We start from the raw sequence: 85,448 nt of genomic DNA, 5'->3' as shown, positions 1-85,448 counted from the left end.
GGATCAAACTCTCCAATAAAGTTAGTTTGTCTAGCATCTAAAAATAAAAATTGACGTTTCACGTTGTTTGTTTCGTTTAGTTTTCAAAGTTCAACATCGCGTTTCAGCGACTTTTATAATATATCATAGTATATTATTTTCGTCAACAAGTTTTTCAAGATAACTTGTATCTCTCATTTGCTGACTCTGCCTATTATATATAGTTTCTTATTGCTATGCAAGTATTATTATAAAAAAATAAAGAGAAGGGAGAATCCCCTCTCTTATTCTTCAGAAGAAACCTCTTCACTAGTTTCTTCTTCATCCTTTTGCGCTTTTGCTACTGTTGCTACCTCTTGCTCATCCTCTAATCGAATTAGACGAACACCTTGTGTATTACGTCCCATTTGAGAGATTTGATCAACCGGCATACGAATAATTACACCCGCGGCTGTAATTAACATAATGTCTTCTTCACCTGTTACAGATTTAACTGCTACTAATTTACCGTTCTTATCTGTAATGTTACAAGTTTTCAGACCTTTACCACCACGACTTTGTAGTCGATATTCTTCAACTGGAGTACGCTTACCGTACCCGTTTTTCGTTACAATTAAGACATTCGTATCTTCTTCAACAATTTCCATACCTACTACTTGGTCCTCTTCGCCTAGTGTAATAGCTTTTACACCAGCTGCATTACGGCCCATAGAACGCACATCTTGTTCATTGAAGCGAATTAACATACCATTGCTTGTCCCTACGATAATATCTTTATCGCCAGATGTTAAACGTACAGAAATCACTTCATCTTCTTCACGAAGCGAAATTGCAATTAAACCGTTCGTACGTATATTTGCAAATGATGAAAGTGGCGTTCTCTTAGAAATACCTTGTTTCGTTGTAAAGAATAGGAACTGGTCATCACCAAACTCACGAATTGGAATAATGGCATTGATCCACTCACCCTTATCTACCCCTAATAAGTTGATAATCGGTAGCCCTTTCGCAGTACGACTATACTCTGGAATTTCATATCCTTTCGTACGGTATACTTTACCCTTGTTTGTAAAGAATAAAATATGATCATGAGTGGACGTTGTTAATAAATGTTCAACAAAGTCATCATCATTCGTACCCATTCCTTGTACACCACGTCCCCCGCGGTTCTGTGTTTTGTACGTAGAAGCTGGCAACCTCTTAATATAACCGTTATGAGTTAACGTAATCGCAATGTTTTGCTCAGGAATTAAATCTTCATCTTCAATAAATTCCATACCGCCAATTGTAATTTCTGTTCGTCTCTTATCATTGAAACGTTCTTTTACTTCTGTTAATTCTTCACGAATAATCTCAAGAACTTTCTCTTCATCTGCTAAAATCGCTTTTAATTCAGCAATTAACTTCATTAAGTCTTGATATTCTTGCTCGATTTTTTCACGTTCTAATCCAGTTAAGCGTTGCAGACGCATGTCTAAAATCGCTTGCGCTTGTTTCTCACTTAAACCGAAACGTTCCATTAAGCCCTGCTTTGCAATATCTGCCGTTTTTGAACTACGAATTAACGTAATAACTTCATCAAGATGATCTAAAGCAATTCGTAATCCTTCTAAAATATGAGCACGTGCCTCTGCTTTTTCTAATTCATAAGCAGTACGTCTACGGATTACTACCTTCTGGTGCTCCAAATAATGATATAAGTTTTGTTTTAAATTTAGTACTTGAGGCTCTCCATTTACAAGAGATAACATATTAATACCAAAACTTGTTTGAAGCGCTGTATGTTTATATAAATTATTTAATAGTACATTAGCATTAGCATCACGACGTACTTCCATAACGATACGCATACCATTACGATCTGATTCATCACGTAAATCTGTAATACCTTCAATTTTCTTATCGCGAACTAATTCTGCGATTTTTTCAATTAATCGTGCCTTATTAACTTGATAAGGTAGTTCCGTTACGATAATAGATTGTTTACCGTTTGACTTCTCTTCAATTTCAACCTTAGCACGAAGCATAATAGAACCGCGACCTGTTTCGTAAGCTCTTCGAATTCCACTTCGCCCTAAAATTAAACCTGCCGTCGGAAAGTCTGGTCCAGGAATATATTCCATCAATTCCGCGATAGTAATATCGGGGTTATGACTTAATGCCAGCACACCATCAATTACTTCGCCAAGCTGATGCGGCGGGATATTTGTTGCCATACCAACAGCAATACCTGTCGTACCGTTTACTAATAAATTAGGGAAACGCGCTGGTAATACAATCGGCTCTCTTTCCGAACCATCGTAGTTATCTTGATAATCAATTGTATTTTTTGAAATATCACGTATTAATTCCATAGAAATCTTAGACATTCTTGCCTCTGTATAACGCATTGCCGCTGCTGAATCTCCATCTACAGAACCGAAGTTACCATGCCCATCAACAAGCATATAACGTTGACTGAAATCTTGCGCCATACGTACCATCGTTTCATAAACAGCTGAATCACCGTGGGGGTGATACTTACCAATTACTTCACCAACAATACGTGCTGATTTCTTATACGCTTTATCAGCTGTAATTCCTAAATCATTCATCGCATATAAAACCCTACGATGCACAGGTTTTAATCCATCACGAACATCTGGTAATGCACGAGATACGATAACACTCATTGCGTAATCTAAAAATGAGGTACGCATTTCATGACTAATATTAATTTCTCGAATTCGTGCTTGTTGTTGATTGTCTGACATCAACGAGCACCTCCTCTTACATTTCCGTTACACATACATTGATTTATATGTAGAAGACAGGAATACTTAGATTCCTGTCATTACTCATTTAAATATCAAGGTTTTTCACGTATTTTGCATTCTCTTGGATAAAGTTACGACGTGGTTCCACTTTATCACCCATTAAAATTTCAAACGTTTCGTCTGCTTCTATTGCATCTTGAAGAGAAACTTGAAGTAACGAACGTACTTCTGGATCCATTGTCGTCTCCCATAGCTGAGTTGGATTCATTTCTCCAAGACCTTTATAACGTTGAATTCCTGGTTTCGGCTGGGCTGGTAGCTCAGCTAATATCTTTTCAAGTTCTTTATCGTTATAAGCATATTGAATTTTTTTACCTTGTTGTACTTTAAACAAAGGTGGCTGCGCAATATATATATAGCCACACTCAATGATTTGACGCATATAACGATAGAAGAACGTTAATAATAGGGTACGAATATGCGCACCATCAACATCGGCATCGGTCATAATAATAACTTTATGATAGCGTGCTTTTTCAATATCGAAGTCTCCACCGATATTTGTACCGATCGCCGTAATAATTGTACGAACTTCATCATTTGATAAAATTTTATCTAAGCGTGCTTTTTCAACATTAATAATTTTACCCTTCAGCGGTAAAATCGCTTGGAAATGACGATCGCGTCCTTGTTTTGCAGATCCACCCGCAGAGTCACCCTCTACGATATAAATTTCACTAATTGCTGGATCTTTAGAAGAACAGTCTGCCAATTTCCCTGGTAAACTTGAAACTTCTAAAGCACTCTTTCGGCGAGTTAGCTCACGAGCCTTTTTAGCTGCTACACGCGCACGCGCTGCCATCGTTCCTTTATCTACAACTTTACGTGCAACATTGGGATTTTCCAGTAAGAACTTTTCAAAAGCCTCTGAGAATACTGACTCCGTAATCGTTCTCGCTTCACTATTTCCAAGTTTCGTCTTCGTTTGCCCTTCGAATTGTGGATTTGGATGTTTAATTGACACGATTGCTGTTAAACCTTCACGAACATCTTCACCAGTTAAATTACTATCCGCATCTTTTAAAATGTTATTTTTACGGCCATAATCGTTAATCACACGTGTTAGGGCAGTTTTAAATCCTACCTCATGTGTACCACCTTCATACGTATGAATATTATTTGTAAATGAGTAAATATGATTTGTATATCCTTCGTTATATTGAAGCGCAACTTCAACTTGAATACCATCTTTTGAACCCTCTACATATACAGGCTCTTCATGAATTGGTTGTTTTGAACGATTTAAATGTTCAACATATGATTTAATTCCACCTTCATAGTGGAACTCTTTCTTTTGTTTATGTTCACGTTTATCTTCAATTGTTAATTTAATATTACGATTTAAAAACGCCAACTCACGCATACGAGTCGCTAGCGTATCAAATTCATATTCTGTCGTCTCTTTAAAAATTTCTGGATCCGGTTTAAAGCGAGTTATTGTTCCAGTTTTATCTGTATCACCGATGACTTTTAAATCTGCAACCGGAATACCTCTTTCGTATTTTTGGTAATGAATTTTACCGTCACGATGTACAAACACTTCTAGTTCTGTTGACAAGGCATTTACAACAGATGCACCAACACCATGCAAACCACCAGAAACCTTATAACCGCCACCGCCAAATTTACCACCAGCGTGGAGGACAGTCATAATAACCTCAACTGCAGGACGTCCCATTTTTTCTTGTATACCAACTGGGATACCACGGCCATTATCCGTTACAAGAATACTATTATCTTCTTCAATACTAACGTTAATTTCATCGCAATATCCTGCTAATGCTTCATCGATACTATTATCAACAATTTCCCATACAAGGTGGTGAAGTCCTTTCCCACTCGTAGATCCAATATACATACCTGGACGTTTCCGAACTGCCTCTAGTCCTTCAAGTACCTGTATCTGACTTTCATCATATGCATTTTCTTGCATTTGTTTTTGTTCCATTGACACAAAGATCACCTACTTTTCCATTTAAACAGGGGTTTATGCCCTATCTATTTCACAATCTACCGTGCCGTTCGTTACATGAATTGTTTTCGCGTCTTTCAATGTTTCGTGTTCAATTCCGTCGACACTCGTCGTTGTAACAAATGTTTGCACCCTTCCTTGAATTGTATTTAACAGATGTGATTGACGATAATCGTCTAATTCTGATAAAACATCATCCAGCAAAAGGATTGGATATTCTTTAACCTCTGAATAAATCAATTCAATTTCAGCTAATTTTAGGGATAGTGCAGTCGTTCGTTGTTGTCCTTGCGAACCAAAGACTTGAACATTTTTACTATTAACGAAGAATTGTAAATCATCACGATGAGGACCAATTAAAGTCGTACCACGGAAAATTTCACGTTGTTTCACAGATTGAAAACTTTCATAGTATACTTCTTTTATTTTCGACAAATCCATTGATTCTGATACATCTACACTCGGTTTATAAATAATTTCTAATTCTTCTAATCCACGGCTTATACCACGATGAATTGGGGCTGCCCATTCTTGCAGTAAATGTAAAAAATCAAAACGCTTTTGCAATATTTTTGCACCGTGTTCAATCAGTTGCAGTGTAAATACATCCAACATCGTTTCCTCATTTTTACTATTCCCTTGCATTTTTTTTAGCAAGTGGTTTCGTTGCGTGAGCACTTTTTGATATTGACTTAATTCATACAAATAAACAGGAGCTATTTGTCCTAATTCCATATCTAAAAAGCGTCTTCTTACTTGAGGGCTTCCTTTTACAAGATTTAAATCTTCTGGGGCAAACATGACAACATTCATTTCGCCAATATATTGACTCAACTTTTGTTGTTCAAGTTGATTTAATTTTGCCTTTTTACCTTTTTTCGAAATATTTAATTCTAAAGACAAAGAACTATTTCTCTTTTGTAATTTCCCTTTAATTTGACCGAAATCTTCATCCCAACGGATAAGCTCGCGGTCATTGGAGGTTCTATGAGATTTCGCCATCGCTAACACATAAATAGCTTCCATCAAATTTGTTTTCCCTTGCGCATTTTCGCCGATAATTACATTCACTTTATCTTCAAAGGAAAGCTCTAATTTTTCATAATTGCGATAGTTTTTTAATTGTATTTCTGAAATAAACAAAGGGCTCCCCCTTTATGCCTGAACTTGGAAAGTTCCGCTACCCGGAATTTCAATAATATCGTTCGCATATAACTTGCGACCTCTTCTGTTTTCAAGTTCTTGATTCACGTACACTTCATATTCTTGTAAAAACCATTTTACAGCGCCACCTGTATCGATTACATCAGCTAACTTTAAAAATTGTCCTAGTGTAATATACTCTGTTGAAATTTTAATACGTTTCATAAAATCGCTCACTTTCTCAAAGTGTTCATTCTTTCATTGTACTAAATAAACTAGCATTAGGAAAGTAATACCCCAAAATCAAATAAGGGCTACTAGCATCTTTAAACTAGCAACCCTTATTTTCTATCTAGTAAGTACGAACTGGTAAAATTAATTGAGTAATTGAATCATCATTTACTGTACGAATTAAGAATGGTCTCATTGCCCCAGTAAAGCTAATCTTAATCTCTGTACTATCTAAAGCTTTTAATGCATCCATCATATATTTTGCACTAAAAGATATTTTTAATTCTTCTCCATCTACGTTTTCACATTGAACTTCTTCCACTACTTTTCCGATTTCCGGAGAATTAGAAGAGATTTCCAACATTTTTTGTTCTAACGTTGATAATTTTACAACATTATTGCGGCCGTCCCTTGCTAATAGTGAAGCACGATCAATGGCCTGTAGAAATTCTTTTGTATTCACAAAAATATCCGTCTTACTCTCTGCTGGAATTAGACGTGTTGTATCAGGATAATTTCCTTCTAACAATCTTGAGAAGAATAATAAATGTTTTGTACGGAATAATACTTGATACTCCGTAATAACGATATCTACCATTTCTTCCGACTCATCTAGAATTTTACTTAATTCATTTAGGCTCTTACCTGGAATTACAACATTTGCTTGAAACGCATCTGCAATATTATATCCTTCGATTTTTGCTTTTCGAAGTGCTAGTCTGTGACTATCTGTTGCAATACAAATTAATTCGCTGTTATATACCTTCCAGTTTACACCTGTCAAGATCGGTCTTGTTTCCGAAGTAGAAACTGCAAATACAGTTTGTCTAATCATATGTTTAAGTAAGTCTGTTGGAATCTTAAAAACATGATGCTCTTCAATCTGTGGTAATAATGGATATTCAGCAGAATCTAAACCATTCAAGTTAAACTCTGATTTTCCAGATTTTATTTTTGTCATAAAATGATTTTCCACAGAAATTTCGACAGTGTCTTTCGGTAGTTTTTTTACGATCTCACTAAAATATTTTGCTTGTAAAACAATACTTCCTGATTGTCCTATTTCTACAATCTCTTTTCCGTCCTCTTCGACTGGAATAAACGATTCAATAGAGATGTTTGCATCGCTTCCTGTTAATGTAACCCCTTCTTCAGTAGCGACAACTTTAATTCCTGTAAGAATTGGAATTGTTGTACGAGAAGAAACAGCCTTCATTACATCCTGTACACTTCTTACAAGATAGTCTTTTTGTATTGTAAAACGCATAAAGAAAAACCTCCGGTAAGTATAAGATTTTATTTAATTAATAAAGATAAAAAATAGTAGTAATAGTAATAGGGCTTGTGGATATGTGGATAACCCCGTTGAAAGATGTAAAAACAGTCTATCTACATGTGGATAGACTGTGCGTAAAACAAGGAGAGTTATTCACACTATTCAGCTACTACTTTAAAATATCATGAATTTCTTCGACTTGCTTTTGCAATTGCGTATCCGTTTTTAGTAGCTTAGAAATTTTTTCATGGGCATGGATAACGGTTGTATGGTCACGTCCACCAAATTCTTCACCTATTTTAGGTAAAGAGGAATCTGTAAGTTCGCGTGATAAATACATTGCAATTTGACGAGGAAACGCAACTGATTTTGTACGCTTTTTCGCTTTAAAATCTTCTAATTTTACTTGGTAAACGCCCCCGACAGCTTTTTGGATATCATAAATAGAAATAATTTTTGGTTTAGAATTTGGAATAATATCTTTAAGTGCTTCAGCTGCTAAATCAGCATTAATATCTTTGTTAATTAAAGACGAATAAGCTACAACTCGGATGAGCGCACCTTCTAATTCACGAATGTTTGAATCGATTTGATTTGCGATATACAGCATAACCTCGTTTGGTATATCAAGTCCTTCAGCTTTTGCTTTTTTACGTAAAATCGCAATTCGCGTCTCTAAATCTGGTGGCGTAATGTCCGTAATGAGTCCCCATTCAAAGCGAGAACGAAGACGATCTTCTAAAGTTGGAATTTCTTTTGGTGGCCGATCACTTGAAATTACAATTTGTTTGCTTTCTTCGTGTAATGCATTAAATGTATGGAAAAACTCTTCTTGAGTTTGTTCTTTTCCAGCAAGAAATTGAATATCATCTATCAATAAAACATCTACATTGCGATATTTATTACGAAAATCGACTGCTTTATTATCACGAATAGAGTTAATGAATTCATTTGTAAATTTTTCGGATGATAAATATACAACTTTTGCGTTTGGATTGTGTTCAATTACATAATGACCGATCGCATGCATTAAATGCGTCTTTCCAAGCCCAACGCCCCCGTAAATAAAGAGAGGATTATATGCTTTAGCTGGAGCCTCAGCTACAGCTAATGAAGCAGCATGGGCAAAACGGTTACCAGAGCCAATAACAAATGTATCAAATGTATATTTTGGATTTAACATGCTCTGTGGTAAATGAGTAGAATCATCTTGTGCTCGATTTTTTTTAATAGGAGGAAGATCGATATCCTCTTCAGCTTGACTTTGGGGAATAATAAAGCGAATAGCCAATTTTGCCCCTGTTAAATCATAAAGTGTTTCCGAAATGAGTTCTGAGTAATGAGATTCTAGCCAATCACGAGCAAATTCATTTGGAGCTGTAATCGTTAATACGTCTTTCTTTAAGTTATGTGCTGTTGTTGACTTCAACCACGTTTCATAACTAGGTTTACTGACCTTTTTTTCAAGTTCTTTTAAGGCACTATTCCATAAATCAGAGATGTTTTCCAAAGGTGTCCCTCCTTTACTAAGATGGTAAAAGAATAAGGTTGCGCAACAAATGTACAACCCGATAAATAGTAAATGTATATTTATACGAAACGTCTTTTAAAACCTAAAAACGTCGTTTGTATATGAGATAGGGTTTTCGACAAAAAAAGCAAATGTGGACAACTATTTACCCACATGTGATTAAAACTGTCCACATGTTATACACAAATTGTGGATAAAATAAACATGTGGGAAACTTATTCAAAGTGAAAACACAACTATAATATCAAAAAAAAGTAGCTATAGCAATGAAATTAATAAAGTTATCCACAAAATCAATACCTTGTGGAATAAACTTGTCCACAATACGATATACTGTGTAAAAGTAAGAAAAAAGTTTGTGGATATAAAAAACAGAAAAAAACATTTATCCACAAGGAAATATAAGAACTGTGAAAAAGAATGTGAACAGGTTCAAAATGAATATTTGATGAAAATTTCGAGAACCATTGACATTTTCCTAGTTGATTAACTATAATTTATAAGACTGTCTTTAACAGATATTCCTCAGGGAGGTGTCATATAATGAAAAGAACTTACCAACCAAATAAACGTAAGCGCAGCAAAGTACATGGTTTCCGCAGCCGTATGAGCACAGCGAACGGACGTAAAGTGCTAGCAGCTCGTCGTCGTAAAGGAAGAAAAGTATTATCTGCGTAGACCACTGATCGTTCAGTGGTCTTTTTTTCTAATAATAGTGAATTTCCGCTGATGAAATACAGGAGTGTCAATTGATATGAAGAAAAAAAATCGTATAAAGAAGAATGATGAATTCCAGGAGGTTTTTCAAAAAGGAAAATCAAATGCGAACCGTCAGTTTGTTGTATACCAACTAAATAAAGAAGAACAGCCAAATTTTCGCATCGGCCTTTCTGTTAGCAAGAAGATAGGAAACGCAGTAGTTCGTAATCGAATTAAGCGTATGATCCGTCAGTCCATTACAGAATTGAAAGATGAGATAGATTCTGGAAAAGATTTTGTTATAATAGCAAGGAAGCCTTGTGCAGAGATGACATATGAAGAAGTAAAGAAAAGCTTAATTCATGTCTTTAAACGCTCTGGTATGAAAAGAATAAAAAAGTAGCGTAAGGAAATGAATTACACTATATACATACCGAAACAAGGAGGAGCAGGCTTTGAAAAAGAAAATAGGTTTACTGGCCATGGTTATTACATTAATGGCAATTGCTACCGGCTGTAGTGAAACGGGTCAGCCAATTACATCGAAGAGCACTGGGATTTGGAATGAATATTTCGTATACCCGCTTTCTCAGTTAATCACGTATTTTGCGACATGGCTTGGTGATAATTACGGTTTAGCGATCGTTATTACGACCCTTATTATTCGTTTTGCATTATTACCATTAATGATTAAGCAAACGAAGAGTACGAAAGCTATGCAGGCGTTACAACCAGAAATGGTAAAGTTAAAAGAGAAATATAGCTCGAAAGACCAAGCAACACAGCAAAAATTACAACAAGAAATGATGCAGTTATATCAAAAAAATGGTGTAAATCCATTAGCCGGTTGTTTACCAATATTTGTTCAGATGCCTATTTTATTCGCATTTTATCATGCGATTATGAGAACATCAGAAATTAGTAAACATACATTTTTATGGTTCGATTTAGGACAGGCAGACCCTTACTATATCTTACCGGTTGTTGCAGCGATTACGACATTTATTCAGCAAAAGCTTGCAATGGCAGGAACTGCTGGTCAAAATCCACAAATGGCAATGATGATTTGGCTTATGCCGATTATGATTTTAATCTTTGCAATTAACTTCCCAGCGGCATTATCACTTTACTGGGTTGTTGGTAATATCTTTGGTATCGCTCAAATGTACTTTATCAAAGGGCCAGAAATTAAGGCTAGTAAGGCTGGAGGATCAGGTAAGTGAGTGTAATTACTGCTAAAGGACAAACAGTCGAGCTGGCAGTAGAAGATGCTTTAAGGCAATTAAACACTTCAAAAGATCAAGTTGATATAAATATTATCGATGAGGGTAAAAGGGGATTCCTAGGCTTATTTGGGAATCGTCCTGCAGTAGTAGAAGTTGTATTGAAGAAAGAGCCCATTCAAGAATGTGAAGAGTATTTAAAAAATGTTATTCGCAACATGGGTGTGGAAGTCGAGATTAGTAAAATTGTAAAGGGACGCGAAGTTGAATTTACAATTTCTGGTGATAATGTAGGTGTTTTAATTGGAAAAAGAGGTAATACGTTGAATTCTTTACAGTATTTGACAAAACTTGTCGCGAATCGCCATACGAAACAGTATATTGGTATCACACTAGATGCTGAAAATTATCGTAGTAAAAGAAAAAGTACGTTAGAATCGCTTTCTTATCGATTAGCAAAACAAGTGTCTAAAACGAAAAAAAGAGTTGTTTTAGAGCCGATGCCATCTTTTGAACGAAAAATCATCCATCAAGCATTATCTAATCATCAAGATATCAATACAACTTCTGAAGGAAATGAACCACATCGGCATGTTGTAATATCTTCCAAATGACCGGTTACTCAAATGAGTGCCGGTTTTTTTGAGGGGAAAACAGATGTGGATAACTAAAAACACTAAACTTATCCACTGTGAATAAGTTTAGTGTTTTTTACATGAGGACATAATAAAATGAGTTATTATTCTTTTGTAGATAGGTTCGTTATGGTATTCTAATAATTTAGTGAAGAAAATAATCGTGTTGAAATAGAGATAAATAAGCAAGTGAGGTGAAAGGACATGGAATTTGATACAATTGCTGCGATTTCCACAGCGCTTGGAGAGGGCGCAATTGCCATTGTTCGAGTAAGTGGGGATGATGCGGTTGAAAAAGTTAATCGTATTTTTAAAGGGAAGGACTTAACAGAGGTTCCTTCTCACACAATTCATTATGGCCATATTGTTGATTTAGATACAAATCAAGTTATTGAAGAAGTTATGGTGTCTATTATGCGTGCGCCAAGAACTTTTACACGCGAAAATATAGTAGAAATTAACTGCCACGGTGGACTTGTTTCGGTAAATAAAGTATTGCAGCTTATTTTAGCGCAAGGAGTACGATTAGCAGAGCCTGGTGAATTTACAAAACGTGCTTTTTTAAATGGTCGTATTGATTTATCACAAGCAGAAGCTGTCATGGACTTAATCCGTGCAAAAACAGATCGTGCAATGAACGTAGCGATTAATCAAATGGAGGGGCGATTATCTAAATTAATTGGCCGCCTGCGTCAGGATATATTAGAAACGCTAGCTCATGTTGAGGTAAACATAGATTACCCAGAATATGATGATGTGGAAGAGATGACACATAATATTTTAATTGAGAAAGCGACACATGTTCGTGCTGAAATTGCAAAAATATTAGAAACATCGAAGCAAGGGAAGATTTTACGTGAAGGTATTGCTACTGCAATCATCGGTAGACCTAACGTTGGGAAGTCATCGCTATTAAATAGTCTCGTTCAAGAGAAAAAGGCAATTGTAACTGATATTGCAGGAACAACTCGTGATGTTATTGAAGAGTACGTTAATGTGCGTGGTGTACCACTTAAACTTATAGACACAGCCGGGATTCGTGAAACGGAAGATGTTGTTGAACGAATTGGTGTAGAGCGTTCGAAAGAAATGATGAGCCAAGCTGATTTAGTGTTAGTTGTCGTTAATTATAGCGAAGCTTTAACGAATGAGGATGAAGAGCTATTCCGTGCCGTACAAGGAAAAGATTTCATTGTTATTGTAAATAAGACAGATTTACCGCAAGTAATTGATATGGAACGTGTTACAGAATTGGCAGCGGGAAATCGTGTTATTACGACGTCGTTAATTGAGGAACAAGGAATAGATGAGCTTGAAAAGGCGATAGCGGACTTATTCTTTGAAGGAGCAATTGATTCTGCTGATGTGACATATGTTTCTAACGCGAGACATATTGGATTATTAACACAAGCAGGAAAAACAATTGGAGATGCAATTGAGGCGATAGAAAATGGTGTTCCAATTGATATGGTGCAAATTGATTTAACAAGAACGTGGGAAATACTTGGTGAAATTACTGGTGATACCGTCCATGAAAGCTTAATTGACCAGTTGTTCTCTCAATTTTGTTTAGGAAAATAATATAGTGATGCTTTAGAAAGATAGAGATTATTAGGAGGAATAAACAATGGGATACAATGCCGGTTCATACGATGTTATAGTAATCGGTGCAGGTCATGCAGGATGCGAAGCTGGTCTTGCGGCAGCACGAATGGGCTCCAAAACATTAATGTTAACAATTAATTTAGATATGGTAGCGTTTATGCCATGTAACCCTTCTGTTGGTGGACCAGCAAAAGGGATTGTTGTTCGTGAAATTGATGCATTAGGCGGAGAAATGGGACGCAATATTGATAAAACGTATATTCAAATGCGTATGTTAAATACAGGTAAAGGACCAGCTGTACGCGCACTTCGAGCACAAGCAGATAAGTTCTCTTACCAACATGAATTAAAGAAAACAATTGAAGAAACACCAAATTTAACGTTGTTCCAAGGAATGGTAGAGCGTTTAATTGTTGAAGATGGCGAATGTAAAGGGGTAATTACGCAAGCTGGTGCTGAATATACAGCGAAAACAGTCGTAATTACGACTGGAACGTTTTTACGCGGTGAGATTATTATGGGAGATTTAAAATATTCGAGCGGTCCGAATAATCAACAACCATCTATTACTTTATCAGAACATTTAGAGGAACTTGGATTTGATCTTGTTAGATTTAAAACAGGTACACCTCCGCGTGTAAATAGTAATACAATCGATTACAGCAAAACAGAAATTCAGCCAGGTGATGATAAACCACGAGCTTTCTCTTTTGAAACGACAAAATTTATTATGGATCAAATTCCATGTTGGTTGACGTATACAAGTACGGAAACACATCGTTTAATAGATGAAAACCTGCATCGCTCAGCTATGTATTCTGGTATGATTAAGGGAACAGGACCTAGATATTGTCCTTCAATTGAAGACAAAGTAGTAAGGTTTAATGATAAACCACGTCATCAAATTTTCTTAGAGCCAGAAGGACGTAATACACAAGAAGTGTATGTACAAGGTTTATCAACAAGCTTACCAGAAGATGTGCAGCGTGATATGCTTAGAACAATCCCTGGTCTAGAAAACGTTGAAATGATGCGTACAGGTTATGCGATTGAATATGATGCGATTGTGCCAACACAACTATGGCCAACACTTGAAACGAAAAAAATTAAAAATTTATATACAGCAGGACAGATTAACGGAACTTCTGGTTACGAAGAGGCGGCAGGACAAGGGCTTATGGCTGGGATTAATGCAGCATGTCGTTCTTTAGGTGAAAAAGAAGTTATTTTAGGTCGCGAGGATGCTTATATTGGTGTCTTAATTGATGATCTTGTAACGAAAGGTACAAATGAACCATATCGTTTATTAACGTCTCGTGCAGAATATCGTCTATTATTACGCCATGATAATGCTGATCTTCGTTTAACTGAAGTTGGTCGTGAAATTGGATTAATTAAAGAAGAGCGCTATGAGCGATTTACAAATAAAAAATTACAAATTGAACAGGAAAAGGAACGTTTAAGCAGCATCATTATTAAGCCACGTCCTGAAGTTCAAGAATTAATTCGTAGCATTGGTGGAAGTGAATTGAAAGATGGAATACGTGCAAGTGACTTATTACGTCGTCCAGAGATGACATATGAGCATATTCATCTTTTAGTACCAAGTGAAGTAGAACTAAGTGATGAAGTGACAGAACAAGTTGAAATCCAGATTAAGTACGAAGGATATATTGAAAAATCTTTACAGCAAGTAGAGCGTATGAAGAAAATGGAAAATAAAAAAATACCTGTGGATATTGATTATGATGCAATTTCTAGCCTTGCTTCAGAAGCTAGACAGAAATTGAAAGATGTTCGTCCACTTTCAATGGGGCAAGCTTCACGTATTTCTGGTGTAAATCCAGCGGATATTTCCATTTTACTTGTGTATATTGAACAAGGAAAAATTGCGCGCGTATCGAACCAATAAATAGTAAGGAGATATTGTTAGATGAACATAGAACAATTTCAATCTATGCTAGAAGAGAAGGGGATCACTCTCTCTTCTAGACAGTTAGAGCAGTTCGAAATCTACTTCGAAACATTAGTAGAGTGGAATGAAAAAATGAATTTAACGGCTATTACGGAGAAAGAAGAAGTATATTTAAAACACTTTTTTGATTCGATTACAGCTGCTTTTTATTATGATTTTTCAAAACCATTCTCAATTTGTGATGTTGGTGCAGGAGCTGGATTCCCAAGTATTCCTTTAAAAATCTGTTTCCCGCATTTAAAAGTGACAATTGTAGACTCATTGCAAAAACGCATTAATTTCTTAAATCATTTAGCACAAAAGTTGGAATTAAGTGACGTTGCGTTTTGTCATGATCGTGCTGAAACATTTGGGAAAAAAGAAGGTGTACGTGAATCGTACGATATTGTAATGGCACGTGCAGTTGCGCGTCTTTCGGTATTAAGCGAGCTATGTTTACCACTTGTAAAAGTTGGAGGAACATTCATTGCTATGAAAGGTGCCGCGGCAAACGAAGAAATTGAAAATGGCAAGTATGCTTTAGAGGTGCTAGGCGGGGATCTAAAAGAAATGTCTACGTTCCAATTACCGTTTGAAGAAAGTGAACGTAATATTTTATTAATCGAGAAAAAGCGCAAGACACCAAAGAAATATCCACGCAAACCGGGAACACCCAATAAATTACCTATTGAAAAATAAATCTTATTAGACGTAAGATTAAATTATATAAATGAAAACGTAAATGTTTCATAGGAAACATTTTATGTAGAATAGTCAATAGGCCTAAAAGGTGGTGGAATATGTATGAAAAATACGTTTTCTCGTTTATTTGGCTTTGGAGATAAAGAGAGCGAATTCGAATTACAAGACGAAAGCCATGAAGAAATAGATAAAAAGGTATATGAAGAAATACAAGAAATTCCGATCGTAAATATTACTCCTAATCGTTATCAACCACGAACGGTTTTTGACGATGCACGTATCGACGAGTTGGCATTAACGATTCGTACACACGGGCTCATTCAGCCGATTGTTGTGAGGCAGTATGAGGATGATAAGTACGAGATTATTGCTGGAGAAAGACGTTTTCGCGCAGCAACGAAGTTAGGCTGGGAAAAGGTCCCTGCGATCATAAAGAACTTAAATGATACAGAGACGGCTTCTGTAGCGTTAATTGAAAATTTGCAACGTGAGGAATTAACAGCAATCGAGGAAGCTGTGGCATATCAAAAGCTGATTGAGTTACATAATTTAACGCAAGAAGCATTGGCACAACGACTTGGAAAAGGACAATCTACAATCGCAAATAAGTTGCGATTGTTAAAGTTGCCTGAAGAAATAAAAAGTGCATTGTTAGAAAAAAGTATTACAGAACGTCATGCTCGTGCTCTCATTCCTTTAAAAAATGAGGAATTACAACTGAAAGTTTTACAAGAAATTGTGGAAAAACAACTCAATGTAAAACAAACAGAGGAACGAATCGCGAAATTACTAGAAGAAGTAAAACCGAAGCGCAAGGCGAAGCAAAAAGCAGTAAGCCGAGACGCGAGAATTGCTATGAATACAATTAGGCAATCATTACAAATGGTGGCTGACAGTGGTTTAAATGTTAATTCTGAGGAAGAAGAATTTGATGAGTACTATCAAATTACGATTAAAGTTCCGAAGAAAAAATAATAATGATGTGTTAGAGACCTTATCCTACTGGAGAGGTCTCTTTTGCTATATTTTCTTGTTAATGAAGAAGGAGTTTAGAAATAAATTTTGAAGTTTAATAAGGACGGAAAAGAAAAACTTTTATTTCATGTTACAATAAACATAATTGTTACTAGAATAAGATAGAAAGGTTGAAAGTAGGTGACATCATGGGAAAAATCATTGCTATTGCTAATCAAAAAGGCGGTGTTGGAAAAACAACAACATCTGTTAATTTAGGGGCTGGATTGGCGCAAGTAGGTAAGAAAGTCCTTCTCGTAGATATTGATGCTCAAGGAAATGCAACGACTGGTGTGGGAATTGAAAAGTCAGAATTAGACCAATGTATTTACAATGTTCTTGTGGAAGATGCAGATGTTCAGGGAGTTATACGGAAAACCGCAACTGAAAACTTAGATGTTCTACCCGCTACAATTCAATTGGCTGGTGCTGAAATTGAATTGGTACCGACTATTTCCCGGGAAGTACGTTTGCAAAGGGCATTACAGCCAGTTCGTGATGAATATGATTACATTATTATCGACTGTCCCCCGTCTTTAGGGTTATTAACGATTAATGCATTAACAGCAGCAGATTCTGTTATTATTCCTGTTCAGTGTGAATATTACGCACTCGAAGGATTAAGTCAGCTATTAAATACAGTTCGACTTGTACAAAAACATTTAAATAAAGATCTAGCAATTCAAGGTGTATTGTTAACAATGCTAGATGCCCGTACAAATTTAGGGATTCAAGTTATAGATGAAGTGAAGAAATACTTTAGGGATAAAGTATACCGTTCCATTATTCCACGTAATGTTCGCTTAAGTGAGGCACCAAGTCATGGAAAACCGATTATGCAGTATGACGCTAAATCAAGAGGGGCAGAAGTATATATAGATTTAGCAGAGGAAGTGATTGCAGGTGGCTAAAGGTTTAGGAAGAGGGATTAATGTGTTTTTTCCTGATTTAGATGTGAAAGAAGAAGAAACGATTCAGGAGATTATCGTAACTGAATTAAGGCCGAATCCATACCAACCGCGTAAGCACTTTAATAAAGCTGCGATTGAGGAATTAGCGGCTTCTATTAAAGAACACGGCATATTACAACCGTTAATTGCTAGAAAGAGTATTAAAGGATATGAAATTGTTGCAGGTGAAAGAAGATATCGTGCTGCCAAAGAGGCTGGACTTGAAAAAGTACCTGCCGTTGTAAGGCAATTAAACGAGCAGCAAATGATGGAATTTGCTTTGTTAGAAAATTTACAACGAGAAGATTTAAATCCGATGGAAGAGGCAATGGCATACCAGATGTTAATGAATGAGCTAAATGTAACGCAAGAACAATTAGCGAAACGTCTTGGTAAAAGTAGACCTTACATTGCAAACTATACTCGGTTATTAAGCCTCCCTTCTTTCGTACAAGATATGATTGCAAATGGTCAACTTTCAATGGCTCATGGGAGAACTTTACTTACAATCAAAGATGAAGAACAATTGAAGTCCTTATTGAAACGCATTGAAAAAGAAGGATTAAATGTTCGTCAATTAGAGAAAATCGTCCAAGAGATTAATCAACACGTTTCACGTGAAACAAAACAAGTGAAAAAAGAGCGAAATATATTTTTCTTAGAACGTGAAACGTTCTTAAGAGAAAAGTTTGGCACAGATGTGAAAATTAAAGAGACGAAAAAAGAAAAAGGTAAAATCGAAATTGAATTTTTTAATAAAGAAGATTTAAATCGTATTTTAGAATTATTATCACATAAAAATTAAAAAGCAAACCATCTTATTATTTATAGATGGTTTGCTTTTTTTAATGCAGATAATTTTTGATCCGTCTCTTTTATACTTTGTGCGATTACATCGGCCATTTTCATCACTAAACTTAATCTCGTATTTTGAAGAACAAAAAACTCCATAAAACCATTTAAATTGACGATGCCGTGTATATGCAAATCACCAACTGCAGGTAATTTCTTATTCATCGCAGCACCAGGTTTACTAGGTCCTTTTCCAGTAGTAATTGAACCGATATTTTGAGACTTTCCTAAACATGCATCAACGGCAATTATAAAGGAAGTAGGATTTTCTTTCTGTATATTTTGAATTTTCTCTTCTAGATTCAGTGCATGCACTGGTTCATCTAGTGTGCCGAACACTTGGAAGTTTTTGATTTCTACTTGTTCTAGCTTAGTGCCAACTAATGGGCCGAGTGCATCACCGGTGGAACGATCTGTTCCGATACAAACGAGAATAAGTGGTATATTAGTTTGAATAGGAATATGGGAAAGCAAGAAGTTACTGATTGTCTCGGAGGCTTCTAAGTCTTGGTGCATAACATTTTGAGTTTCTTTTTCGAAAAAAGGTAAGCGAAAACTTCCAATATTCATGAAGCACCCATCCTTTTAATAAATTTTCAAAATATGTTATATGGCGAATAAAATGGAAAACTATAAGTGCGTACTTTTTGCAAAATGTAAATGAAAACGGAAATAATAGTACTAGTATATATATATTCGTTCCATTTTATACCTGGATAGAAGTTAACAAATGCAATTAAAGTTATAAATTTTTTCAGCAATCAGAGAGACTTCTGATACAATAAGAAGAATAACTAAAAAGAAATTTTGGCTGGAGAGGTAGAGATACATGGATTTATTAACGAAGTGGTTTAATTCTACGAAACAGTATTTATTGGATGCTGATCGTTGGGCTCATATTGGAGTTGCGACATTAAAAATATGTATTATTTTAACAATTGGTGCAGTTGTTGTGCGAGTTGCAAGAGCGGTTGTACGAAATGCGTTTCGCATGGGGAGCCGTTCTCCAATCCAAATTTCAGAACGTCGTACAGTTACGGTAGCGAAATTACTTGAAAATATTGTAGCATACGTTGTTATGTTCATTATGCTAATTGCGATTTTAGGTGTGTTTGATATTAATGCATCAGGTTTATTAGCGGGTGCCGGGGTAATTGGTTTAGCAGTCGGATTTGGTGCTCAAAGTTTAGTGAAAGACGTTATTACAGGTTTATTTATTTTGCTAGAAGATCAGTTTTCAGTTGGCGATTATGTTAAAATCGGTCAATTTGAAGGAGTCGTTTTAGAAATTGGACTTCGTACAACGAAAGTAAAGAGTTGGACAGGTGAAATTCATACTTTACCAAACGGAAGTATTGTTCAAGTTACTAACTACTCAGTTAGTAATAGTGTAGCATTTGTTGATGTATCTATTTCATATGAGGCTGACATTGCGAAAGCAGAGCAAGTTATTGAGGATTTATTAGTAGAGTTACCTGCACAATACGAAAAAATGGTAACGACGCCTCAATTATTAGGTGTGCAAACATTAGCTGCATCAGAAGTTATATTACGCGTTATTGCTGAAGTAGAACCGATGCAACATGCAGTTATTGCAAGAGCACTTCGTAAAGAGATTAAAAATCGTCTAGATTTACATGGAATTGAAATTCCATATCCACGTATGGTTTTATATAATCGTGAAGAACTGGTTAGTGGAAAAGCACTTTAGTATCGAGAGGGGTTTGGAGAGTGGAGCAAAAGGAATATAACTTGTACGACGTTGTGGAAATGAAGAAAGCCCACCCATGTGGTGAGAATCGTTGGAAAATTATTCGTATGGGAATGGATATCCGCATTAAGTGCGAGGGATGTGACCATTCAGTAATGATTCCTCGAAGAGAGTTTGATCGTAAGGTGAAAAAAATACTTGTGAAGCACGAAGAATAGAGAAAAAGTAACAGTTGCAGTAGGTGGCTGTTGCTTTTTTCGTTTGGAGGAAACTTGTCATTTTTTTCGTTACTATCTATAATGATGAAAGATTGAGACATAGGAGTGAAAAATATGGGATTAACGGCTGGGATTGTTGGATTACCTAACGTAGGGAAGTCCACTTTATTTAATGCAATTACACAAGCAGGAGCAGAATCTGCGAACTATCCATTCTGTACAATTGATCCAAACGTAGGAATTGTAGAAGTACCAGATGAGCGTTTAAATAAATTAACGGAATTAGTAGAACCGAAAAAGACTGTTCCGACTGTATTTGAGTTTACTGATATTGCAGGTATCGTAAAAGGTGCAAGTAAGGGCGAAGGGTTAGGAAATAAATTCTTATCTCACATTCGCCAAGTAGATGCAATTTGCCAAGTTGTTCGTTGTTTTGAAGACGAAAATATTACGCACGTTTCAGGAAAAGTAGATCCAATTGATGATATTGAAACAATCAACTTAGAGCTAATCTTAGCAGACTTAGAGTCTGTTGATAAACGTATCGAGCGTGTTGCGAAATTAGCAAGACAAAAAGATAAAGAAGCAGTATATGAGCATGAAATTTTAGTGCGTTTAAAAGAAGCTTTCGAAGAGGGGAAACCAGCTCGTACTGTTGAATTTACAGAAGAGCAAATGAAGATTGTTAAAGGCCTTCATTTACTTACAACGAAAGAAATGCTATACGTAGCAAACGTAAGTGAAGATGATATTATGGATCCTTCTGAAAATAAATACGTACAAATGGTAAAAGAATTTGCAGCAAATGAAAATTCACAAGTAATTGTTGTATGTGCAAAAATTGAATCAGAAATCGCTGAGTTAGATGAGGAAGAGAAAAAAGTATTCCTGGAAGAACTAGGCATTGAAGAATCTGGTTTAGATCAGTTAATCCGTGCTGCATATGACTTATTAGGACTTGCTACTTACTTCACAGCTGGTGTGCAAGAAGTGCGTGCATGGACGTTTAAACAAGGTATGAAAGCACCACAATGTGCGGGCGTAATTCATACAGATTTTGAGCGTGGATTTATTCGCGCAGAAACAGTTTCTTATGATGATTTAATGACAAACGGTTCTATGACAGCTGCAAAAGAAGCTGGAAAAGTACGTTTAGAAGGAAAAGAGTATATCGTAAAAGACGGAGATGTTATGCACTTCCGTTTTAACGTTTAATTTAATATTTCCTAGGAAAAATAAAGATATGAACTTGGCAAATATATTATGTGTTTGCCAAGTTTTTTACGTATTGGTGAGTTGATTCATATAACTTACTATGATATAATCTAAACTCGTGAGTAATTACTATAAATTAATTGCTCCTTGCCCATTATGGGCCGTTTAGACCAAAAGGAGGTGAAAGTGTAATGAGAAAGTACGAAATTATGTACATCATTCGTCCTGGCGTTGAAGAAGAAGCTCAAAAAGCTTTAGTTGAACGTTTTGCAGGTGTTTTAACAAACAATGGTGCAGAAATCATTAACACGAAAGAGTGGGGTAAGCGTCGTTTAGCTTACGAAATCAACGACTTACGTGAAGGTTTCTACATGATCTTAAACGTGAACTCTAACGCAGAAGCGATTAACGAATTCGACCGTTTAGCTAAGATCAACGAAGATATCCTTCGTCATATCGTTGTTAAAGAAGAAGAAAAATAATTGATATATAAGGGAGAGTGGTTCGATTGATGAATCGTGTTATCCTCGTTGGTCGTTTAACTAAGGACCCTGACTTACGTTACACGCCCAATGGTGTTGCAGTAGCTACTTTTACGTTAGCTGTGAATCGCGCATTTGCGAATCAACAAGGTGAGCGTGAAGCTGACTTTATTAATTGTGTAATATGGCGTAAACAAGCAGAAAACGTGGCAAATTATTTGAAAAAAGGTAGCTTAGCAGGCGTAGACGGACGTCTTCAAACTCGTAATTACGATGGACAAGATGGTAAACGTGTATATGTAACAGAAGTTCTTGCGGAGAGCGTACAATTTTTAGAGCCGCGTAATGGCGGTGGGGAGCAACGTGGTTCATTCAATCAGCAACCATCAGGAGCTGGTTTCGGTAACCAAAGCTCTAACCCATTTGGTCAATCTAGTAATTCAGGCAACTCAGGTAACACTGGAAACTCTGGATTTACGAAGAATGACGATCCATTTTCGAATGTTGGTCAACCGATTGACATTTCGGACGACGATTTACCATTTTAATGGTATGAATCGGCTATTTTTAACAAAGAATGGAGGGAATAGACATGGCAGGACGCAAAGGTGGACGTGCGAAACGTCGTAAGGTGTGTTTCTTCACATCTAACGGCATCACTCGCATTGACTATAAAGATGTTGATTTATTAAAACGTTTCGTTTCTGAACGTGGTAAAATTTTACCTCGTCGTGTAACAGGAACAAGCGCAAAATACCAACGCAAACTTACAGTTGCAATTAAACGTGCTCGTCAAATGGCACTTTTACCATATGTTGGTGAATAATAGCGTATGAAATGCACAGTAGAGTCGGACTCTACTGTGCATTTTGCTATGCTTTTCTTTTTTGAAAGAGAGGTTAAATCATGAAACAAACAAAATTTATTACTGAAGGCGCAGCGTTATTAGCTATATACGCGATATTATTGCTTGTGTCTTTATACGTTCCGGTTTTAGGTACAGTTGTAACTTTCGCATTACCATTACCGTTTATATTGTTTACGATAAAATATAGGTTATCCAATGCTTTTATAATTTTTACAGCTGCGCTTTTTATTACCGTTATTGTGAGCCAGCCCTTGAATCTAGTGAAGACAATAATGTTTGGATTGATAGGGATTGTTTTAGGATCCATGTATAAAAAAAGAAAAAAGCCAATAGAGATCTTGATGACAGGAACCCTTGCATATTTAATTGGTTTTGTGCTCATTTATGTTGCAAGTATAAAGTTTTTTAACATAGATTTAATGAAGCAAATACAAAATATGTTTAATGAAGGTATGGCGCAAAGTGAAAAGATGGTAAGCGCTGCAGGTATGCCAATTAGTAAAGAACAAAAAGAGTTATTTGGACAATTCAATGAGATATTACAAACACTATTCCCGAGTTTACTTGTAATGGTTTCTGTTTGTTTTTCTTGGATTACAGTGCTCGTATCGGTTAGTGTCTTGAGGAAGTTAAAGTATGACGTTATATCTTGGCCTAAATTTAAAGATATACAATTGCCAAAGAGCATTGTCTGGTATTACGTTATATTTATTTTGTTAGCAACTTTTATAAAGGTAGAACCAGCATCATATTTATATATGGTATTTTCCAACCTATATGTCATATTTGCACTATTGCTCGTACTGCAAGGTCTGACATTTATCACCTTTTTAGCGCATAGAAAAGGATTTACTAAAGGTGTTCCTATTATTAGTTTTATTGTATGCATGTTTATTCCGATGATGTTTCCTCTTGTAACAATCTTAGGTATAATTGACTTAGGGATTTCATTGCGTTCTAAAATAGGGGGATAAAATAATATTCCTTATACTATTTTAATCTGTAAAACTAACTGGAAGGTGAGTTAGTTTTACTTTATAGGAGTTGTATACATGCCTGAATTTTATAAGAAACAGTGGTTTTTATATCCTGTTTATGTATTGGCATTTTTTGTATTTGTGCTAATTTCACTCCTCTGTTACTTTCATTTAATTATGGGAATATCAGCCTTTTTTATCTTTTGTATTGTACTTTTTGTCGTTATACGATTCGAACTTACTTTCCAAAGAAATTTTGAAAAACATACGACAGATATGATTACAAGGGTAAAGAAAGTGAGTAATGAAGCATTTAACCAAATGCCAATTGGTATTTTGTTATACAATAAGGATTATGGGATTGATTGGGCAAATCCTTATTTATCATCATGTTTGGGACAGCATGCATTAGCCGGTTGGCACCTTTACGATGTATCAGAAACATTACTCCTTTTTATTAAGGGGAAGACTTCTGACGATATAGTTTCTTTAAATAATCGAAAGTTCCGTGTTTTTGTAAGGAAAGAAGAAAAGCTAATTTATTTCTTTGATGTAACGGAACAAACAGAAATTGAAAAGATGTATGAAGATCAACGCACTGTTTTAGCTGTTATTTATTTAGATAACTATGATGAAGTTACACAAGGATTAGATGATCAATTACGTACGAATATAACAAGTCTTGTGACGTCACGTCTAAATGAATGGGCTGTTAAGTATGGCGCTTATTTAAAACGTGCATCTTCAGAGAGGTTCTTCGTTGTACTAAATGAAAGTATTTTAGCACAAATGGAGAAAGGCAAGTTTAACATTTTAGATCAAGTGCGTGAAGAAACATCTAAAAGGAATATACCACTTACGTTAAGTGTGGGTGTCGGATCAGGTGATATGCCTTTATCAGAGCTTGGAGCAATGGCTCAATCTGGTTTAGACCTTGCGCTTGGACGTGGTGGGGATCAAGTAGCTATTAAACAAGCGACAGGTAAAGTTAAATTTTACGGCGGTAAAACAAATCCAGTTGAAAAGCGTACTCGTGTACGTGCTAGAGTTATTTCGCATGCATTGAAGGATTTAGTATTAGAAAGTAGTAATGTCATTATAATGGGACATAGGGCCCCTGATATGGATGCAATTGGTGCTGCGATTGGTATTTTAAAGGTAGCTCAATTAAATGAGCGCAAAGGATATATTGTGTTAGATGAAAATGATTCCGATAAGGGAATTAAACGTCTGATGGATAAAGTGAAACAAAATGAAGAACTATGGTCTCATTTTATTACCCCGGATCAAGCGATGGAATTTGCAAATGATGAGTCCTTACTTGTTGTTGTGGATACACATAAGCCTTCTATGGTGATGGAGGAAAAACTGGTTCGTAAAATTGAAAATGTAGTGGTGATTGACCATCATCGTCGTGGAGAAGATTTTATTGAAGATCCATTACTTGTTTACATGGAACCATATGCTTCTTCGACGGCAGAACTTGTTACAGAATTACTTGAGTATCAACCGAAAAATTTAAAGATGACAATGTTAGAAGCGACGGCATTGTTAGCTGGTATTATTGTTGATACGAAAAGTTTTACGTTCCGGACGGGTGCTCGTACGTTTGATGCAGCTTCTTATTTACGCTCGCATGGTGCAGATACTGTACTTGTACAAGAATTGTTAAAAGAAGATATGAATCAGTATTTACGAGTTGCAAAAGCTATTAAAAATGCGTACATTTATAAAAATGGAATTGCTATTGCAAAAGTTGATAGTGATGACTATTACGATCAAGTGCTTATTGCACAATCAGCGGACACGCTATTAACGATGACGGGTATTATTGCATCATTTGTTATAGCGAAACGTGGGGAGAATTTCATTGGAATTAGCGGCAGGTCTTTAGGTGAAGTGAATGTGCAGCTAATTATGGAGAATCTAGGAGGTGGCGGGCATTTGACGAATGCAGCCACACAAATGAAAAATGTTACAGTAGATGAAGCTGAGGAGAAGCTTCGATTTGTTATTGATGACTATTTACAGGGAGGCACACAATCATGAAAGTAATTTTTCTAAAAGACGTAAAAGGTAAAGGTAAAAAAGGAGAAATAAAAAACGTACCAGATGGTTATGCAAATAACTTTTTACTAAAACAAGGATTAGCTGCTGAAGCGACAAACAGCAGTATGAAAACTTTAGAAGCTCAAAAGCGTAAAGAAGAAAAAGATGCAGCAGCAGAGCTTGAGAATGCAAAAGAGCTGAAAGAAACTTTAGAGAAATTAACTGTGGAACTGAAGGCGAAATCTGGAGAAGGTGGCCGTTTATTTGGTTCTATCACAAGCAAACAAATCGTAGACGCAATGCAAAAATCACACAAAATCAAACTTGATAAACGTAAATTTGAAATGGATGATGCAATTCGTGCATTAGGTTATACAAATGTGACTGTAAAATTGCATCCGCAAGTAACAGCAAAAGTAAAAGTTCATGTTAGTGAACAATAAAAATAAATTAAACAAGGAGGATTGCGTATGAGTGATGTAATGGCTGATCGTACCCCTCCGCATAATATAGAAGCTGAGCAGGCAGTCTTAGGTGCCATATTGATTGATCAAGATGCGTTAACGTCAGCATCAGAACTATTGGTACCTGACTCATTTTATCGAACGAAACATCAAAAGATCTTTGAAGTGATGCTTGGCTTGTCTGATAAGGGAGAGCCAATTGACTTAGTAATGATGACGTCAGCGATGGCTGATCAAGGATTACTAGAAGAAGTTGGTGGGGTTTCTTACTTAGCAGAGTTAGCAGAGATTGTTCCAACTGCTGCTAACGTAGAGTATTATGCACGAATCATCGCTGAAAAGGCGCTTTTACGTCGTTTAATTCGAACGGCGACTCATATCGTGTCTGATGGATATGAGAGAGAAGATGATGTGGACGGCCTTTTAAATGAGGCTGAGAAAAAAATATTAGAAGTATCTCATCAAACGAACGCTAAAGCATTCCAGAATATTAAAGACGTTCTTGTGGATGCTTACGATAAAATCGAACTTTTGCATAATCAAAAAGGTGAAGTTACAGGAATACCAACTGGATTTACTGAATTAGATAAGATGACCGCAGGTTTCCAACGAAATGATTTAATCATAGTAGCGGCGCGTCCGTCAGTAGGGAAAACTGCATTTTCATTAAATATCGCACAAAACGTAGCGACGAAAACGGATGAAAATGTAGCGATCTTTAGTTTGGAGATGGGCTCTGATCAGCTTGTTATGCGTATGCTTTGTGCAGAAGGTAATATTGATGCGCAAAGACTTCGTACTGGGTCATTAACTTCTGATGATTGGGCGAAGTTAACAATGGCGATGGGAAGCCTTTCAAATGCCGGTATATATATTGATGATACACCAGGGATTAAGGTAAATGAGATTCGAGCAAAATGCCGTAGATTAAAGCAGGAACAAGGTCTTGGGATGGTTTTAATTGACTATTTACAGCTTATTCAGGGAAGTGGGAAGTCGGGCGAGAACCGTCAGCAGGAAGTATCTGAGATTTCGCGTACATTAAAAGGGATTGCGCGTGAATTACAAGTGCCTGTTATTGCCCTTTCACAGTTATCCCGTGGTGTTGAATCTCGTCAAGATAAACGCCCTATGATGTCTGATATTCGTGAATCGGGGAGTATTGAGCAGGATGCTGATATTGTAGCATTCTTGTATCGTGAAGATTACTATGACCGTGAAACGGAAAATAAAAATACGATTGAAATTATCATCGCAAAACAACGTAATGGTCCGGTAGGTTCAGTAGAGCTTGCGTTTGTTAAAGAATTTAATAAGTTCGTTAACTTAGAACGACGCTTTGAGGATGGGGCATAAAGGCAGTATAAAAAAGAAACACATTTCTTATAATAAGATGTGTTTCTTTTTTTATAGAGTAAAGATAAGGCTTTCATAAGGTGAAAATATAATTCTTACGAACGAAAATGATTTTTAATAAAAAAATGTTCGCTTTTTTGGTTGACTTCTTTTTCGGTTTTGGTACAATTATATTGTTTGAATAGATCGTTTGAAAATTGCGGAGGTGCTTTAATAATGTCTTCAGTAGTAGTTGTAGGAACACAATGGGGCGACGAAGGAAAAGGTAAAATCACTGATTTTCTTTCTGAGCATGCGGAAGTAGTTGCAAGATATCAAGGTGGAAATAACGCAGGACATACAATTGTTTTCGGCGGAGTTAAATATAAGTTACACTTAATTCCATCTGGTATTTTCTATAAAGAGAAAATTTGTGTAATCGGAAATGGCTTAGTAGTAGATCCAAAAGCATTACTTGAAGAGTTAAAATACTTACACGACCGTGGTGTAAGTACTGATAATTTACGTGTAAGTAACCGTGCACACGTTATTTTACCTTATCATTTAAAACAAGATGAGTTAGAAGAGGCTAGTAAAGGTGATAACAAAATCGGTACAACGAAAAAAGGTATCGGTCCTGCATATATGGATAAAGCTGCTCGTATTGGTATCCGTATGGCTGATCTTTTAGACCGTGAAGCATTTAAAGAGAAGCTTGAGCGCAATTTAGTAGAGAAAAATCGTTTATTTGAAAAAATGTACGATACAGAAGGTTTCAGCGTAGAAGAAATCTTTGAAGAGTACTTCGAATATGGACAACAAATCGCACAATATGTATGCGACACATCTGTTGTATTAAATGATGCACTAGATAACAATCACCGTGTATTATTTGAAGGTGCACAAGGTGTTATGCTTGATATTGACCACGGTACGTACCCATTTGTTACATCTTCTAACCCGATTGCTGGTGGTGTAACAGTTGGAACTGGAGTTGGTCCGGCGAAAGTTACTCGCGTTGTAGGTGTATGTAAAGCATATACAAGCCGTGTTGGTGATGGTCCATTCCCTACTGAACTTAATGATGAAATTGGTCATCAAATTCGTGAAGTTGGTCGTGAATACGGAACAACAACTGGTCGCCCACGCCGTGTAGGTTGGTTCGATAGCGTTGTTGTAAGACATGCGCGTCGTGTTAGTGGTTTAACGGATTTATCATTAAACTCTATTGATGTATTAACAGGTATTCCAACTCTTAAAATCTGTGTTGCTTACAAATATAACGGAGAAGTTATAGATGAAGTTCCAGCAAACTTAAACATTTTAGCGAAATGTGAGCCTGTATATGAAGAGCTTCCAGGTTGGGAAGAAGATATTACTGGTGTGAAATCATTAGATGAGCTTCCTGAAAATGCAAGAAAATACGTAGAGCGTGTTTCTGAATTAACAGGAATCCAATTATCTATGTTCTCAGTTGGACCAGATCGTAACCAAACGAATATCGTTCGTAACGTATACGAAGTTTAATTGATATTTTTAAGAAAAACTCATGTCCGCATGAGTTTTTTCTTATCTTTTATAAAAAAAACAAAAAAAGTATTGCAAAAGTAAAAGATGATATGTTATGATACATCTTGTCGTCACGAAAATATGACGTTGGTGAGTATGAGCCATTAGCTCAGTTGGTAGAGCATCTGACTTTTAATCAGAGGGTCGAAGGTTCGAATCCTTCATGGCTCACCATTTTATTTTTCGTGGCCCGTTGGTCAAGTGGTTAAGACACCGCCCTTTCACGGCGGTAACACGGGTTCGAATCCCGTACGGGTCATGTTTTTTTATGTTTATTTTTGGTCCCGTGGTGTAGTGGTTAACATGCCTGCCTGTCACGCAGGAGATCGCCGGTTCGACCCCGGTCGGGACCGCCACTTTTGTTTATACCACCATTAGTGGTTTTATATATAGTTTTGGCTCGGTAGCTCAGTCGGTAGAGCAGAGGACTGAAAATCCTCGTGTCGGCGGTTCGATTCCGTCCCGAGCCACTCTCAGGATATTAAGTGGGCCCACTTGATATCCTTTTTATTTTGTGTAGTTTTACAAATGTGGGTAGTTATTTTACAATAGGATGAGGAGCCTCTAGCAGTTGAAGCTAGAGGTTTTTCTGTAGATCGTATAGGATTCCGTGTAAAGGTGGATCATACATGAGTCTATGAGAATAGAGGAGAGAACACTTAAATAAAGGTTGCTGTCATATAGGGATATACTATAGAAACATCAATATATTTAAGAATCATTGACCATATTTTTATGAGGAGGAAATAGACGATGATGGGAAAGAAAATTTTAGTAGTTGATGATGAAAAGCCGATTGCAGACATTTTGAAGTTCAACCTAGAAAAAGAGGGTTTTGAAATTGTAATGGCACATGATGGTGATGAAGCAATTGAGAAAGCTAATGAAGAACAGCCAGATATGGTTTTATTAGATATTATGCTACCAGGAAAAGATGGTTTAGAGGTTTGTCGCGAAATACGTAAAAACTCAGAAATGCCGATTATTATGCTTACAGCGAAGGACTCTGAAATTGATAAGGTATTAGGGCTTGAGCTTGGAGCAGATGATTATGTAACGAAGCCATTTAGTACGAGGGAATTACTTGCTCGTGTGAAGGCGAATTTACGCCGCCATCAACAAGGTGGTGCAGCAGAAAAAGAAGAAAATACTGAAATGGTTATTGGACCAATTATTATTAATCCAAATGCTTATAGTGTAACAAAGCGTGAGGAAAATATTGAGCTTACACATCGTGAATTTGAATTGCTACATTATTTAGCAAAACATTTAGGACAAGTTATGACACGTGAACATTTATTGCAAACAGTTTGGGGTTATGATTATTTTGGAGATGTGCGTACAGTGGATGTAACAGTACGTCGTTTACGTGAAAAAATTGAAGATAATCCAAGTCATCCTACTTTAATTGTAACTAGACGTGGGGTAGGGTATTACTTGCGTGACCCAGAGCAGGAATAATATATGAAAAAGGTTGGTTTTTTTCAATCCATTCATTTAAAGTTTGTGCTCATATATATGCTATTAATATTAATAGCGATGCAAGTAATCGGTGTATATTTCGTAAGAGAATTAGAAAAAAGTCTTGTACAAGGCTTTAAGGATTCCCTGACACAACAAACGAATTTACTATCGTATAATTTAAAGCAAGAATTTACAAAAAGTCGTGAAAAAACAGATCCAGAATCATTAGATGACGCTATAAAAAATTCGATTCAAAAGTTTGCATCGGATCGTAAGAAAGATATTCAAGAAGTAAGTGTATTTGATTCTAATAGAAAATTAATGGCGATTTCAGACACGGCTAAGCAAAATAAGATAGGCAGAACATCGACAGATATAGCTGTTCAACGGGTAATTGTACAAAATAAACTAGAATCAAAAATTGAGAAAGATGGAGGAACTGGCCATCGAGTTCAAGTGATGATTACTCCTATTCAAAGCGATAAAGCTGGGGAGGTACTTGGTGTCATTCGTATTGTTGCATCTATGGAAGATGTATACAAACAAATGAAGGATATAAATCAAATTTTTGCTACCGGAACAGTGATTGCTTTGTTAGTAACGGCTGTACTTGGGATTTTACTAGCTCAAACAATTACAAGACCAATTTCAGATATGCGAAGGCAAGCAATTGAAATGGCAAAAGGAAATTATTCGAGAAAAGTAAAGGTCCATAGTCATGATGAAATTGGCCAATTAGCATTATCTTTCAATAATTTATCAAAAAAGCTACAACAAGCTCGTTCTTCAACAGAAAGCGAAAGACGTAAATTATCATCTGTTTTATCACATATGACAGATGGAGTAATTGCTACTGACCGAAAAGGGGATATTATTTTATTAAATGACCCTGCGGAAAAGATGCTAAATGTTTCGCGTGAAACGGCGCTGGATCAATCGGTTTTAGAAGTATTGGGGATACAGGAAGAATTTACGCTGGATCATTTATACGAAGAGCCTGATTCTGTTTTATTAGATTTTAGTACGAGAAATGAACCATACATTTTACGTGCTAGTTTTTCTGTTATTCAAAAAGAGACGGGGAAGGCAAATGGTTTAATTGCTGTATTATACGATGTAACGGAGCAGGAGCGTATAGAAGGGGAACGCCGCGAGTTTGTGGCGAACGTCTCTCATGAATTAAGAACACCATTAACAACGATGCGTAGTTACTTAGAAGCGCTGACAGATGGTGCATGGCAAGATCCAAATATTGCACCGCAATTTTTAACAGTTACACAAGAGGAAACAGAAAGAATGATAAGGCTTGTAAATGCGCTGTTGCAACTATCTAAGCTTGATAGTACAGAACATCGTTTGATGAAAGAGTGGGTCGACTTTACTGACTTCTTTAATAATGTTATTGATCGCTTTGAAATGTCTAAAGAGCAAAATGTAAGTTTCAAACGATCTTTCTCTAAAAAATCTAGATTTATTGATATGGATACGGACAAAATTACACAAGTGTTGTATAACATTATTTCTAACGCATTAAAGTATTCGCCAGAAGGTGGAACAGTAACATATCGCTTACGTGATCGAGGGGAGTTATTAGAGATTAGTGTAAGTGACCAAGGTATGGGTATTCCGAAAGAAAACGTAGATAAAATCTTCGAACGTTTTTATCGTGTGGATAAAGCCCGTTCAAGACAAATGGGTGGTACAGGTCTTGGATTAGCTATTGCAAAAGAAATGATTGAGGCACATGGTGGTTCTATTTGGGCGAAGAGTGAGGAAGGAAAAGGAACGACGATTTATTTCACACTGCCACTGGCACCAGATGAAGAGGACGATTGGGAATGAGTATGGAAAACTTTAAAACGATAGTTCTAATTAATTTAGTTGTTATTAGTCTATTTTTAACTTTTAATTTATGGACATATGTTCCCGATTCCACTTCTGTGCAAAATACAAAATTTGTTCAAGGTAATGAAGAGATAAATCCGATAAAGATTTCAGGAGTTGTTCGCCCATCCTCTGTTATTGTTCATAAAGAAAAAAATCATTACGTAAGTGAGAATACGAACAACGTGAACTCACTTTATAAAATTCTTGAAAATGGAGAATTACATGATTTTAGGGAAATAACAGGCACAGTTCCTAAAGGGGATTTTCTTTCTTATGTACACGGAGAAGAAAAGATTGAATTTGTTTTTCCTACAAATGTGCCACTTGAGACGATTAAAGACATGTTCAATATCAAAGATAAAAATTTAGAATCTAATAGAAGTTTTAATCGCATTGTAATCGATCCTTCTCGAAGCAAGGACCAAGAAATTAAAGTTAATTTTATTTCTTATGATAATCCTCGTAGAATATATCAAGCGATGTTGAGTGGTGCTTATGTAAAGGATGTTATAAACGACCAAAATCGATTTATTACATTAGCAAAACCATATTTTGAATATCAAGTAAATGATACGAAAAAACTGTTTTTACCAGATGGAATTACGGAATTAAATCAGATAGAGTATTTTGTGTCTGGGTTAGATGTGGATTCATTTAAAAATGTTTTATTTAGTGATCCGCGTTATTTAAGTCCTATTACCGAGAAATCAAAGGAAACATTTACAGATGGTATTCGATCTATGGAAATTGATAAGTTGAATTTAATGTTGAAATATAAAAATTCCGCAGTATATAGTGATAAAGTTACAGATAATGCGATGCTTTTGAAGAAAAGCTTCGACTTTGTAAGTGGGCACAGTGGTAACTTAAATTCTTATCGTCTTGATTATATTAATAAGGGGAAAACCTCATTCCGTTTATACGAGGGCGGTTTACCTGTATTTAATGCAGATGGAATGGCTGAATTAAAACAAGCATGGGGTTCAGGCGAAATCATGCAGTATGAGAGATCTCTTTTTGATTTCAATATTCCTTTACCTAGTACACCCACTTCTCTTGCATCAGGTCGTACAGTGATGACATCATTAGAGAATAATCCGGAAATTGACAAAAATTCAATTCAGGATGTTGGTATTGGTTATAAAATGTCATTGAAATCTTCCGTGAACGGAGGTCCTGTGAACGGAGGAGAGATCAGTATTTTACAGCCGATATGGTATGTAAAATGTGATGAAGAGGGTAAACAAAAAATATATGAGTGGAGTGAGGGAGGACTAAATGGATTGGGATCGAATTAAAACGATATTTATTGTGACCTTTTTTGTTTTAGACCTCTTTCTTATCTTTCAGTTCATTCAAAAGCAAGATAGTAATCAGTTGGAAATTGTGACAGAAACAAAAATTGATCAACAATTAAAAGAATCTAAAATTACTATGGGGAGTTTTCCTAAAGAGCCGAAAAAAGAGTCATTTATTATGGCGAAAAATAAAAACTTTAAAGAAGAAGATGTGCAATCTTTAAAAAATCAAACAGCGCATCTGCAAAATGAATATACGATAGAAGGTAAGTTGAAAGAGCCATTTTTAAATGCAAAATCATTATCTAAGGATAAATATAATGATTTCTTAAAAAACAGTGTCCTTGATGGGCAGAAATACGAATTTGGAGCAATGAAAGACTCTAAAATTTATTTCTTCCAAAAGTATAAGGATAAGCCGATTTTCCACAATAATCATGCAATGATTGTTGTGGATTTAAATGAAAAAAACGAGCTTGTTTCGTATACACAAACAATGTTAACGGATTTGAAGGAAATGGGCGAAAGTGAAAAAACGAAAGAACAAGAAATTATCACTGCTCAAACAGCTTTGGAAAATATATATTTAAAAAATAAAATTGCAGAAAATACGCACGTGAAAGAGGCGCAGATTGGATATGCGGCTCTAGCTGAATCATCTTCTAATATACAAGTGCTAGCTCCAACTTGGAACTTAAAGACAGAGCAGAAAAAGGACTTTTTTGTGAATGCAATTGAAGGACAAGTTATGGAATTAGGGGAAACTCAAGTGCCGGAAGAACATAATGGAGTGAGAAAGAATGAGTATGCATTTTAGTGTGCTTGCAAGTGGAAGTACAGGGAATATGCTATATGTAGGAACGGATGAAAAAAAATTACTCGTCGATGCAGGTTTAAGTGGTAAAGCAACAGAGGCTTTATTTAAACAAGCAGAACTGAATATAAATGATGTATCAGGTATTCTTGTCACACATGAGCATAGTGACCATATTAAAGGATTAGGTGTATTGGCGCGTAAATATGATTTACCGGTTTATGCGAACGAGAAAACATGGAATGCAATGGAACATTTAATAGGAAATATCCCAACTGAGCAAAAGTTCATTTTCTCAGTTGGGGATGTGAAAACATTCGGTGATATTGAGGTCGAGTCATTTGGAGTTTCCCATGATGCGGCAGAGCCGATGTTTTATGCTTTTCATAACAATAATAGAAAATTAGCCCTTATTACAGATACAGGATACGTGAGTGACCGTATGAAAGGTGTTATTAAGGGAGCTAATGCTTTCGTATTTGAAAGTAATCATGATGTGGAAATGCTTCGTATGGGACGTTATCCGTGGAGCATTAAAAGACGTATTTTAAGCGACGTTGGTCACGTTTGTAATGAGGATGCTGCGTTAGCGATGGCAGATGTAATTACAGATGAGACAAAACATATTTATTTAGCACATTTAAGCTTAGATAACAATATGAAAGAACTAGCGCGTATGTCAGTATCGCAAGTGTTAGAGGAAAAAGGATTTGGAGTGGGAGAATCCTTTGAAATTCATGATACAGATCCAAAAATGCCTACTAAAATTCAATACGTATAATTCTTCATTTTAGTAAACAATAAAGGTGAATATAGTTGTTTTCAGGAAGATAGGTGAACAAATATGTCCTTTATTGATGAAGAAAAGTATCGTATAAAACGTGCAGGTAAAAAGAAGCATAAAGGTATTGTCATTTCTAGCATAGCAGGAACAATTGTAGGGGCTTCATTATTTGCATTTGGGGCGCCTTTATTTTCGAATCATGCTGGTGCGCTTCCGCAAGCTGAAGCAAGTGGAAGTAACATGGCTGAAGCTCAAGGGATTAAACAGGTTAGCTTTGTAGACGCTGTTGATCGCGCTTCTGAAGCTGTTGTTGGTATTATTAATATTCAACGAGACAATTTTTCAGAGGCAGATTCAGAAGCCGGTACAGGATCGGGTGTCATTTATAAAAAGACAGATGGACAAGCTTACATTGTAACAAATAACCATGTCGTTGCTGGAGCAAATCGTATTGAAGTAAGTCTAAGTGACGGTAAGAAGGTCCCAGGGAAAGTATTAGGAACCGATGTAGTCACAGATTTAGCTGTACTAGAAATAGATGCGAAGCATGTGAAAAAAATAATTGAGATTGGCGATTCTAATAAAGTTCGTCGAGGAGAACCGGTCATTGCGATTGGAAATCCACTCGGACTGCAATTTTCTGGGACCGTTACACAAGGCATTATTTCAGCTAACGAGCGTATTGTTCCTGTAGACTTAGACCAAGATGGTCATTACGATTGGCAAGTAGAAGTATTACAAACAGATGCAGCGATTAACCCAGGTAATAGTGGTGGTGCACTTGTAAATGCGGCAGGACAATTAGTTGGTATTAACTCAATGAAAATTGCTGCAAAAGAAGTGGAAGGAATCGGATTAGCTATTCCGGTTACTAGAGCCGTTCCGATTATGAATGAACTTGAGAAGTACGGGAAAGTAAGAAGACCTTATGTTGGAATTGAACTTAGATCATTAAATGAGATTCCGAATTATTATTGGTCCAAAACATTACATTTACCAGGCAATGTAGCAGAGGGAGTTTGCATTTTAGATGTGAAAAGTCCTTCACCAGGCGCGGATGCTGGTTTGCGAGAACATGATGTTATTGTAGCGGTAGATGGAAAACCAGTAAACGATATTATTGGGTTCCGTACGGCCTTATATGATAAAAAAATTAATGATAAAATGACTCTTACGTTTTATCGTGGTACAAAAAGAGCAACAACAACGGTGAAATTAGGCATTCAAAAATATTAAAAACAGGAGGGCCTACCTCCTGTTTTCTATTGTAGAAAAGTGAGGTGAAGAATATGAATTTACCTTGTTGTTTAGAACATGTTGAATTAGCGTTAGATATTATTGTTGATGAATGTGAAGTTGCACCGGTTATCAACAATGTGGATAACTCAGAAAAAGAGAAAAAAACATGTGAATTTTGTCAAAATGAGGCGACATATGTTGTATCGAACACAGATTCTCACACAATATGTGGGTAACATTTGTGGATATGTGGATAAGTTATGTGGATAACATGTTTGTAAGGTGGGGGATAAATGTGAATATCTCGATTATTTCAATCGGAAAATTAAAGGAAAAGTATTTAAAACAAGGTATAGCAGAATATTTAAAACGATTATCTGCGTACGCAAAAGTAGAAGTAATTGAATTGCCAGATGAAAAAGCACCAGAAAATTTAAGTGAAGCAGAAATGTTAATTGTAAAAGAAAAAGAAGGTATACGTATACTGGATAAAATTTCTGATGATACGCACGTGATCGCATTAGCGATAGAAGGAAAACAAAAGTCATCAGAAGAATTTGCAGTAAGCCTAGATCGTCTTGCTACATATGGAAAGAGTAAAGTTGCCTTTGTAATTGGTGGATCACTTGGACTAAGTTCAGAAGTAATGAAGCGTTCCAATGAATCTCTTTCTTTTTCAAAAATGACATTACCACACCAATTAATGCGATTAGTATTGCTTGAGCAAGTGTATAGAGCGTTTCGTATTAATCGTGGTGAACCATATCATAAGTAAATTTCCATTTGTATATAAAAAGAGTAAAAAAGACCATTGGATAAAAATCACCGATGGTCTTTTAAACATTAATAGGTGGTATGCAGATTTCCTAAAATAAGTATGTTTCTATTTCTAAAAAAGTATGCTGTAATATGAAGAGGAAAAAATTATAAGTAGTCAGAGAAGTGAGGAATTAAAGGTGAAGAAGTTTAAGAAGTTTTACTTAGAGATTACAAGTGTATGTAATCTTGCGTGCAGCTTTTGTCCGCCGACGGAAAGGCAGAAGCAATTCATTTCTGTGGAGGATTTTGCTAAAAGATTAGACCAAATTAAACCTCACACAGACTACATTTATTTGCACGTGAAGGGTGAGCCGTTGCTCCATCCAAAAATAGATCAACTGCTAGATTTAAGCCATGAAAAAGGATTTAAAGTTAATATTACAACGAACGGAACGTTAATTAATAAGAGAAGGCATAGACTGTTAAATAAGCCTGCTCTAAGACAAATGAATTTTTCCCTGCACAGTTTTGATGGACATCCAGGTTCGCAAGATAAAGAGGGCTATGTAAGAAGTATACTTGCCTTCATTAGGGAAGCAACAAGTCAATCAGATTTAATTGTTTCGCTAAGGTTATGGAATTTAACTCAGGATAATAAGACAAATGCTGAAATCCAGAAAAATAGAGAGCTATTATCCATAATTGAAAATGAGTTTGATCTGCCTTATCAAATTGAAGAGAAGCTTACACCAGGAAAAGGTATAAAAATTGCGGAACGTGTCTTTATTAATCAAGATTATGAATTTCAATGGCCGGCATTGCATGAAGAAGAGGATGATGGAAAAGGATTCTGTCATGGTCTTCGAAATCAAGCGGGTATTTTAGCAAATGGAACGGTTATTCCTTGCTGTTTAGACGGTGAAGGGATTATTAATCTTGGGAATATTAATAATGATTCATTTTCTAACATTATAGAAGGTGAAAGAGCAACAAACATTGTCGATGGATTTTCGAAAAGAGTTGCAGTCGAAGAGTTATGTAGGAAATGTGGATACCGTAAAAGATTTGGAAAGTAAATATGAAATAAGCCCTCATAAAGAAGCGAGGGCTTATTTTTTTATCCCGCATTAACGGGCAGTAAGATCCCCACCTCAAAATTCAGCGGAAGCAAAGAAGTTAGGTAGGGAATCAACTGCCCGTAAAAGCCCGATTGGTTCAACTAATAATCAGTGGGGGATGGACCCCCCACTGATTAAAGTTTCACTTTATTCTTGATAAGAACGCTCTAATTCATCAATTAAGGAGCCAACGTAAGAAACAGCTTTACGGATTGCATCTGGTTTTGACATATCTACTCCGGCATGTTTCATTAATTCAAGTGGTTTCATTGTACCACCAGCGCGAAGTACATCTAACCAGCGATCAACGGCGGGCTGCCCTTCTTCTTTAATCATTTGGGCTACTGCGGTAGATGCAGTTAGACCTGCGGAATACGTGTAAGAATATAAGCCCATGTAATAATGAGGTTGGCGCATCCAAGTTAAGCCGGCACCTTCATCGATTTCTACAGAATCCCCCCAGAATGTAGAAAGGACATTTGTTTTTATTTCGGTTAAACTTTTAGCTGTAAGTGCTTGTCCTTCTTCTGCTAGAGTATATACTCTTCGTTGGTATTCGCCCTCAAGTAAGTGAGTAACAAAGTTATGATAATATGTGCCAAGTAGTTGTAGAATGACCCATCTGCGCATTCTCTTATCGTTAGTTGTTGCAAGTAAATGTTGGGCTAGTAATAATTCATTCATCGTTGATGGTGCTTCAACAAAGTACATAGATGGACGTACATTCATAATGCGCTGGTTTTTATTTGCTAAATAAAAATGCCCAGCATGACCAAATTCATGTGCTAATGTGAAGCATCCGCGCATCGTATTTTGCCATGTAATTAAAATATATGGGTGAGAACCATATGGACTTGAACAAAATGCTCCTGTTGATTTGCCTACATTATCTGCAAGATCTACCCATCTTTCTTTGAAGCCTTTTTCGATAATGGAACTATATTCATCTCCTAATACTTTTAAAGAATCTTGAATGAGTTTGCTTGCTTCTTCGTAAGTAATTGCTGGATTAAATTCAGGATCTAAAGGTGCATGTAAGTCGCAGAAAAGCATTTGATCGAGTCCTAATACTTTCTTTTTTAAATCTGCAAAACGGCGCATATGAGGCGCTAATTCTTTATAAATAATATCAAGTTGATTGTTATACATTTCAAGTGGAACTTTTTGCGGCTCTAAAAGCATATGAGTAACGGATTCATATTTGCGTAAACGAGAAAGTGTCACTTGTTTTTTTACTTCAGTAGCATATGTTGTGGCAACTGTATTTTTATATCGCTTCAAAGTGGAAACAAACGATTCATATGCTTTTCTACGTATGTATGCGCTTGGAGAGAATTCATAATTGCTTTCAAATAATGCAAATGACACAGGGAATTCGTTTCCTTGTTCGTCTTGTATAGGATTGAAATCCATATCGGCCAATTTAGTCATGCCGTAAATTTTGTATGGAGAACTATGAACTTCGCCAAGTGCAGCAAGTGCTTCTTCTGTTTCAGGTGAAAGAGTGTGCTGCCTTTTGCTCAGCACTTCTAGTAATGATTTACGAAAAGGGTTGAGTTTTATCTCCTCAATTAAATATTTTTCAATCGTGCCTTCTTCAAATGAGAGAATTTCATTATGAATAAAGGATAGTGCTGTATGTACTTTCGTTCCTAGAGCAGAAACTTTGGAAGAGTTCGCTTGAATAACTGGATCTGTCCGATCAGCAGATTCTTTTAGGTTTGCATATGAGCTCAGTTTTGTTAATTTCATTAAAAGCTCTTCCTCTATAAGTAAGCAATTTAGTAAAGTAGTGGAGCTAGTATGCAAGTGTCCTTTAAGTGCATCAAGTTTCTGTATATCATTTTCTAATACGTTTAATGCAGCGTGCCACTCGGCATCAGATTTATACAAATCAGAAAGATTCCATGTTAGTTCAGTAGGAACTTCTGCGCGAATAAGGCGATTTTCAATTACATTTTTCATTTATTATAGCCCCCTTATTTTAAGTATTTAAAAATATGATACTAGAAAATTCAGTAAAATAAAAATATTTAACGGTTTTATACATAAAAAAGAAGGACAGGCATACACATGCTTGTCCTTCGAGCTGAATATAAGAATTAATATACTTTATCACCGTTGAAAATAGAGTTTTTCACGACAACATAATCTACAGTACGAATAGCATCTAATTTTGTTCCACCAGCGTAAGAGATAGAAGATTGAAGATCTTGTTCCATTTCGATTAAAGTGTCTTCTAAAGAACCTTTATGCTCCACGAACATTTTCTTACCTTCAACGTTTTTCTTCTCACCTTTTTGGAATTCAGAAGCTGAACCGAAGTATTCTTTATAAAGCTTTCCATCTTTTTCGATTGTTTCCCCTGGAGACTCTTCATGACCAGCGAATAGAGAACCGACCATAACCATAGTCGCCCCAAATCGAATAGATTTAGCTACATCACCGTGTGTACGGATACCACCGTCAGCAATAATCGGCTTACTTGCAGCTTTTGCACACCAGCGAAGTGCAGCTAACTGCCAACCACCAGTTCCAAAGCCTGTTTTAATTTTAGTAATACAAACTTTACCAGGTCCAATACCAACTTTTGTTGCGTCAGCGCCAGCGTGTTCTAATTCTCTTACCGCTTCTGGAGTTCCAACGTTTCCAGCGATAACGAAGCTTTCTGGTAAATGTTTTTTAATATGTTGAATCATGTTGATCACAGCATTAGAGTGACCGTGTGCGATATCGATTGTAATGTATTCAGGTGAAAGTTGCTCAGCAGCTAATTGTTGTACGAATTCGTATTCGTCTTCTTTAACACCAACGCTGATTGAAGCAATTAATCCACGTGATTGCATATCTCTAATGAACGAGATTCGTTTCTCTGGTTGGAAACGATGCATGATATAGAAGTAGTTATTTTCAGCTAAATAAGTTGCGATTCTTTCATCTATAATCGTTTGCATATTTGCAGGTACGACAGGTAATTTAAATTTATGTTTTCCTAAAGTGACAGTTGTATCACATTCAGATCGACTGTTTACAATACATTTTGCAGGAATTAATTGAATATCTTCATAGTCAAATACGTTTTCCATCATTTACACCCCTAAAATACGAATATTTTATTTGTTTCATTTGAAAATGTTCGTCCAAAGGATAATTTACATTATTTTCACTAATAAGTCAAAGGTTTTAATGTTTATATAAAAAAATTAAGTTGATTTAAGTCTGCTGTAGGTTTATATCGTCAAAATTTGTTTTAACATAACATGATTTAATGTAAAATTATGTGTGGTATAGGGAAAATCAAATATGTAAATTTAGGAGAGCTGTTAATGAAACGATTAGTGTATATGGATTGGTTGCGTGTGTTAGCGACAATCGCAGTAGTTACAATTCATGTCTCCGCTGGTTATGTTTCCACATTGGATGCAAATAACGTTTCGCGTTGGTTGTCTGGGAATCTTTTTGAGTCACTTTCACGCGCTAGCGTTCCAATCTTTGTGATGATTAGTGGAGCTTTATTATTAAAGGGTACGAAAGATATTTCTATTGGAGAATTTATACAGAAACGTGCAAGTAAGGTAATTATACCTTTTGTAGCTTGGAGTGTTTTATTTTATTTATACGGAGCTTATGCAGGATATTTCCCGCGTTCTATAAAACAGGGGATAAAATATTTTCTAACAGATAGTATTGGTGGACATTTATGGTTCATGTACATGATTGTAGGGATATACTTAATTACACCTTTACTGAAAATTTTTGTGAAGAATGCTCAAAAGAAAGAGATAGAGTATTTTTTAATTTTATGGTTATATGCATCTGTTGTCGTTAATTTGGCAAAATATTATTATCCTATCAACTTTAATATTGAATTATTTTACGTTACAAATTATGTAGGCTATTTCCTTCTTGGTTATTATTTATCCAATTATGATATTGTGAAAAAGTGGAGGAATTTGGCTTACATTGGAGGAATTGTAGGATTTATTATTACATTCTTTGTTACATATTATTATACAGTTCAGGCAAACGGACAATTGGATCAGTTTTGGTATGGATACTTTTCTCCAGGTGTTGTACTTATGGCGATTAGCTTATTTGTATTTTTTAAATATTCTTTCGAAAATTCAGAAAGAAAATTACCATTTGTATTACGCGGTATAAATCAAGCGAGCCTTGGTATTTATATCCTTCACTTTTTCTTATTAAATAACTATCTGTACAGAGTATTTCCAAAGGTGAATGAACATGCACATGCAATATTGGCAATACCTATTAATGTAACAATCACAATTGTTCTTAGTATGGTAATTACTTTAGTATTGCAAAGAATACCAGTTGTAAAAAAATTAGTTCCATAAAAGATGAATACAATTTAGAGGGGCAGACTTATAATTAAGGCTGTCCTTTATTATTTAAGAATTATACGTAGATAAATTGAAACTTAAATGAATTGAAAACATTGATTTAATATAGTATCTTGGTATAACTTGACGTTAGATATGGAGAGTATAGTTATTTAAATATAAAATTCAAATGAGGTTAGTATATGAGTAAAAAGGAATTTAGTAATTATGCATTAAGTAAAGAAATAATACGAGCACTTACTGGTTTAGGATATGAACATCCAACAGAAGTGCAAGGAGAGGTTATTCCAGTTGCATTGAAAAAGAAGGATCTTGTTGTAAAATCGCAAACTGGAAGTGGGAAAACAGCTTCATTCGGTATTCCACTTTGTGAAATGGTGGAGTGGGAAGAGAATAAGCCACAAGCATTAGTTTTGACGCCGACGAGAGAACTTGCTGTTCAAGTGAAAGAAGATATTACGAATATAGGCCGCTTCAAAAGAATTAAGGCTGCGGCCGTTTATGGTAAGTCTCCATTTGCACGTCAAAAATTAGAGTTAAAACAAAAGACACATATCGTAGTGGGGACTCCTGGCCGTGTATTAGATCATATTGAAAAAGGTACCCTTTCTTTAGAATGTCTGAAGTATTTAGTCATTGATGAAGCAGATGAAATGCTAAATATGGGCTTTATTGATCAAGTAGAGGCAATTATTGATGAATTACCTACAAAGCGAATGACAATGCTATTTTCGGCAACACTTCCAGAAGATGTTGAAAAGTTATCCCGTACGTATATGGATTCGCCAACGCATATTGAAATTAAGGCGGCCGGGATTACAACAGATAAAATTGAACATACACTTTTTGAGACGAGAGAAGAGGATAAGCTTTCACTTCTTAAAGATGTAACAACGATTGAGAATCCAGATAGTTGTATTATTTTTTGCCGTACACAAGAAAATGTAGATCACGTATTTAGACAGTTAAACCGTGTTAACTATCCTTGTGACAAAATACATGGTGGTATGGTGCAAGAAGATCGTTTTGAAGTTATGGACGATTTTAGAAAAGGAAAGTTCCGTTATTTAGTAGCGACAGACGTAGCTGCTAGAGGAATTGATATTGATAATATTACACATGTTATTAACTATGATATTCCGTTAGAAAAAGAAAGTTATGTACATCGTACGGGAAGAACGGGACGAGCTGGTAATAAAGGAAAAGCTATTACATTCATAACTCCGTATGAAAATAGATTTTTAGAAGAAATTGAGGCGTACATCGGCTTTGAAATTCCAAAGGCATATGCACCTTCAAAGGAAGAGGTTATGAAAGGGAAGGCAGTATTTGAGGAAAAAATACATGCTAAACCAATTATAAAGAAAGATAAAAGTGCAGACTTAAACAAAGGGATTATGAAGCTGTACTTTAATGGCGGGAAGAAAAAGAAAATTAGAGCGGTAGATTTTGTCGGCACAATTGCTAAAATTAAAGGTGTTACAGCAGAAGATATAGGAATTATTACGATACAGGACAATGTTTCTTACGTTGAAATATTAAATGGAAAAGGACCAATTGTTTTAAAGACCATGAAAACTACAACGATTAAAGGGAAACAATTAAAAGTCCATGAAGCAATTAAGTAAATAAAAAAACTATCCACTGTAACAGGTGGATAGTTTTTTTATTTACGATTCTTTTAAATCGTCCACTAACTTCTCCGCCAATCGTCTGTACATATTACTCATCGTCACGAAGGATGTTAGTAATAAAAACTTTTCTAGCTTTTGATCTTCTAAGGAGGAAATCTCATTTACTTCCCTAATACGGTTATTTACGTCCTGATTAAAGGTTTCCACATTGGTTTCAGTAAGAGCAAGATAATCTTTATAGAGAGTATTTAATTCGAATGTATCATCGTTTAGTAAAGGTACATTTATATTTTCTAATGAGCTTTTTATGTCATTAATGGAAAGGGCTCCTTTTAATTGGTAAATCAAGCTAATTAAAATCATATGCTCTTTTGAATACTTTTTATTTTTAATAGGGATGAATAGTTTCCCTTTTGCGTAATTGTTAATCATTGTTTTTGTTAATACTTTTTCATCATCAGTTCTTGTTGTATCCGCATAAGTATTCTCAAATAGTTGAACAACTTGGTCTACATATAAGTCGACATTTGGGATATCCTCAAGTTTAATATTTTTTTCTAAATGTAATGATTCAAGTAATTTATTTATATTTTCCACGTAAAACCCCTCACTTTTATAACTTAGTGGAACTGAATGTTTAGCATATCTTTAAATATGGTATTACGAAACAAGTGAATTGTAAATGTTGACTAGTATAAATAATGTGTATATAATTACATGTAGTTATTAAAACTACATGTAATTATATGAGGGGTGTTTATATGAATGCTTATGTAAGAGAACCGGTTAATGCATTTACTCACTTAGGAGGAGCTGTATTAGCATTTATTGCATTATTAGCTATGCTTGTGAAAGTTTCTGTTAAGATGCCATCTTTTGCTGCAATTACAGCTGTTATTTTATTTGGTATTGGGATGATGGTCCTTTATATGGCATCAGCTGTGTATCATAGTGTTGTAGCCAGTGAACGTGTTATTTATTTCTTTAGGAAGTTAGACCATTCTATGATTTTTATATTAATTGCAGGTACATATGCACCCTTTTGCTTAATTACATTAAGTTCGGCAAATGGTTTACTACTATTTTGTTTAGTTTATGCAACTGCGATTTGTGGTATTGTTTTTAAAATGTTTTGGTTTAATTGCCCAAGGTGGTTATCGACAGGAATTTATCTTCTGATGGGTTGGTTAATTGTTCTATTCTTTGCACCGCTAGCTGAGAATTTAAGTACGGGAGGTATCCTTTTCTTAGTACTTGGAGGTATTTTTTATACAATTGGTGGGTTTATTTACGGTGCTAAGCCAAAATGGTTGGAGTTTAAATATATGGGACACCATGAAATTTTTCATGTTTTCGTATTATTAGGAAGCCTGGCACACTTTTTAAGTGTATATTGTTACGTAATTTAACAAATCAGAACGTTTGGATAGCTTTTACTAAAATTTTTGGGTAATAAAAAATGATATAGAAAAATATAGATGTTGAAGAGCTACATAACTTAAAGTTATGTAGCTTTTTATATAAAAGAAAATTTAAAATATTTAGAATTTATACCTTGGAATATGATAGGATAGATGTGTATTGAGATTATAAAATTTTATAATTGATGATAAGTGGGGGACTATATATATGGCGATACTTATAACGGGTGGAGCAGGATATATTGGTAGTCATACGTGTATAGAATTATTAAATAATAATTATAAAATTATAGTCGTAGATAATCTTTCAAATAGTTCAATAGAGTCTTTAAACCGAGTAAAAGAAATAACAGGGAAACAATTTAAATTTTATAATGAAAGTGTTTTAAATCGTGAAAAAATGAATGGGATTTTTTTGGAAAATAACATTGAAGCAGTTATTCATTTTGCTGGCTTCAAAGCAGTTGGGGAATCTACTACAATTCCGCTTACATATTATTATAATAATATTATAAGTACGATTATATTATGTGATGTAATGCAAAAACATAATGTGAAAAAATTTATTTTTAGTTCGTCTGCAACTGTATATGGAATTCCAAAAACATCACCAATTACGGAAGAATTTCCATTAAGCGTGACAAATCCATACGGGCAAACAAAGTTAATGATAGAGCAAATTATGCGTGATGTTGCAAAAGCTGATGGTGAATGGAGTATCGCGTTACTTCGTTATTTCAACCCATTTGGGGCGCATCAAAGTGGTCGTATTGGAGAAGATCCAAATGGGATTCCAAATAATTTAATGCCATATGTAACACAAGTAGCGGTAGGGAAGTTAAAGGAATTAAATATATTTGGAAATGACTATCCAACAAAAGACGGGACAGGTGTTCGTGATTATATTCACGTTGTTGACCTTGCAAAAGGACATGTAAAGGCACTTGAGAAAGTGCTTGAAACTACAGGAATAGATGCATATAACCTTGGTACAGGGAAAGGGTATAGTGTATTGGAGATGGTCAATGCTTTTGAGAAGGTTTCGGGCAAAAAAATACCTTATAAAATTATCGGGCGTCGTTCTGGGGACGTAGCGATATGTTTTGCTGATGTATCTAAAGCGAAGCGAGAATTAGGATGGGAAGCGGAATATGGATTAGAAGAAATGTGTTTAGATTCTTGGAGATGGCAGGTAAATAATAAAAATGGCTATCAAATGATTTAAGGAGGATACTTTATTTTTATTGTATTTATGTATAATAAAGGAACCAAAGGTCAGTAATAGTTTTCGTTGAGGAAAAGAAAATGAAAGAGAGTATTACTGACCATAGCACTTCAATAGGAATTTAATCTATTGAATGCTTTTATAAATTGGTGATTTGGAAAGAGAACTTAATGAATTCGAACAAGTTGTTTATGATATACGGTATTACCTTCTTGGCTTGCGTATGGCGGTATGCTTCGTCCAAAACAATTTGCGATAATATTGGAGTGGCTAGGATAAGAAATACGAATTTCATACAAGTCAACAGCGTCACCTAAATCAGCATAAAAAACTGCTAAGTTGTTCCCTTGTAAAATATATGGAAATACTACTTCCGCATTTTCACCAATTAGTACAGGTAATTTTACAGGATTAGAATAGTTAGACCAATCCCAAACCTCTATACTTACATAGTGTGCGTAAAATGCATCTAAATTTACAATGTTTACTACTGCTGAAACAGTTGCAGGCTCTCTTGTTAATACACCTGTGGAGTGAAAAACAGGTTGATTTGGATAATGAAGAGGCATAAATATCAAACCTTCCTTAAAATGATATGATTGTACTATATTTTATGCTAGGCATTAGTAGAATGAGATAGGGAAAATGTATCATTCTATTCATTTTTTATAGAAATTAAAAACGTATGATTGAAAAGTATTCCAACACTTGTATCCTTGTTAGAGTCCGTTTATAATCAAGGAATCCTATTGCATATTTTGATAGGGTTATTTATTATTGAAAGCGTTTTAAGTTTGCTCTTTTTTAAGGTAGGAAGTCTGACTTATTCAGATGAAAAATTATGTATGTAGTTTTAAATGGGAAGAAAAATAATATAGGTATCACTTTAAAGTGTGGGGAGGTTAAAAGTGTGAAAAGATAAGATTTTCACACGAATATATATGGGTTATGTAGGATTATTACTTTCAGGTGCAGCTTTATTTTTAAATAGTCTTGTTATATTAGGAAAAGCAGAGATGAAAAGCGCAGGTGTTTTTAATTTATTTGTGGGGGCATTACAAATTATCATTCCGTTCTATTTGATTATGATTTCTGATCAAAGTAATTGGACGGTATATTCATATGCAGCTACCTTTTTATTTGGATTAACCTATTTATATGTAGGTGTTACTTTTATAAAGGGAATGGATAGTAGTGGTCTAGGATGGTTCTGTATTTGGGTAGCGATTATTGCTTTATTCTATATGGTCGTTTCATTTGTTCAATTCAACGATGTTGTTAATGCGTTAACATGGTTTATGTGGGCATTACTTTGGTATTTATTCTTTGTATTAAATACACAAAAAAAGAATATCAATCAATATCTTGGAAGAATTGCTTTCGTACAATCATGGGTAACATTGACACTGCCTTCACTCTTTTATTTTATGGGAGTTTGGGGAGAGGGATTTGTATATGAACTATGGGTTTATGTATCAGTAATTTCTATTTTATATTTCTGTTATTGTATTTTTAAATATCGAGTACGTTAATGCGTCATATGTAGAAAAAACATGGAATCGTTAAACTGATTCCATGTTTTTTTATTTTAGCATTTATAATAAGGGAGGTAGTATTTTACAATTTATGAAAACGGGGATGATGAAGGTGAAAAAAGTATTGGTACTAGGGGGAACAAAATTTTTTGGTAAACATTTAGTACAAGTACTGTTGCAAGCTGGACATGATGTAACGATTGCGACGAGGGGAGTTACTAAAGATTCCTTTGGAAGTGCAGTAAAAAGAATTATCGTAGATAGAGAAGACGAAAAAGAACTAGCAAAGCGTTTAGAAGGTAAAAGTTATGATATTGTATACGATAATTTATGCTATAGCTCAAATGCAGCGAAGAGAGCATGTGAAGTGTTAAAAGAAAAAACTAAGAAGTATATTATGACATCTTCAATGGCTGTCTATAGGCCTGCGCTAGGTCTGTTAGAAGAGGATTTTAATCCATATGAGTATGCAATCACGTATGGAGATAGGAATGATTTTAATTATAGTGAAGGTAAGAGATTAGCTGAGGCAGTTGTATTTCAACATGCAGCATTCCCAGTTGTTGCAGTGCGTTTTCCAGTTGTTATTGGAGAAAATGATTATACGAAAAGATTACAATTTTACGTTGAACATGTTGTGAAACAAGAGCCTATCGTTGTGGATCATGTAGATGGAGATTTGGTATTTATACATGAGAAAGAAGCAGGAGAGTTTTTAGCTTGGTGTGGGATGGAAAACATAGAAGGGCCGATTAATGCTTGTAGCAACGGGGTAGTTTCTACCAGAGAAGTTATTCGTTTCATAGAAGAAAATACGGGGATAAAAGCTCTCATTCAAGAAGTAGGAGATAATAAAGCGCCTTATAATGAAGTAATTAATTGTACGTTACATAATGAAAAGGCTCGTGAATTGGGATTTCCATTCCGAGAGTTGAAACTAGAAATGAAAAATATTTTACGCCATTACATAAATACAATGAAGTAATCATAAATCCCCCGGTGGCAATCCGGGGGATTCTGGAGGATTTCGACAATACTGATTTTACATTACCAAATTTACCTTATACGCACGACTAATGTTTTTGTGATTGAATTGCTTGTAAATATTTCTCGTTTACCCGGTCCCAGTTCACTGTATGCCACCAGTTGGTAACAAACTCTGGGCGCCGATTTTGATACTTTAAATAATAGGCATGTTCCCATACATCAATGACGAGTAACGGGATCTTCCCTTCTTGCAAAGGTGTATCTTGATTCGGTGTACTCATAACAGAAAGTTCTTCACCGTCAAGAACAAGCCATCCATATCCACTTCCAAAACGACTAATGGCCGCTTTGGACAGTTGGTCTTGTAAGTTGTCAAAGGTATTGAAATAATAATCAATTCCTTTTGCAACGTCTCCATTAGGCTCGCCGCCACCTCGAGGGCTCATCACTTCCCAAAAAAGACTATGACAATAATGACCACCACCGTTATTTCTAACTGCTGTAATAATTTCCATTGGTAAATCATCCAAATTACATAGTAACTCTTCTAAAGATTTATTATGTAATTCAGTATAGTTTTCTAAAGCAGCATTTAAATTGTTTACATATGTCGCATGGTGCTTTCCGTGATGAATAGAAAGTGTATTGCTATCAATATATGGCTCTAATTCATCATAGTCATATGAAAGCTTTGGCAATTGAAATGAAGACATAATATTACCTCCTTTCTAGTTTAAAAGTTGGTCTAGGTAAAAATATTTTACCTGAGTCAAAAATACACTTATTTTTCATAGAAGTCAAGAGGGATTTCTATAATTTTCTGAAAATATTACAATAAAAGTAACACTTTCACTTTCGTTTGTGACTATTATCCTTTTTGCTTATACTGTAAATTAGTAGCGTTTGTTGAAATAGAAGGAGATTGTTTATGAGTAAAACGAAACAATTAATAGAGGAAGCGAGTAATTTTATTACTACTTGCTATAAAGAGCTTAATAAAGAGCAATTCATAGAAGAGCGTATAAAAGAAATTCACATGGAAATAGAGAGAACGGGAACGTATGAGCATACATTTGAAGAACTTGTTCATGGTTCGCGAATGGCATGGCGTAATAGTAATAGATGTATTGGAAGGCTATTCTGGAGTAAGATGCACATATTAGATGCACGTGAAGTGAATGATGAAGAAGGTGTATATAATGCGTTAATTCATCACATTAAATATGCAACGAACGACGGGAAAGTTAAACCGACAATTACAATTTTTAAGCAATATGAAAGTGAAGAAAATAATATACGAATTTATAATCATCAATTAATTCGATATGCAGGATATAAAACAGAAATGGGAGTAATCGGTGATTCTCATTCCGCTACATTTACGGATTTTTGTCAGGAACTTGGCTGGCAAGGAGAAGGTACGAATTTTGATGTATTACCGCTTGTATTTTCTGTTGATGGAAAAGAGCCTATATATAAAGAAATTCCAAAAGAAGAAGTAAAAGAAGTACCAATTGAGCATCCAGATTACCCAATCTCATCTTTAGAAGTGAAATGGTATGGAGTGCCGATGATTTCAGATATGCGTTTAGAGATTGGTGGTATTTCTTATACGGCAGCTCCGTTTAATGGATGGTATATGGGGACGGAAATTGGAGCTCGGAACTTAGCTGATCAGGATCGTTATAATTTACTTCCAGCAGTTGCAGAAATGATGAATTTAGATACATCAAGAAATAGCACGTTATGGAAAGACAAGGCATTAATTGAGTTGAACATTGCTGTATTATATTCATTTAAAAAACAAGGAATTAGTATTGTTGACCACCATACTGCTGCACAACAATTTCAGCAATTTGAGAAGCAAGAAGCTGCCTGTGGTCGCGTTGTAACAGGAAATTGGGTATGGTTAATACCGCCATTATCGCCAGCTGCCACTCATATTTATCATAAACCGTATCCGAATGATATTTTGAAGCCAAATTTCTTTCATAAATAATATTTAGTATAGGGGGATTTCCTGTAAAATATAAAATTTTTTTTATTACTGTTATGTAGCAAATGGAAGCCTTTACTCCCGGTTATTTTTGGCAGAAGCTTTTTGAACCAGGGAGTTCCTTATGTTATAATCAAATTTCTGTTTCGAAGACCTTATAGACATATAAGGTCTTTTGTTTTGCTTTTTTATGTAAGAGGAATAGAATGTTTCTTTTAAATAAGGGATTTAGCATATTTTTAGGGACAACATAAGTATGTGGAAAATTGATGAATTATTATACTTATATAATAATTATGTTTTGGATTTAAACAAGAAAACATAATAAAGTTGTTTTTTTTAGATTGCTGAGGAAGGAGGATGTGTAAATGAGGATGAAGAATCAAAAAACAGATTGGCCTGTATTTCTTATTAGTGGTGGTTCGCTTTTATTATTTGTAATCGCAGTTTTCTTAAATAAAGGTTATGTAGAGGGAGCTATTAATCGCAGTTTTGCATTTTCAATTAAGTACTTCGGGACTTTTTGGCAGATTTTATTGTTAGGTACATTTATTGTTGCGATGTGTATGGCATTCTCGAAATATGGGAAGGTCAAACTAGGTAATTTAGAAAAACCTGAGATTAGTACGGCAAAGTGGCTTGCTATTATTATGTCTACACTACTTGCCGGAGGTGGCGTTTTTTGGGCAGCGGCAGAGCCAATGTACCATTTGATGACGGTGCCACCAATACATGAAGGTATATCTGCTGGAACGAAAGAAGCAGTCATGCCTGCTTTAGCACAAAGTTATATGCATTGGGGATTTTTAGCTTGGACGATTTTAGGTACAATTAGTGCGGTAGTTATGATGTATGGACATTATCATAAAGGTATGCCGTTAAAACCTCGTACGCTTTTATATCCTATTTTTGGAGAGAAATTGCGAAAGAGTTTGCTTGGAACGATGATTGATGCATTTGCAATTATTGCAGTAGCTGCAGGAACAATTGGTCCGATCGGATTTTTAGGCTTACAAGCAAGTTATGGCTTACAAGCATTATTCGGAATTTCCGACGTGTTTACTACTCAATTAGCAATTATTATTTGTGTGGTAGCTGTTTCTACTATATCTGCGGTAACGGGTATTGATAAAGGGATTCAAATAATAAGTGATTTAAATGTTAAACTAGCGATTTTATTGATGGTGTTTGTGTTATTCTTTGGACCAGGTGGATTTATTATTGATTCATTTGTTTCTTCGTTTGGGTTTTATATAAATGAGTTTATACCAATGAGCACATACCGCGGGGATACAGGTTGGTTAGGATCTTGGACAATCTTTTTCTGGGGATGGTTTATTGGATATGGACCAATGATGGCAATTTTAGTGAGTCGAATTTCAAGAGGAAGAACGATTCGCGAAATCATCGTTGCAATTGGAATTATTGCACCTATTATTACAACGTTCTGGTTCACTATATTGGGGGGATCAGGTGTATTTTATGAATTAATGAAGCCTGGATCTATCTCGAACGCTTTAAGTGAATCTGGTATGCCAGCAGCGATGATTGCAATTACAGAGCAACTGCCACTATCTAATATTATTGGACCGGCATTTCTTTTATTAACAATTTTATTTGTAGTAACAACAGGAGATTCAATGGCTTATTCCATTTCAATGGCAGTGACTGGAGATGGAGATCCTAGAATTAGCTTGCGAATTTTTTGGTCGCTTATTATGGGAGCAGTTGCAGCAATTCTTTTATATATGGGAGAAGGAAGCATTAATGCATTACAATCTTTCATTGTAGTGACAGCTGTTCCGGTATCAATTTTGTTATTCCCGATGCTGTGGCTGGCACCTAAAGTTGCAGGAGAATTAGCATTGAAGCAAGGCATTGTACAAGAAAAAGATAAAACTGCTTTCTTATTCCAGAAAGCTAGTAAATCAAAATAAATGATAAATAAACACTGAAAAGAGGAAGCATTTTAAATGAGATGCTTCCTCTTTTTCGTTTAGTCTAATACTTTTCCCTTTGTTTCTGGCACACATAATAACATTGTAATTAATCCGATTGGATAGATGATGAAAATTAAGGATAATGCTCCAAGTAAATTGCCACCTGTAGCGAGTAAACCGATAATAACAGGGCCAAATCCAGCCAAACCACGTCCTGTACCGAAAATAAAGTTTTCCGCTGTAGAGCGAGCTTCGGCGGGATAGTTTTCAGCTAAAATGGCTCCGAATCCGCCCATCATTCCATTTGCAAAGAATCCGAGCAATGCACTTCCCCATAATAATAATGTTGAATCTGTGAATAGGAAGAAGTAAATAAGACAGTATATAGTACCGCCGATATAATAGATTGCAAAAGTTTTACGACGACCAATTTTATCAGCCAGAATACCAAAGGTTGCAATTCCAATGAGCATGCCAATCGTAGAGATGAACATCCAACCGCTCGCCTTTGCTAATGTATAGTTATATTTATTTGCTAAAATAGTTGGCATCCATGTGAAAATCCCATAATATCCGAAGTTCTGGATAAACGACATAATAATAAGACCAATTGTTGTTATTGTTACTTTTTTATTTGCAAATAACTTTTTAAGTGGGAATTTTTTTATTTGTTTTAGATGTTCTGCTTCAGTAGTTGTTAAAATACCATCAGCTTCTTTTTGTAACAATTCCTTTTTGTACCGTTGTTTTTGCTCCCATATTTTCGGTTCACTTAAACTTTTACGTACATAAACAGCTAGTAAAGCTGGAATTAGTCCGAATAAGAAAACAGCTCTCCAGCCAAAATGCGGGACAATAAATGCTGGAAGAAGTGAAGCTACTAAAACACCAAATTGCCATCCAAGTGCAACGACCGATGTTGCCTTAGCACGCATTTCTTTTGACCATGTTTCAGTTACGATGGCCATTCCAATTCCGAATTCGCCACCAACTCCCATTCCAACTAAAAAGCGAAGAATTAATAATTGCCAGTAATCTGTTGCGAAATAAATGAGTGCTGTTGCTAGTGAAAATAGTAAGATGGTGAAGGCCATTGTACGGATACGACCAAATAAATCAGCGATAAACCCAAATAAATAAGAACCAATTAGCATACCAATTGTCGTAGCTAATGTTAAGTTTCCACCTTCAACAGGGCTTAAATGAAACTCTTTTAAAATATAGACGAGTACGAAAGATAAGAGCAGCATATCTAAACCTTCTGCGGCGTATCCTAGTGCAGAACCAAACAGTGTTTTATATCTTTTCTCTTTCGTCTCCTCTGTTGTTTGTACATCAGTGGTGATGTTCATTATTATTCCTCCTTATTTTCTTCTACAGTCGCTATGGAAGAATAACAAAAGGCCTTCTCACCTGATATGATGAGAAGGCCAAAAAAGCATACGTATCTCTAAAAAAGAACATACGTATATTGTATTCCGACTTCCTTCTCAACCTCACGGGGTTGGGTTAAAGGACTGTATGATATTACTTTATTTTTAGCACTCTTCTATTACATTGTCAAATAAAGAGGAGATTTCCATGTGTAAAATATTTCAAAAAACATTTCATTCTTCTTGACGCCTACTTCGTTATTTTCCCATAATAAAACTAACTAAATAAAAAGGAATGAATCAAAGATGTTAAATTTAGTACTCATGATGATTGAACGCGTCGGACTTATCGTTATTTTAGGATTTTTACTCTCTCATATTAAAACGTTTAGGCGCCTTCTCCATAGGCAGGACGGATATGTAGATAAGCTTAAGCTTATTTGTATTTTTTCTGTGTTTACAATTGTAAGCAATTACACTGGTATTGAAATAGCAGGAAATACGATTATGAATGAAAATTGGCTACAAGGTGTTTCTTCATCAAGTACCATTGCGAATACACGTATTATGGGTGTGGGTATTAGTGGTTTACTTGGTGGACCAATCGTAGGAGTTGGGGTAGGAGTTATCGCTGGTATTCATCGTTATATGCTCGGTGGTACGACAGCGCTAAGTTGTGCAATTTCTTCTATTTTAGCAGGGATTATAACAGGGTATATCGGATACATTTTCAAAAAATATAACCGTACAATTACACCTAAGTTTTCAGCAATTTTAAGTGTTGTTATCGTTTCTTTAGAAATGATTATGATCCTATTAATTGTAGAGGATGGAATTAGTATTGTGAAAACAATTGCGATACCAATGATCCTTGTAAATAGTTTTGGAAGTTTTATTTTACTTTCTATGATACAAGCTATTTTGCGTCAGGAAGAGAACGCAAAGGCACTTCAGACCCATAAGGTATTACGTATTGCTGATAAAACGTTACCGTATTTTCGCCAAGGCTTAACAGAAGAATCGTGTAAGCATGTGGCACAAATTATTCACCGCTTTACAGGAACAGATGCGGTATCCTTAACAGATACAGAGAAAATATTAGCTCATGTTGGATTAGCATCAGATCACCATATTCCTTCACATAGTTTAATAACGGGTTTATCGAAAGAAGTGTTAAACACAGGGAAAATAATGAAAGCAAAATCACGTGAGGTTATTAATTGTCAACATGAAGGTTGTCCTTTGCAAGCGGCGATCGTTATTCCACTCACTTCACATGGAAATACGATAGGGACATTAAAACTGTATTTCAAAAATCCTAACCAGTTAAGTCGTGTGGAAGAGGAATTAGCAGAAGGGTTGGCAAAAATATTCTCTACACAACTTGAATTAGGTGAAGCTGAATTGCAAAGCAAATTATTGCAAGATGCGGAGATAAAAGCATTACAAGCACAAATTAACCCGCACTTTTTATTTAATGCGATTAATACAGTATCAGCTTTATGCCGAACCGATGTAGAAAAAGCAAGGAAGTTATTATTACAGCTTAGTGTGTATTTCCGCTGTAATTTGCAAGGGGCACGTCAGTTATTGATTCCACTAGAACAAGAATTAAACCATGTACAGGCATACTTATCACTAGAACAAGCAAGGTTCCCAAATAAGTATGAAGTAAAGCTGTATATTGAGGAAGAGCTAAAGACAACTCTAGTACCACCATTTGTTCTTCAATTATTGGTTGAAAATGCATTGCGACACGCTTTTCCAAAGAAACAACCAGTATGCGAAGTAGAAGTGCATGTGTTTGAAAGAGAAGGTATGGTTCACTTTGAAGTGAAGGATAATGGGCAGGGAATTGAGATAGAACGTTTAGAACAATTAGGGAAAATGGTAGTTTCATCAAAGAAAGGGACTGGAACAGCTTTATATAATATTAATGAACGTCTAGTCGGTTTATTTGGGAAAGACACGATGCTTCATATTGAAAGTGAATTAAATAAGGGGACGGAGGTTACCTTTATAATTCCAAAAAAAGTAGGGGAGGAAGAACGGGTTGTTAAAAGTATTAGTAGTTGATGATGAGATGTTAGCACGTGATGAGCTAAAATATTTATTAGAAAGAACGAAAGAAGTTGAGATAATTGGTGAGGCTGATTGTGTGGAAGACGCATTAGAGGAACTAATGAACTATAAACCAGATATTGTATTTCTGGATATTCAATTATCCGATGATAATGGATTTGAAATCGCAAATATATTAAAAAAGATGAAAAATCCCCCTGCGATTGTATTTGCAACGGCCTATGATCAATACGCATTACAAGCATTTGAAGTAGATGCGTTAGATTATATTTTAAAACCATTCGATGAAGAACGCATTGTACAGACATTGAAGAAATATAAAAAGCAAAAACAAGCGAAAATAGAAACGAAGCAAGAAATAAAGGGGACAGATGTAACAGCAGAGATGCATAAATTAGCATTGCCAATTGAGGAATCAATCGTACTTGTAAATATTGAAGATATTATATATGTAGGACTCGTAGATGGGAAAGTAACAGTAAAAACAATGAGAGAAACATATGTAACACACGATACACTTGTAATTTTGGAAAAGAAGTTACCACAAACAAGTTTTATGCGTGTTCATCGTAGTTTTATTGCAAATATTAATCATATTACAGAAGTGCAGCCGTGGTTCAATTCTACTTATAATTTAATTATGAAAGAAGGATCAAAAGTACCTGTTAGCCGTACATATGCAAAAGAACTTAAAAAGCTGCTTCGTATTTAAGAAGCAGCTTTTGTATTTCATCCTCTTATTTTTGTAACTGATTCTGTATATGTGACGCTCTGTTTTGTAAACGCTTACCAAAACGTGTACATCTTATACAATAAAGGTACCAAATCGAAAGAGGTGGCCAAAATGAGTACGAAAAAAGTATATAGTTTTTTATCACAAGCATTCATATTCTCAGCTATTATGTTAATTTCTAATATTATTGCAACACATTTACCAATTCCGATGCCTTCATCGGTAATCGGATTAGTCATTTTATTTAGTCTATTATGCTTAAAAGTTATTAAATTAGAGCAGGTTGAATCACTCGGAACAGCTTTAACAGGTATTATCGGATTCCTTTTCGTCCCATCAGGTATTTCAGTTATTAATTCTCTTAGTGTAATGGGACAATATTTTGTACAAATATTAACTGTAATTGTTGTCGCAACAATTATTTTACTCGCTGTAACAGGGTTATTTGCACAATTTATTTTAGGAAAAGATGACAAAGAAACAAAAGATACAAAAGAATTGAAAGTAGTTAATAAAGGACGCAAGCACGGAAAAGTTGCGTAACCATTTTAGTATATATTGTTAGGAGGTAATGAACATGGCAAGTACAATGACTCCATATTTCGGAATCGTCGTTTCATTAATCGCATACGGAATCGGCACATTATTATTTAAGCACTCAAAAGGATTCTTCTTATTTACACCGTTATTCGTGGCAATGGTATTAGGGATTGTCTTTCTAAAGGTAGGTAATTTTACTTTTGAAGAATATAATACTGGCGGAAAAATGATTAGTTTCTTCTTAGAGCCAGCAACAATCGCATTTGCCATTCCATTATATAAACAAGTTGATAAGTTAAAAAAATATTGGTGGCAAATTTTATCGGCTATCGTGGTTGGATCTATTTGTTCAGTAATTGTCGTATTCATTGTAGCAAAGGCAATTGGTTTAGATACAGCAGTAATGAATTCAATGTTACCACAGGCAGCAACAACAGCAATTGCATTACCAATCTCTGAAAGTATTGGTGGTATTCCAGCCATAACATCGTTTGCAGTTATTTTTAACGCAGTTATCGTATACGCATTAGGAGCATTATTTTTAAAAACATTTAGAGTGAAACATCCAATTGCGAAAGGTCTAGCACTTGGAACAGCAGGTCATGCATTAGGTGTTGCGGTAGGAATTGAAATGGGTGAAGTAGAGGCAGCTATGGCAAGTATTGCTGTAACAGTAGTTGGGGTTGTAACAGTTGTCGTCATACCGATGTTCATGCCATTCATTGGATAGTAAAACTTACTTAAAAAATGAGAAAAGCAAGCTATTTGTAGGACACATTCCTACTGATGGCTTGCTTTTTATGTTACAGTAGTGGTAAGACCTATTGTTAGTAAAATGCAAGTTTCCTTAAATCTTCATTAATACTGTGTAGAATACGTTTTGAATTAGGTCATTGTATTGTAAAATAAGAAGTAAGCTACTGTATGGTTTTAGGAATTATATGATAGCTCATCTTTATATGAATGAATAAATTATAGGTAGAAAATAGAGAGAAATCTACTTATTAACGTTTTACTTTATAGGACAGGAGAGAGTACTCGTCGATTATGCAAATAAAAAACCTGTTTCAAAGCAAAGGATTTCAGAGGTTACTCGTATTAGTAATACTTGCTCTCGTGTTATATGGGTTGCAAAGTATGTTGAATTTAATATTAATTACGTTTATTCTTACGTATTTAATGGATCGATTCCAAAAGTTTATTTCTCGCAAATTAGATAATTTTATGCCCATTAATCGAAAACTCATTATAGCATTTCTATACGTAATGTTAATTGGTGGAATTGCTATTACACTATTTAAATATTTACCAGTATTAACAATACAAATTTCACAATTGATTTATCAATTTAACGTATTTTTAAGAAATCCACCGGATAGTGAATTGATTAAGTATGCAGTTAATGCTGTCAATCATATGGAACTTTCGAAATATGTAGGACAAGGCGTAGACATTTTGTATAAATCTATTACGAATGTTGGGAAGTTCGGCCTTCAAGTTTTACTTTCTTTAATTTTAAGTTTATTTTTCTTGTTGGAAAAGGCACGTATTGTTGCTTTTACTGCAAAGTTTAAAGAAAGCAGGCTTGCAATTTTCTATCATGAAATTGAGTACTTCGGAAAGAAATTTGCACGTTCATTTGGAAAAGTAATTGAAGCACAATTTTTAATTGCGGTTGTTAACTGTGTTTTATCTGTTATTGCATTATGGATATTAGGATTTCCACAATTATTAGGTTTAGCGTTAATGATCTTCTTACTTGGTTTAATTCCAGTAGCTGGGGTTATTATTTCGTTATTCCCGCTTTGTATGATTGCTTACAATATCGGCGGTATTATGTACGTTGTTTATATTTTAATTATCGTAACAGTTATTCATGCACTTGAAAGTTACGTATTGAATCCGAAGTTTATGTCCCAAAAAACAAATTTACCGATTTTCTATACGTTTATGGTATTAATTTTCTCAGAGCACTTTTTAGGTGTGTGGGGACTTATTATCGGTATTCCGATCTTCATTTTCTTATTAGATGTTTTAGATGTGACAAGTGATGAAATGGAGAAGGATGTTGGAACAAAATAAAGTGAATAAAAGAAAAAGCATCGATGTTCGATGCTTTTTCTTTTATAACATGATGTTTCTTATCCTTTCCGGCAAGAAGACTCCATCTGATTTGTGTTACGGGTGAAACCCAACAATTCAGGTGGAGATGAATTGTCGTCAGAAGGTAGATTGAACTCTTTTGTTTCGTTCGTAACAATTTTTTGAGGGCGAATATTTGTTTCTTTTTGTCTTACGATATAATCAGTCATAGATAAGAAGGGAATATATCGTAAGACAACGAAATTGGATAATAATTATACGGTTACCTGAGTCAAAAGGAATACGATGAAGACCATGTTCACATTTTATTCCGCTCAGTTCCAAATATTGATTTGTCAAAAGTGTTAGTTCTTGTTTCATAAAACGGGATTTCCTAAAATAAAACACGATATTAAGAAAGAAATCATTTTAATGAACTCTCTAAGAAAGGTGGTGAAAACAATGACTAGAAAGAAAGCGTTGAAAGTATTACGTAAACAAAAGAAAAGAGAAAATATACAACGCTTCACTCAGAAACAGAATATCGGGCGAGCTTGCCTTACCGCAAAAGAATTTCGCTTACTGCAACGTATGTCGCATAGTTCAAAAGCGTTGCGAAATGTTGGATTGTACATTATTAAACAAAGTTATTTGAACCATAATAAAATGGCTACTGTAAAAGAAGTGGACACAGCCATGCAAGCTGATGTGAACTACTGGGGTGTTCAATCAAACTCTGTTCAAGCAATTCGTAGGGCCTTACTTACAGAAGTGAAGAGTTTTTTTAAAGCGTTGGGACAGTGGAAGAAAAAACCTGAAACATTCACAGGTCGTCCTAAGTTTCCGAATTATTCTCGTTCCACTGACAAACGAATTATTGAAATCTATCAAGTGCCAAAAGTAGATGATAACGGGTATTGGATGATTCCAATGAATGTTGCATTCAGAAAAAAATTCGGTTCCATTAAAATACGTATGCCTAAAAACGTAAGAAATAAAAAAATCTCCTACATTGAGATTGTACCGAAGCAAAAAGGTCGGTTCTTTGAGGTGCATTACACATATGAAATGCACATTTCTCAAATGAAGAAACAATCCACGACCACTAGTAACGCTTTGAGTTGCGATTTAGGTGTAGATAGATTAGTAAGTTGCGTAACAAATACAGGTGATACATTCTTAATTGATGGAAAAAAACTTAAATCCATTAACCAGTACTTCAACAAAATGATACGTAATCTGCAACTGAAAAATATGGGAAATGGACTTTCAAAACGTGTTGTAACGAAAAAAATGGCTGCACTTTGGCATAAACGAGAAAGACAAATAAATGGTTACATTTCACAAACTGTAGGCCTGTTGTTCAAAAAAGTGAAAGCATGCAACATAGATACGATTGTTGTAGGGTATAATGTTGGTTGGAAACAAAAATCAGATATGGGAAAAAAGAATAATCAAACATTTGTTCAAATTCCATTTCATAAACTAATTGCAGCAATTGAGAATAAATGTATAAAAAAAGGCATCCGATTTTTAAAACAAGAAGAAAGTTATACTTCAAAAGCTAGTTTTCTTGATAAAGATAGCGTTCCAGTTTGGTCTAAAGATGATAGGACTCAGTATCGCTTTAGTGGAAAACGAATCACTCGTGGTCTGTACCAAAGTAAAGCAGGAACATGTATCCATGCTGATATTAATGGTGCATTGAATACATTGCAAAAATCAAGAGTTGTACAATTGGATGAAAATTTCAAAGTGAAAACGCCGATTCTATTAGAGGTACAAAAACGTAAGGCTGTTGCTTCATGCATAGCTTAGTGGGTGCGTCAAACATCCATGTGTACTCGACTTGTCGGGGCTTGTAGCACACGCCGGATTCGTCTGAGTGGTGGCTTCTTCCACAAGGAAGAACTGCTCTTTTTCGAAAGGGTGGTGCAAGTGGGAAAACGATTGTTCGTTGCCAGTACCAACCAAAAACTTACTTGGGGTGTTACCATAAGGTGGCATGAATGCTAGAGCGTCAATTGTCTAGTGATAGATGAAAAGACCTAGCGTTCTAACTCAAGCCCCCCACTGAAACGTTTCATCTCAGTAGTGGGGAGTTGACGCCATACTGTAAGAAGATAGAATAGGGGTGAAATAATGGCTGTAAATGAAAAGATAGAATTGGCTACATTTGCTGGCGGGTGCTTCTGGTGCATGGTTTCGCCATTTGAAGAGATGGAAGGTATTATAAAGGTTGTTTCTGGCTATACAGGTGGTCATAAAGAAGATCCAACCTATAAAGAAGTTTGTTCAGAAACGACGGGACATTATGAAGCGGTACAAATTACATTTGATGCAAATAAAATGCCGTATGAAGAGTTGCTTCAAATATATTGGAGACAAATTGATCCAACTGACGTCGGCGGACAATTCCATGACCGTGGACAGTCTTATGAAACAGTGATTTTTTATCATAATGAAGAACAACAGAAAAAGGCAGAGGCTTCAAAAGAAGAACTTGCGAAGAGTGAGCGCTTTTCAAAGCCAATTGCGACAAAAATATTGCCAGCTGCTACATTTTATCCAGCTGAAGAATATCATCAAGGATATCATAAGAAAAATACATTCCGCTATGAGTTATATCGTAAAGGATCGGGACGAGATGCTTTTATTAAGCAACATTGGCCAAAGGATAATGCTCATTTAAAAGAAAAACTCAATGAGATGCAGTTTTATGTAACACAGGAAAACGGTACAGAACCACCATTTCGAAATGAGTATTGGAACCATCAAGAAGAAGGTCTTTATGTAGATATCGTTTCAGGCGAGCCATTGTTTACTTCTATAGATAAATTTGATAGTGGATGTGGCTGGCCGAGCTTTACGAAACCGGTGATGTCAGCTAGTGTGAAAGAAAAAATGGATGTTAGTCATAATATGACGCGCACGGAAGTGAGAAGTAAGGAAGGAGATTCACATCTTGGGCATGTATTTCCAGACGGCCCAGGACCAAATGGCCTTCGTTATTGTATAAATTCAGCAGCTCTTCGATTTATCCCAAAAGGGGAGTTAGAGAAAGAAGGATATGGGGATTGCCTAATCTTGTTTGGAGATAAAAAATAACCTCGCTAATTGCGAGGTTATTTTTTTATTATTTTACTTTTTTCTTTTTAAACTTGCTTAATACTTCATAAACGATTGGAACGATAAGAAGTGTTAATAACGTTGAACTTGTTAATCCACCAATTACTGTTACACCAAGTCCTTTAGAAATTAAGCCGCTGCCTTCGAATCCTAATGCAAGCGGGATAAGAGCCCCGATTGTTGCAATTGCAGTCATTAAAATTGGACGAAGGCGTGTAGCACCAGCTTCTAGTAATGCTTCACGTGTGGATAAACCTTCATTTTCTTTATGAATAACACGGTCAATAAGCACGATTGCGTTTGTTACAACGATACCAATTAACATAAGCGCACCAATCATTGCAGATACACTTAACGTTTCACCAGAGATTAGTAAGGCAACGAGTGCACCAATGATTGTGAATGGTAGCGAGAATAAGATCGCAAATGGTGCAAGGGCACCACCAAATGTAACGACAAGAACGAAGTATACAATGGCAATCGCAGCTAACATCGCTAAGCCAAGTTGTTTGAATGATTCTTGAATATCCTTTGTAACGCCTCCCATAGAAACGTCTACACCAGAAGGAAGATCCATTTTATCTACTTCTTTTTGAACTGCAGCAGATGCTTTTGAAACGTCATCCGATGTTAATTTCGCACTAACTTCTGCATAAACGCGACCATCACGATGTTTTACTGTGTTAGAAGTTTCACCTTCTTTTACAGTCATCACATCTTTAACAGCAATTTCATTGCCAAGTGGTGTTGTAATTTTTCGATTTGTTAAATCATCGATTGTATCATAATTTTGTTTTTCAGCTTCTACATATACATTTACATCTTTACCGTCTTTTTTTATTGTTGTTAAAACAGGGCGATCATGTTGATTAGAAAGACCCATTCCAATTTGAGCGGCCGTTAGACCCATTTTACTTAGCTTTTCTTGATCTGCTACTAAAGTGTACTCTGCATATGTTTTTGCAATACTAGAGTCTATGTCTTTTAAATCTTTGTTTTTCTTCATGATATTTTGAAGATCTTTTACGACAGGCTTAATGTCTTCCGAGCTATCTCCGTAAACGTATAGTTTAATTTCATTACTACCGCCACTTGCTCCGAAATCTTGGTTTTTCCATTCGCCTTTTCCAGACATCTTTTGTAAATCTTTCACGACTTGTTCTTTTTCTTTTTCAAAGTTTTTCGTATCGTTATCATATTGAACGAAGAACATTGCTTGATTTGATTGACCAGGACTCATTGGGTTTTCGCCACCTAATGAGAATTGAATTGTTTTGACGTCTTTATTATTTTGGAAGTGCTTCTCAGCTTTCGTTGCAATTTTTTCAACGTCTTCTAATGTTTGACCTGGCTCTGGATTGTATGTTGTAATAATCATTTTTTCTTCTTCAGAAGGTAAGAAGCTTACACCGATAATCGGCACAAGTGCGAGACTACCAACTAATAGAAGGACAGCGATACTTGATGTAATGATTTTATGATTTAAAGCCCATGCAAGTATGCGTTTATAACCGTTTGCTAATTTACTTGGTTTCTCTTCATGATGTACTTCTTTTTCTCTCATGCTCTCTTTTTTAAATAAAGAATGAGCTAGCATTGGTACGATTGTAACTGCTACTAGTAACGATGCTAATAAAGCGAAGACGATAGTTAAGGCGAATGGTAAGAACATTTCACCAATCATACCTTTTACAAGTCCAAGAGGTAAGAATACAGCAATGGTTACAATAGTAGAAGACATAATTGGGACAAACATTTCCTTCGTAGCTTCACGAATTAAATCTTTTCCGCGTAGTTTCTCTTCTGATAACGACATTCTTCGGTAAATATTTTCAATAACAACAATTGAGTCATCGACAACGCGTCCGATAGCGACTGTCATTGCTCCAAGCGTCATAATGTTAAGCGTAATATCCATTTGCTTTATAACTAAAACAGCAATTAATAAAGAAAGTGGTATAGAAACGACAGAGATTAATGTTGTTCGGATATTTCGTAGGAACAACATAATAATAACAATCGCAAAGATAGCCCCGAAAATTGCTTTGCTAAGCATTGTTTCAACCGATTTCTCAATCGGTGCACCTTGGTCGAATGTTGAGATGATTTCTAAGTCTTTATATTTTTTCTCAAGGTCTTTTACTTTATCTTTCACTGCATTTACAACATCAACCGTATTTGCATCAGCAGCCTTCACAATTTGAATTCCAATGGCTTCTTTTCCATTCGTTCGAGAAATAGATTCTGCTTTCCCAACTTCTTTAATGTCAGCAATTTCGTCTAATGTAACTGTTGGAATTCCATTCATAGCGGCTGGATTCATTTGCGGCGTTTGTGCACCGGTTCCAGCATTTTGATTACCTTGAGCGCTAGGTGCTGAAGGTACAGCTGGGATTTTTAGCTCTTTTAATGCTTTAATTGTTGTAATATTTCCATCTACAATAACTGATTTTTCCGTGTCTTTAAATGTATATAAGCCAAGTGGTAAAGATACATCCGATCCTTTAATCACATTTTTTACAGTATCTTCACTTAAACCTAATTCTTTCATCTTATCTTTCTTGAAAACAAGTTGTACTTCATCTACTTGTTGACCTGAAATTTGAACAGATGCAACACCATCAAGTCCTTTTAATCCTGGAACAACATTTTTTTCTACATTTTCTGTTAACGTAGCTAAAGATTCATTTTTACTTGCTACACTTAACGAAATAACAGGAAAAGCATTAAAGTTTACTCGTGAAACTTTCGGATCTTTTACGCCTTCAGGAAGTTTTACATTCGTGAGAGCTTCTTTAATTTCTGTTTCGGCCTTTTCCATATTTTTATCAAAATCATACTCTACTTGAATAGAAGATGCGTTTTGAAAAGATGATGAACTAACAACGTTTACACCGCTTAAATTTTGCAATTGCTCTTCCATCGGTTTTGAAACTTTGTCAGCTACTTCTTCTGGTGTAGCACCAGGATAAACCGTAGTTACTGTTACAACAGGTGTTGTAATATCAGGAATTGTTTCCAGTTTCATATTAAGCCCAGAATATATCCCTGCAATGGTAACAATAATGGTTAGTAGCCAAACTGCGAACTTATTTTTTAATGAGAAATTGATGATTTTGTTCATGTTTGCGCTCCCTTTATATCGTATTGACCAACTGGTCAGTCTAATACATAATATAACTGACTGGTTGGTCAGTAGTCAATGAAAAGAGATGGTATAATAAAATCAAATTCGAGTTTATAATATGATGCGAGATTAAACGTAGGAGAGAAGATATGAAAGAAAAAGAGCGCTTAATTATAGAGATGGCTATGAAGTTATTTGCGACTAAGGGTGTAAATGCGACATCAGTGCAGGAAATTGTGACAGCTTGTGGTATATCTAAGGGAGCTTTTTATTTATACTTTAAATCGAAAGATGAGCTTTTATTAGCAACACTTCGATATTATTATGACAAGATTCAAAATAAAATGATGGATATTGAAAAAGAATCACTATTACCCCGTGAAAAATTTGAAAAACAATTGTGCTGTCAGTTTAATGATATACAAAAGCATAAGGAATTTATTATTATGCATGCGAGGGAAAATGCTATTCCATTTAATAAAGAAGTAGAAGAATTTATGATGAGGATGAAATTGGAATCTCATGCATTTTATCGAAATAGTTTGTTGTCTATTTATGGTGACAAGGTTATGCCGTATTTATTAGATTTAGTAATTATGGTAGAAGGGATCTGCCGTGGATATTTAGAATTAATTATTTTACAAGCGCCAGAAATTGATTTGTCCTATGTATCGGCTTTTATTTTAAAAAGGGTGGATCATTTAGTAGATGGACTTATAGAATCTTCGGAAGAACCTGTTTTACATGAAGAAAGACTTGGAGAGTTTCTTTGTAAATCAGAGCTTATTAAAGAACAAGTTAAGGAGCATTTTTTAAAAGAAATAATTGTTTTTAAGCGTACATTAGCTGATCAATTAGAAGATGATGAATTACTTATTACGCTAGATGTTTTAGAGGCAGAAATGAGATTGCCAAATCCAAGGGTCCCAGTCATTCAAGGGATGTTGTCTAATTTAGATGTATACCCAAATTTAAAAGAGTTCCGTTTGAGACTTATGGGGTATTACAATATAAAAAGGTAACAATGATAGTTTTCATTGTTACCTTTTTTATTATGCATTCACTTTTTCTTTTTTCTGTGCAGCCTCTTCTTGTTCAATATTGATCGTTTCTTTCACGATATAAATCGGACGGTTTTTACTTTCGTCATAAATACGAGCAATATACTGACCGACGATTCCAAGACCAAGTAACTGAATACCGCTAAAGAATGTAATAGCAACCATAATGGATGCCCAACCTGTTTGAGTACCATCGCCGATGATTTTCACAGTAATTGTATAAAGCAAGACAATTATAGAAATGAGAACTGATAATAAGCCTAAAGACATAACAATTCGTAACGGTTTTGTCGAAAAGGCAATGATACCGTCTGATGCAAATTTAATCATTTTCTTTAATGGATATTTTGTTTCGCCAGCAAAACGCTCGTCACGTTCATATTCAACATACGTTTGGCGGAAGCCAACCCAAGACATCATACCGCGAATAAAGCGATTTCGTTCTGTCATTTGATTGAACACATCAGCAACTTTGCGATCGATGATTCGGAAATCACCTGTATCTTTTGGGATATCGATATCAGACATATAGTTTAAGAATTTATAGAAATATTTAGCAGTTAAAAGTTTAAACCAAGTTTCACCTTTACGTTGTTTACGTTTTGCATAAACAACTTCATATCCTTCTTCCCATTTGGCAATAAGCTCAGGAATAACTTCTGGTGGATCTTGTAAATCTGCATCTATAATTACAATAGCGTCACCTTTTGCAGCAGCAATACCCGCTGTAACAGCTACTTGGTGTCCGAAGTTACGTGCAAAATTAACAATTTTTGTACGGTAATCATTTGCTGCAATCTCAGATAAAATGTCCATTGTACGATCCGTACTGCCATCGTTTACAAAGACAAATTCATAATTAATATTATTTTGAAGCATAACGGACTTTAAACGATTATAACATTCCTGTGCTACTTCTTCCTCGAAGTACATAGGAACTACAACCGAAATTAATTTTTCCATGTTGTATCCTCCGTAGTTTTAATAAGTTGCTTAAGTTTAATCGGTAGCCTGTTCAGTTTGGTTGAATGTCCAAATTTTATTAAGGATAAAATTTATAACCATTCCAACACCAATTGCGAAGATTTGTGCAATAAATGCATTAAAGGTAAGTTTATCTACTAATATAAACAAACATAATGTATTAAAAGCCAATACAATTAAATTTACAGTTAGAAACTTAAAGAACATTGACGTGCTTTTATTATTAGGTTTAAACACCCAATTTTTATTCCAATAATAGCTATTGGCAACACCAATTAAATAGGCAATGGTATTCGCAACAAGATAGTTCATCCCGAGCTTTACCAATATCCCAAAACTAATAATTGTAATGAGTGTATTAAAGATTCCTACTAAACCAAACTTTAAGAGTTTTTCCATAATATTATCCTCATTTTTATAGAATATATAAATAAAATAGGTGAACAGCGTTATTGTTTATATTTCACAATTACCAATTATAACATAGTTTGTATTAAGGTGTTATATGTTTTAAATGGATGTTATTTTGAAATTATAGAATAGTTTTTCTAATAATTAAGGAATTGTTATTTATAATTTGAATACTGCGTAATATAAAATCAAATATGGAAATTATGATTATATTAAGGTATAGTAGCAGGTAGTGTAATTCAAATATATTTTTTGAATGTGCGTCATTAATCAAAGAGTATAGAATGGATAGGAATAGACACTATAAAATTATATTTTGGGAAAATATAATTTTTTTTTTTTATAAATAGTTTAAGGAGTGAGTTTTGGTGGAAAGGTTTTCAACAGGGTTATCAACTTTTTCTACGCGTGCTGTATATGGCATTTATAGTTTTTTCGTTGCTATATTAATTTTCGATTATTTCTCAAATACTGGAAAATATAATTATGTAATGATACTAGTCGGATTTTTATTTTTATGTACGATCGGAAACTTTATACTTAGAAAGGGATCGCTATATCTTGAAAGAGTAAACGAGAAAATATGTCTTTCGGCATTGTTAATTCTTTGTGTAATAGTTAAATCGGCATGGATTCTTACCTACAAGATTCATCCAATTGGTGATTATGCAACCTTTTTCTATACTGCAGAGGCGTTAGGACAAGATTTTGTTATTAGCAGTAGATATGTAGCGTTATTTCCACATATTTTTGGTTATGCTTCATTCTTAAGTATTTTTCTAAAAATATTCGGGTCAAGCTATATGATTCCACCTATTATTAATGTTGTTTTAACTACAATATCAATGGGATTAATATATTTTATAGCTAGAAAAATTGGTGGAGTGAGAACAGCTATAACAGCGAGTGTTTTATGGATTCTCTTGCCATCGCAAACAATTTATAATATGTTTGCAATTTCAGAACCGTTTTATTGTACAATATTGTTATTAACTTGGGCAATTATGTTAGTTATTCATGAGAAATTCCAAAATATAACTATTAAAAAGATTGTTGTGTACTCAATTCTATTAGCTGTATTACTTGCTTTAATGAATATGGTAAGGCCAATTGCAGCAGTACCAATTATAGCTTTAGCAATATGGATGTTTATTATAGATACAAAACATATCGGTAATAAAAAGATGCTTATTAACAAGATAACTTATGTAGGTGTTATCGTTATTACATACTTAATGCTCTCTTCGGCAATAAATCATTATATAACATTACGTTTAGGTGAAGATATAGCATCAGTACCAGGGTACAATATTCATGTAGGATTTAATAAGGCGGCTTCAGGATCATGGAACCAAGCCGATTCAGACCTACTATTTTATTACAGTGATAAACCAGGATGGAGCGCAGACGATGCTCAAAAACAAATGCTCGAAGAAGCTAAAAAGAGGATAAAAAACGATAATATAGATTTCGGGAAACTATTTTATGATAAATTTATTATCTTTTTAGGTAACGATAGTCAAGCTGTCTCATATGCAGGGCCAGGACTAGATCATGAAGTACGATATAATATAATAACGAATGTTTTTTATTACTTTTTACTAGCTACTTCATTGTTCGGAGCATTATTAGCTATAAAAAACAAAAATAAATCTTCACTTTTCATTATTTGTTTATATACAATTGGGCTAACAATGGCACAAATGATAGTAGAAGTGGCACCGAGATATCATTATTCAGCTACAATACCTATGATACTTCTAGCTGCTTTTGGTATTAATTATATATACAACAAAAAAGAGATGTAGATATAGTAAAAGGATAAATAAAAAAAGCAATTGTTTCAAAAGGGAGCATATGAAACCTTTTGGAAGCAATTGCTTTTTTATTTTTAAAATTTGAAGGATAAGAATTTACATGTGTTTGGAAGGACAGCTTATCGAGAAAAATAAATATCCCCTTGTATAAATGATATACCATGTAAGGGGATATTTATTAAGAATTAAGCTTTTTGCTGAGCCCATTCTTCTATATTCCAAACTTTTGTTACCCAATCTTCATAAAAGTCCGGTTCATGGCATACAAGAAGAATTGTTCCTTTATATGCTTTCATCGCCTTTTTTAGTTCCTCTTTTGCTGTAACATCAAGGTGGTTCGTCGGCTCGTCAAATAGTAACCAGTTGCTGTCTTCTCCCATTAGCTTACATAAACGAACCTTTGCTTGTTCACCACCGCTTAATTGGTTCAGTGGACGAGAAATATGTTCATTTTTCAAACCGCATTTTGCTAGCATTGCACGTACTTGGTGTTGGTCCATGCTAGGGAATGTATTCCAAACATCATCAATTGGTGTTATATTATCAGCTTTTACTTCTTGTTCGAAGTATGATGGATTTAAGAAGTCACCAAGACTTGTTTTTCCGCTTAATGGTTTGATCTTACCTAAAATTGTCTTTAATAGTGTTGACTTACCGACCCCATTACATCCAACGATTGCAATTTTTTCACCACGTTCGATTGTCATCGTTAATTTTGGTAATAACGGATGTGTATATCCAATCTCTACATTTTCTCCTTCAAAGACGAATCGGCTACTTGCGCGACTCTCTTTAAATGAGAATTCAGGTTTAATTGCTGTTTCAGGACGATCGATACGTTCCATACGATCGAGTTGTTTTTGACGACTCTTTGCACGACCTGTCGTTGAGTAGCGAGCCTTATTTTTCGCAATAAAATCTTCTTGTTTTTTAATAAATTCTTTTTGTTTTTCGTAAGCATTAATATGTTGGTTTTTATTAATTTCCGCAAGTTCTAGGAATTTTTCATATGTCGCTGTATAACGCGTCATTTTTGTAAACTCTAGATGGAAAATAATATCGACACATTTATTCATAAATTCCGTATCATGGGAAATTAATAGGAATGCATGTGGATATTCTTTTAAATAATTTGTTAACCAATGAATATGTTCAACGTCTAGATAGTTGGTAGGTTCATCTAATAGTAATACTTCTGGTTGTTCAAGTAGTAATTTTGCAAGTAACACTTTTGTACGTTGTCCACCACTTAATGCGGCAACATCACGATCTAAACCAATTGCGTCAATTCCAAGACCACGCGCTGCTTCCTCAATTTTCATATCTAATAAATAGAAACCCCCTGCTTCAAGAGCATCTTGTATTTCTGCCATTTGCTCAAGAAGCTCTTCTAATTCTTCAGGTGTAGCAGTTCCCATTTTTTCTGTAACTTCATTTAAAGCTTTTTCTTGTTCAAATAAAGGTAAAAACGCATCTGCTAATATGTCACGAATTGTGCGGCCAGGTGTTAAAATTGTATGTTGGTCTAAGTAACCATAATTTGTACCAGGTGTCCATTCAACTCGGCCTTCATCATGGATAAGTTGACCAGTAATTATATTCATAAATGTTGATTTACCAACACCGTTTGCTCCAACTAATCCAACGTGTTCTCCTGCGAGTAAGCGCATGGATACATCTTTAAATAATGTACGATCACCAAATGTATGGCCTAATTTTTCAACAGTTAATAAGCTCATAATGTCCTCCGTTCAATTCTAAATAGTGTCTTGAATCATGATACTAAATTCTTCGATATAATGCTATCATTTCAAAAATGTATATTTTTTCAAATAAGGAGTTGCATTATTTTGGAAAAAATATATAATATAATTGAACAGTGGTTAATTAAATCGTGAGGTATAAAAAATGTCGCCAAGAAGAGCAGTCAAACAAGAGTTAACAAGAGAAATGATTATGAACGTAGCAAGAAATTTATTTTTACAACAAGGATATCAGCACACTTCAATGCGTAAAATTGCGACGGAACTAGGGTATAGCCATGGTTCAATTTATTACCATTTTAAAAATAAAGCTGAACTTTTTTATGCGATGGTAGAACAAGACTTTCAATTGTTAAATGAAAAGTTAGATGAAATTAGTAAAAGAAACTTATCTCGAGAAGAGCAGCTAAAAGCAGTTTTATTTGGTTTTATAGAGTTTGGTTTGAAAAATCAAAGTCATTATGAAATTATGTTTTTAATTAAAAACGATGAGTTAAAGGAATGTTTGGCAGACGGCCCAAATGTTAGTTATGAAAAATTTGCAAAGGTTGTTTTTTCTTTATGTAATAAAAAAATAGATACAATGACGATATGGTCTGTCTTTTTATCATTACATGGGTTTGTCGCACATTATTGCGGAAGTGGGCAAACATTTGAAGAATTAAAGGGGCTTGCTCAAGTGCATGTAGAGTTTATTTCAAAATCGCTTCTAATGTAGGTGATTTTCTTTTTGTTATTAATTGAACAGTGGTTAATTAATTAGAGGGGGAACTTATGATGAGAAAAGCGTTAGTACTGGGAGCATCAGGAGCAATGGGTTATGCGATTACAAAGGAGTTATGTAATAGAGGGATTGATGTAGTTGCCTTTGCAAGAAATAAGGAGAAGTTGGAGAATTTATTTCAAGGAGAGGAACATATACAAACAGTAGCAGGAGATGTATTTGTAAAAGAGGATATAATAGATGCCGCGAAAGGTGTAGATGTTATATTCCATGCTGTAAATATCCCATATTCAGATTGGGAAAAGAAGCAACATAAACTATTAAGAAACATATTGGAAGTAGCAAAAGAGAGTGATAGTAAGTTAGGGATCGTTGATAATATTTATGCATATGGAAGGCAAAATCAAAGGTTGGTTAAAGAAGATGCTGAAAAGAATCCTCATACGAAGAAGGGGAAAATACGATTACAACTTGAAGCGATGGCAAAGCAGAGTAGCGTCAAAATGTTTATTGCTCATTTTCCTGATTTTTACGGTCCAAATGCGGAAAGCACACTTGTTCATCATACTTTACATGGCGTACTTGCAAATAAAGTGTCTAGCTTTGTTGGAGATAAGAGAATTGCACGCGAGTATATTTTTACGCCAGATGGTGCAAAAGCGATGGTTGAATTAGCGTTATGTGAGGAGGCTTATGGACAACAGTGGAACATACCAGGTTGCGGTGTCATTACCGGAGAAGAGATGATGCAATATATACGTGAATTGACGGGATATACAAAACAAGTTATGACCGTAAAAAGAGGAATAATAAAGTTAATGGGTTTATTTGATAAGCAGATGAAAGAATATGTAGAAATGCTCTATTTGACAGAAAAACCGGTTGTATTAAGTGGAGAAAAATATGAAATGCTCATTGGGAAAGTACCTAAAACATCTTATCGCGAAGGATTAGAGGAAACAATCTTATCTATGCAAAAGAAATAAAAGGTGTAACCATTTCATAGAAATGGTTACACCTTTTTCATATGAGTTTATTTTAAATATCCACGAATAATCCCGCGTAAACGATTTGCATGGAATTTACGTTTATCATTAGAAATATTTTGTGTCATACGGAATGTGGCAGCAGCAACAGCACGTAAGAAATAAGGGAATCCATAATGTAAGCGAATCACTCTGCCAAAACCGCCAGCATAAGAAATGGCACGTTTTAATGATTGTTCATTTATAACTTCTTCTTTTACAGGATGGTATACGAACAGATCTTTTCTAAATAAACCAGTGTGGTCTTTTTTCATACCGCGTAGAACAAAGTCGGTTTCTTCACCGGCTCCATAAATCGTTCCAGAGCCAACACCTAAATCCTCGTCGAATGTACCTACATCTTGTACAAATTGTTTTGTAAAGAATAGTGTAAAAGAGGGACCTAAAAATCCATATTTGTTATTAAGAATAATGTCTGTATTAGGTGCAAGTATTAAAGAACCAGTTCCTTCAACATTAGTAGTGTTTGTTGATATAAACTGAACATCGTTATTAGAGTTGAAAGTTTCTAATATACTTTCTAAAACATTTGTTTCATAAATACAATCGTCATCTGGAAAAGCGATGATGTCGCCATCCGCTACTTTTAATCCAGTATTTCGAGCTCTAGATAACCCTTTAATAGGTGTATAAATGTAGTTAATAGAAAATTTTTCTTTATATTCATCAAAGAGATCCGAGATTGGAGTATCATTTTGATCTACTACGATGAGTTCAAAGTTTTGGTAAGTTTGTTTTTCAAGTGATTTTAGTAAGTCAAGAATATCATCACGTCTGCCACAAGTAGCCATGATTAAAGAGAATTTCAATTTTAACAGCTCCTTTAAGAATTACGTTTAAGCTTTTTTAAATCGTGCTTGTATTTTTTCTATTAGAGTAAAGAGAATTTCATCCTTTGTTAAGAAAAGGATAAGAGCATATGTTAATCCGCATGCTACCATGACTAGGAGAACTTGTAGTATTTGCCCAGATACGAACATACGAATAACGAATGCTATTGGTACAAATGTTAGTGAATAAAATAGATATTTAAGTTTTTGCATATCAAATAATGTATAATTCACTTTTAATTTCTTTTTAACATAAATATATTCAAGTACAATTAATAAACTGTTAGCAATTGTAGTTGTGAAAATTGCTGTCGCTGGTGTAAGCACATGGAAGAATATTAGTGCAATATTGGATGCTAGGTTAATAAACCCGCAAATGAATAAAAAGCGTACTAAAATACCTTCCTTCTTTTTAACATAAATAATTTGATTCGATAAAATAGATTCAATACCAACTGTAATCATATAGAAAGCGAACACAATTAATGTATTACCAGCCCCAGCAAATTCTGATCCACCATAAATGACAACAGCTCCGTGAGCAATGAGCATTAAACCAATTGCGGCGGGAAATAGGGTGATAAAATACACTTTTGAAATTTTGTTTAACAAAGATTCATACTCACTTTCAGATGCATTTCCTGATAAGTAAGAAAGCCGTGGAATCGTTACTTGTACAACGCTTAACATAAGTGTATTAATAATGGTCATAATTTGAAAAGCCATAACGTAGTAAGCGACCTCTGCTTTTCCAGCGTATTCACCTAACACAAGACGATCTAATTGTGTATATAAAATATTAGCATTTGAAAAAATGACGACTAATAGCAACGGTTTTAAATGCGGGATAATGGTTAAGTTAGAAAAATCAAACTTTACTTGGCGTTTCACATATACAAAGCTAATAGAATGATTTAAAAATGTTGATAGTGCTAATAAACCTGCGAATGTTTTATAATCATCCACTCCATGAACTAGGCAGAAAAGCAGTACAACATAAATTAGTCGAACAATAACGGTTTTTTTAGTGATGAAGTCATAATTTTCATACGCTTCATTGAACCATTCCACATAAAATAGATTGGAAATAAAATTGAAGCCAAAAATAAGAAGAACAGGAAATAAGCTTTCATTTCCATATCCAATATAACTAAAGGTTAAAAAAGCACATAAAGCTAAAAGGCTAGTTGTAACATTAATTACATAGAGACTTGTGAATAATTGAGAAACTTTCTTTTTATCATTTTTAATTAAGCTAACTTCACGTAAGCCATATTGATATACACCAAAAACCGCGAATATGAAAAAGTAATTAAAAATAGTTTCAGCAAAGTTAACGGTTCCCATCGAATTGGCTCCTAGCATGCGGTATGCGTATGGACCAACTAAGATTGGAAGTATAATGTTAAACGTATTGAGTAGTATTTTATAAAAAATATTTGAAACAATAGACTTTTGCATAGTTTCACCTTTCCATTAAAGTAATACAATTTAATTAAAATGCGTTTTATATTAAAGTTTTTAAGTAGGGATAATTACTTCAACTAAAATGAAATTGTTTTTAGTTGGTAAAGAATAATGATCGTTCTTTATTGTATTTTGATATAGTAAAAAACAAGGCGTTTTCTACACAACTTGCAAATTTTTAAATTAGTTTGCTGACCGCCCGTATAAGTGTACCTTACATAAACTTTGTAAAGCAACTATTCCTCGATTAGAAGCGAGTTATAAATAGAACTTTATACACTAGAAAAAGTTAATATTGAAATAGCCTAGCCAAGATATGTATAAAAATATTACATAGTATTTGTGAAAAGACGTAGAGATTGTATGAGAGACTTGAACTGTTTATAAAGAAATGAGCGAATACAAGTTAGTTATCCGCTCAGAAGGTATTTTCGATATTGAAATTTTATACACTCCAAGGCTTATTTAAAGTTAATACCTCAGCCATTTCTTTGCTTTTTAAACGTCCTTTTTTTCGGGTCTCAGCACGTTCGGAACCAGTTTTATGCAACCAATGTTCTTCCTCAGTTTCTGGTAATACTTGAGGTACAGAAGAAGGTTTGCCATCTTGTAATGCTACGAATGTAATAAAGCAAGTAGCGGCGATACGGCGTTCTCCCTCTAATAAATTTTCTGCAATTATTTTTACGAAGACTTCCATAGATGATTTCCCAGTATAGCAAACAAATGCCTCATAACAAACAGAGTCAGCTTGATGAATAGGTGTTAAAAAATCAACAGAATCAATGGATGCTGTCACACAATGCTTACGACTATGCCTTGCTGCTGCAATAGAAGCAATACTATCAATTTCAGCCAATAATTTGCCACCAAATAATGTTTGATGGTTGTTTAAATCATTTGGAAAAACACGTGTTGTTTTAATTGCTTTTGATTCTCTCATAAATTTCTTTTCCATATATTCAGCCCCTAGTGTACATTTTCAATCAGAGTGACATGTTCTTTATGACATAAAAGGAAGGTTAGTTCCTATTTGATTTTACCGGGTATTTAAACAAGTAAAATGTATGAGTAGAGGAGTAATAATACTTTTGAAAGTATATTCATGTAACTGAAAGAAAATTTATTTTGTCTAAAGTGTAGTGTAAAAGAGGATTCGCTTACATTGCAAGTGAAAAAGTAATGACTATATATTTGTCATAGAAATTCCCTATCAGCCGTGTACCTATTCATGATAGAATCGTTTTGTTATGAATGGAGATAGAGGTGCAATGGACATATGAATCATATACAAACAAATTTTTCGTCTTTTTTCAGTAAAATAATGATTGGTGCGATGCTCGCATTTTTTGTTTATAGTTGTTGGTCAGCGTTTGAAACAAGTAAGCAATTTTTTGGAGGAAGTACAACGAGTGTAACAATCGTATTGGCAATTTTCGTCATCCTCATATTGTTAGTGGCATCAATTTTACAATATCGTTTTACAGATAAACAATTTTTTATTTTTCTTATGAGCGTATCTATAGTTGTGAGAGTTAGTATGGTTTTAATTGTAGATGTTCCGATTATCGGTGATATGAAAGCGATGTATGAGTCTGCAAAGCAGATTGCAATTGGCAATAATATAGAGAATATAACACAGTTACCCTTTATCATTTATGAATCGATAGTTATTCGTATATTTGGTGATACGGTATTTGTTTTACAGTTATTTAATATTTTGTTCTGTACAGGAACTGCGTTTTTAATTTATCGTATTGCCGCTATGGTTTTTGGGGAAGAATGTGGTCGCGTTGCGTCCGTATTTTACGCTTTATATATTCCAAATATATTTATGAGTTCCTTATTAGCGCCTGAATCGCTCGCAATATGCTTATTTTATTTTGCTTGTTACATACTTTTATATAAAGGATTAGATCATCCTTATATGTGGGTGCTTTCAGCGATTTTATTTGCATTTAGCAATATGCTGTTCCCAATGGGGTTATTTCTTCCTATTTTTATTGCGGTATATGTGTTGTTAATTGAATTGTTTCAATCCGCAACGAAACAAAAAATACTATTAAAGATGATAGGGATGCTTATTCTATTTTATAGTGTTCATTTTGGCGTGAGTTACGGAATTAAGACGATGGGAATGTCACAATATACGATTTCGAATGAGACGTATGTTCAATCGGTTTTAATCGGTAAAAATCAAAAAGAGGAAAAAATACCGGGAAATCAAACTGTAATAGAACATATTGATCAAAAGTTAAAAGAGATTGAGAGTGAAAGATTTAAACTGCTAAAACCAGTAATGAATCAGTTTTCAGATGAGGGGATAAATTCTATCCTATTCAAATGTGAAAAGCTGATATATATAGCAATAACATTATTCATGGCTATAGCTTTATTACATTTCCTTATTAAGAAACAAAAGAATGAAGGATACATGTTGTTCTTATTGTTGATTAGCGGATATGTATTGCTAAAAATCTTTCAAGTAGATATGGCATACTATAATATTATTATGCCAGCATTGTTTATTTTACAAAGCTTTGGTGTCTATATGAGTTATATGTATTGTCAAAAAATATTTTTTAGAAAATAAAAAGAATCCAAAATGGATTCTTTTTTTATTGTTAGATGATGAAAAATCGTTATTAATATAAGCTTCGCCTTATCGGTTTAGTTCTAGTTGTAGACTATCAGCTGTTAGAGCCATTTTTGAAGAATCGTCTTGAATGCCCTTCATTACTTGTGAAATAGCTTCTAATTCATTTTCAATTTTTTTATTCTGTTCTTTCGAATTAGACATATCTTTTACGATTTCATGGAAGTATTGATCTGTCGCGTACATACTATCAGTTCCTTCAGATACGAGAGAACTAATCTGTTTTACAGAAGAAGAAACATGAATAATCTGTTCATTTGTTTTTTCAACGAGTTTTGTAACGTTGGAGATAGATTCTTTCGTTTGCTCTGATAATTTTCGGATTTCTCCAGCTACAACAGAAAAACCTTTGCCAAACTCTCCAGCACGTGCAGATTCAATAGCAGCGTTTAGTGCTAGTAAATTTGTTTGCTCTGCAATTGATTTAACGATATCTATGATTTCGTTAATTTTGTTAGAAATATTCAGAAGTTCATGAGTATCTGTAATGATAGTTTCCATATTTGTTTGAATGTATCCCATTCGTTTGTTTTGCTGATTTAATTGTTCTTTACCTTTATTAGCTTTTTCTTCTGATGTTGTTGCTAATGATGTACCGGTTTTGGCAATCTCTACAATAGTTTCGGATTTAGCAGTTAACTTTTGAATAGAAGAGCTTGTTTTTTCAGATACAGCTGCTAGTTCATTTGCAATATGTGTAATTGTCATAGCCGTTATTTCTTTTTCTTTTTCATGTTCTTTTTGAATTTGTTCATACTCAGATTCATAAGCTGCAAGAACAAGCTCTTGTTCAAGTGTGAATAATTTGTTTATTACATTTATAGAATATGAAAAATCATCGATTATTGTAATCTTTGTTTGTAAAATCTTTATGATGGAACGGAATAATTCTTGATAGGCAGCCGTATACCATTTTCTATGTAAGCCAATTTGAACATGTCTTTTGGCAATTCTGACACGTTGTTCAATAAAATCTTCGTGCATATCTCCACTGAATAATTCTTTAATATGTGTTTTTAAAGTTTGTTTTAGTTTTGGAATAGAGCTGTAACGTTCAATAATAGTAATTAAATTAGGTTGTTTTGTAATATTGGCATAGAATTTTTCTGTAATCCAATCTATTTCCTCATAAATAAAGGGCTGTAGTACTTTTACAATTTGTAAATCTTCCTTTGAAATATGTAGCATATCCATTTGAATCCTTAATTCGGAATTAGCAGGTACGTTAAAGGTTATTTGTTGTTCCTTACTTAATTCAATTATACTGGTGTTTGTTTTATGAGTATGTTTTTTAAAAACCCCAAGCATCGTTCTTCCCCCTGTTTGTGAAGCGTTTTCATTTTTGTTTATAATATAATTATATATTTTTATATTCAATTACTCTATATCTGTGTATAGAATAGTATATAAATTAAGAGAATTCTACATAGAATTCTCTTAATGACCTTTATTAATTTTAGCATGTGTTTTAAAGAAAACAGGGAAATGTACATTATATATTACAGTGACGACACGAATAATGAATGTTACTAATAAACAAACATAGAAAGCTAATACGTGCGCCCCCATTGCATGTGTGATTAAGAAGCTAATTGCTCCTAATATAGAAGCGATTGCGTAAATTTCTTTTCGGAATACGTAAGGGATATCTTGGGCGCATATATCACGCAAAATACCGCCTCCAATCCCCGTAATGACTCCCATTGAAACAACTAAAAATGAGGCATCAACATGATGTGACATTGCCGCATTTGCACCAATGGCTGTAAAAACACCTAAGCCAACAGCATCAGAAAGCATAATAACGACTTGAAGTTTATTGATACGCTCAAAAAACATACAAGTAAATAGTGCTGATAATACGCTTACGAAAAAGTAAATAGGTTTTACAAATGCGACAGGAGGCAGGTTACCGATCATAATATCACGAATAATACCGCCGCCGAGCGCAGTAGCTACAGCTAAACAAAGGACACCGAATAAATCTAAATCTTTTTTTAAACCAACTAATGTACCAGAAATAGCAGCGGCGATAATGCCAAGAAACGTAAATATGTCGATTAATAACATGGCTGTAATCCCTTCCTCCTAAAGATGTTCCAGAGAAAAAATATACACTAAAGTTATGTAAATAACAATGCATTTTCGTTACATGTAGAAAAAAAGAAAAAATAAGGAAGGAAAGCGTTTGAAAATGCAAATTTACTTTTTTTATGAGGTAAGGTTGGATAGAAATGTGAGACGTTTAATTAAAAAATATATGTTATAATACATATTTGAGATGAGAAAAATAATAATAATTGTATAGAGTGAATTTAGGTATAAGTTATGGAGGTTCTAGATGTTAAGGGAAAATAGTACAAGTAATAAATTTGAAAATTTTCTATTAATCTTTATTTTGTTGCAACCCATTTTAGATTTGCTTACAGCATTCTGTATAATGGTTTTAAAAATTGATACGACTATTGGAGTTATTACACGTTTATTCGTTATGCTTCTAGGTGGAATATATATTTTAATTCAAACAAAGAAGAGAGAGAGTATAAAATATATATCGTATATAATTCTAGTTGGAATTGTTTTCACTATTGGGTTAATAAATAATAAATTTACAAAGAACCCTATGGTGTTTACAGAAGAAGTTAAGTTTATAGCAAAAGCTTTATATCCGTTTGTTATGCTTACTTGTTATGTGTTTGTTTTTAAATCTTTAAAAGAAAAAAGACATTCAAAAATGCTTGAATATATTACGTATGCATCGTTAATCATAGGAATAGTAATGGTAGTTTCGATTGCAACGGGAACAGATTACAATAGTTATACGTGGTTGAAATTGGGGTCTCGTGGTTGGTTTTATGCGGGTAACGAGCTAGGATCTATTTTAGCCATCATGTGCCCAATTGTTATTTTGTATTCAATTGAAAAAACAAAAAGTATAGGTAAAGTATATTATTGGATTCCTTCAGTTTTAGTTGTCTATTCACTATTTGCAATTGGAACAAAGGTTGGTGTAGGAGCCATCTTTGTGGCAATGGCTATTGCAGTTGTTATGTGCTTTATCCAGGCATATACACAGCGTAAAGATGGAAAGAAAAATGTCTATTTATTAAATGGTTTTATTGCAATGACTGTTTTTGTAGGCATAATGGCATATACACCTTTTTCGCCATTTATGAAAAATATGGGATTCCATTTCCAATTTATTGAACAGCAACAGAGTGCGAAAAATGAAGAGAGAAAGAAAGAGGAAGCGAAAGAGCATAAACCTCCAGTGACAGAGAAAGAAAAGGAACAAGAAAAAGAAAGAGAGAAAGAAAAAGAGAAAGAAAAAGTAGCTGAGAAAAAGGAAGAAACTCAAGCTATTATTTTTAGTGGACGTCAAATATTCGAGCAAATGTATAAAGATTTTTATAAGGAAGCCCCAATGTCTCAAAAATTATTAGGTATGGGTTATGCTGGTAACTATAAAGCAGATCCGAAATTAATTGAACGTGATTTTCATGATTGGTTCTATTCATTCGGAATTATAGGATTTATTTTACTGGTAGTTCCGTTCGTATACTTTGGTATTAAATTCATCGCATGTGTATTTACTAAGTTTAAACAAATATTTACAGTGAGGTACGCAATGGTAATTGCAGCGATTCTGTTAGGATTAGGTATCTCATTTATCGCGGGGCATATTTTAATGGCACCTGGAGTAAGTTTTTACTTAGTAGTACTCATGGCATATTTAATAGTTGACTTGGAAATTGAATGATAGAAAAATAAAAGCTAGCATATGTTAGCTTTTATTTTTGTTATAGTAAATAAAAATAAAAATGGAGGATGTAAGAAATGAAAGTGTTGCATATTAATGCTGGTGCAGAAGAAGGTGGGGGGAAAACACATATTATTTCACTCTTATCTCAGTTTCCACAGAAAGAAGTGGAATTAATGGTATTTGAAGAAGGGGCGATTGCTAGAGAAGCGAGGAACCTCGGTATTCAAGTACATGTTTTTACTCAGTCATCTCGGTACGACCTATCAATTCTTTCAAAAATAAAATCATTTATTAATGAAAATCAATTTGACATTGTGCATACACATGGCGCACGAGCGAATTTCTACCTCTCCCTCTTGAAAAAAGGTATAAAAGCGAAATGGATAATGACCGTTCATAGTGATCCAACCTTAGATTTTATGAAGGGGGGATTAAAAGGATGGGTATTTACGAAATTAAATTTACGTTCTTTCAAGAAGGTAGATTTGTTTTTTGCAATTACGGAAAACTTTAAGGAAAATATAATAAAGCTTGGGGTATCAGAAGAAAAAATTTGTACAATTTATAATGGAATTGAGTATGATAATATTCCAGCAAAGGCTTATGATAAGAGTGAATTTGGTATCGATGAAGGAGTATTTACAGCGATCCAAGTAGCTCGTCTTCATCCTGTTAAAGGACATAGTATTTTATTTGAAGCGTTACAAAAAATTAAAATCCAAAATATAAAGATACTTTTGCTTGGTGATGGACCTATAGAAGCAGAATTAAAAGCGATGGTGAAACAAAAAAACTTAGAGGATAAGGTGATTTTTCTAGGTTTTCGTACAGATTCAAAAGAATTATATGCATCTGCACACATTAATTTGTTAACTTCTTATAGTGAAAGTTTCCCTCTTGTTTTATTAGAAGCAGCCAATCAACGCTTAACATCGATTGCAACAAATGTGGGGGATATGAGAAAGCTAATAGTTGATGATACATATGGATGGATTGTACCGATTGGTGATGCAGATTCGTTAGCAAAATCATTAGAAAATGCTTATGAAAAGTGGTTGAATGGGGAATTAGAAGAGATGGGAAATCGTTTATATGATTACGCATCTACTCATTTCTCGCTAAAGAATTTGTATGAAGATACTCGTAGTGCATATAAAAAACTTTTATTGAAATAGAGAGGATATTTAATTATGGCAGTACAAACAGTTGATATTCTAGGCGTTCCTTTCTCTACAATGACAATGGATGAAACAGTCCAATATTTAAAGGAACAACTAGAATCGGAGCAAAATGATACCTTTCAGGTAGTAACAGCGAATCCTGAAATTGTTATGTGTGCAAAAAAGGATGAAAAGTTCCATAAAACATTATTAAATACAGATTTAATTACACCTGATGGTATTGGGGTTGTAAAAGCAAGTGGTATGCTTGGTACACCTGTAAAAGAGCGTGTAGCAGGTTTTGATTTAATGTGTAATTTGTTTGCGAAGTTATCAGAAGAGAATAAACCAGTATCCGTTTTCTTATTAGGAGCAAAACCACATGTTGTACAAGCTGCAGCGGATCATTTAAAGAAGACATATTCAGCTGTATCTATTGTTGGTACGCAAGATGGGTATTTTAAGCAAGAAGAAGAAGAGAATATCGTTTCTCGTATTCAAGAAGCAAAACCAGATCTACTACTTGTTGCACTTGGTTTCCCAAGACAAGAGAACTTTATCCAAAACAATAAGCATCGTTTAGAAACGAAAATGGCTGTTGGAGTAGGTGGAAGTTTAGACGTATGGGCGGGAGAGGTAAAACGCGCACCAAAGTGGATTCAAGCGATTCATTTAGAGTGGTTTTACAGGTTATGTAGTAATCCAACACGCTGGCGTCGTCAGTTAGTATTAGCGGAATTTTTAAAAGAAGTAATGCGTTCAAAA

75 protein-coding genes, 4 tRNA genes and 2 pseudogenes (1 of these 81 only partly in view) are annotated in these 85,448 nt (G+C 34.7%); 58 read left to right on the top strand and 23 right to left on the bottom strand.

All coding sequences use genetic code 11. The annotated features are described in order from the left end of the window. Positions 1-263: 263 nt before the first annotated feature. From gyrA to dnaA, 6 genes are all read right to left on the bottom strand, one after another. Complete coding sequence (gene gyrA / locus JDS95_RS19810) at positions 264-2,732, bottom strand: DNA gyrase subunit A (protein WP_001282863.1); 2,469 nt, start codon at positions 2,730-2,732, stop codon at positions 264-266. An 88-nt stretch (positions 2,733-2,820) separates the two neighbouring features. Next, positions 2,821-4,743: a DNA topoisomerase (ATP-hydrolyzing) subunit B gene (gene gyrB, locus JDS95_RS19805; RefSeq protein WP_000435980.1), complete on the bottom strand. Its 1,923-nt coding sequence runs from the start codon at positions 4,741-4,743 to the stop codon at positions 2,821-2,823. Between the two features lie 39 nt (positions 4,744-4,782). Then, complete coding sequence (gene recF, locus JDS95_RS19800; protein ID WP_085450913.1) at positions 4,783-5,910, bottom strand: DNA replication/repair protein RecF; 1,128 nt, start codon at positions 5,908-5,910, stop codon at positions 4,783-4,785. A 12-nt stretch (positions 5,911-5,922) separates the two neighbouring features. Then, on the bottom strand, positions 5,923-6,135 hold the full coding sequence (gene yaaA / locus JDS95_RS19795) for a S4 domain-containing protein YaaA (RefSeq protein WP_000821369.1): 213 nt from the start codon (positions 6,133-6,135) through the stop codon (positions 5,923-5,925). Between the two features lie 127 nt (positions 6,136-6,262). Beyond that, the gene (gene dnaN / locus JDS95_RS19790) at positions 6,263-7,408 is read right to left on the bottom strand and encodes a DNA polymerase III subunit beta (protein WP_001212897.1); all 1,146 of its coding nucleotides are present in this window, start codon (positions 7,406-7,408) and stop codon (positions 6,263-6,265) included. A 178-nt stretch (positions 7,409-7,586) separates the two neighbouring features. Continuing rightward, on the bottom strand, positions 7,587-8,927 hold the full coding sequence (gene dnaA / locus JDS95_RS19785) for a chromosomal replication initiator protein DnaA (RefSeq protein ID WP_085450914.1): 1,341 nt from the start codon (positions 8,925-8,927) through the stop codon (positions 7,587-7,589). 564 nt (positions 8,928-9,491) lie between these two features. On the opposite strand from dnaA, the gene rpmH reads away from it, so the two are divergent. The 10 genes from rpmH (at position 9,492) to spo0J (ending at position 18,535) form a co-directional block, all read left to right on the top strand. Next, positions 9,492-9,626 (top strand): 50S ribosomal protein L34, encoded by a 135-nt coding sequence (rpmH, locus tag JDS95_RS19780; protein WP_000831901.1) that lies wholly within the window; start codon positions 9,492-9,494, stop codon positions 9,624-9,626. A gap of 76 nt (positions 9,627-9,702) precedes the next feature. Continuing rightward, complete coding sequence (gene rnpA, locus JDS95_RS19775; RefSeq protein WP_000728892.1) at positions 9,703-10,050, top strand: ribonuclease P protein component; 348 nt, start codon at positions 9,703-9,705, stop codon at positions 10,048-10,050. A gap of 52 nt (positions 10,051-10,102) precedes the next feature. After that, positions 10,103-10,870, top strand: a complete 768-nt coding sequence (spoIIIJ, locus tag JDS95_RS19770; RefSeq protein WP_000726765.1) for a YidC family membrane integrase SpoIIIJ — start codon at positions 10,103-10,105, stop codon at positions 10,868-10,870. After that, positions 10,867-11,484 (top strand): RNA-binding cell elongation regulator Jag/EloR, encoded by a 618-nt coding sequence (gene jag, locus JDS95_RS19765; protein WP_000111509.1) that lies wholly within the window; start codon positions 10,867-10,869, stop codon positions 11,482-11,484. The genes spoIIIJ and jag overlap by 4 nt, the downstream gene beginning before the upstream one ends. Positions 11,485-11,709: 225 nt before the next feature. Continuing rightward, entirely contained in the window at positions 11,710-13,086 is a 1,377-nt protein-coding gene (gene mnmE, locus JDS95_RS19760) for a tRNA uridine-5-carboxymethylaminomethyl(34) synthesis GTPase MnmE (RefSeq protein ID WP_085450915.1), read from the top strand. A 46-nt stretch (positions 13,087-13,132) separates the two neighbouring features. Continuing rightward, positions 13,133-15,022, top strand: a complete 1,890-nt coding sequence (gene mnmG / locus JDS95_RS19755) for a tRNA uridine-5-carboxymethylaminomethyl(34) synthesis enzyme MnmG (protein WP_085450916.1) — start codon at positions 13,133-13,135, stop codon at positions 15,020-15,022. Positions 15,023-15,043: 21 nt separating this feature from the next. After that, on the top strand, positions 15,044-15,763 hold the full coding sequence (rsmG, locus tag JDS95_RS19750; RefSeq protein WP_001019622.1) for a 16S rRNA (guanine(527)-N(7))-methyltransferase RsmG: 720 nt from the start codon (positions 15,044-15,046) through the stop codon (positions 15,761-15,763). A 105-nt stretch (positions 15,764-15,868) separates the two neighbouring features. Then, on the top strand, positions 15,869-16,741 hold the full coding sequence (noc, locus tag JDS95_RS19745) for a nucleoid occlusion protein (RefSeq protein WP_000799019.1): 873 nt from the start codon (positions 15,869-15,871) through the stop codon (positions 16,739-16,741). A 188-nt stretch (positions 16,742-16,929) separates the two neighbouring features. Then, positions 16,930-17,691 (top strand): sporulation initiation inhibitor protein Soj, encoded by a 762-nt coding sequence (gene soj, locus JDS95_RS19740; RefSeq protein WP_000516116.1) that lies wholly within the window; start codon positions 16,930-16,932, stop codon positions 17,689-17,691. Beyond that, the gene (gene spo0J, locus JDS95_RS19735; protein ID WP_085450917.1) at positions 17,684-18,535 is read left to right on the top strand and encodes a stage 0 sporulation protein Spo0J; all 852 of its coding nucleotides are present in this window, start codon (positions 17,684-17,686) and stop codon (positions 18,533-18,535) included. Before soj ends, spo0J begins: the two co-directional genes overlap by 8 nt. 20 nt (positions 18,536-18,555) lie before the next feature. On the opposite strand, the gene yyaC is transcribed toward spo0J, so the two are convergent. After that, a complete protein-coding gene (yyaC, locus tag JDS95_RS19730; protein ID WP_001020736.1) occupies positions 18,556-19,152 on the bottom strand; it encodes a spore protease YyaC in 597 nt (198 codons plus the stop codon). Between the two features lie 259 nt (positions 19,153-19,411). On the opposite strand from yyaC, the gene JDS95_RS19725 reads away from it, so the two are divergent. From JDS95_RS19725 to JDS95_RS19610, 24 genes are all read left to right on the top strand, one after another. After that, the gene (locus JDS95_RS19725; protein WP_000365116.1) at positions 19,412-20,293 is read left to right on the top strand and encodes a mechanosensitive ion channel family protein; all 882 of its coding nucleotides are present in this window, start codon (positions 19,412-19,414) and stop codon (positions 20,291-20,293) included. 20 nt (positions 20,294-20,313) lie between these two features. Next, positions 20,314-20,511, top strand: coding sequence for a DUF951 domain-containing protein (locus tag JDS95_RS19720; RefSeq protein WP_000435485.1), 198 nt, complete (start codon positions 20,314-20,316; stop codon positions 20,509-20,511). A gap of 114 nt (positions 20,512-20,625) precedes the next feature. Beyond that, on the top strand, positions 20,626-21,726 hold the full coding sequence (ychF, locus tag JDS95_RS19715; RefSeq protein WP_000524664.1) for a redox-regulated ATPase YchF: 1,101 nt from the start codon (positions 20,626-20,628) through the stop codon (positions 21,724-21,726). Positions 21,727-21,917: 191 nt separating this feature from the next. Next, on the top strand, positions 21,918-22,208 hold the full coding sequence (gene rpsF, locus JDS95_RS19710) for a 30S ribosomal protein S6 (RefSeq protein WP_001233781.1): 291 nt from the start codon (positions 21,918-21,920) through the stop codon (positions 22,206-22,208). Positions 22,209-22,234: 26 nt separating this feature from the next. Then, the gene (ssb, locus tag JDS95_RS19705; RefSeq protein WP_000981965.1) at positions 22,235-22,756 is read left to right on the top strand and encodes a single-stranded DNA-binding protein; all 522 of its coding nucleotides are present in this window, start codon (positions 22,235-22,237) and stop codon (positions 22,754-22,756) included. A 44-nt stretch (positions 22,757-22,800) separates the two neighbouring features. Further along, positions 22,801-23,034: a 30S ribosomal protein S18 gene (gene rpsR / locus JDS95_RS19700; protein WP_000918874.1), complete on the top strand. Its 234-nt coding sequence runs from the start codon at positions 22,801-22,803 to the stop codon at positions 23,032-23,034. Positions 23,035-23,114: 80 nt separating this feature from the next. Then, the gene (locus JDS95_RS19695; protein ID WP_139823545.1) at positions 23,115-24,050 is read left to right on the top strand and encodes a YybS family protein; all 936 of its coding nucleotides are present in this window, start codon (positions 23,115-23,117) and stop codon (positions 24,048-24,050) included. A gap of 78 nt (positions 24,051-24,128) precedes the next feature. Next, positions 24,129-26,102 (top strand): DHH family phosphoesterase, encoded by a 1,974-nt coding sequence (locus tag JDS95_RS19690; RefSeq protein WP_085450919.1) that lies wholly within the window; start codon positions 24,129-24,131, stop codon positions 26,100-26,102. Beyond that, positions 26,099-26,545: a 50S ribosomal protein L9 gene (gene rplI, locus JDS95_RS19685; protein ID WP_000864222.1), complete on the top strand. Its 447-nt coding sequence runs from the start codon at positions 26,099-26,101 to the stop codon at positions 26,543-26,545. The genes JDS95_RS19690 and rplI overlap by 4 nt, the downstream gene beginning before the upstream one ends. A 27-nt stretch (positions 26,546-26,572) precedes the next feature. Next, a complete protein-coding gene (dnaB, locus tag JDS95_RS19680) occupies positions 26,573-27,922 on the top strand; it encodes a replicative DNA helicase (protein WP_001286243.1) in 1,350 nt (449 codons plus the stop codon). 216 nt (positions 27,923-28,138) lie between these two features. After that, positions 28,139-29,428 carry an adenylosuccinate synthase gene (locus tag JDS95_RS19675; protein WP_000100232.1) on the top strand — a complete coding sequence of 430 codons (1,290 nt, stop codon included), beginning with the start codon at positions 28,139-28,141 and terminating at the stop codon, positions 29,426-29,428. 140 nt (positions 29,429-29,568) lie between these two features. Then, positions 29,569-29,644: transfer RNA gene (locus JDS95_RS19670), tRNA-Lys, on the top strand. Between the two features lie 13 nt (positions 29,645-29,657). Then, positions 29,658-29,729 (top strand) — tRNA-Glu (locus tag JDS95_RS19665). Between the two features lie 21 nt (positions 29,730-29,750). Then, positions 29,751-29,826 (top strand) — tRNA-Asp (locus tag JDS95_RS19660). A gap of 41 nt (positions 29,827-29,867) precedes the next feature. Continuing rightward, a tRNA-Phe gene (locus JDS95_RS19655) sits at positions 29,868-29,940 on the top strand. A gap of 283 nt (positions 29,941-30,223) precedes the next feature. Then, positions 30,224-30,931, top strand: a complete 708-nt coding sequence (gene walR, locus JDS95_RS19650; protein WP_000971864.1) for a cell wall metabolism DNA-binding response regulator WalR — start codon at positions 30,224-30,226, stop codon at positions 30,929-30,931. Positions 30,932-30,934: 3 nt separating this feature from the next. Then, complete coding sequence (walK, locus tag JDS95_RS19645; protein ID WP_000755358.1) at positions 30,935-32,776, top strand: cell wall metabolism sensor histidine kinase WalK; 1,842 nt, start codon at positions 30,935-30,937, stop codon at positions 32,774-32,776. Beyond that, complete coding sequence (locus JDS95_RS19640) at positions 32,773-34,119, top strand: YycH family regulatory protein (protein WP_000061574.1); 1,347 nt, start codon at positions 32,773-32,775, stop codon at positions 34,117-34,119. The genes walK and JDS95_RS19640 overlap by 4 nt, the downstream gene beginning before the upstream one ends. Then, positions 34,100-34,936 (top strand): two-component system regulatory protein YycI, encoded by an 837-nt coding sequence (locus JDS95_RS19635; RefSeq protein ID WP_000383715.1) that lies wholly within the window; start codon positions 34,100-34,102, stop codon positions 34,934-34,936. The genes JDS95_RS19640 and JDS95_RS19635 overlap by 20 nt, the downstream gene beginning before the upstream one ends. Then, positions 34,920-35,714: an MBL fold metallo-hydrolase gene (locus JDS95_RS19630; protein WP_000061688.1), complete on the top strand. Its 795-nt coding sequence runs from the start codon at positions 34,920-34,922 to the stop codon at positions 35,712-35,714. The genes JDS95_RS19635 and JDS95_RS19630 overlap by 17 nt, the downstream gene beginning before the upstream one ends. A 63-nt stretch (positions 35,715-35,777) precedes the next feature. Then, positions 35,778-36,953, top strand: a complete 1,176-nt coding sequence (locus tag JDS95_RS19625; protein ID WP_000008023.1) for a S1C family serine protease — start codon at positions 35,778-35,780, stop codon at positions 36,951-36,953. Positions 36,954-37,006: 53 nt separating this feature from the next. Continuing rightward, complete coding sequence (locus JDS95_RS19620) at positions 37,007-37,192, top strand: CxxH/CxxC protein (RefSeq protein ID WP_001052827.1); 186 nt, start codon at positions 37,007-37,009, stop codon at positions 37,190-37,192. A 59-nt stretch (positions 37,193-37,251) separates the two neighbouring features. Continuing rightward, positions 37,252-37,731 carry a 23S rRNA (pseudouridine(1915)-N(3))-methyltransferase RlmH gene (rlmH, locus tag JDS95_RS19615; protein ID WP_001027003.1) on the top strand — a complete coding sequence of 160 codons (480 nt, stop codon included), beginning with the start codon at positions 37,252-37,254 and terminating at the stop codon, positions 37,729-37,731. A gap of 181 nt (positions 37,732-37,912) precedes the next feature. Continuing rightward, positions 37,913-38,791 carry a radical SAM/SPASM domain-containing protein gene (locus JDS95_RS19610; RefSeq protein ID WP_000713626.1) on the top strand — a complete coding sequence of 293 codons (879 nt, stop codon included), beginning with the start codon at positions 37,913-37,915 and terminating at the stop codon, positions 38,789-38,791. A 189-nt stretch (positions 38,792-38,980) separates the two neighbouring features. On the opposite strand, the gene pepF is transcribed toward JDS95_RS19610, so the two are convergent. Both pepF and guaC read right to left on the bottom strand, forming a co-directional pair. Next, entirely contained in the window at positions 38,981-40,798 is a 1,818-nt protein-coding gene (gene pepF / locus JDS95_RS19605) for an oligoendopeptidase F (RefSeq protein ID WP_199690734.1), read from the bottom strand. Between the two features lie 137 nt (positions 40,799-40,935). Further along, complete coding sequence (guaC, locus tag JDS95_RS19600; protein ID WP_000432439.1) at positions 40,936-41,919, bottom strand: GMP reductase; 984 nt, start codon at positions 41,917-41,919, stop codon at positions 40,936-40,938. 240 nt (positions 41,920-42,159) lie between these two features. Here guaC and JDS95_RS19595 point away from each other — a divergent pair, with 240 nt between their 5' ends. Continuing rightward, on the top strand, positions 42,160-43,191 hold the full coding sequence (locus JDS95_RS19595; RefSeq protein ID WP_000827025.1) for an acyltransferase: 1,032 nt from the start codon (positions 42,160-42,162) through the stop codon (positions 43,189-43,191). 188 nt (positions 43,192-43,379) lie between these two features. After that, positions 43,380-44,825: a DEAD/DEAH box helicase gene (locus JDS95_RS19590; protein WP_199690733.1), complete on the top strand. Its 1,446-nt coding sequence runs from the start codon at positions 43,380-43,382 to the stop codon at positions 44,823-44,825. 42 nt (positions 44,826-44,867) lie between these two features. Here the strand turns inward: JDS95_RS19590 and JDS95_RS19585 are convergent, their stop codons facing one another. Beyond that, positions 44,868-45,428, bottom strand: a complete 561-nt coding sequence (locus JDS95_RS19585) for a DUF1836 domain-containing protein (RefSeq protein ID WP_000427895.1) — start codon at positions 45,426-45,428, stop codon at positions 44,868-44,870. Between the two features lie 164 nt (positions 45,429-45,592). Between JDS95_RS19585 and trhA the strand changes: the two genes are divergently transcribed. Next, on the top strand, positions 45,593-46,240 hold the full coding sequence (gene trhA / locus JDS95_RS19580) for a PAQR family membrane homeostasis protein TrhA (RefSeq protein ID WP_000995371.1): 648 nt from the start codon (positions 45,593-45,595) through the stop codon (positions 46,238-46,240). 220 nt (positions 46,241-46,460) lie between these two features. Then, positions 46,461-47,477, top strand: a complete 1,017-nt coding sequence (gene galE, locus JDS95_RS19575) for a UDP-glucose 4-epimerase GalE (protein WP_199690732.1) — start codon at positions 46,461-46,463, stop codon at positions 47,475-47,477. Positions 47,478-47,644: 167 nt separating this feature from the next. Here galE and JDS95_RS19570 read toward each other — a convergent pair whose 3' ends face one another. After that, positions 47,645-48,046, bottom strand: coding sequence for a hypothetical protein (locus JDS95_RS19570; protein WP_001128273.1), 402 nt, complete (start codon positions 48,044-48,046; stop codon positions 47,645-47,647). A 372-nt stretch (positions 48,047-48,418) separates the two neighbouring features. On the opposite strand from JDS95_RS19570, the gene JDS95_RS19565 reads away from it, so the two are divergent. Together JDS95_RS19565 and JDS95_RS19560 are read left to right on the top strand one after the other, a co-directional pair. After that, positions 48,419-49,009, top strand: a complete 591-nt coding sequence (locus tag JDS95_RS19565) for an AmiS/UreI family transporter (protein WP_000542573.1) — start codon at positions 48,419-48,421, stop codon at positions 49,007-49,009. 94 nt (positions 49,010-49,103) lie between these two features. Further along, positions 49,104-49,997, top strand: coding sequence for an NAD-dependent epimerase/dehydratase family protein (locus tag JDS95_RS19560; protein WP_199690731.1), 894 nt, complete (start codon positions 49,104-49,106; stop codon positions 49,995-49,997). Positions 49,998-50,085: 88 nt separating this feature from the next. On the opposite strand, the gene sodA is transcribed toward JDS95_RS19560, so the two are convergent. Further along, positions 50,086-50,712, bottom strand: coding sequence for a superoxide dismutase [Mn] (sodA, locus tag JDS95_RS19555; protein WP_000094054.1), 627 nt, complete (start codon positions 50,710-50,712; stop codon positions 50,086-50,088). Positions 50,713-50,927: 215 nt separating this feature from the next. Here sodA and JDS95_RS19550 point away from each other — a divergent pair, with 215 nt between their 5' ends. Together JDS95_RS19550 and JDS95_RS19545 are read left to right on the top strand one after the other, a co-directional pair. Then, positions 50,928-51,998, top strand: a complete 1,071-nt coding sequence (locus JDS95_RS19550) for a nitric oxide synthase oxygenase (protein ID WP_000047638.1) — start codon at positions 50,928-50,930, stop codon at positions 51,996-51,998. 365 nt (positions 51,999-52,363) lie between these two features. After that, positions 52,364-53,932: a BCCT family transporter gene (locus tag JDS95_RS19545; RefSeq protein WP_199690730.1), complete on the top strand. Its 1,569-nt coding sequence runs from the start codon at positions 52,364-52,366 to the stop codon at positions 53,930-53,932. 59 nt (positions 53,933-53,991) lie between these two features. On the opposite strand, the gene JDS95_RS19540 is transcribed toward JDS95_RS19545, so the two are convergent. Next, the gene (locus JDS95_RS19540) at positions 53,992-55,287 is read right to left on the bottom strand and encodes an MFS transporter (RefSeq protein ID WP_001028013.1); all 1,296 of its coding nucleotides are present in this window, start codon (positions 55,285-55,287) and stop codon (positions 53,992-53,994) included. Positions 55,288-55,614: 327 nt separating this feature from the next. Here JDS95_RS19540 and lytS point away from each other — a divergent pair, with 327 nt between their 5' ends. The 8 genes and pseudogenes from lytS (at position 55,615) to msrB (ending at position 63,853) form a co-directional block, all read left to right on the top strand. Next, entirely contained in the window at positions 55,615-57,384 is a 1,770-nt protein-coding gene (gene lytS, locus JDS95_RS19535; RefSeq protein ID WP_199690729.1) for a two-component system sensor histidine kinase LytS, read from the top strand. Further along, positions 57,362-58,102, top strand: coding sequence for a LytR/AlgR family response regulator transcription factor (locus tag JDS95_RS19530; RefSeq protein ID WP_199690728.1), 741 nt, complete (start codon positions 57,362-57,364; stop codon positions 58,100-58,102). The genes lytS and JDS95_RS19530 overlap by 23 nt, the downstream gene beginning before the upstream one ends. Positions 58,103-58,234: 132 nt before the next feature. After that, complete coding sequence (gene lrgA, locus JDS95_RS19525) at positions 58,235-58,666, top strand: antiholin-like murein hydrolase modulator LrgA (protein WP_199690727.1); 432 nt, start codon at positions 58,235-58,237, stop codon at positions 58,664-58,666. Positions 58,667-58,700: 34 nt separating this feature from the next. Beyond that, positions 58,701-59,393 (top strand): antiholin-like protein LrgB, encoded by a 693-nt coding sequence (lrgB, locus tag JDS95_RS19520; RefSeq protein WP_000168869.1) that lies wholly within the window; start codon positions 58,701-58,703, stop codon positions 59,391-59,393. Positions 59,394-59,710: 317 nt separating this feature from the next. Then, entirely contained in the window at positions 59,711-60,745 is a 1,035-nt protein-coding gene (locus JDS95_RS19515) for an AI-2E family transporter (RefSeq protein WP_001166021.1), read from the top strand. Positions 60,746-61,047: 302 nt separating this feature from the next. Further along, positions 61,048-61,186, top strand: a pseudogene (locus JDS95_RS32165) (IS200/IS605 family transposase); the annotation flags it as partial. Positions 61,187-61,207: 21 nt separating this feature from the next. Beyond that, positions 61,208-62,563: an RNA-guided endonuclease TnpB family protein gene (locus tag JDS95_RS19510; protein WP_199690726.1), complete on the top strand. Its 1,356-nt coding sequence runs from the start codon at positions 61,208-61,210 to the stop codon at positions 62,561-62,563. Positions 62,564-62,887: 324 nt separating this feature from the next. After that, positions 62,888-63,853 carry a peptide-methionine (R)-S-oxide reductase MsrB gene (msrB, locus tag JDS95_RS19505; RefSeq protein WP_000290142.1) on the top strand — a complete coding sequence of 322 codons (966 nt, stop codon included), beginning with the start codon at positions 62,888-62,890 and terminating at the stop codon, positions 63,851-63,853. A 28-nt stretch (positions 63,854-63,881) separates the two neighbouring features. On the opposite strand, the gene JDS95_RS19500 is transcribed toward msrB, so the two are convergent. Beyond that, positions 63,882-66,998, bottom strand: coding sequence for an efflux RND transporter permease subunit (locus JDS95_RS19500; protein WP_199690725.1), 3,117 nt, complete (start codon positions 66,996-66,998; stop codon positions 63,882-63,884). A 152-nt stretch (positions 66,999-67,150) separates the two neighbouring features. Between JDS95_RS19500 and JDS95_RS19495 the strand changes: the two genes are divergently transcribed. After that, positions 67,151-68,023, top strand: a complete 873-nt coding sequence (locus JDS95_RS19495) for a TetR/AcrR family transcriptional regulator (protein WP_000659604.1) — start codon at positions 67,151-67,153, stop codon at positions 68,021-68,023. A 30-nt stretch (positions 68,024-68,053) separates the two neighbouring features. Here JDS95_RS19495 and JDS95_RS19490 read toward each other — a convergent pair whose 3' ends face one another. Both JDS95_RS19490 and JDS95_RS19485 read right to left on the bottom strand, forming a co-directional pair. Beyond that, a complete protein-coding gene (locus tag JDS95_RS19490; RefSeq protein ID WP_000413116.1) occupies positions 68,054-69,025 on the bottom strand; it encodes a glycosyltransferase family 2 protein in 972 nt (323 codons plus the stop codon). Between the two features lie 36 nt (positions 69,026-69,061). Beyond that, positions 69,062-69,445: a GtrA family protein gene (locus tag JDS95_RS19485; protein WP_000413273.1), complete on the bottom strand. Its 384-nt coding sequence runs from the start codon at positions 69,443-69,445 to the stop codon at positions 69,062-69,064. A 380-nt stretch (positions 69,446-69,825) separates the two neighbouring features. Between JDS95_RS19485 and JDS95_RS19480 the strand changes: the two genes are divergently transcribed. Further along, entirely contained in the window at positions 69,826-71,265 is a 1,440-nt protein-coding gene (locus tag JDS95_RS19480; protein WP_000439394.1) for a glycosyltransferase family 39 protein, read from the top strand. 194 nt (positions 71,266-71,459) lie between these two features. On the opposite strand, the gene JDS95_RS19475 is transcribed toward JDS95_RS19480, so the two are convergent. Beyond that, complete coding sequence (locus tag JDS95_RS19475; RefSeq protein WP_000055387.1) at positions 71,460-73,013, bottom strand: ABC-F family ATP-binding cassette domain-containing protein; 1,554 nt, start codon at positions 73,011-73,013, stop codon at positions 71,460-71,462. A gap of 169 nt (positions 73,014-73,182) precedes the next feature. On the opposite strand from JDS95_RS19475, the gene JDS95_RS19470 reads away from it, so the two are divergent. Then, positions 73,183-73,755: a TetR/AcrR family transcriptional regulator gene (locus tag JDS95_RS19470; protein WP_000074998.1), complete on the top strand. Its 573-nt coding sequence runs from the start codon at positions 73,183-73,185 to the stop codon at positions 73,753-73,755. Between the two features lie 56 nt (positions 73,756-73,811). Next, positions 73,812-74,747, top strand: coding sequence for an SDR family NAD(P)-dependent oxidoreductase (locus JDS95_RS19465; RefSeq protein WP_002046064.1), 936 nt, complete (start codon positions 73,812-73,814; stop codon positions 74,745-74,747). A gap of 47 nt (positions 74,748-74,794) precedes the next feature. Here the strand turns inward: JDS95_RS19465 and JDS95_RS19460 are convergent, their stop codons facing one another. From JDS95_RS19460 to JDS95_RS19450, 3 genes are all read right to left on the bottom strand, one after another. Then, positions 74,795-75,616: a glycosyltransferase family 2 protein gene (locus tag JDS95_RS19460; RefSeq protein ID WP_000672689.1), complete on the bottom strand. Its 822-nt coding sequence runs from the start codon at positions 75,614-75,616 to the stop codon at positions 74,795-74,797. A gap of 27 nt (positions 75,617-75,643) precedes the next feature. Beyond that, positions 75,644-77,098, bottom strand: coding sequence for an oligosaccharide flippase family protein (locus JDS95_RS19455; RefSeq protein WP_002040054.1), 1,455 nt, complete (start codon positions 77,096-77,098; stop codon positions 75,644-75,646). A 451-nt stretch (positions 77,099-77,549) separates the two neighbouring features. Beyond that, positions 77,550-78,062, bottom strand: a complete 513-nt coding sequence (locus tag JDS95_RS19450; RefSeq protein WP_000412115.1) for an acyl-CoA thioesterase — start codon at positions 78,060-78,062, stop codon at positions 77,550-77,552. Between the two features lie 321 nt (positions 78,063-78,383). Here JDS95_RS19450 and JDS95_RS19445 point away from each other — a divergent pair, with 321 nt between their 5' ends. Next, positions 78,384-79,697: an ArnT family glycosyltransferase gene (locus JDS95_RS19445; RefSeq protein ID WP_199690724.1), complete on the top strand. Its 1,314-nt coding sequence runs from the start codon at positions 78,384-78,386 to the stop codon at positions 79,695-79,697. Positions 79,698-79,766: 69 nt separating this feature from the next. Here JDS95_RS19445 and JDS95_RS32160 read toward each other — a convergent pair whose 3' ends face one another. From JDS95_RS32160 to JDS95_RS19435, 3 genes and pseudogenes are all read right to left on the bottom strand, one after another. Further along, positions 79,767-80,573 (bottom strand): methyl-accepting chemotaxis protein, encoded by an 807-nt coding sequence (locus JDS95_RS32160; protein ID WP_370512683.1) that lies wholly within the window; start codon positions 80,571-80,573, stop codon positions 79,767-79,769. Next, positions 80,571-80,948, bottom strand: a pseudogene (locus tag JDS95_RS32155) (protoglobin family protein); the annotation flags it as partial. The gene JDS95_RS32160 and the pseudogene JDS95_RS32155, both read right to left, overlap by 3 nt. 249 nt (positions 80,949-81,197) lie before the next feature. Next, positions 81,198-81,830, bottom strand: a complete 633-nt coding sequence (locus JDS95_RS19435) for a trimeric intracellular cation channel family protein (protein ID WP_000924369.1) — start codon at positions 81,828-81,830, stop codon at positions 81,198-81,200. Between the two features lie 271 nt (positions 81,831-82,101). On the opposite strand from JDS95_RS19435, the gene JDS95_RS19430 reads away from it, so the two are divergent. The 3 genes from JDS95_RS19430 to JDS95_RS19420 form a co-directional block, all read left to right on the top strand. Next, complete coding sequence (locus JDS95_RS19430) at positions 82,102-83,520, top strand: O-antigen ligase family protein (protein ID WP_000943145.1); 1,419 nt, start codon at positions 82,102-82,104, stop codon at positions 83,518-83,520. A 77-nt stretch (positions 83,521-83,597) separates the two neighbouring features. Continuing rightward, positions 83,598-84,698, top strand: coding sequence for a glycosyltransferase family 4 protein (locus JDS95_RS19425; RefSeq protein ID WP_000865928.1), 1,101 nt, complete (start codon positions 83,598-83,600; stop codon positions 84,696-84,698). Between the two features lie 15 nt (positions 84,699-84,713). Then, positions 84,714-85,448, top strand: the 5' portion of a protein-coding gene (locus JDS95_RS19420) for a WecB/TagA/CpsF family glycosyltransferase (protein WP_000290755.1). It continues 6 nt past the right edge of the window; 735 of the gene's 741 nt are visible here — the first part of the coding sequence; it begins with the start codon at positions 84,714-84,716; its stop codon lies off the right edge, out of view.

It is taken from the genome of Bacillus cereus group sp. N24, from assembly GCF_016483345.1.
In the GTDB taxonomy this organism is placed as follows: Bacteria; Bacillota; Bacilli; order Bacillales; family Bacillaceae_G; genus Bacillus_A; species Bacillus_A toyonensis.
This window is presented reverse-complemented; position numbering and strand designations above follow the sequence as displayed.

Bases quoted from the DNA above. Each gene is read 5' to 3' on its own strand.
- lrgB (WP_000168869.1), top strand. From the start codon at position 58,701: ATGGCAAGTACAATGACTCCATATTTCGGAATCGTCGTTTCATTAATC.
- JDS95_RS19675 (WP_000100232.1), top strand. From the start codon at position 28,139: ATGTCTTCAGTAGTAGTTGTAGGAACACAATGGGGCGACGAAGGAAAA.
- JDS95_RS19620 (WP_001052827.1), top strand. From the start codon at position 37,007: ATGAATTTACCTTGTTGTTTAGAACATGTTGAATTAGCGTTAGATATT.
- JDS95_RS19560 (WP_199690731.1), top strand. From the start codon at position 49,104: ATGAAAACGGGGATGATGAAGGTGAAAAAAGTATTGGTACTAGGGGGA.
- dnaN (WP_001212897.1), bottom strand. From the start codon at position 7,408: ATGCGTTTTACAATACAAAAAGACTATCTTGTAAGAAGTGTACAGGAT.
- JDS95_RS19445 (WP_199690724.1), top strand. From the start codon at position 78,384: ATGAATCATATACAAACAAATTTTTCGTCTTTTTTCAGTAAAATAATG.
- soj (WP_000516116.1), top strand. From the start codon at position 16,930: ATGGGAAAAATCATTGCTATTGCTAATCAAAAAGGCGGTGTTGGAAAA.
- JDS95_RS19630 (WP_000061688.1), top strand. From the start codon at position 34,920: ATGAGTATGCATTTTAGTGTGCTTGCAAGTGGAAGTACAGGGAATATG.
- msrB (WP_000290142.1), top strand. From the start codon at position 62,888: ATGGCTGTAAATGAAAAGATAGAATTGGCTACATTTGCTGGCGGGTGC.
- rpsR (WP_000918874.1), top strand. From the start codon at position 22,801: ATGGCAGGACGCAAAGGTGGACGTGCGAAACGTCGTAAGGTGTGTTTC.
- noc (WP_000799019.1), top strand. From the start codon at position 15,869: ATGAAAAATACGTTTTCTCGTTTATTTGGCTTTGGAGATAAAGAGAGC.
- JDS95_RS19725 (WP_000365116.1), top strand. From the start codon at position 19,412: ATGGATTTATTAACGAAGTGGTTTAATTCTACGAAACAGTATTTATTG.
- sodA (WP_000094054.1), bottom strand. From the start codon at position 50,712: ATGTCTTCATTTCAATTGCCAAAGCTTTCATATGACTATGATGAATTA.
- JDS95_RS19430 (WP_000943145.1), top strand. From the start codon at position 82,102: ATGTTAAGGGAAAATAGTACAAGTAATAAATTTGAAAATTTTCTATTA.
- JDS95_RS19435 (WP_000924369.1), bottom strand. From the start codon at position 81,830: ATGTTATTAATCGACATATTTACGTTTCTTGGCATTATCGCCGCTGCT.
- trhA (WP_000995371.1), top strand. From the start codon at position 45,593: ATGAATGCTTATGTAAGAGAACCGGTTAATGCATTTACTCACTTAGGA.
- JDS95_RS19625 (WP_000008023.1), top strand. From the start codon at position 35,778: ATGTCCTTTATTGATGAAGAAAAGTATCGTATAAAACGTGCAGGTAAA.
- JDS95_RS19640 (WP_000061574.1), top strand. From the start codon at position 32,773: ATGAGTATGGAAAACTTTAAAACGATAGTTCTAATTAATTTAGTTGTT.
- JDS95_RS19545 (WP_199690730.1), top strand. From the start codon at position 52,364: ATGAGGATGAAGAATCAAAAAACAGATTGGCCTGTATTTCTTATTAGT.
- yaaA (WP_000821369.1), bottom strand. From the start codon at position 6,135: ATGAAACGTATTAAAATTTCAACAGAGTATATTACACTAGGACAATTT.
- rsmG (WP_001019622.1), top strand. From the start codon at position 15,044: ATGAACATAGAACAATTTCAATCTATGCTAGAAGAGAAGGGGATCACT.
- rnpA (WP_000728892.1), top strand. From the start codon at position 9,703: ATGAAGAAAAAAAATCGTATAAAGAAGAATGATGAATTCCAGGAGGTT.
- dnaB (WP_001286243.1), top strand. From the start codon at position 26,573: ATGAGTGATGTAATGGCTGATCGTACCCCTCCGCATAATATAGAAGCT.
- rpsF (WP_001233781.1), top strand. From the start codon at position 21,918: ATGAGAAAGTACGAAATTATGTACATCATTCGTCCTGGCGTTGAAGAA.
- JDS95_RS19570 (WP_001128273.1), bottom strand. From the start codon at position 48,046: ATGCCTCTTCATTATCCAAATCAACCTGTTTTTCACTCCACAGGTGTA.
- rplI (WP_000864222.1), top strand. From the start codon at position 26,099: ATGAAAGTAATTTTTCTAAAAGACGTAAAAGGTAAAGGTAAAAAAGGA.
- JDS95_RS19540 (WP_001028013.1), bottom strand. From the start codon at position 55,287: ATGAACATCACCACTGATGTACAAACAACAGAGGAGACGAAAGAGAAA.
- JDS95_RS19490 (WP_000413116.1), bottom strand. From the start codon at position 69,025: ATGGAAAAATTAATTTCGGTTGTAGTTCCTATGTACTTCGAGGAAGAA.
- JDS95_RS19690 (WP_085450919.1), top strand. From the start codon at position 24,129: ATGCCTGAATTTTATAAGAAACAGTGGTTTTTATATCCTGTTTATGTA.
- JDS95_RS19565 (WP_000542573.1), top strand. From the start codon at position 48,419: ATGGGTTATGTAGGATTATTACTTTCAGGTGCAGCTTTATTTTTAAAT.
- galE (WP_199690732.1), top strand. From the start codon at position 46,461: ATGGCGATACTTATAACGGGTGGAGCAGGATATATTGGTAGTCATACG.
- pepF (WP_199690734.1), bottom strand. From the start codon at position 40,798: ATGAAAAATGTAATTGAAAATCGCCTTATTCGCGCAGAAGTTCCTACT.
- guaC (WP_000432439.1), bottom strand. From the start codon at position 41,919: ATGGAAAACGTATTTGACTATGAAGATATTCAATTAATTCCTGCAAAA.
- JDS95_RS19695 (WP_139823545.1), top strand. From the start codon at position 23,115: ATGAAACAAACAAAATTTATTACTGAAGGCGCAGCGTTATTAGCTATA.
- JDS95_RS19500 (WP_199690725.1), bottom strand. From the start codon at position 66,998: ATGAACAAAATCATCAATTTCTCATTAAAAAATAAGTTCGCAGTTTGG.
- JDS95_RS19450 (WP_000412115.1), bottom strand. From the start codon at position 78,062: ATGGAAAAGAAATTTATGAGAGAATCAAAAGCAATTAAAACAACACGT.
- yyaC (WP_001020736.1), bottom strand. From the start codon at position 19,152: ATGAATATTGGAAGTTTTCGCTTACCTTTTTTCGAAAAAGAAACTCAA.
- gyrA (WP_001282863.1), bottom strand. From the start codon at position 2,732: ATGTCAGACAATCAACAACAAGCACGAATTCGAGAAATTAATATTAGT.
- rpmH (WP_000831901.1), top strand. From the start codon at position 9,492: ATGAAAAGAACTTACCAACCAAATAAACGTAAGCGCAGCAAAGTACAT.
- JDS95_RS19455 (WP_002040054.1), bottom strand. From the start codon at position 77,098: ATGCAAAAGTCTATTGTTTCAAATATTTTTTATAAAATACTACTCAAT.
- JDS95_RS19425 (WP_000865928.1), top strand. From the start codon at position 83,598: ATGAAAGTGTTGCATATTAATGCTGGTGCAGAAGAAGGTGGGGGGAAA.
- JDS95_RS19595 (WP_000827025.1), top strand. From the start codon at position 42,160: ATGAAACGATTAGTGTATATGGATTGGTTGCGTGTGTTAGCGACAATC.
- ychF (WP_000524664.1), top strand. From the start codon at position 20,626: ATGGGATTAACGGCTGGGATTGTTGGATTACCTAACGTAGGGAAGTCC.
- JDS95_RS19485 (WP_000413273.1), bottom strand. From the start codon at position 69,445: ATGGAAAAACTCTTAAAGTTTGGTTTAGTAGGAATCTTTAATACACTC.
- lrgA (WP_199690727.1), top strand. From the start codon at position 58,235: ATGAGTACGAAAAAAGTATATAGTTTTTTATCACAAGCATTCATATTC.
- walK (WP_000755358.1), top strand. From the start codon at position 30,935: ATGAAAAAGGTTGGTTTTTTTCAATCCATTCATTTAAAGTTTGTGCTC.
- gyrB (WP_000435980.1), bottom strand. From the start codon at position 4,743: ATGGAACAAAAACAAATGCAAGAAAATGCATATGATGAAAGTCAGATA.
- JDS95_RS19515 (WP_001166021.1), top strand. From the start codon at position 59,711: ATGCAAATAAAAAACCTGTTTCAAAGCAAAGGATTTCAGAGGTTACTC.
- walR (WP_000971864.1), top strand. From the start codon at position 30,224: ATGATGGGAAAGAAAATTTTAGTAGTTGATGATGAAAAGCCGATTGCA.
- JDS95_RS19510 (WP_199690726.1), top strand. From the start codon at position 61,208: ATGACTAGAAAGAAAGCGTTGAAAGTATTACGTAAACAAAAGAAAAGA.
- JDS95_RS19550 (WP_000047638.1), top strand. From the start codon at position 50,928: ATGAGTAAAACGAAACAATTAATAGAGGAAGCGAGTAATTTTATTACT.
- JDS95_RS19590 (WP_199690733.1), top strand. From the start codon at position 43,380: ATGAGTAAAAAGGAATTTAGTAATTATGCATTAAGTAAAGAAATAATA.
- JDS95_RS19475 (WP_000055387.1), bottom strand. From the start codon at position 73,013: ATGAGCTTATTAACTGTTGAAAAATTAGGCCATACATTTGGTGATCGT.
- lytS (WP_199690729.1), top strand. From the start codon at position 55,615: ATGTTAAATTTAGTACTCATGATGATTGAACGCGTCGGACTTATCGTT.
- JDS95_RS19495 (WP_000659604.1), top strand. From the start codon at position 67,151: ATGAAAGAAAAAGAGCGCTTAATTATAGAGATGGCTATGAAGTTATTT.
- JDS95_RS19470 (WP_000074998.1), top strand. From the start codon at position 73,183: ATGTCGCCAAGAAGAGCAGTCAAACAAGAGTTAACAAGAGAAATGATT.
- JDS95_RS19635 (WP_000383715.1), top strand. From the start codon at position 34,100: ATGGATTGGGATCGAATTAAAACGATATTTATTGTGACCTTTTTTGTT.
- JDS95_RS19465 (WP_002046064.1), top strand. From the start codon at position 73,812: ATGATGAGAAAAGCGTTAGTACTGGGAGCATCAGGAGCAATGGGTTAT.
- mnmG (WP_085450916.1), top strand. From the start codon at position 13,133: ATGGGATACAATGCCGGTTCATACGATGTTATAGTAATCGGTGCAGGT.
- mnmE (WP_085450915.1), top strand. From the start codon at position 11,710: ATGGAATTTGATACAATTGCTGCGATTTCCACAGCGCTTGGAGAGGGC.